Raw genomic sequence first — 112,666 nt, forward strand, 5'->3', positions numbered from 1 at the left:
GGACGAGCGTCTCGGCAAGATCACCTTCTGGACGCTGTTCATCGGCTTCCACGGCACGTTCCTGGTCCAGCACTGGCTGGGCGCCGAGGGCATGCAGCGACGGATCCCCGACTATCTGGCGGTGGAGGGCCTGACGACGCTCAACACGGTGTCGAGCGTCTTCTCGTTCCTGCTCGGCATGTCGATGCTGCCGTTCTTCTACAACGTGTGGAAGACGGCCAAGTACGGCGAGAAGGTCTCGGCCGACGACCCGTGGGGCTACGGCCGCTCCCTGGAATGGGCGACCTCCTGCCCGCCGCCGCGGCACAACTTCCTCACCCTGCCGCGGATTCGCAGTGAATCCCCGGCGTTCGACCTGCACCACGACGCCGTCGCGGCGGCCGAGCGGGAGCTGACGCACCGATGACCGCCAAGGAGAGGCTTCCCGTGGACCTGCGGGCGTTCCACAACGAGGTCGAGGGCCACCTCCTGGCCGCCGCCGCCCGCGAGGAGGCCCGTACGGCCGCCGCCCGCTTCGCCGCAGGGCTCGACCGGCTCCCGGAGGCGGAACGGGCGGAGGTGGCCGCGCAGTTCGCGGCGGAGCATCTCGCCCTCTCCCGGGCCTCGTGGCAGCGCACGGCCCGACGCGGGGAGGAACTGCGTGCGCAGTACGAGTCGGTGTACCGCCGGCTCCGCGCGCGGCTCTTGGCGGGAGTGCTGCTGGGAGTCGCGCTGCTGGTGGGGGTGGATCTCGTGCTGCTGGTGACCCGCTAGCCGGGCGGACCCTGGTCGGCGGGTCGTGGTGCTGGTGGCTCGCTGGCCGGGCGGACCCTGGTCGCCGTGGCGTGCTGCCGATGCACCGCCGGCCGGGCGGACCCTGGTCGGCGGGTCGTGGTGCTGGTGGCTCGCTGGCCGGGCGGCTCCTGGTCGCCGTGGCGTGCTGCCGATGCACCGCCGGCCGGGCGGATCCTGGTCGGCGTGCCCGCTGGCCCCGCCCTCCGCGTGCCCGGCGGCCGGCTTCACCGTTCCGGCTTCCATCCCGGCGGCCGCAGGATCCCCAGCAGCTGGCGGACCAGTTCGTCGACGACCTCGTCGAGCGTGGCGTCGACCCAGCCGGCGCTCCAGTCGTGCAGCAGGCCGTTGACGCTGCCGATGAAGGCCGTCGCGGGGAGGCGGTAGTCGCGGGATGCGGCCTCTCCCCGTGCGGCGGCCGCGTCGGCCTCGGCGCAGATGAGGTCCACCCAGCCGGCCCGGCGTGCGAGCCGCTGCTCCTCAAGGCGCGGGCTGACGCCGATGATCTCTACGAAGGTGATGCGGATCCGGCGCGGATCGGCGGTGACGTTCCCGGCGTAGGCGCGGAAGACGGCCGTGGCGCGCTCCACGAGGGGCAGGTCCGCCGCGCACGTGGCCGCCTCCAGCACCGCGGCCTCGGCCCAGCCGTTGACCTGGAGGTGCAACGCGGCGAGCACGTCCTCGAGGGTGCGGAACTCCTCGTAGAACTGCCGGGTGGACAGCCCGGCCGTCTCGCTGAGCGCCGCGACGGTGGTGGAGCGGAAGCCGGGGGTGTCGCCGAACAGCTGGAACGCGGCGTCGAGGAACCGCCGGCGACGCTCGGCCTGCCGCTCCTCGGCTGTCTTGCCGCCGTAGCGGCCGGTCGGCGCTCTGAGTCTGCCCGGCACCGGCTCTCCCTTCGTCGTTCGCACACTGATTTTGTCGTGCACGCGGTCTTGTGGATAAGGCCACCCCTTCCTTACTTTGCAGTAAGTTGACTCTGAAAGCACACGTGTTCAGTTTCCGCACGCAGCCCCATTTGGCATGTCCCACTCATATTGCTCGCCCCGCAGCAGCGACCCCACAGCAGAGAGGGGAGCCGTCATGCCCGTCCTCCGACGCCGGCACCTGTGCTCCGTAGCCGCAGCCCTGGCCCTGACCGTCACCGCTCCCGCGACCGCCGCCACCGCGGCCGTTCCGGGCTCCTCCGCCGCGCTGCGCGAGGTGCTGTTCGTGGGCAACAACTGGGACGGCACCGCCGATGTCATCCGGTCCGGCGGTGACTTCGGGAAGATCGGCCGGATCAACGTCGTCCCCGACAAGGACGAGCGGATGGCGGCGATCAACGCCGACCCGATCAGATGGATCTACTTCATGGCGATCCGCAACAGCGTCGGTGAGGGCCACGACCAGTTCGTCGACGACATGTACTCCACGCCGGACGGAAGGTCCGTGGTGGTCTCCCGGCCGAGCTTCGCCGACGTCGTCTCGATCGATCTCGCCTCCGGACGGCTCAACTGGCGCTTCCCCGTGTCCGGTTACCGCTCCGACCACATGGCGGTCTCCCCCGACGGCAAGCGGGTGGCGGTGTCGGCGTCGACCTCCAACACCGTGCATGTGCTGGACATCGTCTCCGGCAAGGAACTGGGCAAGTTCGGCACCGGCGACAAGCCGCACGAGAACATCTTCACCCAGGACGGCAAGTACATCTACAACATGGCGATCGGCGACGTGAACACGCAGACCGACGCCCCGTGGCTGGACTGGACGAAGGGCGACCGGCGCATCACCGTCGTCGACGCCACGACGTACCAGCAGGTCAAGGTCATCGACATGCGTCCGCGGCTGGACGCGCTCGGGCTCAAGGAGCACTCCGACGCGGTCCGCCCGGCCGTCTTCTCACCGGACGAGTCGAAGCTGTACTTCCAGGTCTCCTTCTTCAACGGCTTCTTCGAGTACGACATCGCCACCGAAAAGATCACCCGTACCAAGACGCTGCCGAAGAACGCGGCGACCAGCGACGACCGCACGACCTTTGTCAACGACTCGCGCCACCACGGCATCTCGATGAGCCCGGACGGGCGCAAGCTGTGCGTGGCGGGCACCATGGACGACTACGCCACCGTCGTCGACCGCGCCACCCTCCAGGAGGGCCCGCTCGTCACCGCCTCCAAGCCCTACTGGGCCACGGTCAGCGGTGACGGCAAGTCCTGCGTGGTCTCCGAGAGCGGCACCGACCAGGTCACGGCGATCGACTTCGCCTCCGGCAAGAAGGTCGTGTCCGTGCCGGTCGGTGACCACCCGCAGCGCGTCCGGCTGGGCCATGTGGCGGCCGACTGGACGAGCCCGGCCGCTAGGTGACCTCCCTCGCCGCCCACGCCGCCAGTTCGGAGCGGGCCGCCGCGAGCAGATCCGCCGAGGGAGCCGTCGCGCCGTTGGTCACCAGCGCGTAGTGCAGGACGCCCGAGTCCGGCGCGGTGAGCAGCAGGCGGCGGCTTCCCGTACCGCCGGGCTCCTGCGCCACGCCGAGCCGGGTCGTCGAGGTGTAGGCCGGCGGGGCGTGGACCGTGCCCAGGTCGGAGACGACCGTGGTGGACGCGGTCGGGAAGCTCGCCGGCAGGTGCATCTCGGTGGGCGCCGGGCCGCCGTTCGAGCGCCACAGCAGCAGCCCGTACTGCCCGGACCCCACCAGCCGCTGCACGTTCGGCAGGGAGCCGGGCACCGGGGTCCAGGTCAGGGTCGTCGAACCGTCCCGGGAGCGGTCCTCGTAGGTGAAGCCGACGGTCTCACCCGCCGTGGCGCTCGGGTAGAGACGGTCCAGGAGCCGGGCGTCCTGGCGCAGCACCGGCTTGCCCGTGTCGTCGAGCCGTACGGCGGACAGATCCTCGTCGTTCCAGGCGTCGCCGGCGGTGAGCACCTTGTCGGGGTTGCCGTTCATCGGTTCGCGGTGACGCCCGTTGTAGATGTCCCACTGCCACTGGGAGCCGGAGAGCACGGCCCCCGAGGCCGCCGGATCGGACCACCAGTCCGCGCCTTTGAGGCGTGAGTCGAGTGCCTGGTACATCGCTTTGAGGACGGTCGGTGCCTTGTCGGAGACGTTGCCCGCGAGCGGGTGCCCGAACTCGCTGACCACGGCGGCCGTCCGCGCGGAGGCGGCCCGGTCGCGGACGGTGCGGAAGTCGCCCGCGTACTGGCCGTCGGCCGCCTTGCCCCACATGAAGACGCCGGAGATGGCCTTCTGGTCGTAGAAGTGCGTGTTGAAGACGTAGCGCGGCCCGAGGGAGCCTGCGTCGAGCAGGCCGCCCTCCTGCTTCTGGAAGTCGAGATTGGCGTTCCAGAAGAGGTTCGGTTCGACGAACGCGGGCTTGTCACGCCACCCGGCCGTGTCCATGCGGGCCCGGAACTTCTCATAGAACGGCCAGAGCACGTCCTTCTCCCAGGCGCGGCTGGTCTGCCCGGAGTCGTAGACTCCCGCGTGCGGTTCGTTGTAGGGGTCGAAGCCGGCGAGGCCCTTGAACTGGTCCGCGCTCAGGTGCTGTTGCACGAACCGCATGGTCTTCTCGGCGGTGGCGAGGAAGGCGTCCTGCACGCCGTGCGCGTTGTGCCAGAAGTCGTACGAGGCACGCTTCACGGCCTCGTTCTGGGTGATGTTCTGCCCCCAGAAGAGGCAGATCCCGCAGGACTCGTCCGGGTAGTTCCCGGCGTCGACGGCCCACTTGGGGGCGCCGTCGCCGGTGTACCAGCTGTCGGCGTCGAAGAGGTGCCGGGAGTAGAGGTCCTGGTGGAAGTCGGGGTAGACCCGGATGCCGGCGTCGAGGAAGGCCTTCATCTGGTCGGTCGCGGCGGCCAGATAGGCGGTGTCCACCTGGCCGCGCTCGGGCTCGGCGTAGGCCCAGGAGAGCAAGAAACGGACGGTGTTGCCGCCGCCGAGGGCGCGCAGCGCGGTCGCCGACCTGCGGGCGTCGGCGACCGAGGCGAAGGGCAGGCCCTTGTTCTCCGCGAGCTTGGTCTCGCCGGAGACGTTGTAGCCGCGCAGCACGATCTCGCGGCCGTGGGCGTCGGTGAAGCGGCCGCCCCGCACGGTGACGGTGGGATCGTCGAACCAGAGGGAGCCGGGCGGGGGCGCGGCGGTGGCCGGTGGTACGCCCGCCACCGAGACGGAGCCGAAGAGGACAGCCAGGACGACCAGCAGACGCGCTCGGATAGTCGGCATGTCCACCACAGTCCGGCGATATCAGGACACCGTCAACACCCCTGACTCCGGAGTAAGTTCTTTCTCGGCCCTGTTGCATGTCGCAAGGCCTTCCTCTCTTCCACAAGCCGCTCCCGAGGGAAGCGTCATGGCCGCGCACCCTCCGGCCCCGGAGCCGGTGCCTAGACTGCCCCGGGGCCGAGGGGCGTCGCGCCGCGGCGACTCACCAGCCTTGCTGGGACACCCGCGACGACCGAGTGCGGTGCCACGTCGCGGGTCACCACCGCCCCTGCGGCGACCACGGCGCCGTGGCCAAGGGTGGTCCCGGCCAGAACCGTGGCCTGTGCGCCGATCCACACGTCGTCTTGAATGTGGATGGGCGCCAGGTCGTGCCCCTGCTCCCGGATCGGCCGGTCGATCCGGGCGAATCTGTGGTTGCCACTGTTGATCACGGTGTACGGGCCGATCAACACCTTGTCCCCGATGTCGATCGGGGCCGGCGCGGTGATGGTGACGCCACGGTTGATGAACACCTCTGTTCCGAGGGACAGATTGGCTGGATAGTGCACGACAGTGTCGGGAAACACGCACAGACCGGGACCGCACGAGGGCAGGCTCCGGGAGTAGAACCAGGACCGCATCCTCAGCTCCACACCCACCGAGGACATGCGGGACAGCCGGTGCTGCAGGAGATGCCAGGTGTGCGATCCGGTGTCGATCCGTTCGAGCCTGCGTCTGAGCAGGGCGAACTCGCAGCGCCGCCAGGCCTCATGAAACTCGAAAAGGCGTTGCCGACCCGTCACCCCTGCGTCGTAGGAGGCAAGTTCTCTCCTCACGCGGCGCCATTCGACGTCGGCCGCTGATTGCGAGCGCGGGTGGCTGTGCCGCCCCCGGCTGTGCAACAGCGCGGAGGGACTGTCACGGGCAAGACCCGAACGGGTTGGCGGAAGCGGTGGCAAAGTGCCCCAGCGGGATCCGTACTGGGACGGCGAACGGGACGCCGGCGGCGAAGATCTCCTCCATCGGGAAGCCCCCCGTCAGATGCAATGCGCTTCTGATCCAGCCATTGTGACTGACCGCCACGATGCGCTCACTCCCTTCCAGGCGCGACACTTGGGCCAGGAAATCCGCGATCCGTGTCAGGAACGTGGTCAGGTCCTCGCCGCCCGGTGGGGTAAAACTCGGGTCGAGGTGGCCCGACGACAGAAACGCCTCCGGATGCCGTCCACGGACGTCGGCATAGGCGACTCCCTCCCATTGGCCGAGCGAGCGCTCCGCCAGCCGGGGGTCGGGTTCGATCAATGCTCCCGGGAACATCACCTCCGCGGTGCGGGCCGCCCGCTGCAGGGGAGAGCAGTAGAAGCGGGTGAAGTGATCGCCACAGTCCCGCAGGGCCGACGCGGCCGCGTCGAGGCCGGCATCCGTCGGAGGCAGGTCGCGCCTTCCCATGTAGATGCCGGCCCCGTTCGAATCGGTCGGAGCATGCCGGTACAGCGTCAGGGTGGCGATGCGGGGAACTGTCACAGCGCCTCCTCGGGTGTCTCGCGCAATACGGCCGCGATGTGGCGCGCGGTGTCGGCCACAGCGAGGCGAGCCCGCTCGATGGCGCGGGTCTGCATGACGAAACCGTGCATCTGGTCGTCGAAGTGCCAGTGCTCGGTGGGTACTCCGGCGTCGCTCAACCTTCCGGCGTACGCAATCCCCTCGTCGCGCAGCGGATCGAACTCGGCGGTCAGCACCAGCGCATTCGGCAGCCCTCGCAGGTCAGTCGCGCGGAGCGGGAACAGGTAGGGGTCCGTCGCCGACCAGTCGGCTGGAAGGTACGCCTGCCACGCCCACTCCATGAACTCGCGGTTGAGTGAGTACCCGGTCCCCCTCTCTCGGTAGGAGACGGTCGGCGGATCGAGGTAGTCGGTAACCGGGTAGATCAAGGTCTGCTGGCGGATGACCGGTCCGCCGCGGTCGCGGGCCGCCATGCTCACGGCTGCGGCGATCGTGCCTCCGGAGCTGTCCCCCGCCACCGAGATCCGGGACGGGTCCACCTCGAGGATGTCTCCGTGAGACGCAGCCCACAGCAGCGCGGCGTAGCCGTCTTCCACGGGTGCGGGATACGGGTGCTCGGGAGCGCGGCGGAAGTCGACAGACAACACCGCGCAGGAGGACTCCACAGCGAACTTCACGCAGATCCGGTCGTGGGTGTCCAGGTCGTTGACGACCCAACCGCCACCGTGGAAGAACACGATCAGAGGCAGCCGTTGTCCGGGCATGGGGTGATAGAGCCGGACGGGCAGGTCTCCGGCAGGACCAGGGACGATCAGGTCCTTGCGGTGTTCGATGGGTTCCGGGTCACCCCAGATGAACGCGTCGCGCATACGCTGGCGGGCCTGCGCCACCGGCAGCGAGTAGACAGGCGGGAGCCCGCTCGCGATCGCCGCGTCGATCAGAGCCTGGGCCTGGGGGTCGAGAGTGCTCACTGGTGATCTCCTGAGCGATAGTACGAATACTTCTGATGGAGTTCGGCGGCGACGGTGCCGGGGCAGTCGGCGAAAATGCGGGGCAGATCGGTGTCGCGATCGAAGTTGCGGATGGCTGTGAAGCTTTCCCCGGCCAGGGACTCATCCAGCGCATAGCGCCGTCCGGCGATGCCCAGGGCTCCGGAATGGAAGCCCAGGTCGAGCGGGGCGTCGGACCTCACCCCCAGGCCATGCGGCGTCAGCAGGCGCCTTCCCCGCTCGGTGGTCACCTCGTTCTTTCCGCCGGAGTGAGATTGGACGAGATACAGCGGAGCCCCTGGCCGGGTGAGAAGGGGTGCCATCGGTTTCGCCGGATCGATCCACTGGCAGCCGATGGCCACGGAGCATGAGTCGGGCATTCCGTAGTGCGGGACAGTGAGGACCTCCTCCAGCGAGTTCTCCCGGCCCACGACGAGTGAGGCGCAGAACCACTGACGGTCGCGCTGGTAGTCCTCGAGCATGCGCACCAGCCGATGGAAGCGTTCGGCCGGGGCGCCGTGTATGTAGCGCAGATAGCGACCGTTTTCGCCCTCCTCGTGCCGGACGGCGTCGGCATACCAGTTTCCTGGTGTCGGATAGAGGCCGTTGTATTGGTCCTTGAACTCTGCCGACGAAGCGTGCAGCACGAGGTAGCGGCCGGGCGGCAAGAGGCCGCCAACGCCACGCACCTCGGCCAGAATGATGAAGTGGTTACCGCGGGAGAAGTTCCACACGTAGCGAGATTCTTCACCCAGCTTCGCTTTGGCCGCGGCCACGCGCCGCGAGAATTCCGCGGCATCGCAGAAGTCTGCGGAGGTACGGAAGACGGACACTCCACATAAGTTCACCGTGGCGTCGACCGGCACCATGGGAACATCAGACTCCCACCCGTAATAGGCGCCCGTAAAGAATCCGCCGTGGATTCTCCTCACATTGTGCGGGAGTCCCAGGTCGGGCATCGGGATTATCTCTGCGTCCCGCTCGCGTCCAGAGATTCTGGTCGCGACGCGGGACAGCAGAGATTCCGTGACGGACATTTCAGTTAAGATCTCGGACTGAGTCGCATCAGGTGCGGCGAGTGTTCTCATTTTCCCTCCCGAACGGCGGGGCGCATGATTCGTCCTGCAATCCTTCTGCGGCGCGTGTTCATGACGAGGCGGTGAGGTCACGGGCCCGTGCCGCCCACTCGACCAGACCCAGACGGCTGTAGAAGTCCGCGGCGATCCCCGCCTGCTGCAAAGCGGCTTCGGTCTCCCCGCATCGGTGGAGGCAGCGCGCCAGGAGCCAGAGGCGATCCGCCATGTAGCGCATGTCAGCGGTTTCCTCCACCCGCTCCCGAAGCTCCTCCAGGTCGCGGACGAGAGAGAGCGCGCAGTCGAGGCTCGGGTCGCTCACGTACTGCAGCTCCATGAGCTGCAGGCTGATCAGGATCGCTGCGCGTTCGTATCCGTGCTCCAGGGCATGCTCACGAGCCCTGACAAACAACTGCCATGCCTCGGCCCGGAACTCAGGCCCGGTGCGGCTCAGACATACCGCGAGCCACCGCAGATTGGCATTGTAGTTCGCGGGCCCGAGACATTCGGGATCTTCCAGATTGACCCGCCACTGGGACCTGGCTTCAGCGTATTTACCCACAGCGAGCAGGTGCAGCGCCACGACGTGTCGGTATTCCGCCGTACTGCGCGAGGAGATACGCACTCCCGGATCGCGCAGGATTTCCTCGACCCGAGGCAGGTACCGGTCCACCTGAGCCGTGTTCTCCTGCTTCGCGGTGACGTTGAGATAGTAGACGAGCGCGTCGAACTCCTCGGCCAAGTCCCCTATTGTCGCCGCTGCACGGGCACGCAACAGATGCACGTCGAAATTCGTACCCCACATTCCGCGTACATAATAGTAATAGCGGGTCTCCCGTGCCATTTCGAGTGCGTCGGCCGGACGACCGTTCTCCATGCACCAGGTCATGGCATATTCGATGTTTCGTCGGACTCCCGGGCCGTCGAGCGCGCGAAGTCGGGTGATGTCCTGCGGACAAAATCCCACCGCCCCCGCCAGCTGAAGGCAGTGTCGGATCCACCGGTCGTGGATTCCGGCCATGTGCGTTCCCGTCCGGGCCGCTCTGCGGTTGACCGCCAGCGGGTTGGCGATGTACGAAGCCCCGTCTGCGCCGGTCGAGTTCTGGCGGGAGATGAAACACAGATCACTCAGCTCTTCGAGGGCGTCGCAGAACCCCTCCGGTCTTCCCGCCACCTCGCGCAATACCGCAGATTCCACACCATATGGGAAGCATCCGAGGGTGCTGAGCAGCTGCCTGGCCGTGTCGGACAGACTCGTCCAGCTGCCCCGCAACAGTTCACGCACGACGATGTCGCCCGTGCGGTCCTCGAAGGTGACGTGGTCCTCGATGTCGGCGACCTCAGCGGTGATGTCGCACAGTGATCGTCCGCGGCGCTTTACCTGGCCGAGGGCCCATTCCATCAGGCGGGGGTTGCCGTCGGCGGCCCGCCACAGCTCCTTGAGTTCGACAGCGCGGTCAAGCAGGTCGAGCAGTCCCAAACGGTCGAGGCACTGTGTGTAGAACAAGGCGGCCTCATCCTCGTTGAGGCCGCAGACCTCAACCTCAAAGGCGACTTCGGCAAGGTCACGGGCTCGCACGATGCTGGTCACCAGCGCCTTGCTGGGTTCGGGAATGTCGCTCAGCCACCGGTTCAGCCCGGGATCGTCGATCGATTCGTGATTGTCGACGATCAGCAGAGTGGGTGTCCGGCGCAGGATGCGGCGGATCTCGTGCTCTTTGACGTTACCGCTCAGGGCGAGCAACCCCTGGTAGCCCGTGGTGAGGGCGATCGTGTCCAGCACGGCGTTGAGCGTCGTGGTGCCGGGGCGCTCGCGATCCGACACCCAGACGACGGCTCGGAAGCGCACTCCCTCCGCGGCAGTCCGCAGTGCGAACTCCCTCGTGAGGGTGGACTTTCCGCTTCCACCGAGACCGATGACCGAGATGACCGGAAGGCTCTGCCGTACCGCCTCCTCCAGCCTTCTCCAGGGAGCCGGGCGCATGACGAACTTCGCGTACGTGGCGGGAGGCAGATTCTCCAGGCATCTCTCCGCACCCGCCGGCACTGCCCCCCGGGCGGCGGGAGTCGCTTCCGGCCCCGCAGCAGGCGCGGAACCGGCTCCGGAGGATTGTCGAGGTACGGTCACCCGCTCGGGGGTCGTGAGAGTGCGGTTGAGGACCTGGTCGGTCAGCTGGTTCCACTGGGGCGAGGCGATCAGCCCCTCCTCGGCCAGCAGCTCGGACGCTCCACGCAGAGCCGTCGACGCAGCGTGCGCTCCCTGCAGCTCGTAGAGGGCCCGGACCTTCAGCCGATGGGCTTCCTCCCAGTACGGGTCATCCGACAGCAGCGTCTCCGCCTCTGTGAGCGCCTCGCTCAACTGCCCCAGCTCCAGCAGAGCCCGTGCCCTGCCCAACTGCACGGCCCGGCGCTGGTGTTTGAGCGCCGTCACCTCACTGACCAGCTGATGGTGCGCCAACTCCGTCACCGGCTCACCCCGCCAGACCGACAATGCGCGGGTGTAGGCGTCGACGGCTTCCTCCAACGCCCCAGTACGCATCCGCGTATCACCAAGCTTGCCCAGGTCGATGAAGCGCTCGACGTCGGTCTCGGCCTCCAGCCGATAGGAGGAGTTCTGAGTGATCAGCACACTGCCGGCGGGGAGGAGCAGCTTGCGGCGCACCGCACGCACCTTTCCCTCCACCAGGTTCACGTCGCCTGCACCGGCCCAGATGACCTCATGCAGAACAGCCTTGTTGACCACTCGGGGCATGGCGAGCGCCAGCATTCCGAGGAGCGCCGCCATCTTCCCGCTGAAGGGCACCGTGGGGCCGGAGGCCAACGCGACCTCTACTGGGCCCAGTACACGGAACTCCATCCGCGGCCTCCTTCCTCACGGCGTCATCGAGCCGCCGGTTCGGTGTCCGAGCGGCGCGCGTCCAGTGGTACGGATGCGCGCTGTCGTTTGGCTGTCGTCACGCTGCTCGTCCCCGATTCACCTCACGGACCGTTCCCCGGGCCACGCATGCATCGGCACCGACGGGTGCGCACCACGAATGTTTCATCCGGCCGCGACTGACTGTCAACGCGCGGATACATGGGGTACTGCTTTTCGGATGTCCCAAGGCTCCGTACCCGCGGCCCAGCCGCACTGCAGGGGCGACAGCGCCGACGCAGCGGTCGGTCAGTTCGGCGGCAGCCGACGGTGGGTCCATGTGCAGCCGCAGTTGAGAGCGTCGACGACAACGAGCACCACGTGCACCGGGTCCCGAGCGGCCCGCGCAGCCCGAAACCATAGGAGCGCTCCATGGCACGCCCCTTCTCCAGCGCCACAACGGCGGTGGACTCCCTGTCCTCCTTCGCTACAGCCTTCACTCACGAAACAGCCTCCGCCGCCTCGTCGGCGCAGAGCGGCGGCAGCACGCCGGCGGCATTGATCGTGGTGTTCGCCATACTCGTGTCGCTGCTCGCTGGAGCGGCGGCCGTTTTCGTCGCCCGGGCCGCCGGGGCAAGCCGCCCGCTCGCCGTCAGCTGGGCGGCCGTGGCTTTCGCGACGGCGCTGCCGCTGGCCTTCGAGGTGATGGACCGCCTCGGCGTCTGAGTCACGACGACAGGACAGGGGGACGACGACCAAAAGGTCGTCGTCCCCCTGTGTGCCCTTCCCTATCCGTGACACGGTCCTCCCTCAAGCGAGGCCGCCCACGCACGATGCGACATGATCGGGCAACCGCCCGGCTCCCGGACCGGGCGACACCCTGGCCCCAGCAGTCCGGACCGCGGGAGCACCCACGCGGATGACATCTACGACCGCCGCGTCAGCCGTGTCACGTTCAACAAGTACTCCTTCCTGTTCAGCGGGTTGTGGTCGGTGCGCGGGCGCTCCGGGATGGTGCCGTGCACGACCGGCGCGTAGTGGGCGAACGAGCTCTCCAGCTCGCCCTCGCCACGGGTGAGCCCGGGCAGCCGCTGTCCGAGGGCGTGCACCCGGGCGGCCGGCACGACGCCTTCGAGGACGCAGAGGTCGTCCCGGTACCGCGTCGTCTCGGGCACGGCCGCGAGCTGGGCGAGGGCCGGCAGCAGGGCGCCGAGGGTGTCGGCGGGCGCCTCGATGCGGAAGCGGTGCATCGGCTCGTGGACTCGCGTCCCGGCCCGCCGCAGCGCCTCGAGAAGCACCAGCGGGGTCACGCCGCGGAAGTCGGCGCCCGTGCTGGACATGCTCTTGTCGAAGCCCTGGTGGGCATGGCTCTGGCGGGGCGAGTAGCCGCTGTGGGTCATGGTGACCACGCAGTCGGTGACCTGCCAGCCGTGCAGGCCCTGGTCGAGCGTCTCGCGCACGGTGTCCTCGACAGCCTTGAAGAAGGCGTACGGCATCGACCCGAGCTCCACCTCCAGCCGGAAGCCGACGCCCGAACCGACCGGCGCGGGGTCGACACGCAGGCCGACCGTCGCGAGGAACGGGTTCGGGTCCTTCTTGTTGAACTCGACGGCCTGCCCGGTGCCGACGGGCCGTTCGACGCACAGCGGAGTCGTCTCGCGGAAGGTGACGTCGAGGCCGTACTCGCCGGCGAGGGTGGCCTGGATGACCTCCTTCTGCACCTCGCCGTACAGGGAGACGGAGGTTTCCTGGCGGAGTTCGTCACGGCGCAGGCCGATCAGCGGGTCCTGCTCGGCGAGCTGGGTGAGCGCCAGGTGGAGCGTTCCCCGGTCGACGTCCGGGCCGGGGACGACGACCGTCTCCAGCGTCGGCGGGGCGAAGAAGTGCTCGTACACCGTGCGGGGTTCGCCGATCGCGTCGCCGATGCGGATGTCGCCGAGCCCGGTGAGGCGGGCGATCCGGCCGGCGGCGACGGAGTCCTCGCGGATGTCCGTGCCGTCGCAGAAGACGCTGATGCCGGTGATCCGGCCTTCGGCGCCGTCCGTTCCGAAGGGGACCCGGTCGCGGGTGCGCAAGGTCCCGGAGAACATCCGGGCGTAGGCGACCTTCTCCCCCGCCGGGCCCCGGTCGACCTTGAACACGGTGGCGGAGACCGGCCCGTCCGCGTCCCCGTCGGCCACCGGCAGCAGGGTTTCGATGCCGGACAGGAGCGCCTCCACACCCGCGCCCGTGGCGGCGGAGCCGAAGTAGACCGGGTGGACGAGGGCCTCCCGGGTCCGCGCGACGAGGGACCAGTGCAGCGCCGCGTCCGTGACGGTGTTGTCGACGTACGCGGCCAGCAGGGCGTCGTCGTGCCCGGTCAGGACGTCCAGGGCGGCGGCCGGTCCGAGCCCGGGGGTGAAGCGGGCCGCGCGGGTGCCGAGGCCTGAGACGGTCCCCATCGGCACGATCGCGGGCGTCAGCCGCGCCGAGATCTCCCGCAGCACCGCCTCGTGGCGTGCCCCGCTCCGGTCGATCTTGTTGACGAAGAGCAGGGTCGGGATGCGCAGCCGCTGGAGCGTCCGCATCAGCACCCGCGTCTGTGCCTGCACACCCTCCACGGCGGAGATCACGAGGACGACGCCGTCCAGCACGCCGAGGACGCGTTCCACCTCGGCGATGAAGTCCGGGTGGCCGGGGGTGTCGATGAGGTTGACGGTCACGCCGTCGAGCGGGAACGAGACGACGGCGGACTTGATGGTGATGCCGCGCTGCCGTTCCAGGGCGAGGGTGTCGGTGCGGGTGTTCCCGTCGTCGACGCGGCCGATCTCGTCGATCACCCCGGCCGAATGGAGCAGCCGCTCGGTCAGGCTGGTCTTACCGGCGTCGACATGGGCGAGAATTCCAAGGTTGAGCATGTGCACGAAGCGTCATGTCCTTCGGAGAGAGGTCCGTTCCTGGCTGGGGGGACATGCACACAGTGCGCATTCGGAACTCCTCGGGACTCGTCGACGTCGCTGTCCTTGCAGTGCAGCAGACCGGCGCGGGGGGCCACAACGGAATTTGTCCGCCGCCGGGGTACCCGGCGGGGTACCCCGGCGGGGTGCCCGACGGAGCCCGACGGAGAGGAGTGGCTCGTGCGTGACGTTCTCCCGGTGCTCGGCCGCTGGTACGCGGCCGGGATCCCGTTCGGCCTCGCGACGGTCGTCCAGGTCAGCCGCAGCGCGCCGCGTGACCCGGGCGCGGCGATGGCGGTGGGCCCCGACGAGGAGGTCGTGGGCAGCGTGTCCGGGGGCTGTGTCGAGGGTGCGGTGTTCGAGCTGGCGCAGGCCGTGGCCGCGGGCGGCGAGGCCCGGCTGGAGACCTTCGGCTACAGCGACGAGGACGCCTTCGCGGTCGGCCTGACCTGCGGCGGCGAGATCACGCTGCTCGTGCGCGCCGTCACGCCCGAGCGGGATCCCGGCTTCGGCGTGGTCGCGGACTCGGTCGCGGCGGGCGAGCCGGTCACCGTGGCGACCGTGGCCGACGGACCGGCGCCGCGCGGGGCCGCCCTCGCCGTGTGGCCGGACCGGACGCTCGGCACGCTCGGCACGAGCGGCCTGGACGCGGCCGTGACCGCCGACGCCCGCGGCGAACTCGCCCTCGGCGCGACCGGCATGCGGCACTACGGGCCCGAGGGGCAGCGCCGCGAGGACGCCGTCAGCGTGTTCCTGCAGTCCTTCGCACCACCGCCGCGGATGCTGGTGTTCGGCGCGATCGACTACGCCGCGGCCGTGGCCCGCATCGGCGGCTTCCTCGGCTACCGGGTCACCGTCTGCGACGCCCGCCCCGTCTTCGCCACACCCCGGCGCTTCCCGGACGGCGTCGAGGTGGTCGCGCAGTGGCCGCACCGCTATCTGCGCGAGACCGACACCGACGAGCGCACCGTGATCTGCGTACTCACGCACGACCCGAAGTTCGACGTGCCGTTGCTGACGGAGGCCCTGCGCCGCCCGGCCGCCTACATCGGGGCGATGGGCAGCCGCCGTACCCACGCCGACCGGGCCGCACGGCTGGCCGAGGCCGGGGTCACGGAACACGAGCTGTCCCGGCTGCGCTCACCGGTCGGCCTCGACCTGGGTGCCCGTACCCCCGAGGAGGTGGCGGTGTCCGTCGCCGCCGAGATCGTGGCGCTGCGCTGGGGCGGCACCGGGGCGCCGCTCACGGCGACGGAGGGGGCGGTGCATCCGCACCGATCCTCCTGATCGCCGGCGCCGCTCCCGTCACGTCGCCGTCAAGCGGGTCGACCGGCCGCCCGCACGAGCGGTAAGTCGTAGCGGACCGGCTCTTGCCTCCGACTGCGGGCACCCGTACGCTCACGGCGTACCGACTGGACGGTATGCAGCCGGAGGAGAGTCGCCGCATGAGCACGATCAACCGCCAGGTACGCCTGGCCGCACGTCCCGTGGGAGAGCCGCGCCCCACCGACTGGGAGCACGTCGAGGAGCCGGCGGGGCAGCCGGGCGACGGGGAGTTCCTGGTACAGGTCCTCTGCCTGTCGATCGACCCTGCGATGCGGGGCTGGATGAACGCGGGCAGGTCCTACATCCGCCCGGTGGAGATCGGCGAGGTGATGCGCGCCGGCGCGGTGGGAAGGGTGGTCGCCTCCCGGCACTCCGGGTTCGCGGTCGGCGACCATGTGTCGGGCACGTTCGGCGTGCAGGAGTACTGCGTGTCGGACGGACGCGGCGTGACCAAGGTCGACCCTGCGGCCGCTCCCCTGCCGACCTATCTCGGCACGCTCGGCATGTCGGGTCTGACGGCCTACTTCGGCCTGATCGAGGTCGGGCGTCCCGAGCCGGGGCAGACCGTGGTGGTCTCCGGAGCGGCCGGGGCCGTCGGCAGCGTCGTCGGGCAGATCGCCAAGATCCTCGGCTGCCGGGTCGTCGGCATCGCCGGCGGCGAGGCCAAGTGCCGGATGGTGGTCGACGAGTTCGGGTTCGACGCCGCGATCGACTACCAGAGCGAGGACGTCCGCAAGGCCCTGCGTGAGCACGCCCCCGACGGCGTCGACGTGTACTTCGACAATGTCGGCGGCGACGTTCTGGACGCCGTGCTGCTGCGGCTGGCGCGCGGCGCCCGCGTCGTGGTCTGCGGCGCGATCTCCCAGTACAACAGCACCAAGCCGCAAGGCCCCGCCAACTACCTGTCGCTGCTGGTGAACCGCGCCTCCATGACGGGCATCGTGGTCTTCGACTACGCCGATCGGTACGCGGAGGGCATCGCGCAGATGGCCACATGGCGGGCGGAGGGCCGGCTGAAGTCCCTGGAGGACGTGGTGTCCGGCTCGGTCGCGGAGTTCCCCGAGACCCTGATGCGCCTCTTCCGTGGTGACAACCGCGGCAAGCTGGTGCTGAAGATCGCGGACTGACCGGCCCGAGGGGAGGGAGAGATCCCATGAAGGCACTGACCTACCACGGCCGTCACGACATCCGTTACGGGGACGTCCCCGACCCGGCCGTCACCGGTCCCGCCGACGCGGTGGTGCGGGTGACCGCGGCCGGCATCTGCGGCAGCGACCTGCACATCTACGGCGGCAACGCGTTCAGCCCGGAACTGGGCTACACACCGGGACACGAGTGTGTCGGCGTGGTCGTCGACACCGGCGGCCAGGTCACCCGTTTCAAGCCCGGCGACCGGGTCCTGGTGCCCGCCTCCGTCGGCTGTGCGCAGTGCCGGCAGTGCGCCGCCGGGTTCACCGCCCGGTGCGAACGCGCCACGTCGAGCACGGAGCTCTGCTACGGAGTCGGCCCGAAGCTCCAGGGCAGTCAGGCCCAGGCCCTGGCCGTGCCCTGCGCCGATGTCAATCTGATGCCCCTGCCCGAGGACATCTCCGACGAGGCCGCCGTCGTCCTCACGGACAACGCGCCCACCGCCTGGTACGGCTGCCGTCGTGCCCGCATCCAGCCCGGTGAGACCGTCCTGGTCGTCGGCCTCGGCCCGGTCGGCCTGATGGCCGCCCAGTCCGCCTTCGCGATGGGCGCTGCCCGGGTGCTGGGCGTGGACCTGGTCGCGGAGCGCCGCGCCTTCGCGGCCGGCCTGGGCGTCGAGCCGGTCGAGGGTGACGATGCGCGGTCGGCCATCCGGGACATGACCGCCGGCCGCGGGCCGGACGCCGTGGTGGAGGCGGTGGGTTCCGACGCCACCATCGAACTCGCCCTCAAGGCCGTCAGGCAGGCCGGCCGGGTCAGTGTGATCGGGGTCAGCCAGAACAAGGCGTTCCCGTTCCACATGTACCTGGCGCAGGTCAAGGAACTGGAGTTCGCCATCGGGCTGTGCTCGGTGCACTACGAACTCCCTCCCTTGATCGCCCTCACCCGTGCCGGACGGATCAAGCCCGAGGTCGTGGTCTCCCACCGCTTCGCCCTCTCCGAAGGACCGGCGGCGTACGAACTGTTCGCGGGCCGCTCCGACGGCGTCCGCAAGATCGTTCTCGACCCGACGGGCTGACTGCGGCGCCCCACTGCCGGGCCGGCCTCCAGTCTCCTAGGGTGAGTGCCTCGGAGACTGGAGGCAGCCATGTCACAGCGCCACGTAGCCGCCCGACCGACCCGTCCGCGGCTCAAGCCGCTCCCCGAAGAACAGTGGGACCCACGGACCCGGGCACTGCTGGCCGTCGCTCCCCACGACCCCGGGGGCCGGGTCCCGAACATCTTCACCACGCTCGTGCGCCACCCGGATCTCTACGAGCAGTTCCTGCCGTTCGGCGGGCAGTTGCTCGGCAGGGGCCGACTGCCGGGAGACGTGCGCGAGTTACTGATCCTGCGCACCGCGTGGAACACCGGCGCGCGGTACGAGTGGGGGCGGCACCTTCCCCTGGCCAGGGCCGCGGGCGTCACGGACGCGGACATCGACCGCGTCGGCCAAGGGCCGGAGGCACCGGGCTGGACGGACCTCCAAAGGCACCTGATCCGCGCGGCGGACGAGCTCCACGGCGCTGCCATGATGTCCGACACGACCTGGGAGGGTCTGGCCGGGCACTTCGGCGACGCCGAACTGATCGAGGTCGTCATGCTGGTGGGCCAATACCAGATGGTGGCCTTCTTCCTGAACGCCACCGGTGTGCAACTGGAGCCCGGTTTCGACAGCACCGGCTTCACGGGCAGGGGGGAGCCCGGGTGAGGGGCGTCTGGAGCGCCTCGCGGATCCCGGTGGTCGCGGCCCCCGCGAGACGCTGGGCGCGGGGCTGCGAGCCGTCGCCTGCCGGTCTGCGGCCCCACGCCGAGATCATCGGGGCCGACAGCGCGTGGAAGCGCGTTCCGGCCTCGGCCTGCCGGTCGTCCAGGACGTAGCCCTCGTCCTGGCCCGGTGCGGCGATGATGCCACGGGCACGGCGCGGTTCAGCGCGGTGCGCGGGGCGGCAGCCGGTGCAGTTCCACGTCCGTGAGCAGCCCGTCGGCGACCGTGGCGGTCATGTACGTGCAGTGGGGCTGGCGACGGCGGTCCGTCGGGGAGCCCGGGTTCAGCAGACGCAGGCCGGAAGGGGCCGTGGTGTCCCAGGGGATGTGGCTGTGACCGAAGACCAGCACGTCCAGGTCGGGGAAACGGGCGGCGCACCGCTGCTCCCGGCCCTGCTTGGCGCCCGTCTCGTGGATCACGCCGAACCTCACCCCGTCCAGCTCCGCGTACGCCACCTCCGGCAGCCGGGCCCGCAGCGCCGGCCCGTCGTTGTTGCCGTACACCGCGACGAGCCTGCGGCAGCGCGCCTCCAGCAGATCGAGGGTGTCCGCGTCGACCCAGTCCCCGGCGTGGAACACCACGTCGGCGTGAGGGATTTCGGCGAGCAGGGGGGCGGGCAGTTCTCCGGCCCGCTTGGGCAGGTGGGTATCCGACATGAGAAGCAGGCGCACGTCCTCAGCCTAGGGGCATATATCGAAAGTGGCTGGTGAGGATGACGCAGAGCGCATGTGTGATCCAGAATGACCGGATGGTCACGCTGGGAGTGTCATTCCGTCGGCGTGCCGATCCGAAGCCGGTTGCCGTCAGGGTCGCGCAGCTCTATCTCCCGCGCCCACGGAAGATCCTTCGCCTCGACCCCGAACTCGGAGACGATGGCCTCGACATCACGCACGCGAAGGTAGACCAACGTGTCGGGTCGGGCGTCTCCCTCGTGCTCCGACAAGAACAACCGCACCCCGCCCCGGGCGACCTCGACGAACGCGGGCAGTCCCGCTTCGAAGCGGTGTTCCCACTGCTTGGCGAAGCCCAGTCGCTCGTACCACGCGACCGCCGCCGCAGCGTCCTCAACGCGAAAAATGGGAATGACTTCCTCGTCCATGGAGCCATCGTCGCAGACCGCCCAGGGCGAACGTCGCCTGATGCGGCACCGGTGATGGTCGGTGGGTCAGGGCCGCGATACGTCGAGCGGCAGATCTCGGTGGAAGACGGCCATGGCCCGGCCGGGGCCGTTGTAGTCGTCGACGATCTTCGTGTCGAAGCCGAGGCTGCGATGGAAGGCGATCGAGCCGGTGTTCTCTACTGACGTGATCGCCTTCAACTTCCGTGCACCGTGGCGTTCCGCTGCCTCAGCGAACACCGTGTACAGCCGACGCCCCAGACCGGTGCCACGGGCGTCGTCCCGCGTGGCGATCAGATGCACGTACCCGGCGCCCTCCGGGGTGACGAACCCGAAGATGTAGCCGCGGATTCCGTCCTCCGCCCGGGCGACCGAGCAGGTGGAACCGAACTCCTGCACCAGGGCCAGAAGGTGCAGCGACCTGAGGTCGCGTTCGCCCCAGTAACGGGAGTGATCGGTCAGGACCTGATGGAAGTCGGCCACCGCGGCCGGTGCGATGTGTATCCCCATGATGACGATCATGGCAGGCGCCCTGCCGATACAGGCGAAGGTCCGCACGGCACGGCCTTCGCAGCGCCCGCGGCAGACCCACGTGACTCGCCAGTGTCAACAGCGCTCGTGATCAGCACACCCAGGGGCTGGCATCCCGCTCAGGCCCGCAACCCGCTTGTCCGCGAACAGACAGACGTCGCAGCTCAGTTGCCCTGCCGGCGGAGATGATCACGGCGAGGTCTCGAAAGGTGAGGCGACCTCGCCGGGCGGGTTAGCATCGGGCAACACGCAGTACAACTGGACGTCTACGGCAAGCGACCCGAAGGGGCCCGGAAACCCGATGCCGGTCAAGGTCAGCGTCATCGTCCCCGTGTACAACCCGGGGATCTACATCGAGGACTGTATCTCCTCGCTGCAGCGGCAGTCGCTGCCTCCCGACGAGTTCGAGGTGATCTTCGTCGACGACGGCTCCACCGACGAGACCCCGGCCCGGCTCGACGCGCTCGCCGCCGAGGACCCCCGGATGAAGGTCATCCACCAGGAGAACTCCGGCTGGTCGGGCAAGCCCCGCAACGTCGGCATCGAGGCCTCCCGGGGCGAGTTCGTGATGTTCGTCGACAACGACGACTACCTCGGCGACGAGGCCCTGGAGCGGATGTACGACTACGGCGTGGCCAACGGCGCCGACGTCGTCGTGGGCAAGATGGCCGGCAAGAACCGCGCGGTGCCGGTGGAGCTCTTCCGCCGCAACCACCCGCGTGCCACCGTCGCGAACGCCCCGCTCATCGACAGTCTCACCCCGCACAAGATGCTCCGCCGGGCCTTCCTGGACCGCATCGGCCTGCGCTTTCCCGAAGGCCGAAGGCGCCTGGAGGACCACGTCTTCATCGCCGAGGCGTACCTGCGCGCGGAGAACGTCTCGGTGCTCAGCGACTACGTCTGCTACTACCACATCCGGCGGGACGACGGCTCCAACGCAGGTTTCGAACGCTTCGACCCCGTCGGCTACTTCAAGAACCTCCGCGAGGCCCTCGACGTCGTCGAGCAGTACACGGAACCCGGTCCGGTGCGCGACCGGCTGTTCCGGCGCTGGCTGCGCGTGGAGATGGTGGAGCGGCTGCGGTCACGGCGCCTGCTGAACCTGCCGGACGACTACCGCAGGGAGCTGTTCGGGGAGATCCACGAGGTCGTGGTCGAGCGGTTCGGGCCCGGTGTCGCCGCCGGACTGCAGCCGACGCAGCAGGTCATCGCCGCGCTGACGGCGGCCGACCGCTACGACGACGTGGTGGCCTTCGCGGAGTGGGAGGCGGGCGTCGCCCCCGCGGCGGCCCCCGGGGACATCGAGTGGCGGGACGGCTCGCTCCGGATCGGCTTCACGGCCGAGTACCTGTCCGGCGGCGAGCCGATGCTGTTCCCCGCCGACGCCGACGCCGGGGCCGCGCCGCTCACCGACGTGCCGAAGGGCGTCACCGAGGCGGTGCGGTGGGTGGCCTCGCAGACCGCCGCGCGGTTCGGGCAGGCCACGGCCGATCTGCTGCTGCGGGAGCGCTCCAGCGCCGCGCAGTACTTCCAGCCGGTGGAGTTCACGCGCGAGACGGTGCCGGTCGGGGACGGCGAGGAGGTCCGGCTGGTACTGCGGGCGACCGCCACCGTCGACCCGGCCGACCTGCCCCGCGAGGGCGTCTGGGACGCGCTCGTCCGGGTGAAGTCGGGAGGCTGGACCAAGGAGTGCCGGCTGGGGCCGGCGCCGCGTGAGGACCGGCCCACGCCCCACGCGGGAGTCGTCGGCGACCGCCCGGTCCTGCCGTACTGGACCGAACCGCACGGCAACCTCTCCCTGGAGCTCGGCGCGCGCGGCAAGCGGCTCGGGCTGGGCCGTGTGCAGCTGGGGGACGTCACCGTCTCCGGCGGCCGGTTCCAAGTCGTGCTCCCGGTGCACGTCGGGGGTGGAGACAGGGAGGTGCGGCTGAGGTTCGTCTCCTCCAGCCGGATCCTGGAGACTCCCGGCACCCTCTCCCCCGACGCCGACCGGCCGGGCTCGGTGCTGGCGGCGGACCTGCCCGCCGAGGACCTCTCGGGCGACGTCTGGCGGGTGGCCGTGTGCCTGGACCCCGGCGCCGAGGGGGCTCGCTTCGCCGGCCTGCCGTTCGCGCTGCGGGCCGGGGGCGGGAGCGTGCTGGTGACGCCGGCGCCGGGGCCCGGTGTCGCGCTGCGGCTGGCCCGGCGCGCGCGACGCGTGCTCGGCGCCGCACGCCGGAAGGTGAATTCCCGTATCAGGACCGAAGGACGGTGACGGCATGCGACCCCTGGGGATAGAGGGCGCCTGGGTCCTGGAACCCAAGATCTTCCCGGACGACCGGGGCAGCTTCCACGAGTGGTATCGCGGTGCGGAGTTCCGCGAGGCCACGGGGCACGACCTGTCCCTGGCCCAGGCGAACTGCTCGGTCTCGCGGCGGGGCGTGCTGCGGGGTGTGCACTTCGCCGATGTGCCGCCCGGCCAGGCCAAGTACGTCACGTGTGTACGCGGGGCCGTCCTGGACGTGGTGATCGACATCCGGGTGGGCTCCCCCTCCTACGGAAAGTGGGAGGCCGTACGGCTCGACGACGACACGCGCCACGCTGTGTTCCTCGCGGAGGGCCTCGGCCACGCCTTCATGGCCCTCACGGACGACGCGACGGTGGTCTACCTGTGCTCGGAGGGCTACGCCCCGGGCCGCGAACACGGCATCCACCCGCTCGACCCGGCCCTGGGCATCGAGTGGCCCGAGGGCATCACCCCGCTCCTGTCCCCCAAGGACGAGCAGGCCCCGACGCTGGCCGAGGCGGAGCGGCACGGGCTGCTGCCGTCGTACGAGGCCTGCCTGGCGTACTACGCGCAACTGCGGGGCGGGCCGGGTACGCCGGCCGACGGCTGAGGCGGCCGGCTCACCCACACACCGCAGGCCCGGACGCGTGCAGCGTCCGGGCCTGCGTCGCGTCCGTCCGGGCCTGCGTCGCGTGCCTCCGGGCCGGTGTTTCCCGCGTCCGGGTGTGTGTCCCGTCGGGCCGGGAAGGCCGTCGGCGCCGGCCGCCCCCGGGCGGTGGCCGGCGCCGTCGTTTCAGCGGCTGACGCCGACCTGCTGGAGGGCCTTGCGCAGGGGCTCCCAGCCGACGGAGCGGGGCAGGCCGCGGTTGCGTGCCTGGGTGAGAGGCCGCCAGAAGCCGGCTTCCAGGAGGGTCTCGGGGCGGACCGCGCCGGCCCGTTCCAGGATCGCCTCGGGGACCTTCTGCGGGTCGGGGATCTTGTACTCGGCCATGATCTCGTCGTACTTGTCGTGCAGGACCCGGTTGTTCGGGTCGGCGCCGAAGACGACCAGCTGGCCGGTGGGCGCGGTGTCCACCTGCACGGTGACCAGGTCGGGGCGGTAGCGCGCCAGGACCTCGGTGATCTTGAAGACGTCGCCGGTCCAGGCGTTGGTGTGCCGGTCCCGGGCCGCCTCGTCCACGCTGCGCGGCAGCATGTCGTCGAGGACGATCACACTGCCCCAGTCCGAGTACTTCTCGACGTTCATGAAGTCGCGCAGCGCGAACTCGAACAGGTGCATGCCGTCGATGAACGACAGGTCCAGCGTCGTGCGGCGCCAGTAGCCGATCGGGCTGCGGCCGCGGCGCAGGTTGCGCAGCGGGTGGCGGCCGCCCTTGAGGTGCTGGAGCGGATTCTCACGCGCGAAGAAGTCGTCGCTGGTGGCCTTCACCAGGTGGACGTCGCACCGCAGTTCCGAGACCACCTTGAAGGCGGGGTCGATCGCGATGCTGGGGACGCGGGACAGCGTCAGGCTGCGCCCGTCGTTGACGCCGATCTCCAGGTAGTTGCGATTGGCGCTGACCTTGTGCAGTTCCCGGAGGAACTCATGGCGTTTCACGAGGAAGACCTTCCTTGCGGATGCGGGGCAGTGCTTCGTGCAGGGCGGAGTGCCAGTCGCGGGGCGGCGGCAGGCCGATCTCCTGCCACCGCCGGTGCGCGAGGGCGCTGTACGCCGGGCGGGGCGCCGGCCGGGGGAAGGCCGCGCTGCTGGTGGGGCGCACCCGGTCCGGGTCGGCGCCGATGAGGGTAAACACCTCCCGGGCGAGGTCGAACCAGGTGGCCTCGCCGGAGTTGGTCGCGTGGAAGACGCCGTGCGCCTCGGGGCCGAGCCGGGGGCCGAGGTCGGCGATCCGCTCGGCGACGTCCGCGCTCCAGGTGGGCTGCCCGCGCTGGTCGTCGACGACGTCGAGGGTGTCGCGGCGGGCTTCGAGTCCGATCATGGTCCGGACGAAGTTGGCGCCGTGGACGCCGTACAGCCACGCCGTGCGCACGATCGCGCTCGCACCGGGGAGCTCCTCCAGCACCGCCCGCTCCCCCGCCAGCTTGGTGCGGCCGTAGGCGGTGCGCGGGCCGGTCGGGTGGTCCTCCGGGTAGGGGGTGATGCGGGCCTCGCCGGAGAAGACGTAGTCCGTGGAGACGTGGATCAGGCGGGCGTCGTGCGCGGCGCAGGAGCGGGCCAGCAGGCGCGGGCCGTCGCCGTTGATCTCCAGGGCGCGGGCCTCGTCGGTCTCGGCGTCGTCGACGGCCGTGTAGGCGGCGCAGTTCACGACGAGGTCGGGGCGGTGCTGCCGTACGGCGGCGTCGACGGCCGAGGGGTCCGTGATGTCCAGGGCGGCGCGGTCGAGGCCGACGACGCTCTCGCCGCGGCTCGTCAGTTCCTCGACGACGTCACGGCCGAGCATCCCGCCCGCACCGGTGATCAGCCACCTCATGCCCGCTCCTGGGCGACGCGCTGCTTCAGGGGCTCCCACCAGGCGCGGTTGTCGCGGTACCAGGCGACGGTCTCGGCGAGGCCGGTGGTGAAGTCGTGGCGGGGGCGGTAGCCGAGTTCGTCGCGTGCCTTGGTGCAGTCGACGGAGTAGCGCAGGTCGTGGCCCTTGCGGTCCTCGACGTACTCCACCCGGTCCCAGCCCGCTCCGCAGGCCTCCAGGAGCAGGCCGGTGAGCTCCTTGTTGGTGAGTTCGGTGCCGCCGCCGATGTTGTAGACCTCGCCGGGCCGGCCCTTCGTGCGGGCGAGGTCGACGCCCTGGCAGTGGTCGTCCACGTGCAGCCAGTCGCGGACGTTGCGGCCCTCGCCGTACAGCGGCACCGTGTGACCGTCGAGGAGGTTGGTGACGAACAGTGGGATGACCTTCTCGGGGAACTGGTGCGGGCCGTAGTTGTTGGAGCAGCGCGTGACGCGCACGTCCAGGCCGTGGGTGCGGTGGTAGGCCAGCGCGAGCAGGTCGGAGGAGGCCTTGGAGGCCGAGTACGGGGAGTTCGGCTGGAGCGGGTGGTCCTCCGGCCAGGAGCCGGACTCGATGGAGCCGTAGACCTCGTCGGTGGAGACGTGCACGAAGGGGCCCACGTCGTGGCGCAGGGCGGCGTCCAGCAGGGTCTGGGTACCGAGGACGTTGGTGCGGACGAAGTCGGCGGCGCCGCTGATGGAGCGGTCCACATGGGACTCGGCGGCGAAGTGCACGACCTGGTCCGCACCGGCCATCAGTTTGTCGACGAGTTCGGCGTCGCAGATGTCGCCCTGCACGAACTCCAGCCGCGGGTGGGCCAGTTCGAGGTTGTCGAGGGTGCCGGCGTAGGTGAGCTTGTCCAGCACGGTGATGCGCGGCGCGTCGGGCGCGTCCGAGGCGAGCAGGGCGCGGACGTAGCGGGAGCCGATGAACCCGGCGGCGCCGGTGACGAGGAGGTTCATGAAGTGATCTGCACCTTGCTGTGGTCTCCGAGGACGAGGCGGTGGGCGCTGGGGACGCTGGGGGCGGGTGTCACCTCGACGTGCCGGCCGATCAGCGAGGCCTCGATGCGGCCGACTCCCTGGATCGAGGAGTCCCGCAGCACGATGGAGAACTCCAGCTCGCTGTCGGTGATCCGGCAGTTCTCGGCGACGGAGGTGAAGGGACCGATGTAGGAGTTGCTCACGACGGTGCCCGAGCCGATGACGACCGGCCCGACGACACGGGAGCCCACGATCCGCGCGCCCTCCTCCAGGACGACGCGCCCGATGGTCTCCGAGGCGTCGTCCACGTCGCCGTCGATGCGGCGCTCCACGGCTTCGAGGACCGTGCGGTTCACCTCGAGCATGTCGCCGACGTTGCCGGTGTCCTTCCAGTAGCCCTTGACGACCGTGGAGCGCACGTCGGCGCGGGTGTCGATCAGGTGCTGGATGGCGTGGGTGATCTCCAGCTCGCCGCGCCAGGACGGTTCGATGGCGCGGACCGCCTCGTGGATGAGGGGCGTGAACATGTAGACGCCGACCAGCGCGAGATCGCTCTTGGGCTGGTCGGGTTTCTCCTCCAAGCCGATGACCTGGCCGGACGGGTCGAGTTCGGCGACTCCGAAGGCGCGCGGGTCGGCGACGCGGGTGAGCAGGATCTGGGCGTCGGGCCGGTTGCCGCGGAACTCGTCGACGAGGCCGGTGATGCCGCCGACGATGAAGTTGTCGCCGAGGTACATCACGAAGTCGTCGTCACCGAGGTAGTCCCGGGCGATCAGTACCGCGTGGGCCAGCCCGAGGGGCCGCTCCTGGGGGATGTAGGTGACGTCGAGGCCGAACTTCGACCCGTCCCCGACCGCCTCCTCGATCTCCGCGGCCGTCTCCCCGACGATCATGCCCACTTCGGTGATGCCGGCCTCGGCGATCGACTCCAAGCCGTAGAACAGCACGGGTTTGTTGGCCACGGGCACGAGTTGCTTGGCCGACGTGTGCGTGATCGGCCTCAGTCTTGTTCCTGCGCCGCCGGACAGCACGAGAGCCTTCATTCGGTTCACCTTAGTCGTGAACCGGCGGATGTGAACATCACTTCTTTTGGTTGCCGATGCGCGGAGTTGCTCGGATCGTCACCGCGCGGTCCCTCGCGGGGGCATCAGGAAGGGTCAGTCCTCACCCCGGACGATGTTCCACTCCGACCCGGAGCGCACCGTCCCGGGGGTGCCCCGGTCCCCCACGGCGGGGAGGCAGGTCCGCAGCGCGGCCTTTCCGCGCAGACGGCGTGCCTTCGACCAGCCGGTCTCGTACTGACGGACGACGGGCTTCTCACTGGTGTCCATGGACTCCACGACTCATCATCTTCCTTCTGACTTCCGCTGCCGTTCGAGTGCCCGGCAAAAAACCGAACAAACCCGGCACGGAACACCTGCACGGCCCCGTCGAACTCCCTTTCCCTCAGCGGGCGTTCGGGGCGCATGCAACGGTCCCGCGCCCCTCTGGGGCACGGGACCGTCCGACGGGATGCCCTGTCAGGCGTTGGGGCGCGCGGCGCTGATGTCGCCGAGCGCAGACCCGGGGTCGCGCTCCATGGCCATGTCTCCCAGGGAGACGATGCCCACGGGGTGTCCGTGGTCGACGACCGGGATGCGGCGCACGGAGTGCTCGCGCATCAGCTCCACCGCCTGGGCCAGGTCCTCGTCGGGGCTGACGGTGACCAGCTCGTCGCTGCACGCGCCGGCCACACTGATCCGCTCCGGGTCGCCGCCCTTGCTGACCGACCGCACCACGAGGTCACGGTCGGTGACCAGGCCTCGCAAGTGGTCGCCGTCCGTCACCAGGACGGCCCCGAGGTCCTCGTCGCGCATGATGCGAGCCACCTCGGCGACGGAGGTCTGCGGCTCGACGGCGACCGGGTCGCCGGTCATGATGTCGCGGACATGCTGAGCCATGATGTCTCTTCCTTTTCCTTCGGCTCGTGGCGGTTGCTCCGTCCTGCGCCCCGACGGGTACCCGGTCGTCCTGCGGCATCACCAGGTGCGGCCGGCCTCCAGCAGCCGGTCGCGGACGAGGGTGACGTGCGGGTTGTCCGAGGTGCCCGGCCGCTGCACCAGGAAGCCGGTGTTGATCGGCGCGTCCTCGGGGGCGTCGAGGAGGACCAGGGCGCCGGACGCCAGTTCTCCGGCGCACAGGTAGCGCGGCAGCACGCTGAACCCGGCACCGGCCGTGACCAGGGCCAGGACGGCCCTCAGATCCGGTACCGAGACGGCGGCGCGGCAGTTCAGGCGGCGGCCGAAGACGTGCCGCCAGTAGCGGCGCACGATGGGCAGGTCCTCGGCGTACGAGATCAGCGGGATGTCGTGCAACGCGGCGGGCCCGTCGGCGGCCGGGCGCTCTGCGGCTCGGTCGGCCCAGGCGGGGGCGGCGACCAGGACGAACTCCTCGTCCGTCAGCGGCACCGCCGACAGGGTGCGGCCGCGGGGCCGGGTGGTGGCGATCACCAGGTCGTGGCGGCCGGCGCGCAGTTCGTCGAGCAGGGGCTCGGTCAGTCCCGTCGTGACGCGCAGTCGCACGCCCTCGGTGACCAGCGGGGCGAGGGCGGGCAGGGCCCGGGTGGAGAGCAGCTCGGCGGGCCCGGCCAGGTGGACCGGCTCGGCGTGCGACTCCTCGGAGGGGCCGTGGCCGGTGGCTGCCGCGAGGGCGTCGAGGGGGGCCGCCACACGGGCCGCGAGGTCGTGGGCCACGGCGGTGGGAGCGACGCCGCGCGGCAGCCGCTCGAACAGCTCCCGGCGGGTCTGCCGCTCCAGCGAGCGGATCTGCGTGGTGACGGTCGGCTGGGACAGGCCCAGCAAGTGCGCGGCGGCCGTGAAGGAGCCGGACCGGTAGACGGCCAGGAAGGTGCGCAGCAGGTTGAGGTCGGGCTGCGCCGGGGTGCCGGCCGCGCCGCGGGGGTCGATGGGCCTCACGTGATCCGACCCTAGCGCGCTTCGCCATTGGGAAACCTATGGCTGCCATCGGGTCGCCCATTGGAAAAGCTGCGGTCCGGTTGCCTACGGTCGTCATCGTCCGAGTCATCGCCGCACTGTTCGACCGCGGCCCGTCTCTTGGAGATGCACCCACCATGTCGAAGATCCTCTTCGTCGTCACCGGCGCCGACAGCTGGACCCTGGCCGACGGCACCGGGCACCCCACCGGCTTCTGGGCCGAGGAGGCCGTCGCCCCGTACGAGGCGTTCCGGGCCGCCGGCCACGAGGTCGTCGTGGCCACGCCCGGGGGTGTCGAGCCCCCCGTCGACCGGGCGTCCCTGGCTCCCGAGGTGAACGGGGGACAGGAGAACGCCGACCGGATCGCGAAGGCACTGGAGTCCTTCACGGAGCTGCGGCATCCCGTGCGGCTCGAGGACGTCCGGCTGGAGGACTACGCGGCCGTCTTCTACCCCGGCGGCCACGGCCCGATGGAGGACCTCGCCGTGAACGCCGACTCCGGCCGGCTGCTCGCCCGGGCCCTGGAGTCGGGCAGGCCGCTCGGTGTCGTCTGCCACGGGCCGGCCGCGCTGCTGGCCGCTGTCGGGGCCGACGGCCGCAATGTCTTCGCCGGCTACGAGGTCGCGGCGTTCACCAACGCCGAGGAGATCCAGGGCGGCCTCGCCGACCGTGCCGCCTGGCTGCTCCAGGACCGTCTCACCGAGGCCGGGGTGACCGTTCGGGCCGGGGAGCCGTGGGCCCCGCACGTGGTCACCGACCGCAATCTGGTCACGGGCCAGAACCCCGCGTCGTCGGCCCCGCTGGCGGAGGAACTGCTGAAGCGGCTGGGCTGAGCAGTCGCGCCCGGCCGCCCGGACGGGTGCTCAGCGCCCCAGCAGCAGCTCCGCCCACACCTGCTTGCCGCCGCTGACCGGCAGGGTGCCCCAGGTGGCGGCGAGGGCCTCGACGAGGAGGATGCCCCGGCCGCCGGTCGCCTCCCAGCCGATGCTGGTCGGTCTGACCGGTGAGCGGGGGGAGGCGTCGGCGACGGCGATGCGCAGACGGTTGTTGACGAGGGTGAGGTCCATGCGGACCTTGCCGTCGGTGTGCACCAGGGCGTTGGTGACGAGTTCGGAGACGACGAGGAGGACGGCGTCGTACTCGGCGGTGACGCCCCACGAGCGCAGGGTGCGCCGGGCGAAGCGGCGGGCGTGCCCGACGGCCTGCGGCACCCGCCAGACCGTCCAGCTCTCCCGCAGCGGGCGCAGGTCCATGCCGTCGTAGCGCAACAGGAGCAGGGCGACGTCGTCGCTGCGCGGGGCGTCGCCCAGGAGGGCGTCGGCGACCAGCCCCAGGTCGGCGGGTGCGGCGTCGGCCAGCCGCTCGGCGAGGTGCTCCATGCCTTCGTCGATGTCGGAGTCGGGCGTCTCCACGAGCCCGTCCGTGGCCAGCGCGATCACGGTGCCGGGCGGGAGCCGCAGCGGGCTCATGGGGAAGTCGGCCCGGGTGACCACCCCCAGAGGCGGGCCGCCCTCGGCCTCCGCGATCTCGGTCCGGCCGTCGGGGTAGCGCAGCACCGGCGGCAGATGCCCGGCCCGCACGCACCAGGCGGCGCCCTCCTCCAGGTCCACGTCGACGTAGCAGCAGGTGGCGAAGAGGTCGCTCTCCATGTCCGTCAACAGCCGGTTGGCGTGCGCGACCACCACGTCCGGAGGGTGCCCCTCGACGGCGTAGGCGCGCAGGGCCGTGCGCATCTGGCCCATGAGGGTGGCGGCGCCGGCGCTGTGGCCCTGGACGTCGCCGATGACGAGGGCCACGTGATTGTCGGGCAGCGGGATGACGTCGTACCAGTCGCCGCCCAGTTCGAGCCCGGCCGTGCTGGGCAGGTAGCGGGCGACGGCCACCGCGCCCGGCAGCCGGGGCAGGCTGCGCGGCAGCAGCTGGCGCTGGAGCATGCCGACGAGTTCGTGCTCGGCGTCGAAGGCCCGGGCCCGGACCAGGGCTTGTCCGGCGAGGCCGGCGCAGGCGGTGAGCAGGGCGCGTTCGTCGGTGCCGAAGTCGTGCGGGGTGTCCCAGCCGATCAGGCAGGCGCCGGCCATGCGGTTCCCGGCGGGCAGCGGCAGGACGGCGAGGCCGCCGGGTCCCACCTCGGCCAGGGCGCGTTCCAGGGGGCTGCCGGCGGGCCAGATGCGGGCCCGGCCCTCGCGCAGTGCCGCGGCGAGCGTGGGCATCGCGCGCACGGGCGCGTCGGGCCACTCGGTGCGCCACTCCGATCGCCACAGTTCGGGCCAGGCCTCGGGTTCGGGCGGGTCGAGGACGGTGACGACGAGACGCTCGCTCTCCAGCTCGGCGAGGGCGATCCGGTCGGCCCGCAGCGGCCTGCGCAGCGCGGCGACCACGGCCTTGCCCACGTCGCGGACGGTGACGGCGGTGGCCAGCGCGGCGGCCAGGCGCTGGACCCGGGCCACGTCGGTGACGTCGGAGCGCAGCGTGGAGACGTCGACGACCGTGCCCACGAGCCGCGCCGGGCGGCCCTCGCCGCCGGGCAGCAGGCGCCCGCGCAGCCGGAGCCACTTCGGCGGACCCGCGGGCTGAAGCACCCGGAACTCCAGCTCGCGGTCGCCGATGGACATGTGGTCGGCCTCCACCACGGACATCAGGGACGGCAGATCCTCGGGGACGGTCAGGCTGAGCAGTGTCTCGACCCGGCCGTCGAACTCCACCGGGTCGAGGCCGAACAGGTCCAGCAGGTCGTCGCCGACCCGGACGCGGCCGGTGTCCATGGCGAGTGCGAAAGCACTCGGTGGCAGCTCACCGGCCTCCGCGGGTGCGGCCGGGGCGGTGAAGGCGACCGCGTCGGAGATGAGCTCCAGGCATCTGAGGTCGTCGGCGGCGAAGCCCTCGGGGTGCTCGCTCACGGCCAGCAGGCAGCCGCCGTCCGTCTGTACGGGGAGTGCCGTCAGGAAGAAGTCCCGGGAGGGCACGCGCCGCGCCTGGGCGTGCGCGGCGAGTTCCGCCGGGCCCAGAGACACCGGCCGTCCGCGGCGGTGGGCCTCGGCGACGGGGGACCGCCCGGCGCGCGGGTAGCTGTCGCGCAGCCCGTACAGGGTCCTCGGGACTCCCGCCGACTCCATCAGGCACAGCAGCTCGCCGTCCTCGCTGGGCGCGTAGACGGCGGCGAGCGCCGCACCTGCGAACACCAGTGCCTGTTCGAGGACGCGGCGCAGCCGTTCGGGTGACTCCTGATCGATCGCGATCGCCCTGAGGGCACCTTCGGCACGCAGCGTTCGCGTTCCGCGCTCTTGGGCGCCCTGACTGACCACGTTGGCCATTACAGCGCTTATGAGACACCTGCGCAGCCCCTGGGGGCGTTCCGTGACCAGCCGAAGAGCGCACGGACGGCGGCGGCAACAGCACGCCGGCACCGACAGCACCAGACACTCGTCGTGGACCGGAAGCACCCGGATCACTGCCCCCTCCGCTCGCCGTACGCCCCCTCGTCGTGTTGAGCGCGTGCCCCCTAGTTCGCGACGGTGACCTTGCGTGGACACGGGAAACCGGCCACCAGGAGGCGCGGGGGCGCATGCCCAGCGCCCGTACGCCCGACGCCCGCCCACGCTTCGACTACGGGGGCATGGGCCGGAGAGCACGGGGGTACGAGAGTGCCCCCTGTGGGGCCGACACCCGTGTGACCGACGGTAACCGGCACCGTTCCGGAACCGCTCGTAGTGCGGGACGGGCCGCCAAGGGGGAGATTTGTTCCTGGACCCGGTCGCGCGGCCGTGCGAGGAGGTGGTCGGCGTGTCCGACGGGCAGTCGTCCGCGCAGGCGCCGGCAGCCGCCAGGACGCCGGTCGGCCGGCCCCTGCTCTCGCTGGCACTGGCCTCGATGATGGACGAGGTGCACGCCCACTCCGGCGCCGTGTACCTGATGGCGCCGGATCAGCCCGTGCTGGAGATGGCGGTGATGGCCGGACTGCCCCGGGCGTTCGCGGCGCCCTGGGAGCGGGTGGGCCTGAGCGCGCCGATCCCGGTCGCCGACGCGGCGCGCGAGCGGCGCCTGGTGTGGGTCGGCGGCGAGGAGCAGATGGCCCGCCTCTATCCGCGGATCGCCGTGGTGCTGCCCTACCCGTTCGCCCTGGCCGCGGTGCCGGTCGCCACCGAGTCGACCGTCTACGGGGCGGTCTTCGTGACGTGGCCGGGCGCGCATTCGGCGGAGATGTCCGACCACGAGCGTGATCACCTGACCGCTGCCTGCGGCCGGCTGGCGGTCCGGCTGGAGCGGGCCGCCCAGCACAGCATCCCGCCGCATCCCGAGACCGACCTGCTCGCCTCGCCCCTGGTGGGCGGCATGGCCGGCACGCTCGGCACGGTCGAGGCGGCCCGGATGGTGAGCCGGCTGCCCTACGGGCTGGTCTCGCTGGACCTGCACGGACGGGTCGGCTTCGTGAACGCGGCGGCGGCCGAGCTGCTGAACGTCCCGGTCAGCCGACTGCTCGGCACCCAGCTGTGGGCGTCGGTGCCCTGGCTCAACGACCCGGTCTACGAGGACCGCTACCGGGCGGCGCTGCTGAGCCAGCACGTCACGTCGTTCGTGGCGCTGCGCCCGCCCGGGGAATGGCTGTCGTTCCGGCTGTACCCGAGCACGACGGGCCTGAGCGTCCGTATCACCAGGTCCAGGGCCGTGTCCCGGATGAACCGGACCGCACCGCCACCCGACGGGCAGCCGTCCCGGCTGGTCACCATCTCGCAGGTGCTGGACCTGGCCGGTGCGCTCACCGAGGCGGTGGGGGTGCAGGACGTGGTGCAGCTGGTCGCGGACGAGATCGCCCCGGCGGTGGGGAGCCAGGCCCTTGTCGTGCTGGGCTCGCGGGCCAAGCGGCTGCGGGTGCTCGGGCACCGCGGGTACCGGGACCCGCACGTGGTGGAGCGGTTCGACGGGATGCCCCTGACCGAGCCGACACCCGGCACCCAGGTGCTGCGGGCGGGCGTGCCCGCCTTCTTCGAGTCGCAGGAGGAACTGGAGCGCCTGTACCCGGCGCGTATCGCGACCCCCGACGGGTTCGCGGCCTGGGCCTTTCTGCCGCTGATCGCCCAGGGCCGCCCGGTGGGGACGTGCGTGCTCTCCTACGCCGAGCCGCACCCCTTCCCGACGGAGGAGCGGGCGGTGATGACGAGCATGGCCGGGCTGATCGCCCAGGCGCTGGAGCGGGCGCAGCTCTACGACGCCAAGCACCGGCTCGCACACGGCCTGCAGGAGGCGCTGCTACCGCACTCCCTGCCGTCGCTGCCCGGCATCGAGGCGGTCGGCCGCTATGTGCCGGCCACTCAGGGCATGGACATCGGCGGCGACTTCTACGACCTGGTGGGCACCCAGGGGCGTGCGGCGGCGGTGATCGGGGACGTACAGGGTCACAACGTGACGGCGGCCGGGCTGATGGGGCAGGTCCGCACCGCGGTGCGGGCCTACACGACCGTGGGACAGGCGCCCGAGGAGGTCATGCGCAGCACCAACCGGCTGCTGCTCGACCTCGGATCCGACCTGTTCGCCAGCTGCCTGTACCTGCGGCTCGACCCGGAGCACGGGCGGGCCGTGATGTCCCGGGCGGGGCACCCCCCGCCGCTGCTGAGACGGCCGGACGGGCGGGTGCGGGTCCTCGATCTGGCGGGCGGCCCGCTGCTGGGCATCGACGCCTCCGCGGTGTACCCGACGACGGAGGTCGCCCTGCCCCCCGGTTCGCTGCTCGTCCTCTACACCGACGGACTGGTGGAGTCCCCCGGTACGGACTTCGAGGAGGCCCTCGCGGATCTGGGCCGGCGGCTGGCCGACGCCGGGGACCGGCCGCTGGACGAACTGGCCGACAGCCTCGTCCATCAGGGGCGGCACCGCGCGGACGGGGAGGAACGGCTCGATGACATCGCCCTGTTGCTGATCAGGGCCCTCGGGTAGGGCCGGTGCGCATCGGCAACCGGTCCGCAACGCAGGGGAGCCGGCCCGGTTCCGCCAGGAGGGGGCGGGACCGGGCCGGCTGCGTCGGACCGGCTGCCGACGGTTGTGCAGGGTCAGCGGGACTCGGTCAGACCGGAGTTGTCCTCGACACCCTGACCCGCGTCCTGACCGGCACCCGCGTCCTGACCGGCTCCGGCGCCCGCTTCGTCGCCTCCGGCCTGCTCACCGGCACCGGCTCCGGCCTCTTCACCGGCTCCGGCACCCGCACCGGCTTCCTCACCGGCTCCGGCCTCTTCACCGGCGCCCGCTTCGTCGCCCGCACCGGCTTCCTGGCCCGCACCGGCTTCCTCACCCGCACCCGCACCGGCCTCGTCACCGGCACCGGCGCCGCCGCCCGCGGCACCGCCCGCGCCGAGCGTCGCGCCGACCGCCTCCAGGGCGGTGGTCACCGGCTGGAAGAACGTCTCGCCGCCGGCCGTGCAGTCACCGCTGCCGCCGGAGGTCAGGCCGATGGCGAGACCGTCCTGGGTGAACAGCGAGCCGCCGCTGTCGCCGGGCTCGGCGCAGACGTCGGTCTGGATGAGGCCGGTGACGGTGCCCTCCGGGTAGTTCACCGTGGCGTCGAGGCCGAGGACCTGGCCGTCGTTGAGCCCGGTGGTGCTGCCCATCCGGAAGACCTGCTGACCGACGGTCGCCTCGGCGGCCTCGGTGATCTGGACCGTCTGGTTGCCGGTGTTGACCTCGCTGGGTGCCTCGGTCGCCGGGTCGTCGTACTTCACGAGTGCGAAGTCGCCGTCGCCGGGGAAGGTCGACTGATCGACGGTGGCGATCGGCTGGCCGCCCTGTGCGTCGGACCACTCGTTGCCGCCGAGGGTGCAGTGACCTGCCGTCAGGAAGGCCGGGGAGCCGTCGCCCGCGGTGACGTTGAAACCGAGGGAGCAGCGCGAGTTGCCCGCGAAGATGGCGTCTCCGCCGGAGACGAACGGCTTGAAGGTGCCGGAGGACTTCTTGAGCGTGGCCATGCCGGAGCCGAGCTCCTGCACGGTGCTTTCCAGTCTGTCCCACTTGGCACCGGTCACAGTGCTGTCGGCGGTCACCAGGAGCTTGTTGGTGCGCGGGTCGATCGACCACGAGGTACCCGCGATGGTCGCCTCGGACTTGAGCGTCGACGCCCCGTCCTGAAGCTCCGACCAGCTGTTGTCGACCTCGCGGACCTTCGCGCCGGCCGCCTTCGCCTGCACGACCACGTTGTTGTTGTCGCCCGGCACGACGTTGACGACCAGCTGCTTGCTGGCACTGTCGTAGTAGGAGCCGCCGAACGCCTCACCGAGGAGCCCGGAGAGCTGCGAGGCGAGATCCGAGGCGTCGCCCGCCTTCAGGGTCTTCGGCGCTGCCGCCGCGTCACCGGACGAACCGTCCTGGGAGGCGTTGGCGTTGGGGAGCAGGATCGCGGCCGCGCCGAGCGCCACCACGCTGCCCGCCGCTATCGCGGCCTTGCGCTTCGGAATTCGCTTGTGACTCAAACTTCTCTCCTCCTGAGGAACGGAGTAGGTGCCGCCGTCCGGCAGCTTCTGGGGGGCGCCTTGATGGCTGTTGGTACGCACGTGCCGCACGGGGCGTTCAATTCCGATTGCAAGTGATCCCTTCGCATCGCGGAATCAGCCAACTCCCGCCGCGGGCAAGCCGACCGCTCATCCAGCGACCGACCTGTCCACATGGGCCGATCCGGCAGGGCGGGCCGGACCGGCCCGCGGCGAGCCATGGCCGGATGACGGCCTTTCAGGATCGAGCACCGCCCCGGCATGGCGGAACGAAACGCTCCGTATCCGGTCGGAAACGATCTGTCGCAATCACGGAGTCAAACCCCGGCTTCAGCGAATCTGCACATCGACTGCTCAACCCGGTCACCGAAAGGAGGGTTATCCACAGCCCGGCCGTGTCAGTCACGCCTTTGGGGCGGGAGTGCCGGATTCGCCGCCCGGCGACTCAAGGGCCGGAATGCGCCGATGCCGTGGCGCATGTGAAGAACCCGCCCCCAAGTAGTGCGCAGACCTCCACCAATCGGCGCCGTTGGGGCGCAAGTTGCCTGGTGAGAGGGGTGGTTGATTGGAAGCGCGGAGCAGCGGCGTGCTTTGATCCATCGCACCGCGGGGGCCGCTCAGGGCACTCGGAAACGGATGTCCGGCGCTCGCGGTCGCGGCCGTCATCTGTCCCCAGAGGGGGCCGCTCCCCCCTTGTGAGATATCCATATGAAGGGAAGTTCCACCATGAACTCCACCCCCCAGGTTGAGACCGTCGAGATCGCCGACGCCCAGCTCGACGCCATCTCCGGCGGCCTGTCCGTGAACGCCGTGAACACCGTCACCGACACCGTCGACGGCATCGCCCCGGTCTCCGGCCTGGTGGACACCGCCGTCGGCACCGTCGAGGGCGTCACCGGCCTGAACACGGCCCCGGTCACCGGCCTGGTCTCCGGCCTCTGATCGAGCCCTTGTGCCGTTGATTCCCGGAACCGCAGCCGGCGGTTCCGGGTTCTTCGGGTTCCGTTACAGCCTCCTCCACGGGTGAGGGAAGTTCCTTGCAGTTCCGCCAACAGGCCCTCGCCAAGCTCCAGTCACCGGAGGAACTCGACCTCCCGGTGCGTTTCGCCCGTCCGCAGGGCTGGCTCGTGCTCTCCGTGACGGTGGTCGCGATGGCGGCTGCCTCGGTGTGGGCGATGACCGGCTCGGTGACCTCCACCGTCAGCGCGCCCGCCATCATCACGCACGGGCAGGGCAGTTACCTCCTGCAGAGCCCCGTCGCGGGCCAGGTCACCGCCGTGCTCGTGAAGCAGGGCCAGCAGGTGCCCGCGGACTCCCCCGTGCTCAAAGTCCGTACGCCCAAGGGAGAAGCGGTCGTCCGCGCGCTCGACGCGGGCCGGGTCTCCGCGCTCGCCGCGACCGTCGGGCAGATCATCCAGACCGGCGCGAACGTGGCCGCCGTGGAGAAGGTCGCCCACACCCGGGACCCGCTGTACGCCACCGTGTACGTCCCCGCCGAGAACGCCGCCTCGATCCCCGACGACGCGGCCGTGGACCTGACCGTGCAGTCGGTGCCGACGCAGGAGTACGGCGTGCTGCGCGGCCATGTGAAGTCGGTGGACCGCTCCGCCCAGTCCCCGCAGACGATCGCCGCGTTCCTCGGGGACAGCCAGCTGGGCGAGCAGTTCACCAAGAAGGGCAGGCCGGTGGCCGTGACGGTGCGGCTGGACAAGTCCTCCGCCACGAAGAGCGGTTACCGGTGGTCGTCGGCGGACGGGCCGCCCTACAAGCTGACCTCCATGACGCTCGCCTTCGGTTCGATCCGGCTGGCCGACCAGCGCCCCGTCGACTGGCTGCTGCCATGAGCGCGACCGCACAGGAGCCGCGGAGCAGGCGCCGCGCCGCCCCGCCCAAGCGCAAGGTTCCCAAGGCCCGGGCGAAGGCCGTCCGCACCCCCACCGTGCTCCAGATGGAAGCGGTGGAGTGCGGCGCCGCCTCACTGGCGATGGTGCTCGGCCACTACGGCAAGCACGTCCCGCTGGAGGAGCTGCGCATCGCCTGCGGCGTCTCCCGGGACGGCTCGCGCGCCAGCAACCTCCTCAAGGCGGCCCGCTCCTACGGCCTGACGGCCAAGGGCATGCAGATGGACCTCGCCGCCCTCGCCGAGGTGAAGTCGCCGGCCATCCTGTTCTGGGAGTTCAACCACTACGTCGTCTACGACGGAATGGGCCGGCGCTTCGGACGCCGCGGCGTCTACATCAACGACCCGGGCAAGGGCCGCCGCTTCGTCCCCATGGAGGACTTCGACGGCAGCTTCACCGGTGTCGTGCTGGTGATGGAGCCCGGCGGGGACTTCACCCGGGGCGGCCGCAAGCCCGGCGTCCTGGGCGCGATGCCCGCACGGCTGCGCGGCACCGCGGGCACCATGCCCGCCGCGGTCCTGGCGAGTCTGCTGCTGGTGGCGGTCGGCGCGGCGGTGCCCGCGCTCAGCCGCACCTACATCGACGAGTTCCTGATCGGCAACCAGACCTCGCTGCTCGGCGTGCTGTTCGCGTCGATGGCGGCCTGCGTGCTGCTCACGGTGGTGCTGACCTGGCTTCAGCAGGCCAACCTGCTGCACGGCCGCATCATCTCCTCCACTCTCTCCAGTGCCCGCTTCCTGCGGCATCTGCTGCGGCTGCCGGTGACGTTCTTCTCCCAGCGCAGCCCGGCCGACCTGGTGCAGCGCCTGCAGTCCAACGACGCGGTGTCCGAGACCCTGTCCCGCGACCTCGCGGCGGCGGGCGTGGACGCGGTCGTGGTCGTCCTGTACGCGGTGCTGCTCTACACCTACGACCCGCAGCTGACGTTCGTCGGCATCGGTGTGGCCCTGCTGAACATCGTGGCGATGCGGATCGTCATCAGGTTGCGGGCGACGCGCACGGCGAAGCTGCGCGCGGACACGGCACGCCTCACCAACACCGCGTACACGGGCCTTCAGCTCATCGAGACGATGAAGGCGACCGGCGGCGAGGACGGCTACTTCCGCAAGTGGGCCGGGCAGCACGCCACCACCCTGGAGGAGCAGCAGCGGCTCGGCGTGCCGAGCGCCTGGCTGGGCGTGGTCGCGCCGACGCTGGCCACCCTCAACAGCGCGCTGATCCTGTGGATCGGCGGCATGCGAGCGGTCGAGGGGCACATCTCGGTCGGTCTGCTGGTCGCCTTCCAGGCCCTGGTCACCCGGTTCACGGCCCCGCTGACCCGGCTGAACGGCGTCGCGGGCCGCATCCAGGACTTCGCCGCGGACGTGGCCCGGCTCAAGGACGTGGAGAACTTCCAGGCCGACCCGCTGTACGGCCGCCCCGGCGCGGGCGAGTCGACCCGCCGTCTGCAGGGGCATGTCGAGCTGGAGAACATCACATTCGGCTACAGCCCCCTCGACAAGCCCCTGCTCACCGGCTTCGACCTGACGGTCGGCCCCGGGCAGCAGGTGGCGCTCGTGGGCGGCTCGGGCAGCGGCAAGTCCACGGTGTCCCGGATGATCTCCGGGCTGTACGCGCCGTGGGAGGGCGTGATCCGTATCGACGGGCAGCGCATCGAGGACATCCCGCGTGGGGCGCTGGCCGCCTCGGTCTCCTTCGTCGACCAGGACGTGTTCCTCTTCGAGGGCACGGTCCGCGACAACGTGGCGCTGTGGGACCCGTCGATCCCCGACGACGCCGTGGAGGACGCGCTGCGCGACGCCGCCCTGTACGACGTGATCACGCGCCGCCCGGGCGGTATCCACAGCAAGGTCGAGCAGGACGGCCGCAACTTCTCCGGCGGGCAGCGCCAGCGCCTGGAGATCGCGCGGGCGCTGGTGCGCCGGCCGAGCATCCTGGTGCTCGACGAGGTGACGAGTGCCCTGGACGCGGAGACCGAGCAGGTCGTGATGGACAACCTGCGCCGGCGCGGCTGCGCCTGCGTGGTCATCGCGCACCGGCTGAGCACAGTGCGCGACAGCGACGAGATCGTCGTCCTGCAGCACGGCACGGTCGTGGAGCGGGGACGGCACGAGGACCTGGTGGCCCGCGGCGGAGCGTACGCGGCACTGGTCAGGGAGCGGTGAGATGACGGCCGTTCACGAAGGACACGACGGCGACCTCGTGCTGGGCGCCTTCGGGCAGCTGGGCTCGCGCATCGACTGCGCCGGGTTCAACCGGCTCGACCTCGAAGGCCCGCAGGTGCTGTGGCTGGTCGCGTCCGGCGCCGTGGACCTGTTCGCGGTCGACGCCGGACAGCAGGGCCACTGGCACCATCTGGGCCGGCTGGAGGCGGGCTCGCTGGTGCTCGGCCCGGTGCCCGGCCCGCAGCACACCCTGGTGGCCCGGCCGCTGCGGGACTGCGTGGTGCACCGCATCGGCCTGCGCGAGCTGTACCAGCCCGCCAACACGGCGACCTGGTCGTACGACGAGTACGGCAACCCGCAGTACGTGCCGCCGACGACGAGTCCGCTGGAGTACGCGCTCGCCCTCGGGATCGGCCGCAGCCTGTCCATCCTCTTCCAGGCGCCGATGGCCACCGAGCGGGCCGCCGCGCCGACCGACGACGACGTGTTCTGGATGCAGGTGCCGCCGGGCAGCGTGCAGTACGGCTCGCTGTACGGCGCGGAGGCCGCGGCCGACCTGCTGATGGACCCCGCGCTGTGGCAGTCCGTGGTCGACCAGCAGTACCGGCTGCTGACCACACTGGACCGCTGGATCGAGCAGCTGGAGCAGACCCACGAGACGCGCACCGCCGAGGGCATCAAGGCCGGTGAGGCGGTGCGCGCCCAGGCCGACCGGACGCTGCTCGCCTCCATCGGCAAGCGCTCCTCGCAGCGCACCACCTCGGCCGACGCGGACGCCACGTACGCGGCCTGCAAGCTGGTCGGGCAGGCGGCCGGGATCCGGATCACCGAGCCGACCCAGAAGGGCACCGGCGGCGACCGCCTCGACCCGGTCGAGCAGGTCGCCCTGGCCTCGCGGGTGCGCACCCGGGCGGTACGGCTCGACGGCCGCTGGTGGCGGGACGACGTGGGGCCGCTGGTCGGCCAGAGGGCGCTGTCGGGCGCGCCGGTGGCGCTGCTGTGGCGGCGCGGAGGCTACGTCGCGGTGCATCCGTCGACCGGGCGCGAGACGCCGATCGAGAAGGCCAACGCCGACGAGTTCGAGCCTCGGGCGGTGATGTTCTACCGTCCGCTGCCGGAGCGGGGGCTCAGTCCACTGGGGCTGCTGCGGTTCTGTATGCAGGGCATGCGCGGCGACCTGACGGGCCTGTTGCTCAGCGGTCTGGTCACGGTGGCGATCGGCGCGCTGGTGCCGGTCGCGACCGGCAAGGTGCTGGGCGAGTTCGTGCCGAAGGCGCAGACCGGTCTGATCGTGCAGGTGTGCCTCGCGGTGATGCTGAGCAGTGTGGTGGCCGCGGCCTTCATGCTGTTGCAGAACCTGACGATCCTGCGGATCGAGGGCCGGATCGAGGCCACGCTCCAGCCGGCGGTGTGGGACCGGCTGCTGAGACTGCCGACGAAGTTCTTCACCGAGCGCTCCACCGGCGAACTGGCCAGCGCGGCCATGGGCATCAGCTCGATCCGCAGGCTGCTGGCGGGAGTCGGGCCGACGGTCGCCCAGTCGGTGACGGTCGGCGCCATGAACCTGGGGCTGCTGTTCTGGTTCAGCGTGCCGATGGCGATGGCCGCGATCGGCATGCTGGTCGTCATCGCGTCCGTGTTCCTGGCGCTCGGGCTGTGGCAGGTGCGCTGGCAGCGGCGGCTGGTGGTGCTCGCCAACAAGCTGAACAACCAGGCGTTCCAGACGCTGCGGGGTCTGCCCAAGCTGCGGGTGGCCGCCGCCGAGAACTACGCGTACGCCGCGTGGGCTTCGGAGTTCGCGCGCAGCCGTGAGCTCCAGCAGAAGGTCGGCCGTATCAAGAACCTGACGACGGTGCTGGGCGCGGTGTACCTGCCGCTGTGCACCCTGCTGATGTTCATGCTGCTGGCCGGTCCCGCACGGGGCTCGATGTCGGCGGCGGCGTTCCTCACCTTCAACACCTCGGTGACGATGGTGCTGACCTCCGTCACCCAGCTGACGGGCTCGTTCGTCTCGGCGGTGGCCGCGCTGCCGCTGTTCGAGGAGATCAAGCCGGTGCTGGAGGCGACGCCCGAGGTGCGCACGGCGAGCACCCGGCCCGGTCCGCTGACCGGGGCGATCGAGGCGCGGCGGGTCTCCTTCCGTTACGCGGACGACGGTCCCCTGGTCCTGGACGACGTGTCGTTCGAGGTGCGGCCGGGCGAGTTCGTCGCGGTCGTCGGCCCGAGCGGCTGCGGGAAGTCGACGCTGCTGCGGCTGCTGATCGGCTTCGACCGGCCCGTGTCGGGCAGCGTCCTGTACGACGGGCAGGACCTGGCGGCCCTGGACCAGTCGGCGGTGCGCCGTCAGTGCGGTGTGGTGCTCCAGCACGCGCAGCCGTTCAACGGCTCGATCCTGGACGTCATCTGCGGCACCGAGCCGTACACGCCCGAGGAGGCGATGGCGGCGGCGGAGATGGCGGGTCTCGCCGAGGACATCAAGCGGATGCCGATGGGGCTGCACACCATCGTCGCGGGCAGCGGAGCCGTCTCCGGCGGCCAGCGCCAGCGGCTGATGATCGCCCAGGCGCTGATCCGCCGGCCGCGCATCCTCTTCTTCGACGAGGCGACCAGCGCGCTCGACAACGAGACGCAGCGCACGGTCATCGAGAGCACCAAGGCCCTCAACGCCACCCGGATCGTCATCGCGCACCGGCTGTCGACCGTGATGGACGCCGACCGGGTCGTGGTGATGGAGGACGGCAAGGTCATCCAGCAGGGCCCGCCGGCCCAGCTCCTCGCCGACACGAACGGGCGGCTGCACGAGCTGGTGCGGCGTCAGATGGCTTGAGCCGTCAGTCCAGTCCGGGCACGGGCGCGCCGGAGGGCAGACCCGCCGCGACATAGGCGGCGTAGAGGTCCTTCCAGGGCGCGTCGGGCCCGGCGTGCGGACCGCTGGTGCGCTCGCCGCGTGCCCGGGCGTCCAGCATGGTCAGGCACACCTCCCAGCCGGCGCCGTTGCGGGCGGCGGTGTCCTCGGCGGCGAGAACGTCGGTGAGGGTGAAGCGGGTGCGCCGGCCGTCGACGTCCTCCAGGTCGAAGTGGACTTCGTCGCCACCCCAGTCGAACGAGAGGTGCCGGGGCGGGTCGACGGCGAGGACCCGGCCGGTGGAGTCCGCCATGTTCGGGTCTTGGCTGAACCTGATCGTGCCGCCGGTGCGCAGCTCGATCTCGGCACGGGAAGGGAACCAGCGTTCCAGTTCGTCCGGGTCGGTCACGAACTGCCAGACGCGGTGGACAGGGTGGTCGTAGACGCGGCTGAAACGGACGGCGGGGCGTCCGTCCTCCAGGGTCAGATAGGTGCCGGTGAGGTCGGCGGTCATGGTGGATCAGTCCTTCGCTGCGGGCGGTTCGGGGGTGTCCGGCCTCTCGTCGAGGCGACGGCCCAGCGTGTCGAGGCTCTTGTTCCAGAGCGCGCGGTACGGGGCGAGCCAGGCGTCCAGTGCGGCGATCGGGCCGGGGTCGAGGGCGTAGACGCGGCGTTGGGCGTCCTGCCGCACCCGGACCAGACCCGCCTCGCGCAGCACCTTCAGGTGCTTGGAGGTGCTCGGCTGACTCAGTCCGCACGCCTCGACGATCTCACCGACGGACCGGGGCCGCTCCCGGAGCAGGGCGACGATGGCCCGCCGATGGGGGTCGGCGAGCGCGGTCCAGAGGGCGGCGTCGGGCACGGCTCCAATATGCCTCCCACGTTATATGCGCGTCAAGGAATATGAGCGCCCCGCTCGAGCGGACCCGAGCGAAACGTTGCCGTTCCGTTCAGACTGGTCTAGCCTCCATGTGTACGAAACTGTTTCGTTTACGTACTCATCGCCTTCCTCGTATGCCGTCCCTGGAAACGGGTGCTCCCATGCCACAGAAATCCCTCACCGACAGCGCGCCCGAAAACGCCGCCGCCCGGACGACGCCCCCTTCGGCCTCGCCGAAGCGGTGGTGGATCCTCGCGGTCGTGGCCCTCGCCCAGCTGATGGTGGTGCTGGACGCGACCATCGTGAACATCGCCCTGCCCTCGGCCCAGGCCGACCTGCACTTCTCCGACGGCGACCGGCAGTGGGTCGTCACCGCGTACGCGCTGGCGTTCGCCTCGTTGCTGCTGCTCGGCGGCCGGACAGCCGACCTGTTCGGCCGCAAGCCGGCCTTCCTCGTCGGCATCGTCGGCTTCGCCGCAGCCTCGGCGCTCGGCGGCGCCGCCAACGGCATCGAGATGCTGATCGTCGCCCGCGCCCTGCAGGGCGTCTTCGGCGCACTGCTGGCACCGGCGGCGCTGTCGCTGCTGAACACCACGTTCACCGACGCGCGCGAACGCGCCCGCGCGTTCAGCGTCTACGGCGCCATCGCCGGTGCCGGCGGTGCGGTGGGCCTGCTCCTCGGCGGCGTCCTGACCGATGCCCTCGACTGGCGCTGGACGCTGTACGTCAACGTCGTCATCGCCATGGCCGCCTTCGCGGGCGGCTGGCTCCTGCTCAGCAACCACCGCGACGCCACGACCGCCAAGCTGGACGTGCCGGGCACCATCCTGGTCGCCGGCGGCCTGTTCTCCGTCGTCTACGGCTTCTCCAACGCGGAGACGCACGACTGGGGCTCGCCGCTGACCTGGGGCTTCCTGATCGCCGGCGCCGTTCTGCTGGCGGCCTTCGCCTGGTGGCAGACCCGCGCCGCCCACCCGCTGCTGCCCCTGCGCATCCTGCTCGACCGCGACCGCGGGGCGTCCTTCCTGGCCGTGCTGATCAGCGGCGCGGGCATGTTCGGGGTGTTCCTGTTCCTGACCTACTACCTGCAACTCCACCTGGGATTCAGCCCCACCAAGACCGGTGTGGCGTTCCTGCCGATGGTCGGCGCCCTCATGGTGACGGCCCAGCTGGGCACCACCGTGCTGCTGCCGCGCCTCGGCCCGAAGACCGTCGTCCCGCTGGGCTTCGCCGTCGCCACCGCCGGCATGGCCTGGCTGACCGGTATCGACGCCGGCTCCTCCTACACGAGCGCGGTGCTGCCGCAGCTCGTCGTGATCGGCGTGGGTCTCGGCCTGGTGATGCCGTTGGCGATGCAACTGGCCACGGGCGGCGTCGCGGCCGAGGACGCCGGCGTGGCCTCCGCCACCGTCAACGCCATGCAGCAGGTGGGCGGTTCGGTCGGCACGGCGCTGCTGAACACCCTCGCCGCGAGCGCGGCGACCGACTACCTGGCCGGCAGGGATCCGAGCAGCAAGCTCGTACAGGCCCAGGCCACGATCGAGAGCTACACCACCGCCTTCTGGTGGTCGGCCGGGTTCTTCGCCGCGGGAGCGCTGATCACCCTCGTCCTGCACCGGCGCGGGGTGCCGCAGCAGGACGCGGAGGCGGCGCCGGTCATACACATGTGACCGACGGAAGTGCCGGGGACCGTCGTGCGCAGGGACACGGCGGTCCCTTTCCCTTTGCCCTTCTCTTTGCCCTTTCCCCCTCCCTTCCGGCCCTGTTCCCCCTCTGCCCTTTCGCCTCCGCCGCCGGTGGCGCATCCTCGCCGGTCCGCCGCCTACGACTTGTTGGGCGGACCCCGAAACGGGTACCCACCGGCCATGCGAATCAGCGTGGTGGACGTGGGATCGAACACGGTCAGACTTGTGGTCGCGGACGCGGCGGACGGGGTGCCGCTGCCCGTGCACACCGCCAAATGGCGACTGAGGCTGTCCGAGCAGGTCACACCGGGGGGACCCATCCCGGAGCAGGCCGTGGAACAACTCGTCGACGCGGTGACCGAGGCGAGCAGGACCGCCGCCAAGTGGGGCGCGACGGAACCACTGGCCTTCGCCACCGCCGTGGTGCGCAACGCGCCGAACCGGCACGAGGTGCTGCACACCGTCCGCGCCCGCACGGGCGTCGAGCTGTGCACCCTGCCGGGCGAGGTCGAGGCCGAGCTGACGTTCCTCGGGGCCCGTCGCTGGATGGGCTGGCGGTCGGGACCGCTCGCCCTGCTCGACATCGGCGGCGGCACCCTCGAAGTCGCCTTCGGGCGCGGCCGGCTGCCCGACTTCGTGGCGTCGCTGCCGCTGGGCGCGCGGCGGCTGACGCACGAGTTCTTCGCGGACGAGGACCCGCCTTCGCCGGAGCGGGTTCGGGCCCTGCGCCGCAAGGTCCGCCATCAGTTGCGGGATGTCGCGGCGCGGATCCGCTGGGAGGGCCCGCGCACCGCGGTCGCCACCTCCCGCACCTTCCAGCAGCTGGGGCGGCTGTGCGGTGCGGCGCCCGGACGCCACGGCCCGTTCGTGGACCGGCAGATGCACCGCTCCGACCTGCGGGCGGCGATCGCACGGCTGGCCGCCCTGCCCGCCGCCGAGCGCGCGCACCTGCCCGGCATATCCGCCCCCCGCGCCGCCCAGAGCCTGGCGGGAGCGGTGGTCGGGCACACCGCGCTGAAGCTCACCGGCATCAAGGCCGTCACGGTCTGCCCCTGGGCGATCCGCGAGGGCGTGCTGTTGCGCCACATCGAGGACGGCCCCTCCTGGTGGGCGGAGGTCGCCCTGCGCAGCGACGAGGCCGCCCCTGCCGATCCGGTGCCGCTGCGCATCGCCCGCGCCGGAAACTGAACACCCCCGCCGTGACGGGACGAACCGCACAGGGAAAGGAGACCCCCGTGTCCCAGCACAGGAACCACGACCACGCCGAGGACCAGCACGGCAAGCCGGCCGAGACGGCACTCGAAGAGGTGCTGCGCGAGGTCGAGGACGCCGAGAACCGCACCAGGGACTCCGCCGAGGAGCGCCGCCAGCGGGGCGAGGCCGGGGAGGCCATCACCCCCAACACGCGTGCGCAGGAGGAGTCCGAGGGGGACTGAGGGGAACCGGGCGGGCCCGGGCCACCGGGGCGGCGGTCCGAGCGCCCGCCACCGCCGGGGCTCGTGCCCGCCGAGCGCATTCGCCGCCACGGCCCGCCCCGTCGCCACAGCCCGCCCGGCCGCCACGGCCTGCCCGGTCGGCCCGGGCCGTCCGCGATCTTGTCGATCGCGCCCCCTGAGGGGTGCCACCCGAGGGGTGACCCCGGTCGCCGGGTGGGTACCCGGCGCGCATGGAGCACGAAGGACCACGACTGCCCACCCCGCGCGGCCCGCTGAGCAGGGCTGTCGACGCGTATCTCCGGGGCGCGGGCCGCCTGCCCCGCCTTGAGGAGATCGCCCGCGCAGAGGTGTACGGCGACGACCTCCAGCTCGCCCTGTACCTGTGCTACGAGCTGCACTACCGCGGCTTCGCGGACGTTCCCCCGGAGCGCGAGTGGGACCCGGACCTGCTGCGCGTCCGCGCGGCCATGGAGCACCGCTTCCTGTCCGCGCTGCGCACCGACGCACACGTCCACGACAGCGTGGACGAGGCACTGGCCGGGTTGCTGGTCGAGCCCGTCGAGGGCACCGGTGTCAGCCACTTCCTGCGTGACGAGGGCGAGCTGTGGCAGGTGCGCGAGTACGCGGCCCAGCGCTCCCTGTACCACCTCAAGGAGGCCGACCCGCACGCCTGGGTTCTGCCGCGGCTGTCGGGCCGGGCCAAGGCGGCGATGGCGGCGGTGGAGTTCGACGAGTGGGGCGGCGGCCGCGCGGAGCGTGTCCACGCCCGCCTGTTCGCCGACCTGATGGCGGACCTGGGCCTGGACACCGCGTACGGCCGCTATCTCGACGCGGCGTCCGCCGAGGCGCTGGTCACCGTGAACATGATGTCCCTCTTCGGGCTGCACCGGGCCCTCAGGGGCGCCCTGGTCGGTCATTTCGCGACGGTCGAGATCACCTCGTCACCGGGGTCGCGACGGCTCGCCGAGGCGATGCGCCGCACCGGCGCGGGGCCCGCCGCCGAACACTTCTACGACGAGCACGTCGAGGCCGACGCGGTCCACGAGCAGGTGGTGCGCCACGACGTCATCGGCGGACTGCTGGAGCGCGAGCCGTATCTCGCCCCGGACATCGCCTTCGGCGTCGGCGCCACCGAGTTCGTCGAGGAACGCTTCGGCGCCCGGCTGCTCACCGACTGGCGTGCCTCCCGTTCGTCACTGTGTGTGCCGCTTGCCCAGGAAGTAGCTCATATCTCCTGATTGTCGGGGTACTCGGCGTCCGTGATTGCACTGGTACCCCCGGGCGTGTACGCCCCGCAGGAGGACACCGAGCTGCTGGCCGGTGCCCTGTATGACGAGCCTCTGCCGCCTGGCGCGGAAGTCCTCGACGTGGGCACGGGCAGCGGCGCCCTGGCCCTGGAGGCCGCGCGCCGAGGCAACCGGGTGACCGCCGTGGACGTGTCCTGGAGCGCCGTATGGGCCGCGCGCCTGAACGCCCGGCTCGCGGGGCTCCCGGTCAGCATCCGGCGCGGGAACCTCTTCGATCCCGTGCGCGGACAGATCTTCGACATGATCCTGGCCAACCCGCCGTACGTGCCGGCGCCGGACGGCCATCGCGGGCCGCCGCGAGGCGCGGCCCGGGCCTGGGACGCGGGCGCCGACGGGCGCCTGGTCGTCGACCGGATCTGCCGGGAGGCGCCCGGTCTGCTGCGGCCGGGCGGGGTGCTGTTGCTCGTGCAGTCGGCGCTCAGCGGCCCGGACCTGACCGTCGGGCAGTTGCGCACGGCCGGTCTGAAGGCCGCGGTGACCCGTCGGCGCCGGATCGCGCTCGGGCCCGTGTTGCGCGGCCGGGAACGCTGGCTGCGGGAGCGGGGGCTGCTGCCCGCCGCCGATGACAAGGAAGAGCTGGTGGTCGTCCGTGCCGAACTCCCCGTCTGAACGGCCCGCCGCGCCGCGCCGCGTCACCGTCCAGCGCAAGGGCCCTCTGCTGATGGAAGGCCCGGTGGAGGTGGAACTGGAGGACGGCTCCGTCGTCACCTCCGACCGCTTCCGCGTGGCCCTGTGCACCTGCCGCCGCAGCCGCCGCTACCCGTGGTGCGACACGAGCCACCGCGACCGGGGGTAAAGCCCCGGGCTCAGGAAGGCACAGGGGGCAAAGCCCCGGGCGCAGGAAAGCCCGAGGTGGGCCAGCTCCATGCCGCTGCCCAGCAGGACTGGATGTGCGAATGGGATGTTCTCCGCAAGACGGGCAAGACGTTGAAGCAGCATCTCGAGCTGACCGTCGCGAACTTCGTCGAACTGCGCTCGCTCGCACCCGACCTGCCGATCATTCCCGTGATCCAGGGGTGGACGGCCGCCAGCCACTTCGGTGCGTCGACATGTTCGACAAGGCCGGAGTGGACCTGACGAACGAACCGCTGGTCGGTGTCGGAAGCATCTGCCGCCGCCCGCGCCTGGACCTGCCCGTGATGCTGCTGGCGGACCTCGCGCAGGCCGGCATCCGCATCCACGCGTTCGGCTTCAAGAAGGCCGGACTGAAGATCGCACACAAGAGCGTGGTCTCGGCCGACAGCCCCGCCTGGTCCTACGGCGGACGTCACGAACGCGGATGCAGTGAGTCTCACCAGCGCGAGAACAACTGCATGCGCCACGCCCTGTGGTGGCGCCAAGACCTGCTCGACCACATCGCCGACGCCCAGCGCAGGTGCCCATGACCCCGATCATCACGCCGCGACCCGCCGACCTGCGGGCCATGCAGTCCGGGGACCCCCGCGGCTTCACCCAGCGATGGCGCTACGGCACGCCCACGTGGCGCCACGTCTCCGAGGGCGGGTTCCGCGCCCAGCGCTACGCAGTGACGGCCATCCCGGAGGCCACCGCGAAGGCCTTCGTGCAGCGGCACCACTACCTGTCCGGCTGGCCCGCCGTCCTTCACCGCCCCTACGGACTCCTCGACCAGGAGGCGCCGCTGGGCGCCGGCGAGCTCGCGGTCGAGGGGCTGCCGCTCGTCGGTGTCCTGGTGCTGGCCAGCCCCATGAACCCCCGGGTCCTCACGGCCGCCTTCCCGCACCTGGAGCCTTCTGCGCACCGGGATCCGGCTTGGACTCACTCGTACCGATCGACGCTGAGGAGCGAGTGAATCAACCGGGTCAGTCCCCCGTTGATTGACAGGTGGGCTGTGGTGTCTCGGCCCGGCGGCGGCACGTGCCTCACTCGTGCACGGTGCCACCGTGGCGTTGACGTTCGTGTACCCGTTTGGGTGGATTCGTTGCCCCTTGCCAGTTCGAGTGCTGGTTCCGCTTCTATCGTGTCGACATGGGCAAATTCACTATGGTTTTCAGCTTCAACGCCACGCCGGAGCGGGTCTGGGGGCTCTTGCTGGACCGCGGGTTCAACGAGGAGTTCTACCAGGAGGGCCTCGGGTGGCCGCAGTGGTCGGTCGAGGAGCAGAGCAGCACCGGTGAAGAGGTCGTCCGGAAGGTGGCGATGACGCCGCGGCGCGAGCTCCCGGGGCCGATTGCGAAGGTGCTCGGGACGGGGTTCCGGCAGACCGAGGAAGGCACGTTCATTCCGACGACCCGCACGGGCACGTGGCGGCGTATCCCTTCCACGCTCGCCGACAAGTGGGATGAGGAGGCAACTGTTCGGATCGAGTCGGTCGACGGTGGCGGGTGCGAGATGACCATCGATGTCGCCCTGGAGATGCGAGTCTTCGGCGTCGGGGGCCTGATGGAGAGCACCTTTGAGAAGGTGCTCCGGAGTGAATGGGAAGCTTTCGCGAGTGCCGCCAGTCGGCCCCGCTGATCTCACGACTCCACCCTTGGTTCTGGGCAGTTGCTTAGGACTTTGTCGGGTCGATCATGTGACTTTCGATCGGCTGTGGCCGCTAGGACATCGATTACGGGATCGGCGGTGGCTCGCTGATCGGGCCGGTCCTGGTCGGCCGGGGCCGGCCGGTGGCCGAGGTCGCCCCGGCCGCGCTGGCGGCGACCTTCGTGACCTCCCTGGCCGGAGCTGCCACCTACACCGCGCTCGCGCTGGTCAGCCCCGGGGAGGTCGCCCCCGACTGGGCCCTCGGCACGGCCTGCGGGCTGGGCGGCCTGCTCGGCGGCTACCTCGGCGCCCGCCTCCAGCCGCACCTGCCCGAAACGGCACTGCGACTGGTGCTCGGCACCCTCGCCATCGCCGTCGGCGCCCTCTACGCGGCCCAGGCCATCAGCTGACCGGTCTCGGACCGGGACCGCTTCGGCCGGGTCAGGTCGTGGCGGTGTGCCAGGGCGCCCCGGGCCGAGTCGCCCGCACGACGGCCGCCAGCCGCAGCCCGTACACGTCCCTGCCGTCCGGGTCGGGGACGGGGCCGAGGTAGGCGTGGCCGGTGAGGTGGCACCAGGCGGGCAGGTCGAGCGGGGCGGCCGGGTCGGTGGCGATCACGTGGACGACGGTGCCCGCCGGTCGGCCGTCGATCTCCCTGCGCAGCCGCAGCAGGAGGGTGAAGCAGAGCAGGCCGGTTCCGTCGACCAGCACGTCGGGCCCGTCGGGCACGTCGGGCCCGGGCTCCGGGATGCCGGTCACCGAGGCAGGGACTGGGTCACGCCCCACAGGCGGCGGGGAAGACCGCCCTCCTCGAACGGGTGGACCTCCGCCAGGGTCCAGCCGTCGGCGAGCTCGTCGACCAGGTCGCGGGAGAAGAAGTGGACGGCGAAGCCGCCGTGCTCCCAGATGTCGTCACCGTGCCCAACTCCCGCGCCGAAGTGGGCGTCGCCGGTGTGCCGGACGGTGTAGACGAAGGTGCCGCCCGGCCGGAGCGCCCGCCGCACCTCGCGGACCAGGGCGCGCAGCTCCTCGGTGGACAGGGCCATGCACAGCAGCATGTGCGCGAACACCGCGTCCACCGAGCTGTCCGCGAGCGGCAGCGGCTCGCGCACGTCGTGCACCGCGGTGCTCACCCGCTCGGCGAGGCCCTCGGCGAAAGCCCGCTCGCGCACTTGCTCCAGACCCACCGGGCTGAAGTCGGTGGCCAACACCGAGAACCCCGAGCGGGCGAAGAACAGCGCATCCCGCCCGTGGCCGGCACCCAGCTCCAGGACCTGAACCGCACCGGCCGCACCGAACACCTCGGCCGCCCGGACCGCCGGCTCCGACGGCTCGTCGCCGTACATCCCTGGGTGAGCACCATAGGTCTCCTCCCAGTGCTCCTGCTGAGCCCTCGCCAACCCCTGGTCGCCGTCGCGCACCGCCTCTCCCTCCTCCGAGCACGTCCCGGATCAACCGGGCCACCGTCAGCCTAGGACGGCGCCCCCAATATTCCTGCTCCGGGAGGCTTTCAGGCAGCGCTGGTCAAGCTGCGACAACACGCGATCAAGGTAGGTTTCGGCGACACAACCAGGCGATGCATCGACTCACTGGTCGTGGAGTGCTCACCTGCGACGATGGCCACTCTCGATGCGCAGAAACTCCCCTACCGGCAGAGTGCCGAGGTCGTCTCGTCCTCAGCGAGTCCGTGCCGAGCAACGGCGAGAGCTTCTTCACCTCGGCCGCGCTGAGGTCCGCCGCGAACGCCGGACTGCGCGGCGCGGTCATGTTCAGCGATCCCGTCCCACGATGGCGGCGCACCGAGCACGGCCGCGTCATCCAGACCAGAGGCCACCTGGGCATCGTGTATCAGGCGCTGTCCGCGACGTACACGGGCTTGGGGACGGCCCGCACGCTCACCGTGCTCCCGGACGGCAGCACGTTCACAGCACGGGCGCGGTCCAAGCTGCTGCGCCAGGAATCGGGGGCAGCCGGCGTCGCACGGCGCCTTGAGGAGATGGGGGCGCCACCGCCGCCCCCGGGACCCGGTGAGGCGCTGAGGCATTGGCTGGATCAGGCCCTCGTCCAGATCGGCGCCCGGCGCCAGCCGCACCCGGGCAACCACCGCTTCTGCGGACAGTCTCGCGTGTTGCCGCGCTGCTGACGACGCTACCAGGGCGACGGGCTCGCGGCTGATGGCTACGCTCCAAGACACCCTTCCGTTCGACGTCTTGGCCGAGATCCCCACAGCCTCCGAGTGGTGCCAGCGGTGGAACGGTCGACGGCACTCTTTCCGTCACGTCGGTCAGGGCTGCCGTGCTGACCCTGCCGCTGCCCGACCTCGAGCCTCTACGAATCGTGGCTGAGCATGGACTGACTCGTACCGTTCGCGCGCAGGCGACCCAGTGAGGCGAACCATCCATCGTCGTCGCCTCAGAGCCGCGCGCGCCGAAGAGGGGGTTGGCAGCCTCCCGTGATCTCACGCTGCACCCCCAGTGGCGTGCGTTCACGCAGTCCGGACTTCAATTTCTTCGTAAGGTGGCACCCACGGACGAAGTGACACTCAGTGTCAACTTTGTCATCGAGCGGTGGGTGCTGGCGGATCGCGTGGTGGGACCCGAGCTGGTGGTGGACCGGCCCGTAGGAAGCCTTCATTCCCGCAGGGCCACGTGAGTTCCCAGTGCCCGCACGACCACTTTGGTCATGGAAGCTGGGATCAGCGGGTCGAGTTGCCGCCAGGCATCCTCGACGAGTGTCTTCGCCTCTGCGTAGCACGCTTGGACCGCACCGCATTCGACGATCGCGGCGGCGGCCTCGCGCACGCTGTCCGGGCAGGCGTTGCCCTCACGCACGGCTTTCCATACTGTTGCCAGCCGGTCGTCCGGCATCAGGGCTACTGCGTGTGCCAGCGGCAGGGTGACCTTGCCCGCCTTCAGGTCTTCGCCGGTGTGCTTGTGACTGCGGCGCGTTGTTGTGGTGGCGCCAAGAAGATCGAGCACGTCATCGGTGTACTGATATGCGGTGCCGACCGCCTCGAAGTAGCGGCCGATTGCCGCTGTCTGCTCCTCGTCTGCTCGGGCGATCAGCGCCCCCATTTCGGCGAAGGCACGGGCAGGCAGACCTGCTTTGAAGCGATGGCCGGCCCGGATCCGGGCGAGAATCTGGGCGGGATCGCCCGTCACCAGTGCCTGGTCCATCGCAGCGGTGTGTCCGTGCAGGTCGATGGCCTGCCCGCCGTGCGTGGCACGCAGCATGCCGACATAGGTGCGGTAGAAACGCAGACGCAGCGCGTCGTCGTCGGGCAGAACCTCCTGCGCTACCCGGTCGAGGGCGAAGTAGGCGGCCGTCGCGGCGTTGATCGTCGTGGCCGTCCCGAAGACGGTGTGGACGGCCGGCACGCCCCGGCGATGCGTTGAGCCATCCTGGACGTCGTCGATGGCGAGGTTCGCACTGTGAATGACCTCCACAGCGGCCAGCAACGCGGTGTAGGGGGCGCTGGAGACCCCCAGCATCTCCATGGCGGCGCGGCACACGTAGGCCCGCCAGCCCTTTCCGTCGGCGTCCGTCAGGTGGCGGATGGGCTGAATCATGGTCTGGTGGATCACGTCATCGGGGATCCCCTCCAGCGAGACGTCACATCCACCCATCAGCGAAGCTGTCGCCGATGTGCTGGGCCGGTCGGGGTAGAGGCGGGCCATCTCGCGCCGGGTCGCGTCGCGAAGCTGACCGATGTAGTCCTCAAGAGCGCAATGCTGGCGCTTGGGGACCGCTTCGGCCCAGGCATGTCCGGCAACCGGCCGGCCTGCCATCGTGCCGCTCACCTGTGCTGTCGCCCATAGATGCCCCTGCCGCCCCGATGCCATGGTCAGCACCTCGCGCTCAGCAGTGCCGACGATCACCTGCAGCTGGGCACTGAGCCCGGGCAGCCGTACATCCCAGCGGGAGGGGTGGGTGGTCAAAGAGGAGGGAGACGTCCACGGCGCGCCTTCGCTCACCCCGGCCCCGGCCCCGGCGCCAGCAGCCGCGGCTCCGTCCGGCCCCGATGCGATCACGCGCACGGCGCTCAGGCCGTGTCTGACGGAGACGTCCCACCCGTTGTCCAGCGTCACGGCCAGACGGCCCCAGCTCGCCTCAGGGCTGGGCGCCTGGCCCGCGTACCGCTCGCACCAGCCTGTCCCGGACACCGCGACAGGGCTGCTGCCGCCGGGGAGGATCAGCGTGCCGTCTACCACGCACCGGGGCAGGACGTAGTCGTGAGAGCCACCTACGGCTGTCTCCCGCTGCATCCAGGGCTTGCTGGTAAGGAAGCACAACTGGGCGCCCGCGCCGCGCTCGTCGGACCAGGTGAGGCGATAGGCGCCGTGCGCATCCGCGTGGAACACGCCGACACCGCCGAAGTCGGCGTCCAGCCCGTCGGCACCGATCGAGACAGGCCCTGGCAGCAGCCGGTCGGGCGCAACAGGAGTGCCGTCGGCCAACGCCTCTGCCAGGGCATCCCGGATGCGCCGGTCCATCACCGTGTCAGCCGCCACCGCCCTACGGATTGCCGTCACGGCCCGGGTGTCCATCCAGTACCGGGCCACCCGGGCCTTGGAGGCAGGGGCCCTGAGAGTGCAGCCCAACGTGTGCCAAGGCCATGCCCGGCCATCGTCCGCTCCCGCCCACCCGCGCACGAACGACATGCCGACCGTGATCTCCTGCCCTCGTCCGTCGGCCAATAACGCCTCGAACGACCAGCGTTCACTCTCCACAGCGAGACCCGAGAAGACCGGTGCCCGGTCCGACGGGAAACCGTGCACTGCAAGACCACCAGCGGTCATTCCCGCCACCCCTCTACGTCGATGCCTGGTCAAAAGACGATCCTCTGCACGAGGCACCTTCCCCGCCTGCTGGCTTCGGGCCTGTGGTGAGGCGGCGGGTGCTGGTGCGTAGCGCGAACGCCGTCATGCCCACTGAGGCTGTGGCCAGAGCCCAGCAGAAACCCAGAGCGAGGTAGGCGCGGGGCACGAGGTCCAGAGTGGCGGCGGTGACGGAAGTCTGCATCGCCCCGTAGGCCGGAAGGTAGCGCAGCAGGGCACTGTCCGCGTCCGGGTTCATGAAGGGGGCCTGGAGGATCAGGTCGATGAAGCTGATCATGATGACGAGGAACATGCCGGCCAGCTCGCTACGGAGGACGGCCGCGAGCAGGATGCCGATGCCGCCATAGACGAGGGCCCCGATGAAGAGTCCGGCTGCCAGGAGAGGCAGCTGTTGTGGCTGCCAGAAGATCTGCATCCACGCGGTGGTGTAGACGGCGACGATTGCGGCGACCAGGACGAGCGTGGCGAACTTGGCGAGCGCCAGGCACAGGCGGGGATAGCCGGCCAGAGCCAGGCGCCGGTCGAAGAGGGCGGAACGCGCGGTGGCGACGAACATCATGAAACCGACGATCAGCGCGATGGCCTGAAGGGCTCCGGTGATCTGTGCCAGGGCGTTGCCGTCCATGATCACCGTGCGGTTCGCCAGGCGGATGAAGAATCGCAGCGGGGTCCGGGCCACCACTTCGAAGGCCAGCGAGGTCCACACCGGGATGAAGATGACGACGATCACCAGAGCGAGCCGGTTGCGTGCCTGCTCCAGCAGCGCGAAACGCAGCGCCGTACCGAAGGAGGTCCACGCCCTTTTCACGAGATCACCTCGCACGTGTCCGGTACCCGGGTGGTTGCGGCCGTGAGGGTTCCGTCCTGCAGCCGGTACAGGGTGTCCAGGCGGGTGGCGTCGTAGGCCAGGTGGGAGACGACGATGACGGCGCAGCCCCGGTCGCGCAGGTCTTGGGCCAGTTCCCAAAAGCGCAGGTAGGTGTCCCAGTCGAAGCCCTGGTAGGGCTCGTCCAGGAGCAGCACGGCTGGGTCGTGCATCAGGGCCAGGACGAGGTTGAGTTTTTGCCGGGTGCCGCCGCTGAGCGTGTCCAGGCGTGCGTGGCGGTACTGGCTGCACTGAAGGAGGTCGAGCAGTTCGTAGGCCCGCGTCAGGCTGGTGAGGTCGTAGGCGACCTGGAACAGGCGCAGGTGCTGCTCGATGGTGAAGGCGTCGTGGAGCACGCTGGCCTGGGGACAGTGGCCCATGACGCCCCGGCACTCCACCATGCCGCTGTCGGAGGCAAGGTCGCCCACCAGGACCCGCAGCAGGGTGCTCTTGCCGGCCCCGTTCTCGCCGACGATCCCCACCAGCTGCCCGGGCCGGACGTCCAGCGTCACGCCGCGCAGCACCGAGTGGCGCCGGTAGCCCTTGTATACGCCGCGCATGCGCAGCACGGGCCCGTCGTCCCGCATCAGTGCTCAGCCCTCATTTCTGTTCTTGTCCGTGGCCCCTGACCGGATTGCGGCCGGGCGCGTCATGCGGTGCCGAATCGCCGGGCCCGGGCCGCGTAGGTCTCGATGGCCTGGAAGAAGTCCTGACGGGTGAAGTCCGGCCACATCTGGCGCGGGAAGATCAGTTCGGCGTAGGCGCTGTGCCACAGCAGGAAGTTGGACAGCCGCTGTTCGCCGCCGGGCCGGATGAACAGATCGACCGGGGGCAGGGCGTTGCTGTCCAGGAACCGGTTGAGAGTCGCTTCATCGACGGCGTCCGCGTCGAGCAAGCCGTCCCGGGCCTGCTGGGCGATGAGGCGGGCAGCATCGGCGATCTCGGCCTGGCCGCCATAGTCGACGCACGCGGTGTAGGTCAGGGCGGTGCCGTGTGCGGTGGCCTGCTCCGCGTGCGTGAAAGCCTGGAGCAATGAGGGCGGCAGGCGGTCGGGCCGGCCCCGCCGGTGCACCCGCACGCCGCGGTCGATGAAGCCCTGCAGCCGTTCGTGGATGAAGTTCTCCACCAAGCACAGGATTGCCTGGACTTCGTCCGCTTCGCGTTTCCAGTTCTCTGTGGAGAAGACGAAGATGCTCAAGTAGGGAATGCCGAGGTCGAGTGCGGCGTCGACCGTCTCGAAGATGCGGTGCTGGCCCGCCTGGTGCCCTGCGGCACGAGCACGGCCACGCTGCACACCCCAGCGGCCGTTGCCGTCCAGGACCAGCGCGACATGGCGCGGCAGCACCTCAGCCGCAATAGCCGGGGCCGCGCACACCGCCGGCAGCGTGCCTGGAACCTCGCGTGACCGGCCCACGACATCCGGCGTAGTTTTAACAGACATGACCAACTCTTCCTCGCTCATGCGGGACGGTGGCAAGGTCGCGGTTAGGTGAACCGCCCTGCCCTGGCGAGGTTCACCACGGCCCGCACCGAGACACTCGGCAAACGATCTTCTCGAGAGCTAACTGGTGATCGGCCGTTCAGGGCACGCCACAAGGCGAACAGCCATCTCGTCCGTAAGCGGCGGTGGCGCCCGCACCGGCCAGATGCTTCACGCCGGAGGCTGATCGGCGCGCGCGGCGGCGCTACGCCGCCCGGCTCGCTGGGAAGCGGAGCGCGGAGGACGTTCCTGGATCAGCAGACGCAGACAGCCCACCGGCTTGTCCCGTACGGGGCGCCGTGTGACAGCGGCTCCCATATCCGTGATCGTCTGCAGACGCAGGTGATGCAGACGAAGCACACAACGGACCAGCGGCCGGTGGCTGTCGGGCAGTTCCTCGACGATCCGATCCGCCTCCCCAAGCGTGACCCGGGCAGCCTCAGCGGTCGCCGAGATGAGAGCCACGACGCCGGGAGTGTCCCGGCCCGATTCAAGGTCAGCTCGCGTCACCCCGTGCCGCGCCAAGTCATCGGTCGGCAGATAGAGATGCCCGCCCTTGAGGTCCTCCGCCAGATCGGTAAGGAAGTCGGTGCGCTGAATGGCGTCAGCGAGCAGACGGCAGGAGTCCGCGAACCGCTCGTCCCCACCGCCGGGCAGCCCCAGGCCGCAGGAAAGCATCATGATCGGCCACGAGAGCTGGTCAACGTAAGCCTGGTAGTCGGCCTCGGTGGTGAAACCGGGAAAGTCGAAATCGATCTGCGTGCCCATCAGGTAGGCATCCACCCAGCGCTGTGGCAGACCGCACGCCTCAGAGGAGTGCAGGAAGGCACGCAGCAGCGGATGTTTCGCGCGGCCGGTGTCCAGCCCCGCCCGTACCTGGCCGGCCCATTCACCGAAGCGCCGTGCCCGTTCCTCCGGAGCCCCTTGATCGCAGACATCGTCGGTGAATGAGGCGAACGCGAAACCGGCGAGAAGGTGAGGCTGGAGCTCCGCTGGGGCCAGCACGCGCATGGCCGCATACGCCGCCGCCTCCGTGCGCACCAAGAACCGCGCCGCCCTCACGTAGTCGGTGCGCAGCTGCGGCCCCTCGATGTGCGCCGCATCTAGACATCGCCGCCACGAAGGCACGAGAAACCCCGCTTAGTTCGAGAATTGGCGCAAGGCAACAGCCGGCGCTCGCTGGGTCTAGCAGTCGAAAGGGCAACGAACCACAGACCGCGTCGGTCACGCCCCTGCGCGTCAAGATTCAGAAACGTCGGCCCCGGCTGAGTGTGGCTGACGTCCATTGAGAACCCGTACTCGAAGCCCTGCGGTCTTGGACTCCGCGCGCGGGTTCATGTGGGCTTCCGCTCGGGAATACACGAACTCGCGCGCTTCCGTCTTCGACCAAGACGAGCTCGTCGGCGGGGCACAGCCGATGCCGGCGATGCGAGCGAGGTCGGGCACGGAGGACTCGGCGGCCACCTGCTGTTCCAGGGCCGCGTTGGTCTTTCTGAGCTTGCTGTTCTCGATCTCCAGGACGTGGACGATCCGGGCCAGGAGCTGGGTCTGCCCGCGCAGATCGTCGCGTTCGGCGCGGACGCGGGCCAGGTCCTCTCGTTGCTTGGCCGCGCGGGCCCGCGCCGAGTCGGGCAGCGCTTCGGGGACGGGGGCGCGAGCCTTGACCAGGGCGTAGAACAGGTCCTTGAGGCCGGTGTGCTTGTGGGTGAGCTTGTTGCGGCGCAGGCCGGCTTCGGTGGCCAGGGAGACGATGGTCAGCTTGCCGTCGGAGTGCAGCGGGGTGTCGATCAACAGGCGCACCACGGCATCGGTGATGGCTCGGATCTCCGCGGCGTCCTCGGTGTCGGTGTGGCCCTGGGCGTGGGTGAGCGCCTCGCCGACGAGCTGTGCCAGCGCCGCGCCGTTGCGCGCGACGGGCGGGGCCTCGGCCGGGGTGTTCATCGTCGCTCCGTGGGTTCGGTGTCGGCCAGCTGCTGGGCGTCGTGGCGGCGGATGATGGCGGTGAGGTGGGTCTTGCGCTGCTGTTCGCGGGCGGCGATGGGGTAGGGGTTGAGGCCGGCGCCGGAGTCTGCGTCGATCCGCGCGACCTCGGTGCGCAGGGCGGTGATCTGGCTGTCGGTGCGGCTGATGTTCGCGCACGCCGGGTGGCAGCGGGAGTGGTCGGCGGTGCTGCGGCCGCCGTCGCGCGCCCGGTCGCGGTCGGGGTTGCACAGCGCGGTGAACGCATCGTGGTTGCAGGTCAGGAATGCCTTGGGTTCCTCGTAGACCTGCAGGCGGGGGTTGGCGACCAGCGCGCGCAGTTCGCGTCGTCCGAGGTAGGTCCCGGCGTAGCGGTCGGAGAACTCGGCAACCGCGGCACGGTAACGGTCGGCGGCCGGGCCGCTGACCTTCTCGCCAGCGGCGAGTCGCCCAGAGGCCGGCGGGCGGCCCCACTCCGCCCGCCGGCCCCCTTGCGCGAGATCGCGACTCCTCGTGACAACGGCCCGGCTCCCCAGCCACGGCCCGCTGCGCTTCACGGTTCCAGCGCGATCCCGGTCTGTGGGTTCAGCCCTCTCAGAAGGAGAAGACGCCCGTCCCGTAGGCGTTCTTCATGCAGTCGTTGGAGAAGGTGCGCTCGTAGGAGACGCGCTTGCCCTGCCACACGCCGTCGACGGTGACGACGACGGGGTCGTACTGCTTGGTGCACATCACGCCGTCCCGAGCGGTCAGGGCGTCGAAGTCGCCGCCCACGCCGCGCAGTTCCGCGCAGGCCGCCCCGGCCGCCGGGTGCGTGCCGGCGGCCGTCGGGGCACAGGTCAGGGTGACCGCGCGTTCCGGAGTCGCTGCGATCGCGCTCTCGCCGTGGCCCACCGTGAGGACGAGGGCCGACGGGGCGTAGAGCGCGGTGGGGGCCTGACCCGGAGTGGCGAGCGCGGCCCCGGAGAGGGGTCCGCAGACGGCGGTGGCCGTCATGCCGATGGTCATGGCCCAGCGCGCGGTGGTCCGCATTGTGTGCATCCTTCCGCATCGATTACAGGGTGTGCCGTCCCGTGCTCGATCGGTGCCCGGAGCGGCGACCGCGAGTCTGCCGAGTCCGCCGCGGAAACACACATCGACCCCACGGGTTTCAGTAACATTGCGTATTGAATCAGTGGCGCGAAGTTACGGAATCCGGGCGGGTGAAGCCCGTAACTGCGCGGTTCCCGGGGGCGCGAAGCCGCCAGATGGCGGATTTCCGCGTGTTCGTTAATAGGCCTGAAACATTCCGGTTCTGCTCTCGGCCGACTACTTCGTGACCCCTTGTGTTCATGGACTGGTCGAGTAATCGTCATTACATGATTACGAATGAGCAGAGAGAGAAGCTCCGCGGCTGGTTCGCCGGCCGCCTGCCCGATGACCTCTTCGAGGAGCTGACCGAGATCACGGTCGACCGCGAGGAGATCACCGTCATCGGCCGCATCCCCGCACCGCGGCTGGCCGAGGACGCCCCGGCCACCGAACGGGACGCGGCACTGGAGAGCCGGGCGCAGGAGTTCCGGGAGCGCACCCGCGAGGACAGGATGGCCGTGGCCCGGGAGGCCGAGCACCGGTTCGGCCGCAAGGTGTCCTGGGGTGTGGAGTGCGGCGGACGGCGGACGCTCTTCACACACGTGGCCGCGCCGGTCATGACGCGGCTGCGCCAGCCGGAACGCCAGGTCCTCGACACCCTGATCGCCGGCGGCGTCGCCCGCAGCCGCAGCGAAGCGCTGGCCTGGTGCGTGCGCCTGGTGCAGCGTCACACGGACGACTGGCTCGCCGAGTTGCGCGACTCGCTCGAACACGTGCAGCGCGTCCGGGCCCAGGGTCCGGACGCCGAGCCGGACCACACCTCCGGCGCGGACGACAAGGAGTGACACAGAACCGACAGCCCCGCGTCCGGGAGGCGTTGTCGGACCCCTCGGCCACGTCGGGTACTGGCCGCCGCTCGGCCCGCAGGACGGCGCGGGGCGGGACTGACGGACGAGCAGATCGCCCCGCCCCTGATCCGCCGGACCGCATACCGCTCGGTATCGTCGCCCGTACGGCACGGTCTCGACGAGGCGACGACGAGAGGCGGGGCGTACGGTGGGCAAGCACTGGGCGGACTTCCAGTACGAGATCTATCTGAACGGGATGACGGGCACCGTACCGCGGCTGCCCACCGATCTGACCCGGCTGGAGGAGCTCACCGAGCAGCGGCTCGGGCCCGGCCCGGTCGGTTATGTGGCGGGCAGCGCGGGCAACGGCAGTACGGCCCGCGCCAACCGGGCGGCCCTGCAGCGCCGCCGGATCGTGCCGCGCATGCTGCGGGACGTGCACGAACGGGATCTGTCGGTCGACGTACTGGGCCGTGCCCTCCCGGCCCCGCTCGCGCTGGCCCCGGTCGGTGTGCTGTCGATCATGCACCCGGACGCCGAGCCGGCCGCGGCCCGTGCCGCCGCCGCGCAGGGCGTGCCGTACATCCTGTCGTCCGCGTCCAGCACGCCCATGGAGCAGGTCGCCGAGGCGATGGGCGACGCCGAGCGCTGGTTCCAGCTGTACTGGCCGAAGGACCCGGAGGTGGCCCGCAGCTTCCTGGACCGGGCGAAGACGGCCGGGTTCACCGCGCTGGTCGTCACGCTGGACACGCCGTTGCTGTCGTGGCGGCCGCGCGATCTCGACCAGGCCTATCTGCCGTTCCTGCACGGTGTGGGCACCGCCAACTACTTCTCGGACCCGGCGTTCCAGGCGGGCCTTGCCAAGCCGGTGCACGAGGATCCGGACGCGGCCGTGATGCACTTCGTCGGGATGTTCTCCGACCCGGCCAAGAGCTGGCCGGACCTGGCGTTCCTGCGGGAGAACTGGGACGGCCCGATCGTCCTCAAGGGCGTCCTGCACCCGGACGACGCGCGCCTGGCCGCCGACGCCGGCATGGACGGTGTCGTCGTCTCCAACCACGGCGGCCGTCAGGTGGCCGGCGCCGTCGCGGCGGCCGACGCGCTCCCCCGCGTGGCGGAGGCGGTGGGCGACCGGCTCACCGTCCTCTTCGACAGCGGCGTCCGCACCGGCGACGACATCTTCAAGGCGCTCGCCCTCGGCGCCCGCGCGGTCCTCGTCGGCCGCCCGTACGTCTACGGCCTCGGCCTCGACGGCCGGTCGGGCGTCGAGCACGTCATCCGCTGCCTGCTCGCCGAACTGGACCTGACGCTCGCCCTGTCGGGGCATGCGACGCCGGACACGATCGGCCCGGCCGACCTCGTCGAGGATCCGGCGTGAGGGGTGGGCTGCGCGGCGCGTTCGCCGCGCAGCCCCCACTCAGGCCCCGGGGCCCTTCGTCACGCGGTCCGGCCGTCGGTCAGTCCCACCTGGCGGGCCGCCGGGTCGTCCTGCTCCTCGATCGACAGGGAACCGGATGTCGTCGGCAGGGGCTCGGCCTGCCACCGCTGGGCATCGGAGGCGCGGTCGCGGACCTTGACGACGATGTCGGCGTCCGGGTCGTCGTCGGCCGGGGTGAGGGACAGCCGCTCGTCCCAGCGGGGCAGCAACTCACCTTGCACGGTGAGGTCGTAGCGCACGTCCTCGCCCCGCTCGGCATCCTCGTCGGCGCAGGTGCCGAGGACGACGACACCGGCGTCCTTGTGGGAGTCCAGGCACAGCCCGGGGTCGGCGACGCTGCGCAGCAACCCGTCGTCCTCGTACGTCCACTGCTGGGTCCACACCGTCGAGCACTCCGCCAGTTTCGTGCCCGAACCCTCCTCCGGCAGATCGCGGAGGTCGAGGCACAGATCGGCGCCGACGTTGCGCAGCCGCGTCACGCCCTGGGCCGCGGGAAGCCCGGCGGTGCCGGGGGGCGTCACCGACGCGGAGCCCTTGCCGCCGGCGGCGCTGTCGGAGCCGGCCGGGTCGGCCTCCCCGCCGTCGTAGGACGACGCGCTGATGATGAGCACCGTCGCCAGCACCCCGGCCGAGACCGCGCCGACGCCCGAGAGCAGTGCTCGCGAGGAGCGCAGCGCCCGCGGAACCCGTCGGGCGGGCACGGGGAGCCGGGACAGCAGGCCGTGCCGCCCGCCGCCCCGCCGTCCGCCGCCTCGTCGGTTCGTGCGCGCGCCCCGTGTGCCGTGCGAGGCGCGTCCCGGACGGGAGTCGAGATAGCGGCGGGCGCCCCAGCCGAGCACCGCCTCGGCGATCAGCGGCCCCAGCGGGCCCTCGAAATGGCTCAGTTGTTCCGCGGCGTTCCGACAGTAGCGGCACTCGTCCAGATGCTGCTGGACGTCGGGCAGCAGTGCGCCGCCCCGGCGGATCGGGACGTCCAGCAGGCGGTTGTAGAACCGGCAATCATGGGTCGGTGCGAGTTCGCGATGGGCTTGTACACAACCTTGGCGAAATGTGTCCCGCGCCTGTTCGAGGGCCGCCGACGCGATGTCGGTGTCCATGCCCAGCAGTCCGGCCGGGACGCTTAAAGGATCTGCCTCGACCTCGACGTGCCAGAGCAAACAGCGCGAGTCCGCGGGAAGTGCCTGGAACGCCCGCTCCGCGAGTGTTCGATTTTCGGGCGTCATGGACGTCGCCGCGCGCAGCCCGCGCCCTCCTGCCGGTTTCTGCAAGGCGGGCAGAACGGCTGATATTCGATCGTCGGCGGACCACTCGCGGATCGTGTCGCGCACGGTCACCAGCAGGGCCGGGCGAAGCGCGACGGCGGACTCGCCGAAAGCGAGGCGGTTGAGGGTCCGATGGAAGGCGGTCCCGGTCACCATCGCGGCGACCTGCGCCGACGAGGCGAGACAGATGACCGCGTAGTCGTGCACCGGCTGGTAGTGCCGCGCCATCAGCAGCGCCACGGAATGGGCGGCGACCTCGCCCTCCGGACTGCCTCTCAGCGGGGCGGCGAGTGATTCATCGGATTCCCCCGGATCCCCGCCGGGCGGGGGATACGGAGGACGAGGGGGGTGGGGGGTGGGCACTGAGATGGTTCCTTCCCACGCATGTGACATACAGAAGTTCTGTCGCCGAAAAGGAGGCCCGGTTGGTGCGTACCTTTCGGCGCAGCGCGGGAGGCGAGAATTCACCGACGGCGAATCGGACGCGGTCCACAAATCACGTGCGACACCCGGCCATTCCCCCCGCACGCGCGTTTCACTCTTGCACAACCCCCACACGGCCAACAAGGCGCCCGGACAACATCCCCACCGTTGACAGGAAGTCAGAAACAGGGAACGGATGCACGCGTCTCGCACCCGTTTTCGACATTTCTCTGAGGCCTGTGTGAATCGGGCACCGGGCCCGCTTCCTCAGATCTGCCAGGAGCGCAGGCGGTCCGCCGCGCCGTAGACATCGGTGGTACCGGACAGCAGGTCGCGCGCGAGGTCGACGAGGGCACCGTAGGGCGGGTCGATGCCGACGCCGCTGACGAACATGTACGCCACGGCGGTCGCGCAGCCGAAGCGGGCGTTGGCCGAGGGCAGCGGCCGGAGCACGGTGATGGTGTGCAGCAGCGCGGCGGCCCGCCAGGCCGGGTCGGAGTTCACCCCGAGGCGGGGCGGGTCGACGCGGTGCCGGGCGACGGCGGCGACCAGTGCGGAGAAGTCGTTGACGGTGGGCTGGTCCGGCAGGACCTCTTCATGGCGCTGAAGCAGCCAGGGCACGTCGATATGGATCACGGGCGCCATGAGTCAGGCGGCCCGCCCTTCACCCTTGGCGGGCGGTTCGTCGTCGGGGAACGCGGCGGCGAACTCGTCGGCGTGGGTGGCGAAGAACCGGCGGAAGGCCTCCGCGCCCTCCTGCAGGGCCCGGTGACGGGCTATGTCGGCCGCGGCCGCTTCCCGCACGAGCGCCTTCATGGACGTACCGCGCTCCTTGGCGATCTGCCTGAGGTCCTCAAGTTCGCGGTCGCTGAACTCCACGTTGAGAGCTGGCATGCCATCACGGTACCGCTCGGGTACTGACTCGTAAATACCACCAGGTCAGGGCGGCTTCTGGAAGGTACCAGGGAAACGATCGACCTGAGATGTGGGTCACAACGGGCGCTCGGATGTCACATTCCGGTGCCCTGTCCGGCTCGCAGTGACGAGCACATCCACGGGAGGCCCAGCATGACCCGGATCTCGGTACCCGGCACCGACGCCCCGCTCGACGCGGCGACCGGGGTGTTCGTCGACCACCGCGAGCTGCTGTTCGGCGTCGTCTACAACATCCTCGGCAGCGTCGCCGACACCGAGGACGTCCTGCAGGAGACCTGGCTGTCCTGGACGGCCCGCGGCGGGGGCGCCCCCCTGGCCGGCGTCGACAACCCGCGCGCCTATCTCGTCCGGGTGGCCGTCAACCACGCGCTGCGCCGCCGTGCCGCGATCAGCCGCCGGCAGGAGACGTACGTCGGCCCGTGGCTGCCCGAGCCGCTGGTCGCCGCGGAGGACGCCGAGACCGCCGAGGGTCCGGCCCTGCGTTCCGAGTCGGTGTCGCTGGCGATGCTGGTGGTCCTGGAGTCGCTGACACCGCTGGAACGGGCCGTGTTCGTCCTGGGAGAAGTGTTCGGCTACCCGCATGCCGAGATCGCGGAGATCATCGACCGCTCCCCCGCCGCCGTACGCCAGTTGGCGCACCGGGCCCGGGAGCACGTGCACGCGCGACGGCCGCGGTACGAGGCGCATCCGCGGGTGCGGCGGGAGGCGACCGTACGGTTCGTGCGGGCGGCGCTCGGCGGGGACATCGCCGAGCTGATGGAGGTGCTCGCGCCGGACGTCACGGCGTGGACCGACGCGGGCGGCAAGCGCCGGCGGGCCGGCCTGCGCCCGGTGCACGGCCGGGACAAGGTGGCCCGTCTGCTCACCGCCGGGCGGGGCGGCCCGGACCACCCGGTCTGGCGCTACCGGCGCGTCAACGGCGACGACGCGGCCGTGCTGTTCGACGGTGACGCGCCGTTCGCGGTACTGGTCCTGGATCTCACTCCGCAGGGTGACCGGGTGCGCGGCATCTACGTCGTGGCCAACCCCGACAAGCTCGCCCACCTGCCGAGGGCGGATGCGTGAACCCCCGGAAAGACGCGTCGGCCACGGGCTGACCGACCGCACCGCCGGTCAGGAGTGGGCGCGGCAGAACTCCCGGACGGTGCGGTTGAACGGCTCCGGCGCCTCGATGTTGCTGAGGTGCCCGATGCCCGGGAGCACGACCAGCGTGGCCCGCGGGATCGCTTCGAGGAACTGGTGGGCCACGGGCTCCACGGGCGAGCGGGTGTCGAGCTCGCCCCAGAGCAGGAGCGTCGGCACCGCGATCTTCGGCAGCAGGTCCCGCTGGTCGGCTTCGACCATGACGGTGAGCTCGGTCCGCATGCTCTGGGGCCGGGTGTCGGCCGACATCACGGACAGCAGGCGTACGGCTTCGGCGGGTGGCTGCCCGGCGAACAGGCCCGGCACGGTCGGTGCGAACGCCTCGGCCGGGACCGCGAGCATCCGCTCCGCCCCCTCGGCCCGGGACCGCACCTCCGCCGCCGGCAGCGAGCCCTTCCAGCCCGCGTAGGTGTCGACGAGTAGCAGCGTCCTGACGACTTCGGCGTGGTGCCGGTAGAGCTCCAGCACGACGGTCCCGCCCCAGGAGACGCCGAGGACGTGGGCGGGGCCGAGGTCCACGTCCTCGATGACGGCCGCGAGGCAGCGGGCGTAGTCGGCCAGCGTGAAGGCGGGCGGGACGTCGGAGGAGCGCCCGGCGCCCGGTTCGTCCCAGGCGACGACGGTGAACTCGTCGGCCAGGTCCTCGGCCTGGGGGCGGAACAGGCGGGCGTCCGCCGTGGCGCCGTGCGCGAGCACGAGGGGCGGGCCCTGGCCCACCCGGTCGTACGCGACCTCGATGCCGTCGACCCGCACCGCTGGCATGACACCAGGCTACGCGCGCGTGCCGGAGGCGTCCTCCTGGCGGACTCCCCCGGCACGCGGCGGCTGCCGGTCCCGTCCCTACCTCTGGTCCGCCACGAAGGAGGCCATGCGGGTCAGAGCGGCGTTCCAGTTGATCGTGTGCTCGTTGGTCGACCAGGACTGGATGTCGTCGATGTAGCAGAACTGGCCGACGCAGCCCTGGAGTTTGCTCTGTGCGTAGGGGTCCTGGATGCTGGAGTTCGGCCCGCCCGCGAGGGTGCCCTCAGGCGGGTTGGGCTGAGCGGGATCCAGTTGGTGGGCGTACCAGCGGCTGTGCTGGTTCTGCGCGCTGACCTCGCCGTAGCCGGTGACGTAGGAGATGTTCAGCGCGTTGCGGCCCAGGATGTAGTCCATGCTCTGCAGCGCGCCGTCCCGGTATTTCGAGGCACCGGTGATGTCGTACGCGGTGGCGAGGACGACGGCGTTGTTGAGGACCTGGTGGCTGGAGCCCCAGTCGTACGTGTGGCCGTCGGGCGCGTACGGCATGCCGTAGGGGTGTGCCTTGAGGGTGGCCAGGTAGCGGTCGGCGCCCTCGACGACGGACCGGCGCACCGCGTCCCGGCCGGGCAGCTTGTTCGGCACGGTCGCGAGGTCGAGCCGTCCCGCCGGGCCGGTGCGGGCCCAGTCGAAGCCGATGGGCTTGAAGAGGTCGGCCGTGTGGACCGGGGACTTCAGGACGTACTCCTCGTACCGCTTCTCCCCCGTGGACAGGTACAGCTCGGCCGCCGCCCAGTAGAAGTCGTCGGTGACGTCGCTGTCGGCGTAGGCGCCACCGCCGATGCCGTCGCTCTCGGAGGCGAGGCGGTCGGGGTGGGCGAGCGCCGCCGCCCAGGCCTTGCGTGCGGCTGCCAGTGCCCTGGCCGCGAAGGGCTTGTCGTAGGAGCGGAACAGCCGGGCGGCCTGCGCGGCCGTGGCGGCCAGGTTCAGGGTGGCGGCGGTGGACGGCGGGTGCAGTTCGCGCTTCTGCGGGTCGTCGCTCGGCATCAGCGGCAGGCCGGTCCACTGCTCGTCGTGCATCTTGTGGTGGGCCATGCCGGCCAGCGGCTTGCCGTCGGGCACCTGCATCTTGAGCAGGAACTCCAGCTCCCAGCGGGCCTCGTCGAGGATGTCCGGGACCTTGTTGCCGCTCTCCGGGATGGCGAGCGTGCCGTCCCGGAGCTTGTCCGCCTGCCCGGTGCGGGCGTGCCGGGCGCGCTCGTAGGTGCTGAGCAGCTCCCAGGTGGAGATGCCGCCGTTGACGACGTACTTGCCGTGGTCGCCTGCGTCGTACCAGCCGCCGCTGACGTCGAGGGTGTAGTCGCACACGCCCGGCTGGCAGGGCACGGCGGTGTCGCCCTTGTTGGGCGCCACGCCCACGTGTCCGGCCGGGCGGCCGTATCCGGGCCGCAGGTCGTCGCGTATCGCGATGCCGCTGCGCTGGGTGTAGTAGTACTTCGCCGAGTCGAGACGGAGCCGCTCGTAGGCGCTCGCGTCGATGTCGAAGGGGCGGCTGGTCTCGCCGTCGGCCACGAGCGTGAGGCCCGAGCCCTTCGTGCGGTAGGCGCCGAAGTCGATCGAGTGGACGTTCTGCCCGGAGGAGGCGTCGACGCCGCGCGGCAGGGTCGTGCCCCGGGCGACCACCGTGCCGTCGGCATTCCTGAGCTGCCAGGGCAGCTTCGCCGTGGCGTCGGTGACCAGGGTGGCGTTCTTGGGCCCGGACGGCAGGTAGCCGACCTGGTTGACGCGGACCCGGGGACCGGTGTCGGGCTCGTACGGCTCCGGCGCCACCCCGCCGAGCAGCGAGACGTCGTCCATGCAGAAGCGCCAGGGGTCCGCGCTGCCGCCGAGCTGGAGGCCGACCTGGCCCTGCGCGGTGTCGACGGGCGAGGTGAAGGTGTAGGAGTAGGTGTCGCCGGAGACGCTGAGCTGCGGCGACACCTCGTGGTAGGTGTCGTACGGCGACACCGACAGGCCCACGATCGCCCGCACCACGTGCCCGGCGGGCGTCCCGGTCGCGCTGAAGGAGAAGCGGTACGACTCCCCCTTCACGAGGGCGATGTCGTTCTGCCCGACGGCGGCGTCCCAGCGGTTCGTCGTGCCGCCGGGGACGTCGGCGCAGAGCCGGCCGTCGGTGACGCCCGCGGTGACGTTGCTGGTCGTCCACCAGGGCGCGGTGTCGGTGTCGAAGGTGCCGTTCTTGACCTGCTCGACCTCGTCGGCCCCGGCAGGCGCCGTCGGCAGCGCGGTGAGCGCGGTGGCCAGCAGGGCCGTCAGGGACAGCAGGGCGGTTCTGCGTCGTTTCACGTCTGGGCTCCTCCGGGAGGTGCGGGTGGCGCTCTGCGTGGGAGCGCTCCCAGATGCGGACGCAGGCCATGGTTGTGGCAGATGTGACGCCCCGTCAACGGTCCGGACAGGACTGGCTGTCCGCCGCCCGTCCGGACCGTGGCGCCCGGGGGTTCAGACGGGCGGGGCGTCCAGCCGGCTGATACGGATTGCTCCCCGGGGCTCACCGGGGTGGCGGCTGGTCAGGATGAGCCGGATCCGGGAGCCGCGGAGGGCCTTGAACGTGATCACGGTGGGGGTGCCGGAGGCGGCCGCCCAGCCGATCTCGGTGTCCCGCGCCGCCTGCCACGCGCGGCCGTCCCACACCGCCACCCCGATCGTCGCCGGCAGGCTGTGCATGGCGTCCACGGTGAAGGAGACGTCCACCCGGTCGAAGCCGCGGGTGCGCCCGTGGTCGACCGAGACCCAGTCCTCGGTCCGCGCGCCGTCGAAGGCCGGCAGCAGGGCCGTGGCCTGCTTGAAGAAGCCGTTGGACCAGCCGGTGGCCGGGTCGCCGTCGAGCATGGCGGCGGGGAGGGTGTCCGGGCGGCCGGAGTAGCTCGCGTCCGCGTGCGGGTGGCCGACGGGGGCCGGGTGCTCGGGCCGGAAGCCGGCCGGGGCCGTCTCGGCCCGGTCCTGCGCCCGGTTCGCCCGTACGGTCGCCGTGCCGGCGCGCAGTCCCCCGGCGCGAGCGGTCACCTTCACCTCGCCGGCCTTCGTACCGGACCGGACGATGGCGAGGGCCTTGCCGTGGAAAGCGGTCCGGGTGCTCGCCTGGTAGCGCTCGGCACTCTCCTGCCGGCCGTTGTCGAGTCCGGCGAGGGAGCCTCCCGTCACCGTGAAGGACAGCAGATGCTCCGCGTCGGGCACCACCACACCGTGCCGGTCGACGACCTCGGCGGTCACGAAGACCAGGGAACGACCGTCCGCGGCGACGGACTCGCGGTCCGCGGTGAGGCGTATCGCGTGCGGGGCTCCCGCGGTGCGCAGCACGTCGGTGGCGACCACCTTGCCGCCCCGCCGTGCGACGGCCTTCAGCTCACCCGGTTCGAAGGGAACCCGCCAGGTCAGGTGGAGTTTGCCGGCGCTGCCGTTCGGGCTGGTGTAGCTGCCGGGGTAGGGGCCGTCGGTGAAGGTCTTGTCGTCGCCGGTCGCCTCGGTCGTCTCCAGGTACGCGCGGCCGTCGACGGTCTTCTTCGTGTCGAACCGCCGTACGCCCAGGGACTTGTCGTTGAGGTACAGCTCGACGGTCTCGACGTTCGCGTACGCCCAGACCTCGACGGTGTCGCCCTGCGCGTGGTTCCAGGTCATCGGCAGCAGATGCACCATCGGCTCGCCGGTCCACTGGCTCCGGAAGAGGTAGTACATGTCCTTCGGGAAGCCCGCCGTGTCGACCGCGCCGAAGAAGGACGCCTTGACCGGGAAGACGTCGTAGGGCGTGGGTTCGCCGATGTAGTCGATGCCCGACCAGAGGAACTGCCCGGCGAACCACTTGCGGTCCCGGTCCTTCTTGTGGCCGTACTCGCCGCTCATGGTCCAGGAGGCGAGGTTGTTGTCGTAGGAGGAGGTCGCGCGTTTGCCCGGCGTGTGGTTCTCGCCGGTATTGAGGTGCTCCGGCTGCTGGTAGGCGCCGCGGGTGGAGGTCTCCGAGGAGGACTCGGACTCGAAGAGGAACAGGTGCGGGTAGGCCGCGTGCAGCTGGTCCACCGACTTGGCGGTGTTGTAGTTGAGGCCGAGGCCGTCCAGCTTGGCCAGCATCAGATCGGCCGCGGAGCCCTTGGCGGGCAGGCGGCGGTACTTGTCGGAGCCGATGACCAGCGGGCGGGTGTCGTCGGCGGCCCTGATCGCCCCGATGATCCGGTCGGCCATGGCGAGACCGGCGGTCGAGGTCGAGTCGGGGACCTCGTTGCCGATGGACCAGGCCAGCACGGCGGGCGAGTTGCGGGCCGCCAGCACCATCTCGGTCGCGTCCTTCTCGCACCACTCGTCGAAGAAACGGCCGTAGTCGTACCGGTTCTTTCCGGTCTGCCAGCAGTCGAACGCCTCCACCAGCAGGATGACGCCGAGCTCCTCGCAGACCTCGATCACCTCGGGCGCGGGCGGGTTGTGTGAGGTGCGCAGGGCGTTGACGCCCATGGAGCGCATGATCTCCAGCTGCCGGCGGACGGCGTCGATGCTGACGGCGGCGCCGAGTGCGCCCAGGTCGTGGTGGAGGTCGACGCCCTTGATCTTGTGGTGGGTGCCGTTGAGGGAGAAGCCCTCGTCCGGGTCGAAGCGGAAGGTGCGGAAGCCGAAGACCGTGCGGTAGGTGTCGGCGGTTCGGCCGCCGACGCGCAGTTCGGTGTGCAGGGTGTAGCGGTGCGGGGTCTCGAAGTCCCACAACTTCGGTCGCCGGACCGTGAGTTCGTGGGTCTCGGTGTGCTCGCCGGTGACGGCCGCGGTGGTGGAGGTACGGGCGACCGTCCGTCCCTTGCGGTCGACGATCCGGGAGACGACCTCGACGTCCGTTCCCTCGCCGGAGGCGTTCACGACGGAGGTGGCCACCCGTACGAGGGCACGTTCGGCGGAGATCTCGGGGGTGGTGACGCGGGTGCCCCAGCGGGCGACGTGCACCGGCTCGGTGATCACCAGGCGGGCCTCGCGGTAGATGCCGCTGCCCGAGTACCAGCGGCTGCTGGGGAGCCGGTTCCTGACCTCGACGGCGATCACGTTCTCGGTGGTGCCGTCGGTGTGCACCAGGTCGGTGAGGTCGAGGGCGAAGCCGGTGTAGCCGTAGGGGTGGCGGCCGGCCTCCGTCCCGTTGCAGTAGACGGTGGAGTCCATGTAGACACCGTCGAACTCCACCGAGACGCGCTTGCCCGCGAGCGTGGGCGGCAGGGTGAAGGCCAGGCGGTACCAGCCGAGGCCCCCGGGCAGGAAACCGGTGCCGCTGGTGGTGCCGTGCTCGGTGGTGGGGGTCTGCTCGATGCTCCAGTCGTGCGGGACGGTCGTCTCACGCCATCCGGAGTCGTCGTGGCCGGGAAGGTGGGCGTCGGCGTAGGCGCCGGTCGGGTCGGTGATGCCGCCCGGGTTCACCAGCGCGAAGCGCCAGCCGTCGCGCAGTGCGACGGTCCGGCGGCCGAGCGCGCCGCGGGCCTGCCCGGCGGCCCATGCCTCCGGGGCACCGAGCAACGCTCCGGCCGCGGGCGTGGCCGCGGAGGCGAACAGGACCGATCTGCGCGTGACCGACATGGAACTCTCCCTCACGAGGGCCCAGAAGTACTCACAACTGATCGCGAACAAACAGATTCTGTCGAGGCGTCATGCCCGGCCGTCAAGGGTGCGGCGGGGCCCTTCTGTCCCGGCGATCACTTCGGCCGGATGTGTGCCCCGGCCCCTGCCGGTGAGGCGGCACCGGGGTTACCGGTCCACGCCGGGCGCCTACGGACTACGCTGGAACTCAACTGACTTCCCTGTTCACTGTGAGTGTCCGTATGGAGTCGCGACGATGAGTCCGGACGAGGCGTTCGACGATGGCATGGCCGCCCGCGCCGTCATCGCCGTCGACGGCACGCTCACCGAGTGGAGCGAGGGCGCCCGCCGTCTGCTGGGTCATACGGCCGCCGAGGTCGTGGGCCGCCCGGCCGCCGCGCTGCTGGCCGACGGCGCGGACCCGCCGTCCGTGCCGGACGACTCCCGCTGGAGCGGCACACTCACCCTGCGCCACCGCGACGGCCACCCGGTGTCCCTGTGGGTGCTCGCCCACCGCAGACCGCCCGACGGGGCCGAGGCGACCGATTGGCTGGCGGTGTCCCCGCCGGAGGCCGCCGACCAGGGGCTTCCGGACGACCCACTGGTGCGCATGGCCCTGACGCAGTCGCCCTGCGCCACGATGATCTTCGACGAGCGGCTGCGGCTGCGCGGCGTCAACGAGGCGATGGCCGACCTTCTGGGACTGCCCGCCGGGCGGATGCTGGGCCTGAAGCCCACCGACATCGGCAGCCGGCCACCGAACGCCGAGCTCGAGGAGAATCTCCGCCGGGTGCTGGGCACCGGCCGGCGGCAGGACATGCAGACGTACATGAAGGCGACCGGCGAGAGCCGGGGGGCACACGCCTGGCTGGCCCGGATGGCACCGCTCACCGACGACACCGGCCGGGTACGCGGCGTGTGCGTGACGGCCCACGACTTCTCCGACCAGTACCGCTGGCGGGAACGGCTGCAGCTGGTCAACGAGGCGAGCGTGCGTATCGGCACCACCCTCGACGTCACCCGTACGGCCCAGGAACTGGCGGACGTGTGTGTGCCGGCGCTCGCCGACTTCGTCAGCGTCGACCTGCTCGACCCGCGAGAGCTCGCCGGCGAGTCCGCCGGGCCACCGGTCCCGCCGCTCAGTCTGCGCCGGTCCGCCCACCAGTCGGTCAACAACGGCAGCCCGGAGGCCGTCGCCAAGCCCGGGCAGGTGGACGTCTATCCGGAGAATTCCCCGCAGGCCGCCTCCCTGGTCGCGGGGCACACGGTCGTGGCCTCGGGCGCGTCGGGCGACCTCGAGCGGTGGCTGGCCTGGGACCCGATGCGTTTCCAGCGGATACAGGAGTACGGCATCCACTCCACGATGTCCGTCCCGCTCCAGGCCCGGGGCACGACCCTCGGCGTGGCGGTCTTCACCCGTTTCCGGCGCCCCGAGGCGTTCACCGACGACGACGTGCTGCTGGCGGAGGAGGTCACGGCCCGGGCCGCCGTCTGCATCGACAACGCGCGCCGCTACTCCCGTGAGCGCGAGACGACCCTCACGCTCCAGCGCAGCCTGCTGCCCCGGACCCTGCCGCGCACGGCGGCGGTGGAGGCGGCCTCCCGCTATCTGCCGGCCACCCGTTCCGGCGTGGGCGGCGACTGGTTCGACGTGATTCCGCTGTCGGGGATGCGGGTCGCCATGATCGTGGGCGACGTCGTCGGCCACGGCATCCAGGCCTCGGCCACCATGGGCCGGCTGCGCACCGCCGTCCGTACGCTCGCCGACATCGACCTGGCGCCCGACGAACTGCTCACGCACCTCGACGACCTCGTCGTCCGGCTGTCGGAGGAGTCCGGCGGGGACGGCGGCACCGGAGAGGTGGGCGCGACCTGCCTGTACGCGGTGTACGACCCGGTGTCGCGGCGCTGCACCCTGGCCCGGGCCGGGCACCCCCTGCCCCTGCTGGTGCCGCCGGGCGGCCCGGCGCACCAGCTCGATCTGCCCTCGGGGCCACCGCTGGGCGTCGGAGGGCTGCCGTTCGAGGCCGCCGAGGTGGAGCTGCGCGAGGGCAGCATCCTGGCCTTCCACACGGACGGGCTGCTCGTGAGCCGGGAGCGGGACGTCGACACGAGCGGCCGGATGCTCCGCGAGGCCCTGTCGGCTTCCTCCGACTCCCTGGACGAGGCCTGCGACCGCGTGCTGAACACCCTCCTCCCGCCGGGCGGCTCCAGCGACGACGTGGCCCTGCTGCTGGCCCGCACCCGCGGCCTGCCGTCCACCCAGGTCGCCACCTGGGACATCCCGGCCGACCCGGCACTGGTGGCCCCCATCCGCAAGCAGGTCGTCGACCAGCTGGAACGCTGGGGGCTGCTCGAAGCCACCTTCACCGCCGAGCTGGTGGTGAGCGAGCTGGTCACCAACGCCATCCGCTACGGCGCCCCGCCCATTCGGCTCCGGCTGATCCATGACACGGCCACGCTGATCTGCGAGGTGTCCGACACCAACCACACGGCACCGCACCTGCGCCGGGCGAAGACCTGGGACGAGGGCGGCCGCGGTCTGCTCCTGGTCGCCCAGCTCACCCAGCGGTGGGGCAGCAGGCACACAGGCGAGGGCAAGACGATCTGGGCGGAGCTGGCCCTGCTCGGCGACGAGCTCTGAGCGCACGCTCCCGAGCCCACGGACGATCCGGACACGACCGACCCCGCTCGACGCCGAGAACCGAGCGCACGCTCCCGAGCCCACGGACGATCCGGACACGACCGACCCCGCTCGACGCCGAGAACCGAGCGCACCATCACGAGCCCACAGACGATCCGGACACGACCGACCCGCTCCACGGCGAGAACCGAGCGCGTAATCCGCACCGGCAGGCGGGCGGCCGGGGTCGGCCCGCTCCAGCGAGAACCGAGCGCGTAATCCGCACCGGCAGGCGGGCGGCCGGGGTCGGGCGGTGGCTCCTGTCGGTCTTCGCGGCGGGCGGGCCACGGCCAGGGCGGCAGGCCCGCGAACGTATCTCTTACCAGCGCCTGGTTTCATAGGCGCGCACGACCAGATCACGCTCCGGAGGATCCCGCCCTGAACACCCCGCTCGCCGAAGTCCTGTCCGTGACGCTGCTGGTCGCCGTGCTCATCTGGGCCGTCGCCCGTCCGAAGGGCCTGCCCGAGGCCGTGCTGGCCGTGCCTGCCGCCGGACTCGCCATCGCCCTCGGGGTGATCTCGCCGGAGCACGCCTGGGAGGAGATCCAGCGGCTCGGGCCCGTGGTCGGCTTCCTCGCCGCCGTGCTGGTGCTCGCCCACTTCTGCGATGTCGAAGGGCTCTTCACCGCGTGCGGGGGGTGGATGGCCCGCTGGGCGGCGGGGCGCCCCACAAGGCTGCTGACCGCGGTGTTCGCGCTGGCGTCCGTCATCACGGCCGTCCTCAGTCTGGACGCCACGGTCGTCCTGCTGACTCCGGTGGTGCTCGCCACCGCCACCCGCATGGGCGTGCAGGCACGGCCGCACCTGTACGCGTGCGCTCACCTGTCGAACACCGCCTCGCTGCTGCTACCGGTCTCCAACCTGACCAATCTGCTGGCCTTCGCGGCGAGCGGGCTCAGCTTCACCCGCTTCGCGGCCCTCATGGCGCTGCCCTGGCTGGTCGCGATCGCCGCCGAGTACCTGGTGTTCCGGCTCTTCTTCGACGACGAGCTCAAGGCGCCCCTCCCCTCCCCCGACCCCGCCCCGCGTCCCGAACCGCTCCCGCTGTTCGCCCTCGTCACCGTCGGCTGCACGCTCGCCGGGTTCGTCGTTGCCTCCGCCGTGGGGATCGCGCCGGCATGGGCCGCGACGGCCGGTGCGCTGGTGCTGGCCGGGCGGGCGCTGGTGCGACGCCGGGCCACGCCGCTCACGGTGGTGCGGTCGGCGGCCCCGGCCTTCCTGGCGTTCGTGCTCGCGCTCGGCGTCGTCGTGCGCGCGGTCGTCGACCACGGGCTGGCCGAGGCGCTGCGGCGTGTCCTGCCCGACGGTTCGGGGCTGCTCACACTGCTGGGCGTGGCCGCGCTGGCCGCCGTCCTTGCGAACCTCATCAACAACCTGCCCGCGGTGCTGGTGCTGCTGCCCCTGACCGCCGGGTCCGGTCCCGGTGCCGTGCTGGCGGTGCTGCTCGGTGTGAACATCGGCCCCAACCTGACCTACGCCGGGTCGCTGGCGACCCTGCTGTGGCGGCGGATCGTCCAGCAGGACGGGCACCGGGTCGGGCTCGGCGAGTTCACACGGCTCGGGCTGCTCGCCGTACCGGCTGCGCTGGTGTCGGCCGTGGCCGCCCTGTGGCTGTCACTGACCGTCGTCGGCGCCTGAGCCCACGCCCGGTCAGCGGCGGCCGTCTCCGCCGTGGCCGTAGCCGTAGCCGGGATAACCGTACCCAGGGTTGCCGTACCGGCCGTCGGAGTCGCAGTAGTAGCCGTAGCGGTAGCAGGACGAGTCCGTGGCGGCCGATCTGCTCGGCGTCGGCTCCGGGGCCGAGGTGGCCGGGGGCGGGGTCGGGGTGGGCTCGGGTTTCTTCGACGGTGCGGGGGTCGGGGGCGGTGTGGGTGCCGAGCGGGCTGACGGAACGCCGGCGTTCCAGGTGACGGCCTTCATCTTGAGGTCGGCCTTGGAGGTGTCGATCACCCAGCGCTGGACCTCGTCGTCCGTCCGGGCCTTGAGGACCAGGGCTCCCGAGCCGTCGGTCGCGGCCGGGGCCAGGGCGAGGTCCTGGTCCCAGCGGGGCACCAGGGCGCCCTGCAGGGTGAAGTCGTAGCGGACGTACTTGGGGTCCGGCCGGGTCGCGCCGGCGCAGGGGGCCAGCCGGAGCGAGTAGCCGAGCTGCGAGTCCAGGCACAGGTCCGGCGCGGCGCCGTTGCGCAGCAGTCCGTCGGTCTCGTACGTCCACTGCTGGGCGGTGTCCGCGGAGCAGGTCGTCAGCTCGGCCTCCGCGCCCTCGACGGCCTTCTTGCCGTCGAGGCCGACGCACAGGTCCGAGGCGACGTTGTGCAGCCGGCCACGCAGAGCGCCCTGCCGTGCGTCGCCCGCGCCGGTCCGGGACGGGTCGGTGCTCCCTTCGCCGGCGTCCGGGTCGGGAGCCTCCCCGGCGGAGCGGTCCGCGCCGGCCGGTGCGCTGTCGCCGGAGTCGCCGGTGTACCACAGGACCAGCGGCAGGACGACGAGGCCGCCGACGGTCAGGATGCCCGCGGTGAGATTGCGCCGCCGGGCGACACGGCGGGCCGCCCGGTGGGCGGATCTGGCCGACCTTCGGGCGGCGGTTCGCGAGCCTTCGGGCCGGGGGGCCGGGGCGGCAGTCGGCAGGGAGCGGCCCGCGTCGGCCGGAGCCTGTGCCGTGTCCCCGGCCGGGTCGCCGCTCTCCGTCATGGGAACAGGCGGCGGTACGGCCGCCGGGCCGCCCGGCTCGGTGAACGACTCCCCGACCGCGCCGGCGAGGGCGACCGGGTCGGGGAAGACCTCACGCCCCTCCCCGGCCGGCCCGGGAAAAGCCTCACGCGCTGCGCGCGGCGGGGCGGGGAAGCCGTCACCCGCCGTGCCGGCCGGGCTGGAAGAGCCCTCGCCCGCCGCAGGGGCCGGACCCGGAAACACCTCGCGCGCCACACCCGGCGGAGCCGGGAAGGCCTCGGGCGCCGCGCCCGGCGCGGCCGGGAAGGCATCGCGCGCCCCGCCCGTCACCCCCGGGAGGCCCTCGCTCGCCTTGTCCGTCGGTCCCGGAAAGCCCTCGCGCGCCTGACCCGTCGGCCCCGGGAAGCCCCCACGTGCCTCACCCGCCGGACCCGGAAAGCCCCCGCGTGCCTCACCCGCCGGTCCCGGAAAACCCTTGCGCTCCTGACCCGTCCGCCCTGACAACCCTCCGCGCGCCTCACCCTTCGCCCCGGGGAAAGCCTCACGCGCCGCCCGGACCGGGTCCGGAATGATCTCGTAGGCCATACCGGCCGGCTCCGGGAAGACCTCGCGCGCCAAGGCCACCGGATCCGGGAACAGCTCGCGCGCCGCACTGGCCGGGGCCCCGGCGGCGGCCGCACCGGCCGCTCCCCCGGGCCGCTCACGCTCCGCGGCACGCCCGCCCCCGGCGCGGCCCCCCGACTCGCTGATCCGGCTCTCCGCATATCCCCGCCCGCCCCAGCCCAGCACCCCTTCCGACAGGGCGACGCCGAGGCCGTGGTTGAACTGGTCGAGCTGGTCCGCGGCGACGCTGCAGTGCCCGCAGCCCTCGATATGCGCGCGTAGATCGGGGTCGATGTCGAGCCCCCCACGCCGGTACGTCACGTCGAGCAGGCGCAGATAACGCCGGCACTCCTCGTCGGGGGCGAGTTCACGGTGGAGCTGGAGGCACTCCTCGCGGAGCCGGTCCCGGGCCCGGTCCAGTTCGACGCGCGCGCCCTCCTCGTCCAGGCCGAGCAACGCGGCCGGGGACGCGAGCGGTTCGGCCTCGACCTCGACGTGCCACAGCAGGCACCGGGCGGACTGGGGCAGCCGCTGGAAAGCCCCGGACAGCAGGCGCCGGTGCCGCGACGGCAGCAGACGGGAGGCGGGCCGCTCCCCCTCTCCGGTCCCGGCCAGCAGCTCCGGATGGAGCATGTCGCATCGGTGGTCGCCCGCCCACTCGGCCGCGATACGCCGCACCGTGACGAGCAGATGGGACCGCCACGCGGAGGTCGGGCCGTTCTGCCGGAGGGTCTCGCCGAAGAGCCGGGTGAAAGCCGCGGTGGTGAGCATGCCCGCGGAGCGCGGACCGTCGGTGCACAGCCGGGCGTAGGCGAAGGCCGCCTCCCAGTGCCGGTCCAGCAGTTCGCCGACGGGGTGGAGAGCGGGCGTCGCCCCGGTCCACTTCCTGAGCTCCGCGCTCAGTTGCTCGTCCGTCACGCCGAACCCGCCCGGCGAGGCCGGGGAATTCGACGGGCCTGCGTCTTTCACGGCTGCATTCCTCTCAAGGACATGCGGAGTAAAGTCCGTACCAAGGGGTATGCCGGCCGGCGGCCTCGCGCATACGAAGAAAAGGCGTGTGGGGGCACGCCGACAGGGCACACCTTTGCACAGGTCAGGGACAAGGAACAAGACATCGAGCGGTTTCGTGCATTGCGCGGACCGGCAGCGCCTTTTGACAAGAAGTCAGCCAGTGAAGCGAAAGGCATTTCCGTGCCGTCTGCCCCCTTTTTTACGACTTCCATTTACCCGCCCGGCCGGCCGCCGGGAAACCATTGAATCACCCCTGAGCAGCAGCTCACACGGTGGGCGGCGTTTCCGAGCCGGCCTTTCGAGGTCTGCGGCGAAACCAATAGCGGTGCTCAGCCGGGCGGACCACCGTGCGTCGTGCGGTACGCCCCGGGTGGCGCCCCGTAGCGCTGGTGAAAGGCGCGGTTGAAGTGGAAGGGGCTGACGAAACCCGAAGCCGCGGCGACGCGTTCCACGGGCAGGTCGGTGCTCTCCAGCAGCCGGGCGGCATGGCGCAGCCGCGCCTCGCGCAGGGCACGCATGGGCGAGCGGCCGAGCTGACTGCTGAACAGATGGGCGAAGCGGGACGGCGACAGGGCGACGCCCTCCGCGAGCGAGCGGACCGTGTGCGGGGCGCCCGGGTCGGCGTCGATCAGCTCCTGTGCGCGACGGATCCGTGCGTCGATGCCGGGCCGGGGGGCCGCCGGCCGGGCGCCGGCGGTGGTGAGGAGGACGATCTCCTCCAGTGCGCACAGGGCCAGTTCGCGGGCAGCGCTGCCGTGGGCCACGGCGACCTGCCCCTGCGGGGGCGGCCCGTCGGGCGGTGCTTCGGTGCCGGTCCAGCGGGCGTCGGCGTGCATCCGCCGGAACGCCGCCCCGACGCGGCCGTGCACCCCGGCCGGGGCGGAGGTGACCACGTACATCCCGTGACCTGTCTCGTACGGCCGCAGCCACGCGGTCCAGGACGGGCGGGCCTGGCAGTGCGCCCACCAGAACCGCCAGTGCCGGGCGCCGGGCTCGACGCCGTAGCCGTGCGGGACGCCCGGGGCGAGCACGACCAGTGCGCCCGCTCCGGCCGAGGTGTGCGCACCGCCCTGCCACAGCCGGCCCCGGCCTGCGGTGGTCCAGGTGAAGAGCCAGCTCGCGGATCCGTGCGGCCGGTTGACGCCGTACCCGGGCGGCTGGTCGAAGTGGCCCAGCACGACCAGCCCGGGCGGCGGTGCGGGATCCCCGGTGTTCCTGGTGTTCCCGCTGTTCCCGGTGTTCCCGGTGTTGCCCCTGTTCCCGGTGCCCTCGGCGTTCCCGGTCTCCCCGGTGCCCTCGGCGTTCCCGGTCTCCCCGGTCTCCCCGGCGCCCTCGGCGTTCCCGGTCTCCCCGGCCCTGCCGGTGTTTCCGGGCGCAGCAGTCCCGGGCAATCCGTCAGCACGCACGGGCATCCTCCTCGGTGGCCTGAAGTCCTAGCGTTTCCCACCGAGGGCACCCGACCGAGGAGTGGATTGATGACAGTCACGGGCAACGGCGCCGTCGGCGCCTCCATCCTGGACCGCGAAGGGCTTCGGCGGTACCGGGAGGGGTTCGAGGAGAACGGTTTCACGGTGGTGCGCAGGCTTTTCGGGGCCGACGAGATCGACCGGCTGTGCGCGGAGTTCGAGGCACTGCGGGCGGCCGGTCGAGTGCCCGGGCACTTCGAGCCGCGCGCGGTGGACGGGCCGGGTGTGGACCCCCTGCACGTGTGGCCCCGGGTGATGCACCCGCACGAGATCAACGACCTCGCGCGTGAGGTTCTGCTCGACGCCCGGCTGCGGACGGTTCTGGAGGTGCTGCTCGGGGAGGAGGTGCTGGCCGCGCAGAGCATGTTCTACTTCAAGCCGCCGGGGGCCCGGGGGCAGGCGCTGCACCAGGACAACTTCTACCTCCGGGTGGAGCCGGGCACGTGTGTGGCGGCGTGGGTGGCCTGCGATGTGATCGACCGGGAGAACGGCGGGCTGGAGGTCGTGCCCGGCACGCATCTCATGGACCTGTTCTGCCCGGAGCAGGCCGACGCGGACGTGTCCTTCGCCCGGGAGTACGTTCCGCCGCCGGCGGGGCTGACGCCGGTGCCGGTGGACATGGCGCCGGGGGACGTTCTGTTCTTCAACGGGAGCCTGGTGCACGGGTCGCAGCCGAACCGGGCGGCGGACCGGTTCCGGCGGTCGTTCATCGGGCACTACGTGGGCCGGTCGGCGGAGCGGATCGGGCGGTTCTACCGGACGCTGGCGATGAGCGGGTCGAGGGTGGAGCTGGCGGAGAGCGAGGGGGCGGGCCCCTGCGGAACGGAGTTCGCGCCGCAGGGGCCCCACTGACCTTCGGGACGTCGCGTTCAGTGCCCGGCGATGGGGTGGGGACCGTAAGGGCTCTGGAGTTCCTCCAGCTCCTTTTCGCTCAGCCGGATCTCCACCGCGGCCACCGCGTCCTGCAGATGCCCGGGCTTGGACGCGCCGACGATCGGGGCGGTCACCGTGGGCTGGTGGAGCAGCCAGGCGAGGGCGACCTGCGCACGGGGGACGCCCCGCGCGCCGGCGATGCGGGTGACCGCCTCGACGATGGTGCGGTCGCCCTCCTGGTACAGGGTGCCGCCGAAGGCGTCGGTGGCACTGCGCTCGGTCGTGGTGTCCCAGTCCCGGGTGAGACGGCCGCGGGCGAGCGGGCTCCAGGGCAGGACGCCCACCCCCTGGTCCGCGCACAGGGGGAGCATCTCGCGCTCCTCCTCGCGGTAGATCAGGTTGTAGTGGTTCTGCATGGAGACGAAGCGGGTCCAGCCGTTCAGCCGAGCTGTGTACTGGGCCTTGGAGAACTGCCAGGCGTACATCGAACTGGCTCCGATGTAGCGGACCTTGCCCGCCTTGACGACGTCGTGCAAGGCCTCCATCGTCTCCTCGACCGGAGTGTGCGGGTCGAAGCGGTGGATCTGGTAGAGGTCGACGTAGTCGGTGCCGAGCCGGGTGAGGCTCTGGTCGAGCTCGGTCATGATCGCCTTGCGGGACAGTCCGCCGCCGTTCGGCCCGGGCCGCATCCGGCCGTGCACCTTCGTCGCGAGGACGATCTCGTCGCGGCGGGCGAAGTCGCGCAGGGCCCGGCCGACGATCTCCTCGCTGGTGCCGTCGGAGTAGACGTTGGCCGTGTCGAAGAAGTTGATCCCCGCCTCGACCGCCTGCCGGATCAGCGGGCGCGAGGCCTCCTCGTCGAGGGTCCACTCGTGGCTGCCGCGGTCGGGCAGCCCGTAGGTCATGCACCCCAGACAGATCCGTGAGACGTCCAGGCCCGTCGAACCGAGCTTCACGTACTGCATCGTTGCTGCTCCTGCCTTCGGGAGGGTTCCACGGGGAGCGTACGTGTTCGTGTGCGCTCGAAGACGCGGCCGGGCGGGCCGCCTGACGGGTCGTCCGAGTGCGGCAGGGCCGGTCCGTCAGCGGCGTTCGACCAGGTCCAGGGCTCGCTTCCACCCGAACTCCGGCCGCCCGCCGTCCTCCCCCGGCTCTCCCGCGTACGGCTCTGCGAACCGCACGCCCATCCCCCGCAGCCGTTCGACGCTGTCCCGGTAGGCGGGGTGGGCGGCCAGGGCCGCCGCCACGCACGGCAGGACGGCGATCGGCACCCCGAGCCCCGCGACCTCGCACAGGGTGCCCAGGGCGAGGGTGTCGGCGATACCCGCCGCCCACTTGTTGACGGTGTTGAAGGTGGCGGGCGCGACCACCACGGCATCGGGCGCCGGGAACGGGCGCGGCTCGCCGGGCGTGCGCCAGGCGGAGCGTATGCGGCGGCCCGTCAGGGCCTCGACGGCGGCGACGTCGAAGAAGCCGTTCATGGCGACGGGCGTCGCGATGACGCCCACCTCCCAGTCCCGTTCCCGCGCGGCGGTGATCAGTTCACCGACGTCCGCGGCGATGCCGGCGGCGCAGACGACGACGTACAGGAAGGGTTTGCGGGTGGCCTGTTCGGTCATCCGGGAAACCCTAGCGACTCCCCGGGCTCACCGGACGGGGAAGGTGCCTCCGCGTTCCGACCCCGCCGGACAGTTGTTCTGGCCGGCCGAGGGTGCCATGGTCACGGCGGGCGTCACCAGGAGCGCCGAACCCGCGGCCGAGGCGCGCGAGGCGGCCCGGCGGCTCCTGAGGCCGGGTGAGATGCGGGGTCAGCTCACCGTCCGGGACACGGTGATGGCGCCGACCGGGCAGGCACGGGCCGCCTCCCGCAGCAGCGGGCCGCCGCTGTCCTCGCCGCCGGGCAGCAGGGTGCTGTAGCCCTCGTCGTCCTGGGTGAACACGGCCGGGGCGGTCAGGGCACACTGGCCCGCGCCGATGCAGACGTCCTTGTCGATGTCGATGTGCATGTGCGCAGGCCCTTACCAGGTCACGGGGAGTTCCAGCATCCCCTGGATCGTGTCGCCCGGCTTGAAGGGGATCTCCTCGGCCGGGGCGGCCAGGCGCAGGCCGGGCAGCCGGTCGAAGAGGCCGTGCAGAGCGATCTCCAGTTCGGCGCGGGCGAGGTTCTGGCCGAGGCACTGGTGGATACCGAAGCCGAACGCGACGTGATGACGGGCCGGGCGGCTCCAGTCCAGCGTGTCCGGCTCGGGGTAGACCGTCTCGTCGCGGTTGATGACGGAGGTCGCGAAGACCACGCCCTCGCCCTCGCGGATGGTCGTCCCCGCCACCTCGATGTCCTCGACGGCCAGGCGCAGCATGCCGTCCGCGATCGACAGCATGCGCATCAGCTCCTCGACCGCGGCCGGCAGCAGCCCCGGGTCCGCGCGCAGCTCGGCGAGCCGCTCGGGGTGCTGGAGCAGGGTGAAGGTGCCGAGCGAGATCATGTTCGCGGTCGTCTCGTGGCCCGCGACCAGCAGGATGAGGGCCATGGCGATCAGACCCTCGCGGTCGAGGTCGCCCTCGCGCAGCTGCCGGTGGACCAGGTCGTCGAGGAGGCCGGTGCCGCGGTCCTGCTGCTTGTGGTCGATCAGCTCGCCGAAGTACGTCTCCAGCCGCTCGCGGGCGTCGAGTACGTCGGCGGTCTCCGGGCCGCGCAGCAGCCGTCGCGACTGGGTCTCGAAGAAGTCGTGGTCGGTGTAGGGGACGCCGAGCAGGGCGCAGATCACCATGGACGGCACGGGCAGCGCGAAGGCGCTCACCAGATCCGCGGGCGGGCCCTGGGTGATCATCGCGTCGAGCCGTTCGTCCACGATCTGCTGGATGCGTGGCCGGAGTTCGACAGCCCGCTTGAGGGTGAAGTCCCCGACGACCATCCGCCGCTGGGCGCGGTGCTCGGGGTCGTCGACGCCCAGCAGGGCCGTTCTGCGGTTGCGGATCCCGGCGAAGCGCTCGGTGGGGGCGGGGAAGCCGGGCCGGTCGCGGTTGGACGACAGACGCGGGTCGGCCAGCAGGGCGCGGGCGGTTGCGTGCCCGCTGACGAGCCAGGCCTCGCGGCCGTCGAAGAGGGTGATCCGGGTCAGGGGGCGTTCGGTGCGCAGCGCGTCGTAGGCGGCGGGCGGGTGGTAGGGGCAGGTCCGGCTCTGGGGGAAGGCGACGGGTGCGGTCGTTTCCGTCATGAAGACCTCGCAGACGTGTAGTGCGTCGTGCCGATCTTCATTAGATGCCCCAGGCATCTATGGTGCGACGCGAACTTCGGCCAGATCGCCGACGCCGGCAACATGGCCGGGGAATGCCGTCCTCCCGTTCGAACGACGGGGGGCGGGAGGCCTGTGGTGGGGGGTCGCCGCCCTTGCCCGGGGCCCGACGGGGGTCGCCGCCGCGAAAACCGGTTGTCGGCACGGCGGGGCAGGCCGCAGGATCCGGCCATGCCTGCGTTCACTGTTCTCCTGCCGCTGTCCGCCGCCGCCACCGCGCGCCGACAGCAGCAGTCCGGCCGCCGCGGAGGACCGACGCCGCCCCGGTCATGACGGCCGCGCTGGTCGCGGGGCTGCTCGCCGGGTACGGCATCGCCGTACCCGTGGGCGCCGTCGGGACCTACCTCGTCTCCCTCACCGCCCGCACCACCTTGCGCACCGGTGTCTGCGCCGCGCTGGGCGTCGCCACCGCCGACGGGCTCTACGCCCTCGCGGCCACCCTCGGGGGCACGGCCCTGGCCTCCGCGCTGCGGCCCGTGCTCGGGCCGCTGCGCTGGGTGTGCGTGCTGGTGCTGCTCGCGCTGGCGGCATGGGGCGCCGTCACCGCGCTGCGCGAGTACCGCGGCCACCGGCTCGCGACCCGTACCGCTCCCGCTCCCCCGGGCCCCGCCCGGGCCTATCTGGGCCTGCTGGGCATCACCCTGCTGAACCCCACCACCGTCATCTACTTCGCGGCCCTCGTGCTCGGTTCCCAGGCCGCCGGACCGGCCGGCCCGCTGGAGCAGGGCGTGTTCGTGACGGCCGCGTTCGCCGCCTCCGCGAGCTGGCAGGTGCTGCTGGCCGGGAGCGGCGCCCTGCTGGGCCGCGCGCTGACCGGCCACCGGGGAAGGCTGGCGACGGCACTGGTCGCGAGCGGGGTGATGACGGCCCTGGCCGTGCGGATGGCGCTCGCGCCGGGGTGAGGGCCGTTTTCCGGCCCGATCCACCCCGGTGCGGATGATTCCCGGGGGCACGGGTGTTGAAGACGGGTGGCGATGAGCCGCGGACGAGACGATGGGACGGATGCCATGCCTCTGGAAGGCGAGTACGAACCCAGCCCGACGCAGTGGGTGCGCAAGCAGGTGGAGCTGTACGAAAGCTCCGGCGGTACGGAGGGGACGACGCTCCAGGGCTCGAAGATGCCGGTCGTCCTGCTGACCTCACGGGGTGCCAGGAGCGGGAAACTGCGCAAGACACCGGTGATGCGGGTGGAGCACGAGGGGCGCTACGCCGCGGTGGCCTCCCTCGGCGGGTCGCCCAAGCACCCCGTCTGGTACTTCAACATCCTGGCCCACCCGCACGTGGAGCTCCAGGACGGGCCGGTGAAGCAGGACATGACCGCCCGTGAGGTCACGGGCGAGGAGAAGGCGGTGTGGTGGGAGCGGGCCGTCGCGGCCTACCCGGCGTACGCCGACTACCAGAAGAAGACGGACCGTGAGATACCGGTCTTCGTCCTGGAGCCGGCCGAAGCGGGCTGACAGCGAGCCGGCTGCCCGGCGCGGACCGCCGACGGACCGTGCGGGCAGCCGGCGGACCGTGCGGACAGCCGGCGGAAAAATCTTCCGCCCCGCGTGTGTGAACCGGACTCGACGGGGCATGCGAGGTTCAGGCCCCGCCGCGCTCCCCCGTCGCGGCGGGGCTTTCCGCTGCCTCGCGGGCGGGACGGTCGGTCACGTCGAGGAAGATCTGGTCGGCCTCGGGCACCGTGCGGGCGATGGATCGCTTGATGCGCACGGCGACCTCCTCGACGCGTTCGCTGTCCAGGCCGGGCACCAGGTCGATGCGGGCGGCCACCAGGGCCGTGTCGAGTCCGGTCTTCATCGTGAACAACGCTTCCACGCTGTCGATCTCGGGCTGGGCTCGCAGCAGCGCGCAGATGCGCCCGCTGGACTCGGGGTCGGCCGCCTCGCCGATCAGCTGGTCACGGGCTTCGCGGCCCAGCCGAAAGGCCACATAGACCAGCAGCGCACCGATCGCGAGCGAGGCCGACGCCTCCCACACCGCCTGGCCGGTGACCATGTGCAGCGCCATGCCCACCATGGCCAGGGTGACGCCGAGCACGGCGGTGCCGTCCTCGGCGACGACCGTCCGCAGGGCCGGATCGCGCAGCCCGGAGCCCGCGCCGCCCTGCCGTCGTACCTGGTAGAGCGCCCGCACCAGCGAACCGCCCTCCGCGAGAAGGGCGACACCGAGCACGATCAGGCCGGCCACATAGCCGCTGAGCTCCTCCTCCGTTTCGCTCGTCAGGGCCTCGAAGCCCTGGAAGAACGAGAAGCAGCCGCCCATGACGAAGATCCCGACGGCCGCGAGGAGCGACCAGAAGAACCGCTCCTTGCCGTAGCCGAAGGGATGACGCCGGTCGGCGGGGCGGCGGCTGCGGCGCAGCGCCGCGAGCAGGAACACCTCGTTCATGCTGTCGGCCACCGAGTGGGCCGCTTCGGACAGCAGGGCCGGTGACCCCGCCGCCAGGCCGCCGATGGCCTTGGCCACGGCAATCACCAGATTGGCCGCGAGCGCCACCAGCACGGTGACGCGCGTCCTGTGATCACTTCCTTCATCAGTCACCCACGCCGATTGCCCCGGTCGGGTGTACTCACACCGTGCCGTCCACGGAAAACGGGGAACGCGTTCACCAGGGTCCACGTACGGCAAGGAGGTCACCCCCATGAGCCGCGACGACGGCGACGACGGCAACACCGGCTACGGAAGGAGGGCGTTCAAACGGTCCAAGGCCCACTTCGCGGACCGGATCACCGCGGACGGCCGGGACGGCTGGCCGGTGGAGGCCGGGCGCTACCGTCTGGTCGTCAGCCGTGCCTGCCCGTGGGCGAGCCGGTCCCTGGTCTCCCGGCGGCTGCTCGGCCTGGAGGACGCCCTGTCCCTGGCCGTCGCCGACCCCATCCAGGACGACCGCAGTTGGCGCTTCACGCTGGACGAGGACGGCCGTGACCCGGTCCTCGGCATCCGCTATCTCAGCGAGGCCTACGACCGCCGGGAGAGCGGCTATCCCGGCGGTGTGAGCGTGCCGGCGATCGTGGACGTGGCCAGCGGCAAGCTGGTGACCAACGACTACCAGCAGCTCACCCTCGACCTCGCGACCGAGTGGACGGCACTGCACCGGGAGGGCGCGCCCGACCTGTACCCGGACAAGCTGCGCGACGAGATCGACGAGGTGATGGCGGACGTCTACGAGGACGTCAACAACGGCGTCTACCGGGCGGGGTTCGCCACCGGGCAGGAGGAGTACGAGGCCGCCTGCGCCGGGGTGTTCCGGCGGCTGGAGCTGCTCGCGGAGCGGCTGGAGCGGCAGCGCTACCTCGTCGGCGACACGATCACCGAGGCGGACATCCGGTTGTTCACCACGCTGGTGCGTTTCGACGCGGTCTACCACGGCCACTTCAAGTGCAACCGCTGGAAGCTGACGGAGAACCAGGTGCTGTGGGGTTACGTCCGCGACCTGTACCAGACACCCGGTTTTGGAGACACCGTCGACTTCGACCACATCAAACGCCACTACTACCAGGTGCACACGGGCATCAACCCGACCCGCATCGTGCCGTTCGGCCCGGACCTGGCCGGCTGGCTCACCCCGCACCACCGTGAGGAGCTGGGTGGCAGGCCGTTCGGTGACGGCACACCGCCCGGGCCGGTCCGCGCCGGGGAACGGATCCCCGCGGCGCACACCCCCTGACCACATTCACCCCCCTCAGCAATCAAGGAGCTCCCGTGGCAAAGAAGAAGAAGAAGATGTCCCTCGCGTACCAGCCCGTGGGGTTCGTACTCGGCTGGTCGGGCGGCTGGCTGGCCGGGCTCGCCTTCCGCAAGACGTGGATGGCGATCCGGCACGAGGAGGACGCGCCCGACGCACTGGACAAGGACCGCGGCTGGGGCGAAGTCCTGCTGGCGGCCGCGATCCAGGGCGCGATCTTCGCGGTGGTGCGCAGCGCCGTGGACCGCGCGGGCGCCAAGGCGATCGAGCGTTCGACCGGCACCTGGCCGGTCGGCGAGAAGGGCGGCCGGGACTGACACGGCCACCCGGCCCCGTCCGGCAGCTGCCGGACGGGGCCGGTCGGGGCCTCGGAGGCCGGTCCGCCCTCAGCGGGTCTCCCGCGACGGCGGTAACCCTCTGCCCTCGCTCAGCCCTGTTTGGGTGCCGTCGGCGCGGTGCGGCGCAGGGTGAAGGAGTGGCCTGCCGGGTCGGCGTAGCCGCGCTCCTCCAGAGGGCCCGAGGGCTCCTTGGCCTCCAGGGGGCGGCCGCCGAGGCTGATGACGCGGCGTTCCACCGCGTCGAGGTCGTCCACCACGAACTCCAGGTGGGCCTGGAGGGAGTTCTCGGGACGCGGCCAGCTGGGCGGGGTCGCGTTGACGTCCCGGCGCAGGGCGATCCGGAAGCCGTCGGCGCTCTTGATCTCCACCCGGTTGGCGGTGGCGTCCGACTCCTCCCCCTCCAGCAGTTCCTTGTAGAACACGGCGAGCTTCTCGGGCTCGGCGCAGTCGAGCACGAGGACCCCCGCTTTCACCAGTGCCATGTCTCCTCCGCAGGATCGCGGCCGCGGGGCGGTCGTGCCCCGCGGCCCTCTCCTGTGCGGATATCCCGGTCCAGCCGATTCAGTCGGTCTTCAACCACCGTCCGTCGCGCATGAGTTCGCGGCCGTCGAGTTCGTCGGCCTCCCGCCAGGCCTGGATCCGCCGCGGTACGACGCGGAAGTAGAGGTACGGCGTGGCGAGCCGGCGGGGGTCGAACCCGGTCTTGGCGGCGAAGAGTTCGGCGTCCTGCTCGGTCAGCTCGCCGGGCTGGACCGTCTCGACGTCACCCTCGACCATGACGACGTCCCGGGTCGGCCCGATGCCCACGCGGGCCCGGCCGGACGCGGCCAGGTTCCGTCCGGTGGGGCTGGACGCGGGCGTGGCGAACAGCAGGTACGAGCCGTTCCAGAGGAAGGACAGCGGGACGAGGTAGGGCGTCCCCGACGCGCCGTCGGCCGTGGCGACCCAGGCGTCCACGTCGTGGTCCAGCCGGTGCAGGGTGTCCTTCTTGCGCTGCTCAGCGCTGCGTGCGGGTGCGGACGTCATCGTCGGTGCGCCTCCTGGTCGGTCGTCGAACGGACTTCGACCAGTGTGGCGTTCCGCGGCTCCGGAGGCTCGGTGGACGAGCCGGTACCGGGTGAGGGACGAGGGAGTATACGCAGCTCATGCGCTTCGGGCAGTAACGGAGATCACGGCAGGGTCACGGAATGGCTTATTCACGCCCTGGGCAGCCTCGTACCGCTTCTCGGTTCAACTTTCGGACTGCGAAGCCCAGTTCGAGTGTGCGGGCGGTCACGGCACCGTCCGCCAGCAGGGGTGGGGGGACTCCGCGTTCCGTCTCCCGAAAGGAAACGCATGCCTCAGGACCTCCGGTTCGACCTGCCCTTCGACACCCCGGCCAGCTCCCCACACGCCTCGGGCGAAGCAGCGCGTCCCGGATACAGGGGTCGCGCTACGCCTGACGGGCCGCGCGTGCTTCCTGATCAACACAGCTGAGGCGGCGATGCAGGTGCTCGCCTCGCAGCAGGAGTGCCGTCATCGCAGCAGTCGTGCCCCTCGCGGACGTTCACAGCAGGAGCCAGAGCCGGTCGCGTGAGTCCGGCTGTCCGGCGAGGCCGTCGCGGAAAGTTCAGAAGATTCCCGGACACGGCCGGTCAACGACCACGGTCGACCGATTCCGTTGCCAGGACCACAGCTCATTGGGAGACCGGTGTGAAATCTCGAGTCGCAGGTGCTGTTCCGAAGGCGTCCGCCGACAGCTCGATCCCGGCGCAGCCAAGCGCCCCGCTCCACCCCACGGAGGCGGGGAACACTCTGGCCCGCCTCTTGGTGAAACACATCAAGGGGAGCACGGAGCAGTACCGAAGGTCCCATAACGCCGCTCAGCAGCGGCTGAGCGCATTCGGCTCCCCCCTCTCCAGCACCACGCTGCAGGTGGAGGGAGCCCTCCACCTGGCGCGGCCCGCGTTCCTCCCGCCCGACGAGGAGGGCTACGCCAGGTTGAGGCACCTCGACACCAGTCTGCGCATGATCGAAGCAGCCTTCCCTCAAGTCAGCACCGACATCGAGGTCTGCAGACTGACCTGCACGATGCTGGAAGGGGCTTGGAGGAGCCGGGCCCTCACCCCGGCGCGCGAGGAGGAGCAGACAAGCGTCTGCGCCTGCGCTCTGTGCCGTCGGCTGCCCACGCCCCCCGCACGCACGCTGGACGACTACAGTTGGCGGCAGAGCGCCGGTCGTCCCCTCACCGTGAAGACCTGGCCACACCGCCGGGAACTCGACAGCGTCCTGACCGGTGGATGGTCCTGGACCCGGCAGATGAACGACCTCGAACGAGACCTCGGCCACCGCCACCGCTTCGAGGACGACATCCTCGTCTTCCACGAATACAAACGCGTGATCGACACCATCGACACAACGCGCCTCACCCAACACGTCGAAGGCCGCCTGGCCGAGAATTTCAGCACCAACAGCGCACGGGCCCTGGTCTCCGGACTCTTCGCAGCGCACAAGCGATCCGTCGACGAGTACTGGCTCCGACAGCACGACGCGGGCAGCGTCATGCTCCCCCAGACCAACCCGCTCACCCAGAGCGCCTACTCAGCCCTGCAGATGCTGGACTGCCTCTTCTGGCACGTCGCCCCCGACACCGAACTCTGGCAGGAGGAAAACCTCGCCTCCCTGCTGCTGTGCCGCGTCATCGACGACATGGCCGATGTACGGGCCGACGCCCTCACCGGCGAGATCAGCAACTTCTGGCTCGCCGACATGCCCACCCACACCAAGGCGCTCTACGCTGCCTGCGCGATAGCCCTCGTCAAGTACGGCTGCATGCCCGAGGCCCACAGCCCGATGTGGAACACCTGGCTGATGACCACCACCATCGTCTGGATGGGGCTGACGGGCCGCCACGCCCTGTGGTTCGACGGCATCACCCAGGGCCTCCCCCCGGCCGAGGAGTGCCCGCTGTGCGACCTGCAGCCCAACCCGTGCACCGGCATCCTCACCGACGGCACCACCCTCACCATCGCCCCGCGGGCCACCGCACCGGCACTGAGCACCCGGGCCGCCGAGCTGTCCGCACGCTGTCGAGCCCAATTCCCCCGGACATGGGCCCTCTTCGACGCCGAGCTCCATGCCTTCGAAGCACTGCACGGCCCCTGGTACGGCAACACGGACAGCACATGGGAGATCTTGCGCCGCACCTACATCGCCGCCGTGGAGGCATCAAGCGCCGCGCCATCGCCGGACCGCGCCCGTCATGTCCAACAAGACGCCGGCGTGGTCGGGTCCGAGAGGTTCCACACCCTGCACGACCCTCAGACCGGGAGGGAAGACACCGCACTGCTCGCCTACATGTTCGGCGGTGCCCACCCGCATTTCCTCTGGAACGCCACGGGTTACCGCCCCACGGGCGTCGCAGGCGACTGGCTCGACGGCTGACGCCTCAACCCTGATGGCCCGGGCCGCGCCCCGAACGGCCCCTGCTGAAGGTGGCCGTCGGCAGCGCGGCGTCGGCCTCCACCGCGCCGTCGAGCCGAGGCGCACGGACCCCACCGCGCCGTCGAGCCGAGGCGCACGGCGTTGCCCGGCCGGAAGCCGGCCGGGCAACTGTCTGCCGGCGTGGCCTAGACGGCGAACTCGACCGGCAGGCTGTCCAGCCGGGACTCCCACGTGGAGGCGGTCGAGCTTAGTTCTTCCGGCGGTACAGCCAGGCGCAGGTCCGGCAGCCGGTGCAGCAGGACGTCCACGCCGATCTCGATGATGGACTGCCCGATGTTCTGACCCGGGCACTCGTGCGGTCCGGAGCTGAACGCCAGGTGCGCCTGGTTGCCCTGCACGGCAACGGACGAGTCGGGTCGTACATCCGGGTCGAGGTTGCCGGCGGCCAGGCCCAGGATGAGCAGTTCTCCCTCCTGGACGTGATGGCCTCCGAGCTCCAGGTCGGCGGTTGCGAACCGGCCCGGCAGCACGGACAGCGGCGGGGTGTCCCACATGACCTCTTCCACCGCTGACGAGATGTTCAGCTCCCCGCTGACCAGACCGGACAGCCGGGCGGAGTCGGTGAGGACCCGTTGCAGGACCCGGGCCAGCAGGTTGCTGGTGGTGGTGTGCGCGGCGATCAGCACCAGGCGCAGATGGCTGACGACCTCGTCGTGGTCGAGGCCGGCCGGGTGCTCCAGGAGGGCCGTGGCGAAGTCGGAGCCCGGCTCGGCCCGCTTGCGCTCGGCGAGTTCCGCGAGGATCTGCATGATCCGCTCGTTGTGCTCGAGGGCGCCCTCACCACCCTTGAAGACCTCGGCGCACGACTCGATCAGGCGTTGCCCCTCCGCCGCGGGAAGGCCCAGCATCCTGGTGAGCACGAGCATCGGCAGTTGCTCGGCGTAGTCGGCCACGAGGTCGGCGCGCCCGGCGTCGGCGAACGCGTCGATCTGCTTGTTCGCGAAGTACGTGACGTGCCGCCGGATGCCCCGGGCCGCCGCCGCCTGCAAGCCGTCGGTGACGGCGCCGCGCAGCCTGCGGTGCGGTTCGCCGTCCTGGGACACACAGTCGGGGCGCCAGCCGACCATCGGCATGATCGGCGAGCTCTCCTCGATCCGGCCCTCCCGCCAGTCCCGCCAGATCCGCGCGTCCCGGCTGAACTGGCGGGGGTTGTCCAGCACCCGCCGGTTGTCGCGGTAGCCGAGCACCAGCCAGGCGGGCACGTCGCCCTCCAGCAGAACCGGCGCGACCGAGCCGTGCTCCTTGCGCAGCCGCTCGTAGATGCCCGCCGGGTCGGTCGCGGCGTCCGGGCCGTACAGCCTGGTCAGGTCGGCGCCGTGGTGGGCGACGGGGCAGCCCCGCACGGCCGGGAGTCCGGATTCGGTCGAGTCGTTCATCGGGGCTCCAGGGCCACGGCCGAGCGTTCCTTAAGATGGTGGATCAGTGCGACCAGGACGTCCCGGCTGGAGGCCCGGTCGCGGGCGTCGAAGGCCACGACCGGGGTGTGCTCGGGGATGTCCAGGGCGTCCCGGATCTCCTCGGCCGGGTAGTTCCGCGAGTCGGGGAAGACGTTCAGCGCGACCACGAAGGGGACTTCCAGCCGCTCCATCTCCTCGATCGCCCGGAAACTGGACTCCAGGCGGCGCGTGTCCACCAGGACGACCGCGCCGAGGGCCCCCTTGAACAGCCCGTTCCACAGGAACCAGAACCGTTCCTGCCCGGGCGTGCCGAACAGGTACAGCACCAGGCTCTCGTTGATGCCGATCTTGCCGAAGTCCAGGCTGACGGTGGTCTGCGTCTTGTCGGCGACGCCGATGAGGTGGTCGACGTCGGCACTGGCCTGGGTGAGGGTCTCCTCGGTGGTGAGCGGCTTGATGTCGCTGACCGACCGGACCATGGTGGTCTTCCCGGTACCGAACCCGCCGGCGATCATCACCTTCACCGAGCGGGTGTCCCCCGCCGAGCCTCCGGGTTGGTCAAAGCCTTTCAAGTCCACTGAGTACCTCCTCAAGGAGCGCGAGGTCGGGCCCGCGGCCGGCGTCGTGCGCCGGGATGGGGTTACGGGCTTCGACGCGACCTGCGTCCAGCAGGTCCGACAGCAGCACCGCGAGAATGTTGAAGGGGAGCCCGAGGTGAGCGCCGAGCTCGGCGACCGACAGCGGGTCACGGCAGCGGCGGAGGATCTCCTCGTGCTCGTGCTGCATGCCCGGTAACGGGGCGGCGCGGGAGACGACGAGGGTCGCCACGTCGAGGCTCGACGCCGAACCGCCCGGTCCGCTGCGCCCTCCCGTGAGGACGTAGTAGCGCTCGAGACCGGACGGGTCCGACGGTCTGCGGGGAGCACTCATCCAGAGTGCTCCTCCAGGCGCGGAGTGGTGCCGAGGAGCTCACCCATCCTGCGGGCCAGGTCCCTCATCTGGTGCCCGAGCAGGCCCTGGTCGAGGCCTTCCCTGGCGAGGACACCGAGGTACGTCTCCACACCCGCGCGCACGACGAAGAGGTGCCCGCCGTCCACCTCGATCATCGCCAGGCGCAGCTGCCCGGCGTACTTGGGGAACTGCTCGGCGACCGGCTGGGCCAGGGCCTGGAGGCCGGCCACCACGGCCGCGAAGCGGTCGACGTCGTCGGGGTCTTCGGCGCCGTAGGAGGTGATGGCTTTGCCGTCGCTGGAGGCCACGAGGGCGAAACGGATCTCCTGGATGCTCTCGACGAGATCGCGGAGCGCCCAGCTCACATCTGTTCCTTGTTGGGTCATGGGACTAGTCGCTCTCTTCGGTGCGGTGCTCGGTGTACTCGCGGCCGGCGAGGGAGTCGCGGTCGTCGGCCGGCTCGGAGGCCTTCGCCGCGTCGCGTCCGGCGGTGGCGAAGGCGGCGAGACCCGAGAAGGACGCGTCCGGCGGAACGGCGGCGACGGTCCCCCGGTCGGTCCGCTCGGCCGGCTTGGGCGCCTCCGTCTCGTTCCGCTTGCTGCGGCGCCGGGGCAGTCCGCCGGGCGTGGTCTCCACGGTCTCTGCCCGCGCGGCCCGTGGTTCGGGCACGGTGGCCGTCTCGCGGGCCGGGGCCGTGGTGGTGGTGCGCACCTCCGGGGCGAGCGCCGCCGGTGCGGTCGCGGCCGTGGGCAGCGGGCTGAAGTACTTGTGCGGGACCACGACCACCACTGAGGTGCCGAGCCACGGCGAGTCCGCGAAGGTGACGCGGATGCCGTAGCGGCGGGCGAGGGTACCGACGACGCGCAGGCCGATGTTGGCGTCCTCGGTGATGCCGCCGAGGCCCGCGCCGGGCGCGGTGCCCGCGAGGGCGTGCTCGGCCTCGCGCTTCTTCTCCTCGCTCAGGCCCTTGCCGGAGTCCTGGATCTCGATGCCGACACCGTTGGGGACCTCCTTGCCGGAGATGAGCACCGGCTCGGTGGGCGGCGAGTAGCGGGCCGCGTTGTCCAGGAGGTGGGCCAGGATCAGCGTGAGATGGTCGACGAGACCGCCGTCGACGCCCAGTTCGGGCAGGTGGCGCACCTGGATCCGGTGGAAGTCCTTGATCCGGCCGATGCCGCCGCGCACCACGCTCAGCAGCCGCTGCGGCTCCTGCCACTGCCGGCCGGGCCGGTCCGAGCCGCCGAGCACACCGATGCTCGCGGCGAGGGAGTCGGCGGGGCCGAGCTCCTGGTCGAGTTCCATCAGACCCCGGGCGACGGCCGGCAGCCGGCCGTGCTCGCCCTGCATCTCGTGCAGACGACCGCGGAGTTTGCTGGTCAGCACGTGAATGCGGTTGCCGATGCTGATCACGGCCTGCTCGGCGGAGGTGGAGCGGTCGAACTCCGCCTCCAGGCCGATCAGGGAGGTGCGCAGCAGCTTGCGCAGTTCGGTCTGGAGTTCCGAACTGACCTTGGCGCACTGGTTTACCGTGGGCAGCAGGTCGTCGATGGCATCGCCGGCGCGCAGCTTCTCCATCGCGTCGGGCAGCTGCTCGTCGGCGAGCCGGGCGACCGCGGCGAGCTGGTGGGTGAGCTGTTCCTGCCAGACCTCGGCCTGGTCGGCGAGCTGCGCCTCGTAGGAGGTGGCCTGCTCGGTCAGCCGTTCCTCATAGGCCCGGGACCGGTCGGTGAGCTGCGTCTCGTACGTGGCCCTCTGGTCGGCGAGCTGCGCCTCGTAGGTCGCGCTCTGGTCGGCCAGGCGCCGCTCGTACGCCGAGTTCTGCTCGTTGAGCTGGGATTCCAGGGTGGCGCGATCGGCGGCGAACTTGCGTTCCAGGCCCGCCACATGCTGCTGCCACTGCTGGTTGTGCTCGGCCTGCGTGGTGCGGAAGGAGCCTTCCGCCCGGTGCAGTTGTGCCCGGGTGCGCAGCAACAGCCGTACGCACACGGCACCGGCCGCCGTCGCCGCGACTCCGGCGACGGCCGCGGTTATTCGATCCGAGCTCATGAACGTGGCGGCAACGGTCCCGCCTCCCAAGCCCAGCGGCATCAACCACCAGCTGTACCAGGCGACAGGGGCCCGCGCCGCCGGTGGCGGAGTGGCGAGTTCCATCTGCATCCTTCGAAGCAACACGATCGAACGGGGGGGTGTGTGGATCGCACTCATGAGTACGCACCGCGAGTCGACTGGACGCGATCGCGTCAACTCGCAGCGCCGATCGGAACCCTATCGGGTTTGGACCCGAAAGGATCAATCCCGACCCCCTCCGAACGTGAGGGTTCCATCACGCTCCGACAGAGGGCAACAGGTCGACAAATGGCTTTGCAGTCACCGGACTTGGGCATACATCAGGGGCCGCTTCGACGGTGGAGCATCACGTCGCGCGGAAGCCGTGGAGGTCAGCGGGCGGTCTGGAACGTACGGCGGTAGGCCTGCGGGGAGACCCCGATCGCCGCGTTCAGGTGCTGACGCAAGGACGCGCCGGTCGCGAAGCCGACCCGGCCGGCGATCTGATCGACTGTCAGGTCAGTGGACTCCAGCAGATGCCGGGCCCGGACCACGCGCTGCTGGATCAGCCAGCGGCCCGGGCTGAGACCCACCTCGTCGTGGAAGCGGCGGGCGAAGGTGCGCTGGCTCATCCGCGCGTGGCCGGACAGATCTGCGAGCGTGAGCGGTTCGTCGAGGCGCTCCAGAGCCCAGGCGCGGGTGGCCGCGGTGCTCGCGGCGCCCTGCTCGGGGACGGGCTGCTCGATGTACTGGGCCTGGCCGCCGTCGCGGAAGGGCGGGACGACACAGCGGCGGGCGACGCTGTTGGCCAGCCGGCTGCCGTGGTCCTTGCGGACGAGGTGCAGGCAGATGTCCACGCCGGAGGCGGCCCCGGCGGAGGTCAGGAACGGGTGGTCGTCGACGAACAGCACGTCCGGGTCGAGGTCGACGCGCGGGAACAGGCGCCGGAAGTGGTCGGCGACCTGCCAGTGGGTGGTCGCCCGGCGTCCGTCGAGCAGACCGGCGGCGGCGAGGACGAAGGCGCCGGTGCAGATGGAGACGATGCGGGCGCCGGGGCGAATGAGCGCGAGCGCGGCCAGGACGTCGTCGGACACCTCGTCGGCCAGACGGTCGGGTGCGACGGGTGCGATCACGACCGTGCCCGCCGTGGCCAGGACCTCGGGACCGTGCTCGACGGTGACGCCGAAGTCCGCGTTGGTGCGCACCGGACGGCCGTCGACCGAGCAGGTGAGGACCTCGTACCGGCCGTCGGCCGCACCGAGGATCCGGCTGGGGATACCCAGCTCGAAGGGGTACACCCCGTCCAGGGCCAGGACCACCACTCGTTCACGTCGCATGGCACGATCGTATCGAATGTTGGCAATCTTGCCATTGGCGCGGTGTCCGCGGACCGGCACGCTGGTTGACCATGAGCACACAGAACACGATGCGGGCCATCAGCCAGGACGTCCTCGGCGGCCCCGAGGTCCTGAAGGAAGTGGAGATCGAGCGCCCGGCGCCGAAGCCCAACGAGGTACTGGTCCGGGTGCGGGCCGCCGGGGTCAACCCGACCGACTGGAAGCACCGTGCCACCGGTGGGTTCCTGGGCGAACCGCCCTTCGTCCTCGGCTGGGACGTCTCCGGGGTGGTGGAGGCGGTCGGCATCGGCGTCGTGGCCTTCGCGCCCGGTGACGAGGTCTTCGGCATGCTGCCGTACCCTTACGGGCACGGCTCGCACGCCGAGTACGTCATCGCCCCGGTCCGCGCCCTCGCCCGCAAGCCGGCCGGCGTCGACCACACGCAGGCGGGCGCGCTGCCGCTGGTCTCGCTGACCGCCTGGCAGGCGCTGACCGAACACGCGGGTCTCCGGCCCGGGCAGCGGGTGCTGATCCACGCCGCGGCCGGCGGGGTCGGGCACGTGGCGGTGCAGATCGCCAAGGCGCGGGGCGCCCATGTGATCGGCACGGCGAGCGCGGGCAAGCACGGGTTCCTGCGCGACATCGGCGTCGACGAGACGATCGACTACCGCGAGACGGACTTCACCGAGGCCGTGAAGGACGCCGACGTCGTCCTGGACACGATCGGCGGCGACAACGCCCTGCGCTCGCTGCGCGTGCTGCGCCCCGGCGGTGTCCTGGTCTCGATCCTCCCGGGCGGCTCGGACGAGCTCTACGAGGAGGCCGAGCGGCTCGGTGTGCGGGCGCTGCGGATGCTGGTGGACGCCGACCGCAGCGGCATGGAGGCGATCGCGGAACTCGTGGAGGCGGACAAGCTGCGCCCCACGATCGCCGGTACCTTCCCGCTGGCCGAAGCCGCCGAGGCACACGCCCTCGGCGACACCGGCCGCACGACGGGGAAGCTGGTGCTGCTGAACGACTGAGCCGGCATCGCGCGGGCGGTGTCAGAACGTCAGGACCGGCTTGATCGTCTTGCCGGACCTCATGTCCTGGACCGCCCGGTCGATGTCCACGAAGGGGTAGGTGCCGATCAGGCGGTGCAGGGGGAGCCGTCCGTCCTTCACCAGGGCGACCAGGGCCGGGATCATGGTCTGGGTCTCACTGTCGCCGAGGGTGAGGCCGACGACGCGCTTGCCGCCGAGGAGGCCGTTGACGTCGAGGGCGACCTCGGTGCCGAAGGGCGGGGCGCCGACCACCACCAGAGTGCCGCGGGCGGCGAGCGCGTCGACGCCCTGGCGCAGGACGCCGACGTTGCCCGTGGTCTCCACGACCCCGTCCGCGCCCTGGCCCGCGGTGATCTCGGCGAGGGCCGGGGCGAGGTCCGTCCCGCTCGTGTCGACGGTGTGGGTGGCGCCCAGCTCCCTCGCCAGGGTCAGGCGTTCGGCGACCCGGTCGACGGCGACGATCCTGGTGGCCGGGGTGAGCGCCGCCGCCATCACGGCCGACAGGCCGACCGCTCCGGCGCCCAGGACGACGACCGTGCCGCCGGTCTCGGGCTTCAGGACGTTCCACACGGCCCCGACACCGGTCTGTACGCCGCAGCCGAGCGGGGCGATCGACTCCAGCGGCACGTCCGGGTCGACCTTGACGAGGCTGCGCTCGTCGGCCAGCGCCAGCTCGGCGAAGGAGGACTGGCCGAAGAAGTGGCCGCCCAGCGCCTCGCCGCCCCGGCTGATGGTGCTGGTGCCGTCGGCCCGGCTGCCGCCGATCAGGTTCAGCGGCAGCCAGGTCGCGCAGTACGCCGGGTGCCCGCCCCGGCAGTTGCGGCAGTCCCCGCAGGAGGTGAAGGAGAGCAGGACGTGGTCGCCCGGCCTGACGCCCGTGACGGCGGAGCCGACGGCCTCGACGACGCCCGCGCCCTCGTGCCCGAGGACCCCGGGCAGCGGGAAGGGCAGTCCGCCGCTCGCCACCCCCAGATCGGTGTGGCACAGACCGGTGGCGACCATGCGGACCAGCGCCTCGTGCGGGCCGGGTGCGTCGAGGACGACGTCGGAGAGGGTGAAGGGGGCGCCGCCGGACTCGACGACCGCGGCACGGGTGGTGATGGGCATCGCGATGCTCCTTGACGGTGTCTAGTCGAGCGAGACGACGACGGACTTGACCTTGGTGTAACCGGCGAGGGCCTCGGGCCCGTACTCGCGGCCGTAGCCGGAGTCCTTCACCCCGCCGAAGGGCACAGCGGGGTCGAGCATCGCCCAGTCGTTGACCCAGACGATGCCGGCCTGGAGCCGGCCGGCGACGCGGTGCGCGCGGGCGAGGTTGCTGGTCTGGACGCCCGCGGCCAGGCCGTAGGGCGTGGAGTCGGCGAGGGCGACGGCCTCGTCCTCGTCGTCGAAGGGCTGGACGGTGAGGACCGGGCCGAAGATCTCCTCCTGAATCACGCGGGAGTCGTTCGCCAGGTCGGCGATGACGGTGGGCCGGTAGTAGTAGCCGCCGTCCAGGTCGAGCCGCTCGCCGCCGCAGACGATGCGGGCGCCTTCCTTGCGGGCCAGGGCGACGTACTCCTCGACCTTCTTCAGGTGCTTCTCGGCCGCCATCGGGCCGACGACCGTGTCCGGGTCGCGGGGGTCGCCGACCGGCACACCGGGCACGGCCTCGGCGAGGATGCCGAGCAGCGTCGGATACACCGAGCGGGCCACCAGCAGGCGCGGGCCGCCCATGCAGAACTGGCCGGTGTTGAAGACGAAGCCCTTGATGACCGCGCCGACCGCCTTCTCCAGGTCGGCGTCCTCGAAGACGATGTGGGCGGCGTTCCCGCCGAGTTCCATGGTGACGGGCTTGAGCGCCTCCCCCGCGACGCTCGCCACGTGGCGGCCGATGGCGGTGGAGCCGGTGAAGGCGACCTTGTCGACACCCCGGTGCCGCAGCAGTGCCTCGCCCGCCACCGGGCCGCTGCCGGTCACGACATTGACCACGCCGTCGGGGACACCCGCGTCCTGGAGCAGCCTGGCCATGTACAGGGCACTGAGCGGGGTCTCGTCGGCGGGCTTGTGGACGACCGTGTTGCCGGCGGCCAGCGCCGGGGCGATCTTCGAACCGGCCAGGATCAGGGGGAAGTTGAACGGGGTGATCGCGGCTACCACGCCGAGGGGCTCGCGCTTGGTGTAGGCGAGGGCGTTCATGGGGAGGTCGCGCAGGGCGCCGTCCTGGCTCTGGGCGAGGTGGGCGTAGTACTCGTAGTCGTTGGCCGCGTTGGTGACGTCGACGGCGCCGCACAGCGTGATCGGCTTGCCGACGTCCAGGCTCTCCAGCGCGGCGAGCTCGTCGGCGTTCTCCCGGATCAGCTGGGCGACGCGCTGCAGCACCCGGCCGCGCTCGCGGCCGCTCAGACCGGACCAGGCACCGTCGTCGAAGGCCTTACGGGCGGCGCGTACGGCCGCGTCGACATCGGCGGGGCCCGCCTCGGCGACGGTGGTGACGACCGTGCCCCGGGACGGGTCGATCACCTCGGCGCGCGCCCCGTCGGCGGCCTCGCGCCATCGGCCCCCGATGAACAGTTGCCCAGGTGTGCTCTCGAAGGTGGTCATCGCCACTCCTCAGCATCGTCGCCACGTTTTACTAAGTTTCAACAAACAGGATTCCTGTCTGTGCGCAGTCTCATGAGAGACAGGAATCCTGTCAATGCTCTAGCCTTCCTCCATGCTGGACGCACAGGTGACCAAGGCGCCCCCTTCCCTGCTCTACATGGTCAAGCAGGTGGAGCTCGTCGTGCGGTCCCATCTGGACGAGCTGGTCAGACCCTCCGGGATCACCGCACTTCAGTACACGGCGCTGACCGTGCTGGAACGGCACGACGGGCTGTCCGCGGCCCAGCTGGCACGTGACTCCTTCGTCACCGCCCAGTCCATCGCGGATCTGGTCCGCTCCCTGGAAGGCCGCGGGCTGGTGCGCCGGGAGCGCAACCCCCGCAACCGCCGGGAACTGCTGATCCTGCTCACCGACCCCGGCCGCGAGCTGCTCGCCCGGCATTCCGGCCCGGTCCGGGAGCTGGAGGAGCGGATGGTGCGGGACCTCACCACGCGCCAGACCGAGCAGTTCCGCCAGGCACTCACCCAGGCCTGGCACGCCCTGTCGTAGCCCACCGGGCGGTCGCGACGCGCCCCCGGGGTCACACCCGCGCACGCCCCGGCGCGAACCTCGGCCAACTCGGCGGGAATTCAAAGACATATGTCAATCGAACATGCTCAAATTCACTCGATGGAGGGTAACTTGCAGGGCGGGGACCGGTGTTGAGGCCGTAGCCCCACCCCACGCACGGAGCAGGCTGGAGGCGATCTCGTCGTGCGGCAGGAACCTGCACCGCTCACCCGGCATCTGCGCGTGCGCCGGGAACGGGGACACACGGTGCTGGAGTTCCGCGGCGAGATCGATCTCGCCGCGGCCTCGGAGATCGCACCGCACCTGGACCGGGAGACGGACCGCCCGGCCGCCCGGGTCGTCATCGACCTCAGCGGGATCGACTTCTTCGACTGTTCCGGACTGCGGCTGCTGTACCGCGCCCGCAGCCGGGTGCTCGAGCGGCGGGGCCAGGTGCTCCTCGTCTGTGCGCATCCGCTGACGCTGCGCGTCCTGCGGATCACCGGCCTGTCCCGGCTGCTGCCTCCGCAGCCGACGCTCGACGCGGCGCTGGAGCAGCCGGAGGCGACGTCCCGCCCTTGACGGGTCTGCGCCCCGCGCGCTTCCGCCGGGATCGCCTCAGCGTGAACCCGGCGGTCTGGCAGGAGGTGTGGCGGGCATCCGGTCAGTAGGAAGGAGGGCCGTCGCATGACGACTCCCGTCAAGCGCCTCCCCAGGCGCATGCCCGGCTGGGCAAAGGTGGTGACCGCGCTCGTGCTGCTGCTCGTCGTGTTCTTCGCCGGGCTCCGGCTGAGCGTGATCCCGGGCCTGAAGGACCTGTTCGGCACCGAGACCCAGGACCGGTCCGGCCCCGCGCTGCTGAAGTCCATCCAGGACATCAGCCGCTACGACGCCGCCTCCGGCAACTTCCAGGTCGTCGTGGACCTGGAGAAGGACGCCAAGCTCCTGCCCGACGCGATCCGCGGCACCCGCACCCTGTACGTGGGCGCGGGCACCGTCGACGCCTACGTCGACCTGGGCAAGGTCGGCGAGAACGACGTGCAGGTCAACGGCGACCGCACGTCCGCCACGCTCCGGCTGCCCCACGCACAACTGGGCAAGCCCGCCCTCGACCCCGACCGCTCCTACGCGGTCTCCAAGCAACGCGGTCTCTTCGACCGTCTCGGCGACCTCTTCTCGGACAACCCCAACGGAGAACAGGCCGTGCAGAAGCTCGCGGTGCGGCACATCGGCGACGCGGCGAAGGAGAGCGAGCTGACCGCACGCGCCGAGTCGAACACCACCGGCATGCTCGAAGGGCTGCTGCGTTCCCTGGGCTTCAAGGAGGTGCGCGTCTCGTACGGGAGCTGACCTGCCTGCGGGGCGCCGGGCCGGAGCAGGTGCGCCCGGCGGCGTAGTGCTCGTCGGGCGCCACGCCATGGGGGAGTGCCCGGGCCGAACGCGGGGCAACCGAGGGTGGGAACGGTCCCGGGCGACACCGCCCGGGACCGTGGCCTGGAACGCCCCCCCCCACGGCATCGTCGGCGCGGCCGGGGGTAACCGCCCTGTCACGCAGGGAAATTGAAGAGTGGAGGACCCCCCATGGCCAGTGCTGCCTCACGTCCCCGGACCACCGGGCCCGGGAGCGAGCGACGCCCGCTCCCGTGGCCCGTCCGGCTGCTGGCGATGCTGTGCGCGTTCACGTTCATGGTCGCCTTCGCCGTGGTGCTGGCCCGGCTGACCTTGCAGCCCTCGCCCGCCTCGGAGGCGCTGACCCACAGCAATCTGCAACCGGGCAGCTCCCTGAAGGCCTATCTCGACCAGCCCGAACTGCGCGACGCGTTCAAGCAGATCGGCGGCAACATCCTGCTCGGCATTCCCTTCGGCGTCCTGGTGCCCGTGGTCGCCCCCCGCACCCGCGGCATCCTGCGTGTGCTGTTGCTGACCGCGGTCGTGATGCTCCTGGTGGAGTTCGCCCAAGGGGCCCTCGTCACCGGCCGCGCCTTCGACATCGACGACGTCATCCTCAACACGACGGGCGCGCTCATCGGTTACCTGCTCCTGGGGCGCCGCCTGAGCAGGGCCGTCCACGCGCGCAGGCCCCGCCAGGCCCGGGCGGAGCAGAAGCCGTCGGCCGGCGAGGTCTAGCGGCACGCGCCGTGTGCGGCACTAATGCACGGTCCAGGTGAACTTGTCTCCGCCCACCCAGCGCACCACGTCCGGATCGTCCATGTCGTGCACGGGGATGCCGAACGCGGCCGCGGCCGCCAGCACGTCGGTGACGGCCCGGGCCTCCCCGACCACCTGGCCGTCGATCTGCACGATCCGGAACGGCGGTGTGCCGGGCTGTACCCCGAGCACCAGGATCCGCGGGTGCGGTATGTACGGGCTCGCGCTTTCGGTCATGCATCGAGCCTAGAACGCAACCGGCGCCCGCGCGGGTCCGGAGCACCCGCCGGGCCGTCCGGCCGCTCAGGGGCGGCGCCAGTCGTGGCCGGTCAGGTGGGACCCGGCCTGCGGGCCCATCCGCAGCATGCCGCCGTCGACACTCCAGGACGCGCCGGTGACGTACGAGGCGTCCGGACCGGCGAGGAAGGCGATGACGGCGGCGACCTCCCGGGCGTCACCGGGCCGGCCGAGCGGGATGCCCGGGCGGTTCTCGGTGTGCGGGTCGGTGTCCTCCTGCCCGGTCATGGGCGTGGAGATCTCGCCCGGGGCCACGGCGTTGACTGTGATGCGGTGTTCGGCCAGTTCGAGTGCCATGACCTGGGTGAGCAGTCCGAGACCGCCCTTGGCCGCGCAGTAGGGGGCGGCGCCCACCCGCGGCTGATGCTCGTGGACGGACGTCACGTTGATGATCCGGCCGCCCTCGCCGTGCCCGATCATGTGCCGGGCCGCCTTCTGCCCGCACAGGAAGGGCCCCACGAGATCCACGTCGAGGACCTCGCGCACGTCCGGCAGCTCCAGGTCGAGGAAGGGCGTCATGGTGCCGGTGCCGGCGTTGTTGACCAGTACGTCGATGCGGCCCAGCCGCTCGCACAGCTCGTCGACGGTGTCCGCGGCGTCGGGCAGCCGGGTGAGGTCCATCCGGGCGACCTCGGCCCGCTGTCCGTGCGCGCGCACCTCGTCGGCCGTCTCCTCCGCGCCCTTGCGGTCGGTGTGATAGGTGATGCCGACATCCATGCCGGCCCGCGCGAGGTGGACGGCGGTGGCACGGCCGATGCCGGAGTCGGCGCCGGTGATCACGGCGACTTTGCCGATGGGCGCGGTGGGGTCGGACATGACGGTCCTCCTCGTCGAGGGGTCGGGGCGAGGCATCGCAGTACCCGGGGGGATACCGGGCAAACCGGCCGCCCGTCGTGCGGCCCGCCGGGCGCTGGGGAACCCTTGAGGTGGAGGTGGCGATGGATCCCGTCGAGGCACTGGACCGGATCGCCTTTCTGCTGGAGCGGTCCCTTGCGCCGACCTACCGCGTGCGCGCCTTCCGTACGGCGGCCCGCGTGCTGAAGGACCTGGGCGGGGACGAGATGCGCCGGCGGGCGGCGGACGGCTCGCTGGAGAAACTCAAGGGCGTCGGCCCGAAGACCGCCCAGGTGGTGCGGGAGGCGCTGGCCGGCGAGGTCCCCGGCTATCTGGACAAGCTGGAGCGCGAGGCGGAAGAACAGCCCGCCGTGCGGGGCGGCGAGAAGCTGCGGTCGCTGCTGCGCGGGGACTGCCATCTGCACTCCGACTGGTCGGACGGCGGCAGCCCGATCGAGGAGATGGGGCGGGCAGCTGCGGAACTGGGCCACGACTGGGCGGCGCTGACCGATCACTCGCCGCGGCTGACGGTGGCTCGCGGGCTGTCTCCCGAGCGGCTGCGGGAGCAGCTGGACGTGGTGGCGGAGCTGAACGAGACCTGGGCACCGTTCCGGCTGCTGACCGGCATCGAGTGCGACATCCTCGAGGACGGCGCGCTCGACCAGGAGCCGGAGCTGCTGGACCGGCTCGACGTGGTGGTGGTGTCGGTGCACTCCAAGCTGCGCATGGACGCCCGGTCGATGACCCGGAGGATGGTGGCCGCCGTACGGAATCCGCACTCGGACGTGCTCGGGCACTGCACGGGGCGGCTGGTGACCGGGCGGGGGCGGCCCGAGTCGGAGTTCGAAGCGGACGAGGTGTTCGCCGCGCTCGCGGAGACGGGCACGGCCCTGGAGATCAACAGCAGGCCGGAGCGGCTGGACCCGCCGCGGCGGCTGCTGCGCCGGGCCGTGGACGCCGGGGTGCTGTTCTCCATCGACACCGACGCGCACGCGCCGGGGCAACTGGACTGGCAGATCAACGGGTGCGCACGGGCGGAGGAGTGCGGGGTGCCGCCCGAGCGGGTGGTGACCACGTGGTCCCTCGACGAACTGCTGGCCTGGACCCGTGAGCGGCGGATGCCGTCCGGCGTGGCGGGCGGCTGACGTGGTACCCGCGCGGCCGGAGAGGAAGGGACTGTACCTATGAGAAGCGCGGGACGGGCGGCCGTGTTCGACGTCGACGGCACGCTGGTCGACACCAACCATCTGCATGTCGTGAGCTGGTGGGAGGCGTTCCGCCAGGCGGGCCACCAGGTGCCGATGCACGCCGTCCACCGGGCCGTGGGCCTGCCGTCGACCGACCTGGTCGCCCATCTGCTGGGCGACGACCGGGACCCGGACCAGGACGCCGACATCAGCGCCGGTCACAAGGCGCTGTACGGGCAGTATTTCGACCGGCTGCCCGCGCTGCCGGAGGCCGGGGCGCTGCTGCGGCGGCTGCACCGGGACGGCTGGACGGTGGTGCTGGCCACCTCGGCGAGCGGCGCGGAGCTCGGTGCGCTGCGCCGGGCGATCGACGCGGACGAGGCCATCGCCGCCACGGCGAGCGCCGACGACGTCGACGAGGGCAAACCCGCCCCCGAGCCGGTCGAGCACGCCCTGGAGCTGGCCGGGGTGCCGGCGGAGCGGGCGGTGTTCGTCGGCGACACCGTGTGGGACATGCGGGCGGGCAGCAGGGCCGGGGTGCGCTGCGTGGGCGTCCTGTGCGGCGGCATCCCGCGCGCCGACCTCGCGGAGGCCGGCGCGGACGCGGTCTACGCCGACCCCGCGCACCTGCTGGCCGCCCTCGGCGACAGCCCGCTGGCATGAGTGGAAGTGAAACCGCCGGTCAGACGGATACCCACAGCGCATGACGCGTGAGACGAGTGAGATACGGCGGAAGGCGGGAGCCCGCCGCGGGCGGAGGGACATGGACGGAGACCGGGGGGCGGCCTCGGACGCGGGGCCCCAGGGAGCACCCACGACGGCTCAGGGGCGGATCGGGAACCTGCAGCAGAGAACGCGATCCGTGCGTCCGGTGGATGCCGTGCGGCGGGAGTCGCAGTCGGCGTGGGAGGCCGTGCGGGCGGCCTGGCGACGGCCCGGGCGGGAGCGGGATCTGGTGGTCCAGTCGCTGAAGGCGGCCGGGGCGGCCGTGCTCGCCTGGCTGGTGGGTGGCGTCTGGATGGGCGATCCGCTGGCGCTGATGGCGCCCTGGGTGGCGCTGGTGCTCGTGCAGGCCACCGTCTTCAGCTCCGTGGTGCAGGGGGCGCGGCAGTTCGGGGCGATCTGCGTCGGCACGCTGGTGGCCTCGGGGGCCCAGGCGGTCACGGACGACACGACCGGCGCGCTCGCCCTGTCGGTGCCGGTGCTGATGCTGCTCGCGAACTGGCCCCGCTTCGGCGACCAGGGCATCTACGCGGCGACCACGGCCCTGTTCACCATCTCCTCGGGCATGGTGAGCCTGTCGGCCGTCGGGCACCGGGTGGAGCAGGCCGCGATCGGCGCCGTCATCGGCGTCGCCGTCAACGCGCTCGTCCTGCCCCCGATCCACTTGCGGGACGTACGGGAGAACCTGGCGGCACTCGCCCGGGAGACGGGAGAGGTGCTGCACACCGTCGCCCGCGATCTGCGCGAGGGTGAGTGGGACGGCCACACCGCCGCCGGCTGGGTCAGTGCCTCGAACCGGCTGGACCACCGCCTGAAGGCGCTGCGCTCGGCGCGCCGGTGGAGCCAGGAGAGCCTGCGCCTGACCTACGCCCCACTGCGGGCCCTGCACCGCGTACCGCACGACGGTGCGCTGCCGGCGGTGGACGAGGACGAGCGGCTCGGCCGGGTCACCGGTCACGTCGCCACGCTCACTCGGGCCCTCGCGGTGTCCGTGGACGACAAACGGACTCCCGCCCCGCCGGAGGGCCCGGCCCTGCGCTCGTACGCGCGTCTGCTGGAGCTGGTCGGGGACGCCCTGTGCACCGAGGCCGACAGCCTGCTCGACGGCGGCACGACCGCCCGGCCGGACGAGGAGACCCAGAAGGCCATGCGGGAACTGCAGGAGGAGTTGCAGGAGAAGCTGCGCCGGCACGCCGGGGAGGGGGCCGCCCACACGGCGGTTCTGGGCACGCTGCTGCTCCAGGCGGAGAACCTCTGGGCCGAGACCCTCCCGGACGACGAGGAGGAGTGACCCGTCTCACCGGGCAGGGGTTCCGGGCGCGGAACACTCGCGGGTGGTTGTCCGTTGAACAAGGCGTGAGTCCGGACAGTGCTCCGGGCCCCTGAGCCGCCCCGGCCGTGATTCCCCCGTCCGGCCGGGGCTTTCCTCTTCCCACATGCAAGACCTGTGTACCGGGTACTCGGTCACCTCTCGTGGAACCAGGCGGCCGAGAGGAGCACGAAGTGAGCAGTGGAACGGGCATGAGGGTCGTCGTCACGGGCGCCACCGGCAACGTCGGCACGAGCGTGGTGCGCTTGCTGTCCAAGGACCCGGAGGTCGCCTCGGTGCTGGGTCTGGCCCGGCGGATCCCCGACTGGTCGCCGCCCAAGACGGACTGGGCCGCCGTCGATCTGGCCTCGGAGCGGTCCGATCTGATGGAGCGGTTCTCGGACGCCGACGCGGTGGTCCATCTGGCCTGGGCGTTCCAGCCGACGCACGATCCGGCTGCGACCTGGCGCACGAACGTGCTCGGCAGCATGCGGGTCTTCGAGGCGGTGGCCGAGGCGGGCGTGCCGGTTCTGGTGCACGCCTCGTCGGTCGGCGCGTACTCGCCCGGCCCCAAGGACGAGGCGGTGGACGAGTCGTGGCCGACGCACGGCTGGCCGGACGCCGCGTACTGCAGGGAGAAGGCCTATCTGGAGCGGGCGCTGGACACCTTCGAGCGGGACCGTCCCGGGACGCGGGTGGTGCGGATGCGGCCCGCCTTCCTCTTCCAGCGGGAGTCCGCGAGCGAGCAGCGCCGCATCTTCGGTGGCCGGTTCCTGCCCGGCCCGCTGGCCCGCCCGGAGCTGCTGCCGTTCCTGCCGGACATCCCGGGGCTGCGGATGCAGGCGCTGCACACCGAGGACGCGGCGAACGCGTACCGGCTGGCGCTGCGCTCCGACGTCCGGGGCGCCTTCAACCTGGCGGCCGACCCGCCCGTCGACGCGCGGCTGCTGGGCGAGATGTTCGACGCACGTCCGGTGCGGCTGCCGCGCAGCGCGGCCCGGTCGGCGATCGCCGCCGCCTGGGGCCTGCATCTGCTGCCCGCCTCCCCGCACCTGTTCGACGCGGTGCTGCGGCTGCCGCTCATGGACTGCAGCCGTGCGCGTACCGAGCTCGGCTGGCGGCCGGAGCACACGGCTCCCGAGGTGCTGGAGGAGTTCCTGCTGGGCCTCCAGCAGGGGGCGGGGGCGCCGACGGAGCCGCTGCGGGGACGCAAGGTGGGCTGACCCCGGCGAGCCCGCCGCTGCGGGGACGCGAGCTGACCCCGGCGAGCCCGCCGCTGCGGGGACGCGAGCTGACCCCGGCGAGCCCGCCGCTGCGGGGACACAAGGTGGGCTGACCCCGGCGAGCCCCGGGCGGGCCGTGTACGACCGGGTGAGCGGCCCTGGACATCGCGCGGGGCATCGCGGCCTCTGCACGACCTGGCGAGCGGCCCTGGACGTGCCCGGGCAAGACATGCACGAGGGCCGCAGCCGACCCCCACAGCCGGCTGCGGCCCTCGGTGGGATGCCCTCCTCAGGCGGAGGGCTCGTCCGGCACCGGATGCTCGGGGTGAACCGTTCCCGAGTGCGGTGCTCCCTGCCGGCCCGTCCCCGCTTCGTCCGTGTCGGGGACGTCACCGGTGGGCTCGTCGGTCTCGTCGTCGCTCCGACGCTCCGCTTTCTCGCCCTCGCCGGTGCCCGTGAAGCGCGGGGCGACCTCCCACGGGTCCTCGCCGTCGTCGGCCTGCTGGTCCGGCATGTCCCGCGGGATGGGCTCACCGTTCTCGCCGGGTCCTTCGAGGCGGTGGTCGGTCACGGCGTGCTCCCTTCTGTGGTCCGGGCGCCACGCGAGTACCTCCGCGGTGATCGGCGAAACCTCAGTGCGGGGTCCGCTCCCGAAGTGCCGTGCGCCAGGCGGGGAGCCGATACTCCGGTGCCGGGTCGGGGCGCCGTCCGCCGCGGGCGAAGAAGTCGGCGAGCGGCAGGATCGCGGCGCCGACGGTGACCGCGTCGGGCCCGAGCCGGCCAAGGTCGACGGTCACCTTCCCGGCCGGGTGACGCAGCGCGTACGACATGGCGTGACGGCGTACGGCGGGCAGGAAGCGCGAGCCGAGCGCCAGGCCCGCCCAGCCGCCGATGAGGACGCGCTCGGGCTGGAAGAGGTTGATCAGATCGGACAACCCCGCCCCGAGGTATTCGGCGGTCTCTTCCAGGACGGCCAGCGCGACGGGGTCGGCCGCACCGCCCGCGGGCGGGTAGGCCGCGGCGAGCATCGCCGTGAGAGCGGTCTCCTCGTCGGCGCCGTCCGGGAACCGGCCGCCTTCCTCCCGCCAGCGGGCCAGCAGCGACTCGGCCCCCGCATACGCCTCCAGGCAGCCGAGCGCCCCGCACCGGCAGCGGCGGCCCCGGACCCGTACGGTCAGATGCCCCCATTCGACCGCGCGGCCCTGTTCCACGTCCGGGGTGACGAGGCTCGCGCCGACGCCGGAGCCGAACAGCA

Annotated in this window: 106 protein-coding genes and 2 pseudogenes (1 of these 108 cut by a window edge); 49 read left to right on the forward strand and 59 right to left on the reverse strand. The window is 71.3% G+C overall.

The features are described 5' to 3' along the window. Positions 1-406, forward strand: a 406-nt coding sequence (locus ACZ7EG_RS33210) for a cbb3-type cytochrome c oxidase subunit I (protein WP_471087210.1), incomplete at its 5' end; no start/stop codon positions are given. Further along, entirely contained in the window at positions 403-753 is a 351-nt protein-coding gene (locus ACZ7EG_RS33215) for a hypothetical protein (protein ID WP_471087213.1), read from the forward strand. The genes ACZ7EG_RS33210 and ACZ7EG_RS33215, both read left to right, overlap by 4 nt. A gap of 245 nt (positions 754-998) precedes the next feature. On the opposite strand, the gene ACZ7EG_RS33220 is transcribed toward ACZ7EG_RS33215, so the two are convergent. Further along, positions 999-1,658 carry a TetR/AcrR family transcriptional regulator gene (locus ACZ7EG_RS33220; protein WP_471087216.1) on the reverse strand — a complete coding sequence of 220 codons (660 nt, stop codon included), beginning with the start codon at positions 1,656-1,658 and terminating at the stop codon, positions 999-1,001. A gap of 196 nt (positions 1,659-1,854) precedes the next feature. Here ACZ7EG_RS33220 and ACZ7EG_RS33225 point away from each other — a divergent pair, with 196 nt between their 5' ends. Further along, complete coding sequence (locus ACZ7EG_RS33225) at positions 1,855-3,111, forward strand: YncE family protein (RefSeq protein ID WP_471087219.1); 1,257 nt, start codon at positions 1,855-1,857, stop codon at positions 3,109-3,111. Here the strand turns inward: ACZ7EG_RS33225 and ACZ7EG_RS33230 are convergent. The 6 genes from ACZ7EG_RS33230 to ACZ7EG_RS33255 form a co-directional block, all read right to left on the reverse strand. Further along, positions 3,104-4,963 (reverse strand): cellulase family glycosylhydrolase, encoded by a 1,860-nt coding sequence (locus ACZ7EG_RS33230; RefSeq protein WP_471087222.1) that lies wholly within the window; start codon positions 4,961-4,963, stop codon positions 3,104-3,106. The genes ACZ7EG_RS33225 and ACZ7EG_RS33230 overlap by 8 nt on opposite strands. 161 nt (positions 4,964-5,124) lie before the next feature. After that, positions 5,125-5,778 (reverse strand): acyltransferase, encoded by a 654-nt coding sequence (locus tag ACZ7EG_RS33235; RefSeq protein WP_471087225.1) that lies wholly within the window; start codon positions 5,776-5,778, stop codon positions 5,125-5,127. Positions 5,779-5,860: 82 nt separating this feature from the next. Further along, a complete protein-coding gene (locus ACZ7EG_RS33240; protein WP_471087228.1) occupies positions 5,861-6,466 on the reverse strand; it encodes a histidine phosphatase family protein in 606 nt (201 codons plus the stop codon). Next, positions 6,463-7,416, reverse strand: a complete 954-nt coding sequence (locus ACZ7EG_RS33245) for an alpha/beta hydrolase (RefSeq protein ID WP_471087231.1) — start codon at positions 7,414-7,416, stop codon at positions 6,463-6,465. Before ACZ7EG_RS33245 ends, ACZ7EG_RS33240 begins: the two co-directional genes overlap by 4 nt. Beyond that, positions 7,413-8,522, reverse strand: a complete 1,110-nt coding sequence (locus ACZ7EG_RS33250) for a hypothetical protein (protein ID WP_471087234.1) — start codon at positions 8,520-8,522, stop codon at positions 7,413-7,415. Before ACZ7EG_RS33250 ends, ACZ7EG_RS33245 begins: the two co-directional genes overlap by 4 nt. A 58-nt stretch (positions 8,523-8,580) precedes the next feature. Next, a complete protein-coding gene (locus ACZ7EG_RS33255; RefSeq protein WP_471087237.1) occupies positions 8,581-11,364 on the reverse strand; it encodes an AfsR/SARP family transcriptional regulator in 2,784 nt (927 codons plus the stop codon). A 429-nt stretch (positions 11,365-11,793) separates the two neighbouring features. Here ACZ7EG_RS33255 and ACZ7EG_RS33260 point away from each other — a divergent pair, with 429 nt between their 5' ends. Further along, positions 11,794-12,087: a hypothetical protein gene (locus ACZ7EG_RS33260; RefSeq protein WP_471087240.1), complete on the forward strand. Its 294-nt coding sequence runs from the start codon at positions 11,794-11,796 to the stop codon at positions 12,085-12,087. 200 nt (positions 12,088-12,287) lie between these two features. Here ACZ7EG_RS33260 and ACZ7EG_RS33265 read toward each other — a convergent pair whose 3' ends face one another. Beyond that, positions 12,288-14,264 carry a GTP-binding protein gene (locus ACZ7EG_RS33265; protein ID WP_471087243.1) on the reverse strand — a complete coding sequence of 659 codons (1,977 nt, stop codon included), beginning with the start codon at positions 14,262-14,264 and terminating at the stop codon, positions 12,288-12,290. 213 nt (positions 14,265-14,477) lie between these two features. Between ACZ7EG_RS33265 and ACZ7EG_RS33270 the strand changes: the two genes are divergently transcribed. The 4 genes from ACZ7EG_RS33270 (at position 14,478) to ACZ7EG_RS33285 (ending at position 18,501) form a co-directional block, all read left to right on the forward strand. After that, the gene (locus ACZ7EG_RS33270) at positions 14,478-15,584 is read left to right on the forward strand and encodes an XdhC family protein (RefSeq protein WP_471087245.1); all 1,107 of its coding nucleotides are present in this window, start codon (positions 14,478-14,480) and stop codon (positions 15,582-15,584) included. Between the two features lie 158 nt (positions 15,585-15,742). Then, complete coding sequence (locus ACZ7EG_RS33275; protein WP_471087248.1) at positions 15,743-16,750, forward strand: NADP-dependent oxidoreductase; 1,008 nt, start codon at positions 15,743-15,745, stop codon at positions 16,748-16,750. Positions 16,751-16,776: 26 nt separating this feature from the next. Next, on the forward strand, positions 16,777-17,829 hold the full coding sequence (locus tag ACZ7EG_RS33280; protein WP_471087251.1) for an alcohol dehydrogenase catalytic domain-containing protein: 1,053 nt from the start codon (positions 16,777-16,779) through the stop codon (positions 17,827-17,829). 69 nt (positions 17,830-17,898) lie between these two features. Continuing rightward, positions 17,899-18,501 (forward strand): carboxymuconolactone decarboxylase family protein, encoded by a 603-nt coding sequence (locus ACZ7EG_RS33285; RefSeq protein WP_471087254.1) that lies wholly within the window; start codon positions 17,899-17,901, stop codon positions 18,499-18,501. 218 nt (positions 18,502-18,719) lie between these two features. Here the strand turns inward: ACZ7EG_RS33285 and ACZ7EG_RS33290 are convergent, their stop codons facing one another. From ACZ7EG_RS33290 to ACZ7EG_RS33300, 3 genes are all read right to left on the reverse strand, one after another. After that, positions 18,720-19,229 carry a metallophosphoesterase family protein gene (locus ACZ7EG_RS33290; RefSeq protein ID WP_471087257.1) on the reverse strand — a complete coding sequence of 170 codons (510 nt, stop codon included), beginning with the start codon at positions 19,227-19,229 and terminating at the stop codon, positions 18,720-18,722. 95 nt (positions 19,230-19,324) lie between these two features. Beyond that, the gene (locus tag ACZ7EG_RS33295) at positions 19,325-19,657 is read right to left on the reverse strand and encodes a glyoxalase superfamily protein (protein WP_471087260.1); all 333 of its coding nucleotides are present in this window, start codon (positions 19,655-19,657) and stop codon (positions 19,325-19,327) included. Between the two features lie 66 nt (positions 19,658-19,723). Continuing rightward, positions 19,724-20,197, reverse strand: coding sequence for a GNAT family N-acetyltransferase (locus ACZ7EG_RS33300; RefSeq protein ID WP_471087263.1), 474 nt, complete (start codon positions 20,195-20,197; stop codon positions 19,724-19,726). Between the two features lie 310 nt (positions 20,198-20,507). Here ACZ7EG_RS33300 and ACZ7EG_RS33305 point away from each other — a divergent pair, with 310 nt between their 5' ends. Continuing rightward, entirely contained in the window at positions 20,508-22,460 is a 1,953-nt protein-coding gene (locus tag ACZ7EG_RS33305; RefSeq protein ID WP_471087266.1) for a glycosyltransferase family 2 protein, read from the forward strand. 4 nt (positions 22,461-22,464) lie between these two features. Then, the gene (rfbC, locus tag ACZ7EG_RS33310) at positions 22,465-23,082 is read left to right on the forward strand and encodes a dTDP-4-dehydrorhamnose 3,5-epimerase (protein WP_471087269.1); all 618 of its coding nucleotides are present in this window, start codon (positions 22,465-22,467) and stop codon (positions 23,080-23,082) included. 183 nt (positions 23,083-23,265) lie between these two features. On the opposite strand, the gene ACZ7EG_RS33315 is transcribed toward rfbC, so the two are convergent. From ACZ7EG_RS33315 to ACZ7EG_RS33345, 7 genes are all read right to left on the reverse strand, one after another. Beyond that, the gene (locus tag ACZ7EG_RS33315; protein WP_352100994.1) at positions 23,266-24,069 is read right to left on the reverse strand and encodes a class I SAM-dependent methyltransferase; all 804 of its coding nucleotides are present in this window, start codon (positions 24,067-24,069) and stop codon (positions 23,266-23,268) included. Beyond that, positions 24,056-24,943, reverse strand: a complete 888-nt coding sequence (rfbD, locus tag ACZ7EG_RS33320; RefSeq protein ID WP_471087272.1) for a dTDP-4-dehydrorhamnose reductase — start codon at positions 24,941-24,943, stop codon at positions 24,056-24,058. The genes ACZ7EG_RS33315 and rfbD overlap by 14 nt, the downstream gene beginning before the upstream one ends. Next, entirely contained in the window at positions 24,940-25,920 is a 981-nt protein-coding gene (gene rfbB / locus ACZ7EG_RS33325; RefSeq protein WP_471087275.1) for a dTDP-glucose 4,6-dehydratase, read from the reverse strand. The genes rfbD and rfbB overlap by 4 nt, the downstream gene beginning before the upstream one ends. Next, on the reverse strand, positions 25,917-26,984 hold the full coding sequence (locus tag ACZ7EG_RS33330) for a glucose-1-phosphate thymidylyltransferase (RefSeq protein ID WP_471087278.1): 1,068 nt from the start codon (positions 26,982-26,984) through the stop codon (positions 25,917-25,919). The genes rfbB and ACZ7EG_RS33330 overlap by 4 nt, the downstream gene beginning before the upstream one ends. 114 nt (positions 26,985-27,098) lie before the next feature. Then, complete coding sequence (locus ACZ7EG_RS33335) at positions 27,099-27,281, reverse strand: hypothetical protein (protein ID WP_344456500.1); 183 nt, start codon at positions 27,279-27,281, stop codon at positions 27,099-27,101. A 180-nt stretch (positions 27,282-27,461) separates the two neighbouring features. After that, positions 27,462-27,881, reverse strand: a complete 420-nt coding sequence (locus ACZ7EG_RS33340; RefSeq protein WP_471087281.1) for a CBS domain-containing protein — start codon at positions 27,879-27,881, stop codon at positions 27,462-27,464. A gap of 78 nt (positions 27,882-27,959) precedes the next feature. Continuing rightward, positions 27,960-28,895 (reverse strand): LysR family transcriptional regulator, encoded by a 936-nt coding sequence (locus ACZ7EG_RS33345; RefSeq protein ID WP_471087284.1) that lies wholly within the window; start codon positions 28,893-28,895, stop codon positions 27,960-27,962. A gap of 155 nt (positions 28,896-29,050) precedes the next feature. On the opposite strand from ACZ7EG_RS33345, the gene ACZ7EG_RS33350 reads away from it, so the two are divergent. After that, positions 29,051-29,746 (forward strand): type 1 glutamine amidotransferase domain-containing protein, encoded by a 696-nt coding sequence (locus ACZ7EG_RS33350; RefSeq protein ID WP_471087287.1) that lies wholly within the window; start codon positions 29,051-29,053, stop codon positions 29,744-29,746. A 30-nt stretch (positions 29,747-29,776) separates the two neighbouring features. Here ACZ7EG_RS33350 and ACZ7EG_RS33355 read toward each other — a convergent pair whose 3' ends face one another. After that, positions 29,777-32,224 (reverse strand): SpoIIE family protein phosphatase, encoded by a 2,448-nt coding sequence (locus ACZ7EG_RS33355; protein ID WP_471087289.1) that lies wholly within the window; start codon positions 32,222-32,224, stop codon positions 29,777-29,779. A gap of 460 nt (positions 32,225-32,684) precedes the next feature. On the opposite strand from ACZ7EG_RS33355, the gene ACZ7EG_RS33360 reads away from it, so the two are divergent. Beyond that, the gene (locus ACZ7EG_RS33360) at positions 32,685-34,841 is read left to right on the forward strand and encodes a PP2C family protein-serine/threonine phosphatase (protein WP_471087794.1); all 2,157 of its coding nucleotides are present in this window, start codon (positions 32,685-32,687) and stop codon (positions 34,839-34,841) included. A 113-nt stretch (positions 34,842-34,954) separates the two neighbouring features. On the opposite strand, the gene ACZ7EG_RS33365 is transcribed toward ACZ7EG_RS33360, so the two are convergent. Continuing rightward, complete coding sequence (locus ACZ7EG_RS33365; RefSeq protein ID WP_471087292.1) at positions 34,955-36,364, reverse strand: S1 family peptidase; 1,410 nt, start codon at positions 36,362-36,364, stop codon at positions 34,955-34,957. A gap of 744 nt (positions 36,365-37,108) precedes the next feature. Between ACZ7EG_RS33365 and ACZ7EG_RS33370 the strand changes: the two genes are divergently transcribed. The 4 genes from ACZ7EG_RS33370 (at position 37,109) to ACZ7EG_RS33385 (ending at position 43,275) form a co-directional block, all read left to right on the forward strand. Then, entirely contained in the window at positions 37,109-37,324 is a 216-nt protein-coding gene (locus ACZ7EG_RS33370; protein WP_003994898.1) for a hypothetical protein, read from the forward strand. A 95-nt stretch (positions 37,325-37,419) separates the two neighbouring features. Beyond that, positions 37,420-38,226 carry a biotin/lipoyl-containing protein gene (locus ACZ7EG_RS33375; protein ID WP_471087295.1) on the forward strand — a complete coding sequence of 269 codons (807 nt, stop codon included), beginning with the start codon at positions 37,420-37,422 and terminating at the stop codon, positions 38,224-38,226. Beyond that, the gene (locus tag ACZ7EG_RS33380; RefSeq protein WP_471087298.1) at positions 38,223-40,448 is read left to right on the forward strand and encodes an NHLP family bacteriocin export ABC transporter peptidase/permease/ATPase subunit; all 2,226 of its coding nucleotides are present in this window, start codon (positions 38,223-38,225) and stop codon (positions 40,446-40,448) included. Before ACZ7EG_RS33375 ends, ACZ7EG_RS33380 begins: the two co-directional genes overlap by 4 nt. A gap of 1 nt (position 40,449) precedes the next feature. Further along, positions 40,450-43,275, forward strand: coding sequence for an NHLP bacteriocin export ABC transporter permease/ATPase subunit (locus ACZ7EG_RS33385; RefSeq protein ID WP_471087301.1), 2,826 nt, complete (start codon positions 40,450-40,452; stop codon positions 43,273-43,275). A 4-nt stretch (positions 43,276-43,279) separates the two neighbouring features. Here ACZ7EG_RS33385 and ACZ7EG_RS33390 read toward each other — a convergent pair whose 3' ends face one another. Together ACZ7EG_RS33390 and ACZ7EG_RS33395 are read right to left on the reverse strand one after the other, a co-directional pair. After that, positions 43,280-43,807, reverse strand: a complete 528-nt coding sequence (locus ACZ7EG_RS33390; RefSeq protein WP_471087304.1) for an SRPBCC family protein — start codon at positions 43,805-43,807, stop codon at positions 43,280-43,282. A gap of 6 nt (positions 43,808-43,813) precedes the next feature. After that, positions 43,814-44,155: an ArsR/SmtB family transcription factor gene (locus ACZ7EG_RS33395; RefSeq protein WP_471087307.1), complete on the reverse strand. Its 342-nt coding sequence runs from the start codon at positions 44,153-44,155 to the stop codon at positions 43,814-43,816. A gap of 179 nt (positions 44,156-44,334) precedes the next feature. Between ACZ7EG_RS33395 and ACZ7EG_RS33400 the strand changes: the two genes are divergently transcribed. From ACZ7EG_RS33400 to ACZ7EG_RS33450, 11 genes and pseudogenes are all read left to right on the forward strand, one after another. Further along, the gene (locus ACZ7EG_RS33400; protein WP_471087310.1) at positions 44,335-45,843 is read left to right on the forward strand and encodes an MFS transporter; all 1,509 of its coding nucleotides are present in this window, start codon (positions 44,335-44,337) and stop codon (positions 45,841-45,843) included. Between the two features lie 195 nt (positions 45,844-46,038). Continuing rightward, positions 46,039-47,046 carry a Ppx/GppA family phosphatase gene (locus tag ACZ7EG_RS33405; RefSeq protein WP_471087313.1) on the forward strand — a complete coding sequence of 336 codons (1,008 nt, stop codon included), beginning with the start codon at positions 46,039-46,041 and terminating at the stop codon, positions 47,044-47,046. 47 nt (positions 47,047-47,093) lie between these two features. Next, positions 47,094-47,294: a hypothetical protein gene (locus ACZ7EG_RS33410; protein ID WP_471087315.1), complete on the forward strand. Its 201-nt coding sequence runs from the start codon at positions 47,094-47,096 to the stop codon at positions 47,292-47,294. A 230-nt stretch (positions 47,295-47,524) separates the two neighbouring features. After that, positions 47,525-48,532, forward strand: coding sequence for an iron-containing redox enzyme family protein (locus ACZ7EG_RS33415; RefSeq protein WP_471087318.1), 1,008 nt, complete (start codon positions 47,525-47,527; stop codon positions 48,530-48,532). A 21-nt stretch (positions 48,533-48,553) separates the two neighbouring features. Then, complete coding sequence (locus ACZ7EG_RS33420; RefSeq protein WP_471087321.1) at positions 48,554-49,210, forward strand: HemK2/MTQ2 family protein methyltransferase; 657 nt, start codon at positions 48,554-48,556, stop codon at positions 49,208-49,210. Beyond that, positions 49,191-49,397, forward strand: a complete 207-nt coding sequence (locus ACZ7EG_RS33425; protein ID WP_471087324.1) for a CDGSH iron-sulfur domain-containing protein — start codon at positions 49,191-49,193, stop codon at positions 49,395-49,397. The genes ACZ7EG_RS33420 and ACZ7EG_RS33425 overlap by 20 nt, the downstream gene beginning before the upstream one ends. Positions 49,398-49,453: 56 nt before the next feature. Beyond that, on the forward strand, positions 49,454-49,678 hold the full coding sequence (locus ACZ7EG_RS33430; protein WP_471087327.1) for a deazapurine DNA modification protein DpdA family protein: 225 nt from the start codon (positions 49,454-49,456) through the stop codon (positions 49,676-49,678). Then, complete coding sequence (locus ACZ7EG_RS33435; RefSeq protein ID WP_471087329.1) at positions 49,651-49,986, forward strand: deazapurine DNA modification protein DpdA family protein; 336 nt, start codon at positions 49,651-49,653, stop codon at positions 49,984-49,986. The genes ACZ7EG_RS33430 and ACZ7EG_RS33435 overlap by 28 nt, the downstream gene beginning before the upstream one ends. Continuing rightward, positions 49,983-50,411 carry a hypothetical protein gene (locus tag ACZ7EG_RS33440; RefSeq protein WP_471087332.1) on the forward strand — a complete coding sequence of 143 codons (429 nt, stop codon included), beginning with the start codon at positions 49,983-49,985 and terminating at the stop codon, positions 50,409-50,411. The genes ACZ7EG_RS33435 and ACZ7EG_RS33440 overlap by 4 nt, the downstream gene beginning before the upstream one ends. A gap of 176 nt (positions 50,412-50,587) precedes the next feature. Next, entirely contained in the window at positions 50,588-51,076 is a 489-nt protein-coding gene (locus ACZ7EG_RS33445) for a DUF2505 family protein (protein ID WP_471087335.1), read from the forward strand. 95 nt (positions 51,077-51,171) lie between these two features. Beyond that, positions 51,172-51,495 (forward strand): annotated as a pseudogene (locus ACZ7EG_RS33450) (TSUP family transporter); the annotation flags it as partial. 31 nt (positions 51,496-51,526) lie between these two features. Here the strand turns inward: ACZ7EG_RS33450 and ACZ7EG_RS33455 are convergent. Both ACZ7EG_RS33455 and ACZ7EG_RS33460 read right to left on the reverse strand, forming a co-directional pair. Then, entirely contained in the window at positions 51,527-51,844 is a 318-nt protein-coding gene (locus tag ACZ7EG_RS33455; RefSeq protein ID WP_471087338.1) for a sulfurtransferase TusA family protein, read from the reverse strand. Then, a complete protein-coding gene (locus tag ACZ7EG_RS33460) occupies positions 51,841-52,506 on the reverse strand; it encodes a class I SAM-dependent methyltransferase (protein ID WP_471087341.1) in 666 nt (221 codons plus the stop codon). The genes ACZ7EG_RS33455 and ACZ7EG_RS33460 overlap by 4 nt, the downstream gene beginning before the upstream one ends. A 266-nt stretch (positions 52,507-52,772) precedes the next feature. On the opposite strand from ACZ7EG_RS33460, the gene ACZ7EG_RS33465 reads away from it, so the two are divergent. After that, positions 52,773-53,228 (forward strand): hypothetical protein, encoded by a 456-nt coding sequence (locus tag ACZ7EG_RS33465; protein WP_471087344.1) that lies wholly within the window; start codon positions 52,773-52,775, stop codon positions 53,226-53,228. A gap of 487 nt (positions 53,229-53,715) precedes the next feature. On the opposite strand, the gene ACZ7EG_RS33470 is transcribed toward ACZ7EG_RS33465, so the two are convergent. The 8 genes from ACZ7EG_RS33470 to ACZ7EG_RS33505 form a co-directional block, all read right to left on the reverse strand. Continuing rightward, complete coding sequence (locus ACZ7EG_RS33470) at positions 53,716-55,884, reverse strand: polyprenyl synthetase family protein (protein ID WP_471087347.1); 2,169 nt, start codon at positions 55,882-55,884, stop codon at positions 53,716-53,718. A 13-nt stretch (positions 55,885-55,897) separates the two neighbouring features. After that, positions 55,898-56,731: an ABC transporter permease gene (locus ACZ7EG_RS33475; protein WP_471087350.1), complete on the reverse strand. Its 834-nt coding sequence runs from the start codon at positions 56,729-56,731 to the stop codon at positions 55,898-55,900. Further along, positions 56,728-57,375: an ATP-binding cassette domain-containing protein gene (locus ACZ7EG_RS33480; protein WP_471087353.1), complete on the reverse strand. Its 648-nt coding sequence runs from the start codon at positions 57,373-57,375 to the stop codon at positions 56,728-56,730. The genes ACZ7EG_RS33475 and ACZ7EG_RS33480 overlap by 4 nt, the downstream gene beginning before the upstream one ends. 62 nt (positions 57,376-57,437) lie before the next feature. Further along, entirely contained in the window at positions 57,438-58,250 is an 813-nt protein-coding gene (uppS, locus tag ACZ7EG_RS33485) for a polyprenyl diphosphate synthase (protein WP_471087356.1), read from the reverse strand. Positions 58,251-58,439: 189 nt separating this feature from the next. Continuing rightward, positions 58,440-59,309, reverse strand: a complete 870-nt coding sequence (locus tag ACZ7EG_RS33490) for a squalene/phytoene synthase family protein (RefSeq protein ID WP_471087797.1) — start codon at positions 59,307-59,309, stop codon at positions 58,440-58,442. A gap of 198 nt (positions 59,310-59,507) precedes the next feature. Beyond that, complete coding sequence (locus ACZ7EG_RS33495) at positions 59,508-60,209, reverse strand: hypothetical protein (protein ID WP_471087359.1); 702 nt, start codon at positions 60,207-60,209, stop codon at positions 59,508-59,510. Then, a complete protein-coding gene (locus ACZ7EG_RS33500) occupies positions 60,206-60,784 on the reverse strand; it encodes a hypothetical protein (RefSeq protein ID WP_471087362.1) in 579 nt (192 codons plus the stop codon). Before ACZ7EG_RS33500 ends, ACZ7EG_RS33495 begins: the two co-directional genes overlap by 4 nt. A gap of 37 nt (positions 60,785-60,821) precedes the next feature. Further along, complete coding sequence (locus ACZ7EG_RS33505) at positions 60,822-61,256, reverse strand: protease inhibitor (protein WP_351632197.1); 435 nt, start codon at positions 61,254-61,256, stop codon at positions 60,822-60,824. Positions 61,257-61,582: 326 nt separating this feature from the next. Between ACZ7EG_RS33505 and ACZ7EG_RS33510 the strand changes: the two genes are divergently transcribed. Beyond that, a complete protein-coding gene (locus tag ACZ7EG_RS33510; protein WP_471087365.1) occupies positions 61,583-62,140 on the forward strand; it encodes a hypothetical protein in 558 nt (185 codons plus the stop codon). Positions 62,141-62,351: 211 nt separating this feature from the next. Beyond that, complete coding sequence (locus ACZ7EG_RS33515) at positions 62,352-63,521, forward strand: lactate 2-monooxygenase (RefSeq protein ID WP_471087368.1); 1,170 nt, start codon at positions 62,352-62,354, stop codon at positions 63,519-63,521. Between the two features lie 59 nt (positions 63,522-63,580). Here the strand turns inward: ACZ7EG_RS33515 and ACZ7EG_RS33520 are convergent, their stop codons facing one another. The 3 genes from ACZ7EG_RS33520 to ACZ7EG_RS33530 all read right to left on the reverse strand — a co-directional run bounded on the left by ACZ7EG_RS33520 (position 63,581) and on the right by ACZ7EG_RS33530 (position 66,160). Then, complete coding sequence (locus tag ACZ7EG_RS33520) at positions 63,581-65,206, reverse strand: RICIN domain-containing protein (protein ID WP_471087371.1); 1,626 nt, start codon at positions 65,204-65,206, stop codon at positions 63,581-63,583. A 327-nt stretch (positions 65,207-65,533) separates the two neighbouring features. After that, positions 65,534-65,911 carry a toxin Doc gene (locus ACZ7EG_RS33525; protein ID WP_471087374.1) on the reverse strand — a complete coding sequence of 126 codons (378 nt, stop codon included), beginning with the start codon at positions 65,909-65,911 and terminating at the stop codon, positions 65,534-65,536. A 3-nt stretch (positions 65,912-65,914) separates the two neighbouring features. Next, entirely contained in the window at positions 65,915-66,160 is a 246-nt protein-coding gene (locus ACZ7EG_RS33530) for a hypothetical protein (RefSeq protein WP_030845137.1), read from the reverse strand. A gap of 174 nt (positions 66,161-66,334) precedes the next feature. Between ACZ7EG_RS33530 and ACZ7EG_RS33535 the strand changes: the two genes are divergently transcribed. Further along, positions 66,335-67,267, forward strand: a complete 933-nt coding sequence (locus ACZ7EG_RS33535) for a sigma-70 family RNA polymerase sigma factor (RefSeq protein WP_471087378.1) — start codon at positions 66,335-66,337, stop codon at positions 67,265-67,267. A gap of 48 nt (positions 67,268-67,315) precedes the next feature. Here ACZ7EG_RS33535 and ACZ7EG_RS33540 read toward each other — a convergent pair whose 3' ends face one another. From ACZ7EG_RS33540 to ACZ7EG_RS33550, 3 genes are all read right to left on the reverse strand, one after another. Next, positions 67,316-68,107, reverse strand: coding sequence for an alpha/beta fold hydrolase (locus ACZ7EG_RS33540; RefSeq protein WP_471087381.1), 792 nt, complete (start codon positions 68,105-68,107; stop codon positions 67,316-67,318). A 78-nt stretch (positions 68,108-68,185) separates the two neighbouring features. Beyond that, positions 68,186-70,429 carry a glycoside hydrolase family 9 protein gene (locus ACZ7EG_RS33545; protein ID WP_471087384.1) on the reverse strand — a complete coding sequence of 748 codons (2,244 nt, stop codon included), beginning with the start codon at positions 70,427-70,429 and terminating at the stop codon, positions 68,186-68,188. A gap of 153 nt (positions 70,430-70,582) precedes the next feature. Beyond that, positions 70,583-73,678: a glycoside hydrolase family 2 TIM barrel-domain containing protein gene (locus ACZ7EG_RS33550; protein ID WP_471087387.1), complete on the reverse strand. Its 3,096-nt coding sequence runs from the start codon at positions 73,676-73,678 to the stop codon at positions 70,583-70,585. 256 nt (positions 73,679-73,934) lie between these two features. Here ACZ7EG_RS33550 and ACZ7EG_RS33555 point away from each other — a divergent pair, with 256 nt between their 5' ends. Further along, the gene (locus tag ACZ7EG_RS33555; RefSeq protein ID WP_471087390.1) at positions 73,935-76,322 is read left to right on the forward strand and encodes a SpoIIE family protein phosphatase; all 2,388 of its coding nucleotides are present in this window, start codon (positions 73,935-73,937) and stop codon (positions 76,320-76,322) included. Between the two features lie 417 nt (positions 76,323-76,739). Further along, positions 76,740-77,999 (forward strand): SLC13 family permease, encoded by a 1,260-nt coding sequence (locus tag ACZ7EG_RS33560; protein WP_471087799.1) that lies wholly within the window; start codon positions 76,740-76,742, stop codon positions 77,997-77,999. Between the two features lie 12 nt (positions 78,000-78,011). On the opposite strand, the gene ACZ7EG_RS33565 is transcribed toward ACZ7EG_RS33560, so the two are convergent. Beyond that, complete coding sequence (locus ACZ7EG_RS33565) at positions 78,012-80,600, reverse strand: ricin-type beta-trefoil lectin domain protein (protein ID WP_471087393.1); 2,589 nt, start codon at positions 80,598-80,600, stop codon at positions 78,012-78,014. A 371-nt stretch (positions 80,601-80,971) separates the two neighbouring features. Further along, the gene (locus ACZ7EG_RS33570; protein ID WP_471087802.1) at positions 80,972-81,826 is read right to left on the reverse strand and encodes a helix-turn-helix domain-containing protein; all 855 of its coding nucleotides are present in this window, start codon (positions 81,824-81,826) and stop codon (positions 80,972-80,974) included. A gap of 291 nt (positions 81,827-82,117) precedes the next feature. Between ACZ7EG_RS33570 and ACZ7EG_RS33575 the strand changes: the two genes are divergently transcribed. Next, positions 82,118-82,960, forward strand: coding sequence for a phytanoyl-CoA dioxygenase family protein (locus ACZ7EG_RS33575; protein ID WP_471087396.1), 843 nt, complete (start codon positions 82,118-82,120; stop codon positions 82,958-82,960). A 17-nt stretch (positions 82,961-82,977) separates the two neighbouring features. On the opposite strand, the gene ACZ7EG_RS33580 is transcribed toward ACZ7EG_RS33575, so the two are convergent. Then, entirely contained in the window at positions 82,978-83,946 is a 969-nt protein-coding gene (locus ACZ7EG_RS33580) for an aldo/keto reductase (RefSeq protein ID WP_471087399.1), read from the reverse strand. 117 nt (positions 83,947-84,063) lie between these two features. Continuing rightward, complete coding sequence (locus ACZ7EG_RS33585) at positions 84,064-84,600, reverse strand: flavoprotein (RefSeq protein WP_471087402.1); 537 nt, start codon at positions 84,598-84,600, stop codon at positions 84,064-84,066. A gap of 67 nt (positions 84,601-84,667) precedes the next feature. Between ACZ7EG_RS33585 and ACZ7EG_RS33590 the strand changes: the two are divergent. Beyond that, a pseudogene (locus ACZ7EG_RS33590) lies at positions 84,668-84,769 on the forward strand (TetR/AcrR family transcriptional regulator); the annotation flags it as partial. A 20-nt stretch (positions 84,770-84,789) separates the two neighbouring features. On the opposite strand, the gene ACZ7EG_RS33595 reads toward ACZ7EG_RS33590, so the two are convergent. Together ACZ7EG_RS33595 and ACZ7EG_RS33600 are read right to left on the reverse strand one after the other, a co-directional pair. Next, positions 84,790-84,987 (reverse strand): ferredoxin, encoded by a 198-nt coding sequence (locus tag ACZ7EG_RS33595; RefSeq protein ID WP_471087405.1) that lies wholly within the window; start codon positions 84,985-84,987, stop codon positions 84,790-84,792. A 12-nt stretch (positions 84,988-84,999) separates the two neighbouring features. After that, a complete protein-coding gene (locus ACZ7EG_RS33600) occupies positions 85,000-86,196 on the reverse strand; it encodes a cytochrome P450 (RefSeq protein WP_471087408.1) in 1,197 nt (398 codons plus the stop codon). A gap of 347 nt (positions 86,197-86,543) precedes the next feature. On the opposite strand from ACZ7EG_RS33600, the gene ACZ7EG_RS33605 reads away from it, so the two are divergent. Then, positions 86,544-87,176 carry a LysE family transporter gene (locus tag ACZ7EG_RS33605; protein ID WP_471087411.1) on the forward strand — a complete coding sequence of 211 codons (633 nt, stop codon included), beginning with the start codon at positions 86,544-86,546 and terminating at the stop codon, positions 87,174-87,176. 105 nt (positions 87,177-87,281) lie between these two features. Next, on the forward strand, positions 87,282-87,731 hold the full coding sequence (locus ACZ7EG_RS33610) for a nitroreductase family deazaflavin-dependent oxidoreductase (RefSeq protein ID WP_471087414.1): 450 nt from the start codon (positions 87,282-87,284) through the stop codon (positions 87,729-87,731). Positions 87,732-87,858: 127 nt separating this feature from the next. On the opposite strand, the gene ACZ7EG_RS33615 is transcribed toward ACZ7EG_RS33610, so the two are convergent. Next, on the reverse strand, positions 87,859-88,779 hold the full coding sequence (locus tag ACZ7EG_RS33615; protein WP_471087805.1) for a cation diffusion facilitator family transporter: 921 nt from the start codon (positions 88,777-88,779) through the stop codon (positions 87,859-87,861). 139 nt (positions 88,780-88,918) lie between these two features. On the opposite strand from ACZ7EG_RS33615, the gene ACZ7EG_RS33620 reads away from it, so the two are divergent. Together ACZ7EG_RS33620 and ACZ7EG_RS33625 are read left to right on the forward strand one after the other, a co-directional pair. Further along, positions 88,919-89,944 (forward strand): glutathione S-transferase family protein, encoded by a 1,026-nt coding sequence (locus ACZ7EG_RS33620; protein ID WP_471087417.1) that lies wholly within the window; start codon positions 88,919-88,921, stop codon positions 89,942-89,944. A 56-nt stretch (positions 89,945-90,000) separates the two neighbouring features. Continuing rightward, a complete protein-coding gene (locus tag ACZ7EG_RS33625) occupies positions 90,001-90,279 on the forward strand; it encodes a DUF4235 domain-containing protein (RefSeq protein ID WP_359200798.1) in 279 nt (92 codons plus the stop codon). Positions 90,280-90,389: 110 nt separating this feature from the next. Here ACZ7EG_RS33625 and ACZ7EG_RS33630 read toward each other — a convergent pair whose 3' ends face one another. Both ACZ7EG_RS33630 and ACZ7EG_RS33635 read right to left on the reverse strand, forming a co-directional pair. Further along, positions 90,390-90,782, reverse strand: a complete 393-nt coding sequence (locus tag ACZ7EG_RS33630; RefSeq protein WP_030845174.1) for a VOC family protein — start codon at positions 90,780-90,782, stop codon at positions 90,390-90,392. Between the two features lie 79 nt (positions 90,783-90,861). Next, positions 90,862-91,326: a pyridoxamine 5'-phosphate oxidase family protein gene (locus ACZ7EG_RS33635; RefSeq protein WP_471087420.1), complete on the reverse strand. Its 465-nt coding sequence runs from the start codon at positions 91,324-91,326 to the stop codon at positions 90,862-90,864. Between the two features lie 888 nt (positions 91,327-92,214). Between ACZ7EG_RS33635 and ACZ7EG_RS33640 the strand changes: the two genes are divergently transcribed. Beyond that, positions 92,215-93,723, forward strand: a complete 1,509-nt coding sequence (locus tag ACZ7EG_RS33640) for a hypothetical protein (RefSeq protein WP_471087423.1) — start codon at positions 92,215-92,217, stop codon at positions 93,721-93,723. Positions 93,724-93,908: 185 nt separating this feature from the next. Here ACZ7EG_RS33640 and ACZ7EG_RS33645 read toward each other — a convergent pair whose 3' ends face one another. The 6 genes from ACZ7EG_RS33645 to ACZ7EG_RS33670 form a co-directional block, all read right to left on the reverse strand. Beyond that, entirely contained in the window at positions 93,909-95,159 is a 1,251-nt protein-coding gene (locus tag ACZ7EG_RS33645) for a cytochrome P450 (RefSeq protein ID WP_471087426.1), read from the reverse strand. Next, positions 95,156-95,758 (reverse strand): GTP-binding protein, encoded by a 603-nt coding sequence (locus ACZ7EG_RS33650; RefSeq protein ID WP_097222429.1) that lies wholly within the window; start codon positions 95,756-95,758, stop codon positions 95,156-95,158. Before ACZ7EG_RS33650 ends, ACZ7EG_RS33645 begins: the two co-directional genes overlap by 4 nt. Continuing rightward, on the reverse strand, positions 95,739-96,110 hold the full coding sequence (locus ACZ7EG_RS33655; protein WP_033308582.1) for a DUF742 domain-containing protein: 372 nt from the start codon (positions 96,108-96,110) through the stop codon (positions 95,739-95,741). Before ACZ7EG_RS33655 ends, ACZ7EG_RS33650 begins: the two co-directional genes overlap by 20 nt. Further along, on the reverse strand, positions 96,107-96,517 hold the full coding sequence (locus ACZ7EG_RS33660) for a roadblock/LC7 domain-containing protein (protein ID WP_003994857.1): 411 nt from the start codon (positions 96,515-96,517) through the stop codon (positions 96,107-96,109). Before ACZ7EG_RS33660 ends, ACZ7EG_RS33655 begins: the two co-directional genes overlap by 4 nt. A 4-nt stretch (positions 96,518-96,521) precedes the next feature. Beyond that, positions 96,522-98,282: a sensor histidine kinase gene (locus ACZ7EG_RS33665; RefSeq protein WP_471087430.1), complete on the reverse strand. Its 1,761-nt coding sequence runs from the start codon at positions 98,280-98,282 to the stop codon at positions 96,522-96,524. 287 nt (positions 98,283-98,569) lie between these two features. Further along, on the reverse strand, positions 98,570-99,514 hold the full coding sequence (locus ACZ7EG_RS33670; protein ID WP_471087433.1) for a GlxA family transcriptional regulator: 945 nt from the start codon (positions 99,512-99,514) through the stop codon (positions 98,570-98,572). A 71-nt stretch (positions 99,515-99,585) separates the two neighbouring features. Here ACZ7EG_RS33670 and ACZ7EG_RS33675 point away from each other — a divergent pair, with 71 nt between their 5' ends. Beyond that, positions 99,586-100,536: an NADP-dependent oxidoreductase gene (locus tag ACZ7EG_RS33675; RefSeq protein WP_471087436.1), complete on the forward strand. Its 951-nt coding sequence runs from the start codon at positions 99,586-99,588 to the stop codon at positions 100,534-100,536. A gap of 21 nt (positions 100,537-100,557) precedes the next feature. Here ACZ7EG_RS33675 and ACZ7EG_RS33680 read toward each other — a convergent pair whose 3' ends face one another. Further along, positions 100,558-101,664, reverse strand: a complete 1,107-nt coding sequence (locus ACZ7EG_RS33680; RefSeq protein ID WP_471087439.1) for an NAD(P)-dependent alcohol dehydrogenase — start codon at positions 101,662-101,664, stop codon at positions 100,558-100,560. A 21-nt stretch (positions 101,665-101,685) separates the two neighbouring features. Continuing rightward, positions 101,686-103,140 (reverse strand): aldehyde dehydrogenase family protein, encoded by a 1,455-nt coding sequence (locus ACZ7EG_RS33685; RefSeq protein WP_471087442.1) that lies wholly within the window; start codon positions 103,138-103,140, stop codon positions 101,686-101,688. A gap of 112 nt (positions 103,141-103,252) precedes the next feature. On the opposite strand from ACZ7EG_RS33685, the gene ACZ7EG_RS33690 reads away from it, so the two are divergent. The 4 genes from ACZ7EG_RS33690 (at position 103,253) to ACZ7EG_RS33705 (ending at position 105,817) form a co-directional block, all read left to right on the forward strand. After that, a complete protein-coding gene (locus tag ACZ7EG_RS33690; protein ID WP_471087445.1) occupies positions 103,253-103,690 on the forward strand; it encodes a MarR family winged helix-turn-helix transcriptional regulator in 438 nt (145 codons plus the stop codon). Positions 103,691-103,894: 204 nt separating this feature from the next. Beyond that, positions 103,895-104,272 carry an anti-sigma factor antagonist gene (locus tag ACZ7EG_RS33695; protein WP_471087448.1) on the forward strand — a complete coding sequence of 126 codons (378 nt, stop codon included), beginning with the start codon at positions 103,895-103,897 and terminating at the stop codon, positions 104,270-104,272. A gap of 105 nt (positions 104,273-104,377) precedes the next feature. Then, on the forward strand, positions 104,378-105,040 hold the full coding sequence (locus tag ACZ7EG_RS33700) for a DUF4230 domain-containing protein (protein ID WP_471087450.1): 663 nt from the start codon (positions 104,378-104,380) through the stop codon (positions 105,038-105,040). Between the two features lie 231 nt (positions 105,041-105,271). After that, positions 105,272-105,817, forward strand: coding sequence for a VanZ family protein (locus tag ACZ7EG_RS33705; protein WP_471087453.1), 546 nt, complete (start codon positions 105,272-105,274; stop codon positions 105,815-105,817). A 21-nt stretch (positions 105,818-105,838) separates the two neighbouring features. Here ACZ7EG_RS33705 and ACZ7EG_RS33710 read toward each other — a convergent pair whose 3' ends face one another. Beyond that, positions 105,839-106,075 carry a hypothetical protein gene (locus ACZ7EG_RS33710; protein ID WP_471087456.1) on the reverse strand — a complete coding sequence of 79 codons (237 nt, stop codon included), beginning with the start codon at positions 106,073-106,075 and terminating at the stop codon, positions 105,839-105,841. A gap of 66 nt (positions 106,076-106,141) precedes the next feature. After that, positions 106,142-106,951, reverse strand: coding sequence for an SDR family oxidoreductase (locus tag ACZ7EG_RS33715; RefSeq protein ID WP_471087459.1), 810 nt, complete (start codon positions 106,949-106,951; stop codon positions 106,142-106,144). Positions 106,952-107,073: 122 nt separating this feature from the next. On the opposite strand from ACZ7EG_RS33715, the gene ACZ7EG_RS33720 reads away from it, so the two are divergent. The 4 genes from ACZ7EG_RS33720 to ACZ7EG_RS33735 all read left to right on the forward strand — a co-directional run bounded on the left by ACZ7EG_RS33720 (position 107,074) and on the right by ACZ7EG_RS33735 (position 111,411). Continuing rightward, on the forward strand, positions 107,074-108,114 hold the full coding sequence (locus tag ACZ7EG_RS33720) for a PHP domain-containing protein (protein ID WP_471087462.1): 1,041 nt from the start codon (positions 107,074-107,076) through the stop codon (positions 108,112-108,114). 39 nt (positions 108,115-108,153) lie between these two features. After that, positions 108,154-108,819 carry an HAD family hydrolase gene (locus ACZ7EG_RS33725; RefSeq protein ID WP_471087465.1) on the forward strand — a complete coding sequence of 222 codons (666 nt, stop codon included), beginning with the start codon at positions 108,154-108,156 and terminating at the stop codon, positions 108,817-108,819. A 208-nt stretch (positions 108,820-109,027) separates the two neighbouring features. Further along, entirely contained in the window at positions 109,028-110,170 is a 1,143-nt protein-coding gene (locus tag ACZ7EG_RS33730; protein WP_471087808.1) for an FUSC family protein, read from the forward strand. Positions 110,171-110,382: 212 nt separating this feature from the next. Then, on the forward strand, positions 110,383-111,411 hold the full coding sequence (locus ACZ7EG_RS33735; protein ID WP_471087468.1) for an SDR family oxidoreductase: 1,029 nt from the start codon (positions 110,383-110,385) through the stop codon (positions 111,409-111,411). Positions 111,412-111,700: 289 nt separating this feature from the next. Here the strand turns inward: ACZ7EG_RS33735 and ACZ7EG_RS33740 are convergent, their stop codons facing one another. Together ACZ7EG_RS33740 and ACZ7EG_RS33745 are read right to left on the reverse strand one after the other, a co-directional pair. Further along, the gene (locus ACZ7EG_RS33740; RefSeq protein WP_471087471.1) at positions 111,701-111,982 is read right to left on the reverse strand and encodes a hypothetical protein; all 282 of its coding nucleotides are present in this window, start codon (positions 111,980-111,982) and stop codon (positions 111,701-111,703) included. A 61-nt stretch (positions 111,983-112,043) separates the two neighbouring features. Next, positions 112,044-112,666, reverse strand: partial view of an ROK family protein gene (locus ACZ7EG_RS33745; protein ID WP_471087474.1) — the final stretch only. 667 nt of this gene lie beyond the right edge of the window; the window shows 623 of its 1,290 coding nt (coding positions 668-1,290); the start codon falls outside the window, past its right edge; it ends in the stop codon at positions 112,044-112,046.

The sequence above is a fragment of the Streptomyces sp. NPDC037100 genome (assembly GCF_055606225.1).

Bases quoted from the DNA above. Each gene is read 5' to 3' on its own strand.
- ACZ7EG_RS33215 (WP_471087213.1), top strand. From the start codon at position 403: ATGACCGCCAAGGAGAGGCTTCCCGTGGACCTGCGGGCGTTCCACAAC.
- ACZ7EG_RS33225 (WP_471087219.1), top strand. From the start codon at position 1,855: ATGCCCGTCCTCCGACGCCGGCACCTGTGCTCCGTAGCCGCAGCCCTG.
- ACZ7EG_RS33230 (WP_471087222.1), bottom strand. From the start codon at position 4,963: ATGCCGACTATCCGAGCGCGTCTGCTGGTCGTCCTGGCTGTCCTCTTC.
- ACZ7EG_RS33250 (WP_471087234.1), bottom strand. From the start codon at position 8,522: ATGAGAACACTCGCCGCACCTGATGCGACTCAGTCCGAGATCTTAACT.
- ACZ7EG_RS33255 (WP_471087237.1), bottom strand. From the start codon at position 11,364: ATGGAGTTCCGTGTACTGGGCCCAGTAGAGGTCGCGTTGGCCTCCGGC.
- ACZ7EG_RS33260 (WP_471087240.1), top strand. From the start codon at position 11,794: ATGGCACGCCCCTTCTCCAGCGCCACAACGGCGGTGGACTCCCTGTCC.
- ACZ7EG_RS33275 (WP_471087248.1), top strand. From the start codon at position 15,743: ATGAGCACGATCAACCGCCAGGTACGCCTGGCCGCACGTCCCGTGGGA.
- ACZ7EG_RS33280 (WP_471087251.1), top strand. From the start codon at position 16,777: ATGAAGGCACTGACCTACCACGGCCGTCACGACATCCGTTACGGGGAC.
- ACZ7EG_RS33285 (WP_471087254.1), top strand. From the start codon at position 17,899: ATGTCACAGCGCCACGTAGCCGCCCGACCGACCCGTCCGCGGCTCAAG.
- ACZ7EG_RS33295 (WP_471087260.1), bottom strand. From the start codon at position 19,657: ATGGACGAGGAAGTCATTCCCATTTTTCGCGTTGAGGACGCTGCGGCG.
- ACZ7EG_RS33300 (WP_471087263.1), bottom strand. From the start codon at position 20,197: ATGATCGTCATCATGGGGATACACATCGCACCGGCCGCGGTGGCCGAC.
- ACZ7EG_RS33305 (WP_471087266.1), top strand. From the start codon at position 20,508: ATGCCGGTCAAGGTCAGCGTCATCGTCCCCGTGTACAACCCGGGGATC.
- rfbC (WP_471087269.1), top strand. From the start codon at position 22,465: ATGCGACCCCTGGGGATAGAGGGCGCCTGGGTCCTGGAACCCAAGATC.
- rfbD (WP_471087272.1), bottom strand. From the start codon at position 24,943: ATGAGGTGGCTGATCACCGGTGCGGGCGGGATGCTCGGCCGTGACGTC.
- rfbB (WP_471087275.1), bottom strand. From the start codon at position 25,920: ATGAACCTCCTCGTCACCGGCGCCGCCGGGTTCATCGGCTCCCGCTAC.
- ACZ7EG_RS33330 (WP_471087278.1), bottom strand. From the start codon at position 26,984: ATGAAGGCTCTCGTGCTGTCCGGCGGCGCAGGAACAAGACTGAGGCCG.
- ACZ7EG_RS33340 (WP_471087281.1), bottom strand. From the start codon at position 27,881: ATGGCTCAGCATGTCCGCGACATCATGACCGGCGACCCGGTCGCCGTC.
- ACZ7EG_RS33350 (WP_471087287.1), top strand. From the start codon at position 29,051: ATGTCGAAGATCCTCTTCGTCGTCACCGGCGCCGACAGCTGGACCCTG.
- ACZ7EG_RS33355 (WP_471087289.1), bottom strand. From the start codon at position 32,224: ATGGCCAACGTGGTCAGTCAGGGCGCCCAAGAGCGCGGAACGCGAACG.
- ACZ7EG_RS33370 (WP_003994898.1), top strand. From the start codon at position 37,109: ATGAACTCCACCCCCCAGGTTGAGACCGTCGAGATCGCCGACGCCCAG.
- ACZ7EG_RS33380 (WP_471087298.1), top strand. From the start codon at position 38,223: ATGAGCGCGACCGCACAGGAGCCGCGGAGCAGGCGCCGCGCCGCCCCG.
- ACZ7EG_RS33385 (WP_471087301.1), top strand. From the start codon at position 40,450: ATGACGGCCGTTCACGAAGGACACGACGGCGACCTCGTGCTGGGCGCC.
- ACZ7EG_RS33390 (WP_471087304.1), bottom strand. From the start codon at position 43,807: ATGACCGCCGACCTCACCGGCACCTATCTGACCCTGGAGGACGGACGC.
- ACZ7EG_RS33400 (WP_471087310.1), top strand. From the start codon at position 44,335: ATGCCACAGAAATCCCTCACCGACAGCGCGCCCGAAAACGCCGCCGCC.
- ACZ7EG_RS33405 (WP_471087313.1), top strand. From the start codon at position 46,039: ATGCGAATCAGCGTGGTGGACGTGGGATCGAACACGGTCAGACTTGTG.
- ACZ7EG_RS33415 (WP_471087318.1), top strand. From the start codon at position 47,525: ATGGAGCACGAAGGACCACGACTGCCCACCCCGCGCGGCCCGCTGAGC.
- ACZ7EG_RS33435 (WP_471087329.1), top strand. From the start codon at position 49,651: ATGTTCGACAAGGCCGGAGTGGACCTGACGAACGAACCGCTGGTCGGT.
- ACZ7EG_RS33440 (WP_471087332.1), top strand. From the start codon at position 49,983: ATGACCCCGATCATCACGCCGCGACCCGCCGACCTGCGGGCCATGCAG.
- ACZ7EG_RS33445 (WP_471087335.1), top strand. From the start codon at position 50,588: ATGGGCAAATTCACTATGGTTTTCAGCTTCAACGCCACGCCGGAGCGG.
- ACZ7EG_RS33470 (WP_471087347.1), bottom strand. From the start codon at position 55,884: ATGACCGCTGGTGGTCTTGCAGTGCACGGTTTCCCGTCGGACCGGGCA.
- ACZ7EG_RS33480 (WP_471087353.1), bottom strand. From the start codon at position 57,375: ATGCGGGACGACGGGCCCGTGCTGCGCATGCGCGGCGTATACAAGGGC.
- uppS (WP_471087356.1), bottom strand. From the start codon at position 58,250: ATGAGCGAGGAAGAGTTGGTCATGTCTGTTAAAACTACGCCGGATGTC.
- ACZ7EG_RS33495 (WP_471087359.1), bottom strand. From the start codon at position 60,209: ATGAACACCCCGGCCGAGGCCCCGCCCGTCGCGCGCAACGGCGCGGCG.
- ACZ7EG_RS33505 (WP_351632197.1), bottom strand. From the start codon at position 61,256: ATGCGGACCACCGCGCGCTGGGCCATGACCATCGGCATGACGGCCACC.
- ACZ7EG_RS33510 (WP_471087365.1), top strand. From the start codon at position 61,583: ATGATTACGAATGAGCAGAGAGAGAAGCTCCGCGGCTGGTTCGCCGGC.
- ACZ7EG_RS33525 (WP_471087374.1), bottom strand. From the start codon at position 65,911: ATGGCGCCCGTGATCCATATCGACGTGCCCTGGCTGCTTCAGCGCCAT.
- ACZ7EG_RS33530 (WP_030845137.1), bottom strand. From the start codon at position 66,160: ATGCCAGCTCTCAACGTGGAGTTCAGCGACCGCGAACTTGAGGACCTC.
- ACZ7EG_RS33535 (WP_471087378.1), top strand. From the start codon at position 66,335: ATGACCCGGATCTCGGTACCCGGCACCGACGCCCCGCTCGACGCGGCG.
- ACZ7EG_RS33540 (WP_471087381.1), bottom strand. From the start codon at position 68,107: ATGCCAGCGGTGCGGGTCGACGGCATCGAGGTCGCGTACGACCGGGTG.
- ACZ7EG_RS33550 (WP_471087387.1), bottom strand. From the start codon at position 73,678: ATGTCGGTCACGCGCAGATCGGTCCTGTTCGCCTCCGCGGCCACGCCC.
- ACZ7EG_RS33555 (WP_471087390.1), top strand. From the start codon at position 73,935: ATGAGTCCGGACGAGGCGTTCGACGATGGCATGGCCGCCCGCGCCGTC.
- ACZ7EG_RS33575 (WP_471087396.1), top strand. From the start codon at position 82,118: ATGACAGTCACGGGCAACGGCGCCGTCGGCGCCTCCATCCTGGACCGC.
- ACZ7EG_RS33580 (WP_471087399.1), bottom strand. From the start codon at position 83,946: ATGCAGTACGTGAAGCTCGGTTCGACGGGCCTGGACGTCTCACGGATC.
- ACZ7EG_RS33585 (WP_471087402.1), bottom strand. From the start codon at position 84,600: ATGACCGAACAGGCCACCCGCAAACCCTTCCTGTACGTCGTCGTCTGC.
- ACZ7EG_RS33595 (WP_471087405.1), bottom strand. From the start codon at position 84,987: ATGCACATCGACATCGACAAGGACGTCTGCATCGGCGCGGGCCAGTGT.
- ACZ7EG_RS33600 (WP_471087408.1), bottom strand. From the start codon at position 86,196: ATGACGGAAACGACCGCACCCGTCGCCTTCCCCCAGAGCCGGACCTGC.
- ACZ7EG_RS33605 (WP_471087411.1), top strand. From the start codon at position 86,544: ATGACGGCCGCGCTGGTCGCGGGGCTGCTCGCCGGGTACGGCATCGCC.
- ACZ7EG_RS33610 (WP_471087414.1), top strand. From the start codon at position 87,282: ATGCCTCTGGAAGGCGAGTACGAACCCAGCCCGACGCAGTGGGTGCGC.
- ACZ7EG_RS33620 (WP_471087417.1), top strand. From the start codon at position 88,919: ATGAGCCGCGACGACGGCGACGACGGCAACACCGGCTACGGAAGGAGG.
- ACZ7EG_RS33625 (WP_359200798.1), top strand. From the start codon at position 90,001: ATGTCCCTCGCGTACCAGCCCGTGGGGTTCGTACTCGGCTGGTCGGGC.
- ACZ7EG_RS33630 (WP_030845174.1), bottom strand. From the start codon at position 90,782: ATGGCACTGGTGAAAGCGGGGGTCCTCGTGCTCGACTGCGCCGAGCCC.
- ACZ7EG_RS33635 (WP_471087420.1), bottom strand. From the start codon at position 91,326: ATGACGTCCGCACCCGCACGCAGCGCTGAGCAGCGCAAGAAGGACACC.
- ACZ7EG_RS33645 (WP_471087426.1), bottom strand. From the start codon at position 95,159: ATGAACGACTCGACCGAATCCGGACTCCCGGCCGTGCGGGGCTGCCCC.
- ACZ7EG_RS33655 (WP_033308582.1), bottom strand. From the start codon at position 96,110: ATGAGTGCTCCCCGCAGACCGTCGGACCCGTCCGGTCTCGAGCGCTAC.
- ACZ7EG_RS33660 (WP_003994857.1), bottom strand. From the start codon at position 96,517: ATGACCCAACAAGGAACAGATGTGAGCTGGGCGCTCCGCGATCTCGTC.
- ACZ7EG_RS33665 (WP_471087430.1), bottom strand. From the start codon at position 98,282: ATGGAACTCGCCACTCCGCCACCGGCGGCGCGGGCCCCTGTCGCCTGG.
- ACZ7EG_RS33670 (WP_471087433.1), bottom strand. From the start codon at position 99,514: ATGCGACGTGAACGAGTGGTGGTCCTGGCCCTGGACGGGGTGTACCCC.
- ACZ7EG_RS33675 (WP_471087436.1), top strand. From the start codon at position 99,586: ATGAGCACACAGAACACGATGCGGGCCATCAGCCAGGACGTCCTCGGC.
- ACZ7EG_RS33680 (WP_471087439.1), bottom strand. From the start codon at position 101,664: ATGCCCATCACCACCCGTGCCGCGGTCGTCGAGTCCGGCGGCGCCCCC.
- ACZ7EG_RS33685 (WP_471087442.1), bottom strand. From the start codon at position 103,140: ATGACCACCTTCGAGAGCACACCTGGGCAACTGTTCATCGGGGGCCGA.
- ACZ7EG_RS33690 (WP_471087445.1), top strand. From the start codon at position 103,253: ATGCTGGACGCACAGGTGACCAAGGCGCCCCCTTCCCTGCTCTACATG.
- ACZ7EG_RS33700 (WP_471087450.1), top strand. From the start codon at position 104,378: ATGACGACTCCCGTCAAGCGCCTCCCCAGGCGCATGCCCGGCTGGGCA.
- ACZ7EG_RS33705 (WP_471087453.1), top strand. From the start codon at position 105,272: ATGGCCAGTGCTGCCTCACGTCCCCGGACCACCGGGCCCGGGAGCGAG.
- ACZ7EG_RS33710 (WP_471087456.1), bottom strand. From the start codon at position 106,075: ATGACCGAAAGCGCGAGCCCGTACATACCGCACCCGCGGATCCTGGTG.
- ACZ7EG_RS33715 (WP_471087459.1), bottom strand. From the start codon at position 106,951: ATGTCCGACCCCACCGCGCCCATCGGCAAAGTCGCCGTGATCACCGGC.
- ACZ7EG_RS33720 (WP_471087462.1), top strand. From the start codon at position 107,074: ATGGATCCCGTCGAGGCACTGGACCGGATCGCCTTTCTGCTGGAGCGG.
- ACZ7EG_RS33725 (WP_471087465.1), top strand. From the start codon at position 108,154: ATGAGAAGCGCGGGACGGGCGGCCGTGTTCGACGTCGACGGCACGCTG.